Origin of the sequence: Nonomuraea basaltis (assembly GCF_005893125.1) — a bacterium.
Lineage (GTDB): Bacteria > Actinomycetota > Actinomycetes > Streptosporangiales > Streptosporangiaceae > Nonomuraea > Nonomuraea basaltis.
The window spans coordinates 1-92,073 of record NZ_VCJS01000028.1 but is presented as its reverse complement, the minus strand read 5'-3'; the positions used below and the strand labels follow the sequence as shown (position 1 = coordinate 92,073).

Sequence of the window (92,073 nt, the reverse complement as noted above, 5' to 3'; positions counted from 1 at the left end):
TAGGGCTCGATGAACTCCCACTCCACATCCGTCAATTGCACTCGCGTCACGCTGAACGATCTACCGGATCAGGCCCCGAGACGAGGGCAGATCCCGCAGATTGATCACAATCAAATACGCGCCCTAGGTCGCGACGTGGTCGAGCTTCCCGGCGGCCACATCGGCTTCCTCACCGACACGTCAGCGTTCGCCGGCGAACTCATCCAGACTCTCTAACGGATCCCGCCAATCCGGCCGCCTCCACACGCAACCGCCCCGTTCTCCTTAGCGTGAAGAGGGCTGCCGCGCAGGCCCAGCCCAGGCCGAGCAGTGCCCACCAAGGCAGGGCGGGCAGCGCAAGCGACCCGGCGGCGTCGATGGCGGCGCCGATGCCCAGGTTCCCCGCCGCGATGCCGAGCCCGGAGATGGTGTTGTAGCAGCCGTAATAGGTCCCGACCAGGCGATCGCCGCCGAATCTGGCGATCGTGGTCATCTCGAACGGATAGACGATCATCGTGCCCAGCGTCAGCAGGACCGCCGTCACCAACACGGCGGCAAGCGCGGCGCCCCCAGGAAGCGGCACAGCCAGCGGCAGGAAGCTCGCTCCCATCAGCCACAGGCCGCGTCCCATCGCCTGCTCAGGCCCCCACCGCTCCTTGACCCACCGCGTGAGGCCCACCTGCCCGAACGCCGCCACGCCGCCAGAGACCGCGAACAGCAGGGCGACCCCCAGCTCGCCGCCCGCGGCCTGCCGCGCCTCGATCGGCAGGCTCAGGTAGATCTGGAAGTTGAGCACGTACGAACCGGTCATCACCATGGCGAACAGCAGGAACGGCCGGTTGGACACAACCTCCCGCCAATCCTTGATCAGGCCGCCCACGGCGTTGCCCCGCCGCCCGGGCAATGCCTTCACTTGCGCGGCGGCCAGCACCCCGAACAGCCCTGCGGCCACCAGACAGGTGAGCTGGAAGGCCGCGGCTTGCAGCAGGAGGCCGATGATCGGTCCGATGAGGATGCCGCACTGGTAGAACACGTTGAAGACGGCGAAGGCCTCCACTTTGCGCTCGCCCGCCTCCTGCGCCAGATAGGCGCGCGCGGCGGGGTTGAACAGGGCTCCCGCCAGTCCTGTGAGCGCGGACGCGACGATCAGCGCGGGCACCGTGTGGACCAGCCCGAGCAGGCCGAACCCCACTGTTCGCAGCGCCAGCCCGGCCAGGATCATGGGCTTGTAGCCGAGCCTGTCGGCCAGGCTTCCGCCGAGCAGGAACATCCCCTGCTGGCTGAGGTTGCGCACGCCGAGGACGAGCCCGGCCATCCACGCGGCCAGCCCGAGGTCATCGGTGAGGTAGGTGGCCAGGTAGGGCATCAGCATGTAGAAGCCGATGTTGATGGTGAGCTGGTTGATCAGCAACAGCCGGATCGGCCGGTTGAACGAGCGTACCTGTGCGGCTGTCGCCTTCATCGGTTCGCCTCGGTCGGCGCGGTCACCGTGGTGCAGCGCGTCCAGCTGCGGGCCTCCGCCTGCGCCGGATGAGCCAGCCGCGCCGGGGCGGAGGGTGGTTCGCGGTCCAGGACGTCGTGGCGGGCGCAGTAGTCGTCGTTGAAGACCGTGTCGAAATAGCGCTGCGGTCCATCGGGAAAGATTGCGGCGATGGTGGTGCCAGCGGGTTCGGTTCGGGCGAGCCAGGAGGCGACCAGCGCGACGGCGCCCACGCTCCAGCCGCCGGTGGCGTAGCGTCCGGTGGCGAGGCGGCGGCAGGCCCACACCGCTTCGGCGGGCGCCACCCAGTGGACCTCGCTGAAAGCTTCGTAGGCGACGTTGCTTGGGTAGATGCTGCTGCCCAGGCCGCGCATGAGGCGGGGACGGGCGGGCTGGCCGAAGATCGTGGAGCCGATCGTGTCCACGCCGACCAGCCGCACGCCGGGGCTGAGCCGCCGCAGGGTCCGGTAGACGCCCGCGCTGTGCCCGCCGGTTCCGACGCTGCATACCAGCACGTCGATGCGGCCGAGTTGCTCGGCGAGCTCTCGTGCCAGCGCGTCGTAGGCGCTGACGTTGTCCGGGTTGTGGTACTGGTCCGGGCAGTACGCGCCCGGATGCTCCCGGAGCAGAGCGCGTACCCGTTCCCGTCTGGCCTCTTGCCACCCGCCGATGGGCAGCGGCTCGCTCACCGTCTCCACGCGCGTGCCGTATGCGCTGAGCAGCCGGTGTACGAGCGGTTCCATGCCGGGGTCGCTGACCAGGATGACCGGATGGCCGTAGACGATTCCGGCCAGGGCGAGACCGAGGCCGAGGGTGCCGCTGGTGGATTCGATGATGGGTGCTCCGGGCCGCAGGTCTCCGCGGCAGCGGGCCTGGCGGATCATGTGCAGGGCCGGGCGGTCCTTGATGCCGCCGGGGTTGTGGCCTTCGAGCTTGGCCCAGAAGCCGTGTCCGCGCTCGCCCCGCAGTTCGGGGATCCACAGGACGGGGGTGCCGCCGACGAGGGCGGTGAGAGAAGAACGGCCGGCCCACATGCGGGCAGGCTGACGCCGATGGATGGTGTTCATGGTGATGGGTCCTCGCCACTGTCACGGGTGCCTGGATGGACGGCAGGCGCGGCCGGATCGGCGCGCGCCGGGCGCGGCTATACCCGGGAGACGCAGACTGTGGTGAGCAAGGCGGTCCCTGAGCGGGGCATGCCTGCCGCCGGAGCGGAAGCCTTGGATTCGTCCGGCCGCTGCGGCATGGCGGTGGCGACCTTCATGCTGGGCGGCGCTGCTGTCACCGGAGCGGGCTGGGTGGCGGGGTCGTCGCAGGACGTCGCGTGATGGTCGCCGTCCCCTCCGTGATCTGCCGGGGCGTCGCCCTCATGGGAGACGTGTTGATGGTGCCCGCTGGGCAGACCGGCGTGTGCGTGTGGCCCGAATCCGCACAGGAGAAGGTGGATTGTGGCGGTGATCGTGAGCAGCAGGAGCAGCGTGCTGCGCGCACGGCCGCTGCGGTGAAGGCTGACGATCACATGAGCAGCCTATCTCACCGTGTGTATGAACATAGTGAACCCGTAGTAATCACTGTGATGGGTATCAGTTGCACGTGAGCCGGGGGTCCGGGGCGTAGACGTGTAGGAAGAGCCGCACCCTCCGCGACCGGCCCGCCATCGCTGTGGTCCTGTGGGCCATGCTCGCTCGTACGCAGGGGCGTGCTGATCACCCGGAGGAAGGGCCTCATATCGACACCGGCCTCCGCACGCACTCTCTCTGAGATCGGCCGTCTAAGGGCTGCGGTTCCTTTGTCCAAACCGGGGCGCCTGGACAATGTTTGGACAAATATCCGGCGAATGTTCGTTGCCGCCGTCCGAGGAACCCGGCATAGTCGGGACCGTTCCCGCTTCACCGCGAATTTCGTGATCGCCGCTCGGTGGTGAAGCTCGAGGGAACCGGAGAGACTCCGGGTCCAGTGCCTATTTCTGCACTGCGCCGTACAGGCGAAAGACGATTCGACACCGCGAATCTCCCCTCTTTCATCGATCATTTCTCGCGGAGCGAAAGGGTGAGAAATTGAGTGACAAGAAGCTGACCCCGGCCGTGGCGGCCTGCGGCGCCGCACTGGCGCTGCTGGCCGCACCGGCCACGGCCGCGACGGCGCAGACGGCCACCACCGCGACGGGCGTCACCCAGGGGGTCGAGCGGGAGAGCATCAAATGCATACGGCCCAGTAGGAAGAAGACCAATTACTCCTGGAAGGACGGCAACTCCTCCACGACGGTCTACTTCAACAACCATTGCTCCCACCGGGTGTACGCCAAGCTGCACTTCAAGGGTCCGGTGGGGACGAGGAAGGAGTGCCTCGCCACGAACGGCGGGACCAGCGGCAAGAAGAAATTCAGAAAGGGGCTGGCCGAGAATCTCACAAAGATCACTAAGGACTGCTGACGACCCCGACCTCAAGCGTTGAGTCGGGGCGCTTCAATCCGGCGGCGCCGGTATCCCGGCAAACCGTCGGCGGCAAGAACCCTGGGCGATGTGGAGGGCGCCGGCCATCTTCGTACGCCCGGGCCTCTCGGTAAGGAGTCGGTTCGACATGAAGATCCACGTAGCAGCGGTTGCGGTGTCCGTAACGGCGATCTCGACGCTCTTGCTGACCACAGGACCAGCGAGCGCTCATCCGTACGACGGAAAGGACCCCTACAGGACCGGGTGCGCCAGCACCAAGGTGTTCACCGGGAAGAAGGCCTCGCTGAAGAACGAGGTCGGTGACAGCCTGGGCACGATACGGCTGTACTACTCCCGTCGCTGCGGCACCAACTGGGGCGAGGTGAGGGTGTCCAAGAACGGATCCGGCCAGATCACGGTCTTCACCAGCGCCAAGAGCAGATCCTTCAGCTACCGTGCCGGGAACGGCGGGCACCATTGGGGCAATATGGTCTATGCCCCCAGCGGCGTCTGCGCCAAGGCCACGGGCAGCGTGACGGTGGGGATCGGCCGCGCCAACAAGGGCAGCGGCACCACGGCGAAGGCCTGCGACTGAGGCAGGGGCGGCGTGCTCGTGGAGCCAGGCCAGGAACAGGCTGATCTCGTGTGAGCCGGAGAGCGTGTCCAGGCGGCGGACTTTGGCGCTGGATCCGGTTGCTGCGCCGGCATGAGGGTGCGCAGCGTCGACTGCTGGGGGAGCAGTGGTCACCGACTAGCCCGATGTTCACTGGCCGCCGCCCATGCCGCCGATGGTGCTGCGCGGCCGGTGGCGACCAGAAGCGCGCCGTGAGAATTTCCTGAGATGCAACGTGACCATGCCCCCCACTGGTGAGCCATGCAGGACCGCCGCTCTCACGAGCGCTGACGGGACTCCGCTGCGGCCCAGGCGAAAATGCCCTTCGCCATGAGGAGCAGCTCGCCGGCCGCCCTGGCGGAAAAGACCTCCGCGCGTACGCGATGCACGCCCGCGTCGTCCGGAGCCGCCAGGGCGGCCATTTCCGCCAAATGCCCGGCCAGCCGCTCGTCGCCTTCGGAAAGGGCCTTGAGCGCCGCATCCGCGAGTGCCTGCGCCCCGCCCGCCAGTTCCGCGACCGATTTCGCCAGCACCGCCTCGGGAGCGGGCTTCAGATGGGCCGGATTGCCGTCGTACCAGCCGCCGTAAAGGCGCCACAGATTGCGTACGACGAATTCCGGCTCGTCATATCGTGCCCGCAGATAGGGCCGGTCGGCGAAATGCTCTGGCGCCTTCACGGAGTGGACGATTTCGTCGAGTCGCGCGCCCGCGTTGAGCAGTTCCAGGGTCTGAGTGATGAGCGACTCCAGCCATTCGGCCGTTTCCAGCAACGCCTGCCGGATGCGGTCGCGGCCGAAGATGGGGGCGCCGTGGCCGGGGAGCATGATCTCGGCGTCCATGGCGGCCATCCGGTGCAGCGCGTGCACCCATTCCCGGGGATAGCGCTGCACCTTCTGCGGGTTGCCGCAGTTGGGCGTCACCCACATGAACAGGTCGCCGGGCAACAGCAGCCTGTGCTCGCGCACGTAGCCGATGGTCGCGTCGTCGGTCTCGCCCTTGGCGTGCACGAGGTCGAACGTGAGCCCGCCGCGCCGCACGGTCAGCTCGTCCGTGTAGGTCACGTCTGGATGGCGGTAGTCGGTGGGCCAGCGGAGCCCGGCGGCCTGGAACTGCCGCTGGTTGATCAGCGAGTTGTAGCCATTTGTCAGTACATAACGCTCGAACCGATCAACAACCGCTTCATGAGCATAAATCGTGGCTCGCGGCCCCGATTCCTCGAACGGCCCGGTCCCGAAGACGTGGTCGATGTGCCCGTGCGAGTAGAACGCGGTGGTCAGCGGTGCCCGCGTCCAGGCCCGGATGTTCTCGTGCAATTTCGCCGCCGAGAACGCGCCGCCGGTGTCGAACAGCACCAGCTCGCCCTCGGTCTCGAACGCGATCACGTTGCCGAACCCTGGCCACCAGCCGAGACCTCCGGTGATCGGCTGAACGCCCTTGCCCTGCATGCCAGCGTCCACGATGCTGTCGTCTGATTCGCCGCGCCACACGCGCTCGGCGTACTCGATAACCATGGGCCCAGCCTGCTTCTAGAACCTCATTCTAGGCAAGTGTCCACGGCAAGATCGCGCCCCTTGATGCGTGCCGGCGACCCCTCCGTACATTCGGGCAAACCCCGGCGCGGGCCTGCTGAGGTCGTGTGGGGAACGGCATGGCTCCTCGATTTCCAGCTCTCCGCGGCGACCGGCAGTTCGGCAACGGCATCCCAGAGCAGCGGTGGCCCGGCGTACTCGGCGGCCCGCCCCGGCCGCGGCCGCCACCCGGGCGGGTACCACGGCGCTGCTGGAATGGCTCAAGCACTGGAACGAGAACGCCCGCCCGTTCACCTGGACCAAGGGCGCCGACCAGATCATCAGCGCGATCGGCCGATACTGCGCACGAATCTCCGGACCACGACAATAGCGGCGTACCTTGAACCTCAGGTGTAGCACCCGGTCGGTGGGACACCACGACCACGTGGTCGCCCGCGGGCGGCTGACCCTCCCAGCCGTTCACCAGGTCGAACAGGTTGCGGCCCATCACGATCGTGCCGATCGCCGCCCACATCAGCCGGACGTGCTCCGCCGATGCACGTGAGACCTTGAAGCCGCTTCCGAGCTCCTGAGCTACCGGAAGCCGCCGGCGCTTCCTTGCTGCACGCCGCCAGTCCGAATGCCACCACGCCTGTCGCCGCCAGCACGACCATTCTTCTGAGTACGTTCTTGGAAGGGATCATGTCTTTACCTTCCTCCCGGGCCACCCCTCCCGGCCTCCGCCAAACGTCGCCAACCCATGCCCTCACTTTGGGGGTGGGCCCGCCGGATGAAGGTGAGGGTGTCAGGTTTCGGCGAAGACGATGCGGCGGCCTTGGGGGCCTGCGTCGGCGGCGGGCTGGTGCTGCGTGAGGAGAACCAGGTGCAACTTCAAGATCTCGTTGGCCCGGCGCAGCTCCTGCCGTGAACGTGTCCCGCTGCCTCTTCGAGAACGCCCTTCGGCTCAGGCGGTCGGAAGTGTGGGAGGCCCGGTGCTCTCGCGTACGACGAGTTCGGTGGCCAGCTCGACGCGGCTCTGTGGCAGTTGCTCGCCATGGGCCAGCGTCAGCAGCATCGAGGTGGCCGCGGCGGCCATCTCGGTGAGGGGCTGGCGGATGGTGGTCAGCGGTGGAATGGCCCACCGCACCGACGGCATGTCGTCGAAGCCGATCACGCTGAGATCGTCCGGGATGCGCAGGCCGAGCTGGTGGGCCGCGTGGTAGACGCCGATGGCCTGGCCGTCGTTCGTGGCGAAGATCGCGGTCGGCCGGTCGGGCAGGCGCAGCATGCGGTGCGCCTCGGCCAGGCCGCCCTCGATGAAGAAGTCTCCCCGGCCGATCAGCTCCGGGTCGACGGACACGCCGGCCATGTCGAGGGCGGTGCGGTAGCCGTCGAGGCGGGCCCGGCTGGACAGCGCGGAGTCGGGCCCGGTGATGATGGCGATGCGGCGATGCCCGAGCTCCAGGAGGTGGCGGGTGGCCGTGAGCCCGCCGTTCCAGTTGCCGGCGCCGACCGACGGGATGTTTCTCGCGGGAACGTCGGCCGGGTCCAGCAGGACCAGCGGGATCTCGCGGCGGGCGAGCTGTTCGTGCTGGGTCTCGGTCAGGCCCGAGAACACCGCGATCACGCCGCTCGGGCGGCGCCGCAGCACATCCTCCAGCCAGACGTCCCCGGCGGTGTGGTCACGGCGCAGGTCCGATATCCCCACCATGAGATCGTGCTCACGGGCGACCTCCGCCACGCCTTTGGTGATCTCGACGGGATAGTCGCCCTCCAGCGCGTGGAAGACCAGCTCCACCAGGGCCGTCGGTGTGGAGCGGCGGCGCTGGCGGCGGTAGCCGTGCCGGCGGATGAGCTCCTCCACGGCGGCGCGGGTTTCGGACGAGACTTCGGAACGGCCGTTCACGACCTTGGAGACCGTCGCGGTGGAAACTCCGGCCAGCTCGGCGAGCTGAGCGATGGTGAGAGGGGACGACTCCGTGGTCATGGCGGCAGTCTAGTCACGGAGTGCGGGGGGCGAGCGGTGCCGTCTTGCCAGATCGAGGCTTCAGCGCCCCCCTGGTCATGTCCCGCTTTTGGACATGAGGCGCTGCGGGAGGATGAAGACGATCAGCAGGGTGCCGCCGATGACGATGCGCGTGACCATGCGGACGTTCGTGGGTCCTGGGTACGGCGGACGCTCCCAGACGTCGTGCCCAGGACCCGGTTCACACGGTGATCAGCAGGGGACTGATGCCACGCGCGCGGGCTCGGCCTTGCACCGGGTCCGCCACGCCGGCTCCGAGCCGGACCCGTGTCACGCCATCAGCGCTGCAGCGTCAGCAGGCCCGGCCGGTAGGGCAGGAGGCCGTAGTCGCCGCCGGAGTTGGGGTTGCGTCCCTGGTAGAGCAACTGCAGGTTGCAGGGATCAACGGTCATGGTCTGATCGGCGCTGGTGCGGACCAGCTCGCCGTGGCTGATGTCGTTGGTCCAGGTGGCGCCGCTGTTGGCCTTGCCGGCGAAGGGGTTGCCCTCGGTGGCGGCCTGGGGTGTCCACGAACCGTTCAGGCTGGTGGCGGTGAACGAGCGGAAGTAGCGGCCCTGCGAGCCGATCGCCTCGACGATCATGAGGTATCGGTTCTGGCCCTGGAGCTTGTAGACCTGAACGGCTTCGAACAGGTTGTTCGTCGTGTCGCTCATGATCACCGTCGATGTGCTGCCGAAACTGCCCGGGAAGTTCCCGATGGGCATGCTCGCCCGGTAGATCTTGCCGTTGTCCCCGGCGAAGAACAGGTACATGTTCGTGCCGTCACCGATGAGCGTCTGGTCGATGGGCCCTGTTCCGGAGCCTGAGATGCTTCCCGAGAAGAGCACCTGCTGCGCTGACCAGCCATTCGGATTGGTGGGGTCGCTGGAGGTCCTGTAGGAGAAGGCGGTCCCGCCCCACTGGTAGGCGAGCACCCAGATGTTCTTCGGGGCGAAGTAGAGAAGCGTGGGCGCGACGGTGGAGGACGACATCGTGTTCTGGCTGGCCGAGGCCATGTCGGACCAGTTGCTGAAGAGGCTGAAGTTCATCGAACCCCACCTCGTCCCCGTGTCGTGCGTCGTGGCGTAGACGAGATGCCTCCCGTTGTAGGGGGCGACGGTGAAGTCCTTGAGCGAGACCCATCCCGACTTCGGCTGCGCCAGCGGGCCCGTCGAGGTCCAGCGGTACGTCGACGGAAGATCGCATTCACCGGGGTTGCCGCCGTCGACCCGGACGAGTTGCCACTGCTGGTTGTTGCCGCCCCAGTCGTCGTACTGGACGATGTTCGCGTTGTCGGCGGTGGAGGCGCCCTGGACTTCCAGGGCCTTGTTGCTGTGGCGCGAGATGAACCTCACATGGCCGTCTGAGCTGTCGGCCAGCCGCCACTGCTGGTTGCTGCCGTTGCCGTCGGCCCATTGCACGATCGCGCCGCCGTTGGCGGTGGAGAAGTTGTAGACGTCGAGCACCTTGCCGGAGTGGCGGGACTTGATGCGGTAGTAGCCGCCGCCGGAGTCGACGAACTGCCACTGCTGCTGGTTCTGATCGTTCCTGGTCCACTGGGTGATGCGGGCGCCGTCGTTGGTCGCCAGGTTGTAGACGTCCAGGGCCTTGCCGCTGTTGCGGTTGACCAGGACATACCAGGCGTTGGTGTCGACGGTGGCCGCGTTGGCCACCTGAACCTGAAGGGCGACGAACAGGCTCGCCAGTAAGGTGGCCACCGTCGCGAGAACGGATAGGGATCTGAATTTCATGATGCGCTCCGATTTATCCGACTTGCACGAGTTGCCATAGCTGGTTGGTGCCTTCCTGTGTCGACGTGTTGCGTCAGGGGGTGGTGAGGTCGAAGCGGCGCACGGTCACCGCGCCGCCGAGGGACTGGGTGGCGTAGTTGAAGATCCCGAAGCGGTAGCCCATGAAGAACTGCCAGGCGTTGTTCAACGTGAAGGCCGGGCCGAGGCTGATGAAGTTCGTCCCATCGGTGCTGTAGGAGAAGCGGGCCTGCCTGCCGGATCCCGGCCGGATGTCGGCGTTGGCCCGCAACCAGAGCCGGCCGCCCGAGATGTTCGCGCTCGCCGCCTCGGTGCCGGTGCCGGTGGTCTGCCACGAGCTGTTCATGGTCAGGCCGTTGGTCATCACGACCCGGTTGGCGCCGTTGTCGCGTTTGACGCCGATCCAGGCGGACTGGTCGCGCAGCATGGCCAGCCCGGCGCGGTCGCCGTTGGCCATCTGGGAGTAGTCGAGCTCGATCGTCGCGGTCGACGACGGGCCCTGGATGCGGTGGGTCAGGGTGTTGCGGGCGTTGTAGAGGTCGCCTGTGACCGTGGCGGTCTGCAGGAGCAGGCCGTTGCCGGTGGAAAAGCGGCTGATGTCGGGGTTGTGGTTCCACTCCCACCGGTGGCCGAGACTGCCCGAGGTGAAGGTGTCCGGGCCAATCATCGAGGCCACCGTGCGGTTGGTCTGGATGTTCGGCCGCGGGTAGTTCACGCCCCAGCCGCCGTTGACCGTCTGGACGGTCGGCCAGTCGTTGGTCCAGCTGATCGGAGCGAGTGCCGGGACCCGGCCTCCGGGGTATGCGTCGACGAACGACATGTAGTACCAGTCGCCGGCCTGGGTCTGCACGAGCCCGCCCTGATGCGGGACGCCGCCGCCGGAGATCGGGCCGGGCATGTCCAGCAGGACCTGGCGCATCTCATACGGGCCCCACGGGGAGGTGGACCGGAGCACGTACTGGCCGTTGGCCGGGCGGGTCAGCCAGATGTAGTAGTAGTTGCCCCGCTTGTAGAAGCGGGCGCCCTCCAGCGTGCCGACGCTCGAAGGGGTTTGGAACACCTGCTGGGCGCGGACCTGGCTGAGCCCGTCGGGCGAGAGCTGGGCGACGCTGATGGTGCCGTTGCCGTAGGCGACGTACATGGTGTCGTTGGTGTCGATCAGCAGGCCGGCGTCGTAGTAGCAGTTGTTGATCTGCGAGCGCTTGGTCCAGGTGCCGTCGACGGCGGAGGCGGTGTAGACGTATGTGCGGTTGAACTCGACGCAGCCGATCCAGTAGTAGGTGCTGTCGCTGGGCCGGTAGTTCAGGGTCGAGGCCCAGATGCCCTTCACGTACGCCCGGCCGCCGTTGAGGTCGTAGGCGCCCGAGTTGAAGTCGAGCCTCGGGACCGAATGGCCGGCGTACTCCCAGTCGACCAGGTTGTAGGAGCGTAGGATCGGCGCGCCCGGCGAGTAGTGCATCGTCGAGGCCGAGTAGTAGTAGGCGTCGCCGACCCGGATGATGTCGCCGTCGGCGAAGTCCTGCCAGACGACCGGGTTGGTGTAGGTGCCGCCCGGATCCGGGTTGCCGCCGACCTGGACGAGTTGCCACTGCTGGTTGTTGCCGCCCCAGTCGTCGTACTGGACGATGTTGGCGCCGTCGGCGGTGGAGGCGTTCTGGACCTCCAGCGCTTTGTTGCTGTGGCGGCTGATGAATCTCACGTAGCCGCCGGCGGAGTCGGCCAGGCGCCATTGCTGGTTGGTGCCGTTGCCGTCGGCCCATTGCACGATCGCGCCGCCGTTGGCGGTGGAGAAGTTGTAGACGTCCAGGACCTTGCCGGAGTGGCGGGACTTGATGCGGTAGTAGCCGCCGCCGGAGTCGACGAACTGCCACTGCTGCTGGTTGCCGTTGTTACGGGCCCACTGGGTGATCCGGCCGCCGTCGGCGGTGGATGAGTTGTAGACGTCCAGGGCTTTGCCGCTGTTGCGGTTGACCAGCACGTACCACGCGTTGGTGTCGACCGTCGCGGCCGACGCCTGGGGTGTGAGGAACACGCCCACGAGAAGCAGAGACGAGACAACCGCGAGCACGCGCCTCACAGGAACCTCCACAGGTTGTTGTTGGCGCCGTTGTCGTCGGCGAGCACGACCTGCGCGCCCTGCGAGGTGCCGGCGAGGCCGAGGACCCGGCCGCCGTTGGCGCACTGGATGCGGAAGGCGGCGCCCGACCCGTAGTGCGGCCGCCAGCGGTGGTTCTGGTTGTCCAGCCAACGACCGGAGGTCGGCCGGACCTGGCCGAGGTCGAACTCGTAGGCCGAGACGCCGATGTCGGATCTGGCCCAGGGGAGTGCGGCCAGAGCGGGGGGTGTGCCCGCTATCTGGCCGACGACCGTGAGCGCGGTGGTCGCGCCTGTGGCTTGGAAGAGCTGACGACGGCTCAAGGACATGCGGAGCTCCTTGGAGATGGGGGCGGTGACCGGTGTCCGCCGGCCACCTGTTCACCGGGTCAGGCCCTCGAAGAGGCCGCTCTCGGGCGACGTGTTAGCGCTAACAAGTCGATGATGAGGTCATGCGGAACCGTGGCCGTCACGGGTCGTGTGCTGTCGCGGGAAATGAGAGGGGGCATCCAGGCCTCCGTTACCGAATCGCAGAGGACAACCTGTTAGCGCTAACATCCGATCCTGAAGAGAGCTGTGTGGCCTACTCCGTGGAGCGCGTTGTCGCGGAGTACATCCGACGGTCAGGCCCGGCGTCAATGAGGAGAGCCCCTCGCCGGCCTGGGCGTTGCCATCCGAACGCCTTCCCGCCTGGAGTTTTGCCTCCGAGGAGATCGCGCCGCACTGCTCTTGCATGTGAAAGTTTCACAGAAGTTACCCGTTGGCAACAGAGTAATTTGCGACAGATTACGAGGTAAGTTGCTGACTTGGAGTCGAGGCGGGGTGATCGCCTTGAGCCCGGTGCTGGACTCAGCCGCTCATCGGCAACATGCTGCCAGCCTACGCCTGCTCTGCCGGCGTGGCCGGCATCGTAATTGATCTTAATTAAGTTTCTTTCCTGCGCGGTTAAAGAGCCGCGAACAAAGCGCGCTTCGAGATGGCCCCGCTCCGACGCCGTGACCGTTGTCGGGTGCGACCCGCCGGGCGACCAGGTAGGCCAGCATCCACGGGCCTTTGCGCTCCAAGGTGGCCGAACTGGGCGATGGTCGGAGCGCCAGATCATACCTCCAGTCGTGTGGTCAGCCGGGTGTCGGTGAGGGAGCGGGACGCCTGGAGTTCGTACGAGCCCTTGACCTGCGACCAGCCGGGCACCCGCTCGTCCCAGATCTCGAATGCGCGGTGGGGTAGTTCGACGACTGCCTCGGCCGTCTCCCCGGGTGTGGCCTCGACCGTGGCGAATCCGGCCAGCCAGCGGGCCGGGCGGTCGACCGTGTCGGCGACCGGCGCCAGGTAGAGCTGTACCGTCTCGCGGCCCGGGCGGTCGCCGGTGTTGCGGACGCGGACGGTGGCCGTAATGCCGATCACTTCTAGGGAGTCGTACGTCCAGGTGGTGTAGCCGAGGCCGTGCCCGAAGGGGTACGACGGGGTGCGGCCCTCCTTCTCCCAGGCGCGGTAGCCGATGAAGACGTCCTCGATGTACGCGAGTTCGCCGTTCGACGGGACGACCTGGGTGACCGGGGCGTCGGACAGGGAGCCCCAGGTGGTGGGCAGACGGCCGCCCGGTTCGTGCGCGCCGGTCAGGACGTCCGCCAGGGCCGTGCCGCCCTCCTGGCCGGGAAACCAGCTCACCAGTACGGCCGCGACCTCGTCACGCCACGGCAGTTCCACCGGCGAGCCGGAGTTGACCACCACGACGGTGTTCGGGTTGGCGGCGGCGACGGCGCGGACCAGGTCGTCCTGACGGCCGGGGAGGGTGAGGTCGGTGCGGTCGAAGCCCTCGGACTCGACGCGGTCGGTGGTGGCGACCACCACGACGGCCGTGTCGGCGGCGCGCGCGGCCTCGACCGCCTCGGCGATCAGCTCGTCGGGGTCGCGCTGCGGCGCCCGGTGGGCGAGGGCGAAGCCGACGACCTTCATCGGGATGCCCTCGGGGAAGGCGACGCCGTAGGTGAGGGAGACGTCGACCGGCTCGCCCGCGGTGAGGTCGGCCTGGGCGCGGTGCACGGGGGCGCCGAAGTAGGCTTCGAAGGGGTCGTCCTTGGCGAGGCGCTGGAGGTCGTCGAAGTACGTCGTGCCGTCGACGGTGAGGGTGAAGGCGCCCATGCCCTTGATGCCGAAGCTGTGCGTGCCGGTCTCGCGCGGGGTGAAGGTGCCGGTCAACTCCACGGTGTGCAGGGCCTCGTGGGTGACGCCGTCCGGGAGGTCCGACCCCATCCACTGGATCTGGCCGTTGGGCACGGAGCCCGTGCCGATCACCTTGCCGGCGGCGTCCTGGCAGACCGCGCGCAGTTCGAACCCCTTGTCGGCGACGGTCAGTTCCGTATTCGGGTCGGCGCCGACGGCGTAGGTCAGGGTGCCCGCCGGGAGGGCGGCGGTGAGGCCGTCGAGCGGGGAGACGGTGCGGGCCGGGAAGACGGTGGTGGAGCCGCCGCCGAGGATGCGGGCGTCGCGGGCGGCGGCGCCGATCAACGCCACCGTGCGGCCGGGCTTCAGTGGCAGGGCACGTTCGCCGTCGCGCACCTCGTTCCGCAGGAGGACGAAGGAGCGGTGGGCGATCTCGCGGGCGAGGGCCTCGCCGTCCACGGTCTCGGGCAGTTCGGTGACGGCCTGCTCGGCGCCCTCCAGGATGCCGACCCGGGCGGCGAGGCGGAGGACCCTCCGTACCGCCTCGTCGACCGTGGCCTCCTCGACCCGGCCGTCGCGTACGGCGGCGGCGAGGGCCTCGCCGTACACCGTGACCGGGCCGGGCATGGCGAGGTCGAGGCCGCCCTCGATGGCGCCGGTGGTGGAGCGGGCGGCCATCCAGTCGGAGACGTTGAAGCCGTCGAAGCCCCACTCGCCGCGCAGGATGTCGTTCACCAGGTGGCGATGCTCGGTCATCGTCGTGCCGTTGACCATGTTGTAGGCGGTCATGATGCCCCACGGGCGGGCGTCCGCGACGATGGCCTCGAAGGGGGCCAGGTACAGCTCGCGCAGGGCGCGTTCGGAGACCAGGTTGTCCACGGTGAAGCGGTCGGTCTCGGCGTCGTTGGCGACGAAGTGCTTGACGGTGGTGCCGACGCCGCCGGACTGCACGCCCGCGACATAGCCGGTGCCGATCCGGCCGGTGAGGTACGGGTCCTCGCTGTAGGCCTCGAAGTGGCGGCCGCCGAGCGGGGAGCGGTGCAGGTTGACGGTGGGGGCGAGCAGGACGTGGACGCCTTTGCGGTGGGCCTCCTGGGCGAGCAGCACCCCTGCTCGGCGGGCGAGTTCGGGGTCCCAGGCAGCGGCGAGCGCGGTCGGGGACGGCAGCGCGACGGACGGGTCGTCGGCGGTCCAGTGCACTCCCCGTACGCCGATCGGCCCGTCCGACATCACCAGAGACTTCAGCCCGATCTCGGGCAGCGCGGGCAGCGACCACATGTCCCGACCGGACAGCAGTCGGGTCTTGGTATCCAGATCGAGCCGGGCGAGTGCCGCCTCGACGGCCTGCTCGATGTCGGGCATGTGGTTCAACTCCCTTGTAAGGACGGGCGGGTGGCGCGGTGGGCTATGAGGAGATGGTCAGCGCACACTCTTGATACGGGTGACGGAGAGGGCGCCGACCAGGGCGACCGCGGCGCAGAAGGCGAAGAACAGGGTGTAGTTGTCGCCGCCGCCGATGGCGAGCAGAAACGGTGCGACGGCCGGGCCGAGGCTCTGCGGCAGTGCGTTGGCTATGTTCATGACGCCCAGATCCTTGGCGGCGGTGTCGGGGTCGGGCAGCACCTCCGTGACCAGGGCCATGTCGACGGCGTAGAACATGCCGCCGCCGATGCCGATGACCACTTGGGAGAGCAGGATGATCGGGAAGCTCGGCGCGAAGGCGACGAGGAGGAGGCCCGCGACGACGACCAGGCTGCTGCCGATGACGAAGGGCTTGCGGGTACCGGCCCGGTCGGAGAGCCAGCCGCTGACGGCGGCACTGGCCGCGTTGCACAGGGAGCCGACGATGACGAGCAGGGCGATCTTGCCGCCGGACACCCCGAAGTCGCTCATGAGGTAGTAGGCCGTGTACGCACTGGGTCCGACCATGCCGAACATGACCAGGAACTTGGACAGCCACGCCCAGCCGAAGTCGGGATGCGTTCGGGGGCTGGCCCAGAAGCTGTGGGCGAATTCCTTGGCGGAGAACGGGCCGGGCTTGGCCGTGAGCGGTTTGTCCCGCAGTGTCAGCGCGAAATAGGTCACGAAGACCACGGCGAGCACGGCCGGTGCCAGGAACTGGGCCCCCTGGCCGGGGATCTGCGAGGCGAGCACCATGCTGACGACCACCGACAGCGTGATCGCGACACCGAGGGCACCTGACACCTTTCCGCGCTGGGCCGGCGGCACCTGGTCGGGAACGGTGGCCTGGAGCGTGGCGAGTGAGGCGTTGAGGGCGGTCTGGGTGATGATCCAGCCGACCAGGATGGCAGGGATCGACGGCACGAAGGCGATGATCGACAGTCCGGCGAACCCACCGGCCACGCCGCAGATCAGCCAGGGGCGGCGGCGGCCGAACCGTGACGTCGTGCGGTCCGAAAGTCTGCCGAAGAGCGGGTTCGCGATGAGCGCGAACAGTGCGCCCACGCCGAGCACCAGGCTGAGGCTCGCGGTCTTGTTGTCCGGATCGACCTCGGCGACGCGCAGCGCCATGGTGATGATGACGGGCGTGATCAGGGCTCCGAAGAGGCCGAACTGGGCGAGGGCGATCCGGGCGAGGAATCCGCGGGGCGCCGACTGCGGCTCGGTGGACCGGTCTTTCTCGGGTGCTGTGGCGGCAGTGGTGGAGCCGGGGACAACTGGGTGGTCCACAGCGAACCTCCTCATGAGGCGAAGGGGGGAAAGAGGCTCGGACAGGGATAAATCGGAACTCTCTGTCGTTGCCCGACAGCATGAACCAGTCAAACTGTTGATCGGTAGGTGTCGTTACCTTTTCGTAAACTAAGGAAATCTGCCCAGCATGCTCGCGGGTTAGGCTCGAGAGATGACCAGGCAAGGTACGGGCCGCGGCGCCGGCGGTCGTGCGACGCGCAGTGAGGGCCGCCGGGCGGAGATCGTTCAGGCCGCTCTGGAGGTCATCGCCGAGCGCGGTTTCCGGGGAGCGTCCCAGGCGGCCGTGGCCGAAAGGGTGGGGCTGACGCAGCAGGGAGTCCTGCACCACTTCCCGACCAAGGAGGATCTGCTCCTCGCCGTGCTGGAAGCTCGCGACCAGTGGGACATGGCCTCGGTGGCGTGGCGCAACAGCGTCTGGTCACTGGAGACAATGGCCCAGCTCGTCGAGTACAACACCACCCGCCCCGGCATCGTGCAGGTCTTCACGGTGCTGGCCGGCGACAGCGTCACGGAGGGTCACCCCGCGGGCGCGTATTTCAAGGACCGGTACCACCGGGTCCGTGAGGGAGCGGTGCAGTGCCTGCGCGACACCTACGGCGACGTTCTCCCGAGCGGCCTCACCCCCGAACAGACGGCCCCGCTCCTCATCGCGGTCATGGACGGGATCCAGACGCAGTGGCTGCACGACCCGGAGGCCGTGGACATGGCCGAGGCGTTCCGGAACTTCCTGGTCCTGCTGGAGGGCGACGGGGCATGAACGGCCAGTGGCAGTGCTCACCGCCACGATCCGCCCCTGGCTGTAGCCGGCCCGCGGCCGCCCTGGTCCTCGCCCGCGACCTGCTGGACCGGCCCCTGCGCGGCGACCGGCCAGTCCATCACCGAAGCCCTCGCAGCAGCCCGCGCCACCAGGGCGGCCACGGCCGCGGCGGGCCGGCACGCCCGTGGCGCTGGACGCGAGCACCGCGGCCGCCGTCGACCTCAGGTGGGCCGGCCAGTGACCCGGGCCCTGCCCCCTGCCACTGCCCGGTGAACACCGCCGAGCTGCGCGGGTAGCCGCCCCTCGTATGCAAGGTCCCCAACGGCGCCGACGGACACGTTCCAGACGTCGCCTGATGCCATGATCGGTCCCACGCCGAATGGCGCATTCGAGGGGTCGTCGCAACACAGGTGATCAGTTGCCGGCGACAGTCAGCATAGCGAGGTGGTCACCGCTGGGTGTCCTTCGGCGATGGCCGCCCGCCCCTGCTGCCAGGGGCGGGCGGGCCGCTTCAAAGCCAGGTGGTGCCCAGCCAGGCGGTCGCGGCCGCGGCGGCCAGGAGGGCGATGTTGAGTCCGATCTGCCGGGCCTCGCCGCGGGAGACGTGGACCGCGATGCCGCCGACCTGGATCAGGACGAGGCCGATCGCCGCGGCGATGGCGAGCCATGACGCGATTCCGGTCAGCGGCGGCAGGATGAGGCCGGCGGCACCGAGGAGTTCCAGGACTCCGATTAAGCGGACGAGCGGCATTGGAACGGTGTCGACCCAGCCCATCATGGGCTGGAGCTGTTCCTGGCTCTGGGTGGCCTTCTTACCTCCGGCGTAGAGGTAGAAAACCGCCAGAAGCGTGGCGATGATCCAGTAAGCGATGTTCATGTGGGCTCCGAGACAAGACCATGGTTACCGTTCGTAAGTTGCCTCATGATGCGTCACTATTGAGAGGCTTACAAAAGGCACATGCGTGTGCGTTAGGCACAAGGGGCTGTCATGTCGCAGTACGAGCACACCTGCATGATCCGCGGAGACGGTGGCCGGACGATCCGCACGATCCTCGACCGGATCTGCGACAAGTGGACCCTGCTGGTCGTGGCAACCCTTGATCAGCAGCGGCTGCGCTTCACCGATCTGCATCGGCAGATCCCCGGGATCTCCCAGCGAATGCTGACGCTGACGCTCCGGAACCTGGAGCGCGACGGCTTGGTCTCCCGGACGGCGTACGCGGAGGTTCCGCCGAGAGTCGAATACGCGCTGACCCCCACCGGGCGGAGTCTCATTCCGCCCGCGCTGGCCCTTGCCGGCTGGGCCATCGAGCACATCGCAGACATAGAGGCCAGCAGAACCGCCTACGAGACCCGGACCGGATGACCCCCTGTGCCCTCACTCCCGGCCGCACCTTTGCCCCCTGCCCGGAGCTTTAGGATCTCCTGGCCAGGTCAGGCGCAGGCTGTCAAGAGCTCGGCAAGGGCAACAGCACCGCCGGCTCCACCGTGGCCATGTGGGCGCCGAACAACAGCACCAACAACCAGTGGACGATCACGGGCGGGTGACGGCCGCTGGGCCGCTCGGGAGTGTGAGCACCGTTGTTGAGCCACGCCCGGCCGCTTCGGACGGGCGTGGCTCACCCTCCCTCGGTCTCGCCACCGGGGCCGAGGGAGGGTCGCATCGGGGGTGCGGTCAGCAGGTGGAGCTGGTCTGGGTCAGCAGGACCAGGCGCCACTGCGAGCAGTCGGTGAAGCTCACGCGGTGCTCGGGTTGTAGGTCCACTTCTGGTTGCTGCCGCTGTGGCAGCTGTACAGCTGCAGCCCCGTGCCGTTGCCGGTGCCGCCGCCGACGGCGTCAAGGCACAGCCCGGACTGTACGCCCACGATCGTGCCGTCGGAGTTGACGCGCCATTTCTGGTTGTCGCCGCCCCAGCAGGAGTAGATCTGGATCTTGGCGCCGTTGCCGGTGCCCCCGGCGTCCAGGCACTTGTTGCCGTAGACCTTCAGCTCCCCGGCCGAGGTCTGCGTCCACTGCTGGTTGGTCTGACCGTTGCAGTCCCACAGGTTGACCGCGGTGCCGTCGGTGGTGCTGGAACTGGGCACGTCCACGCAGCGGCCGGAGCCCGTGCCCTTGATCTGCCCCGCGTCGCCGCCGGGCGTCGGCGTCGTGGTGCCGCCGTTGAGGGCGTTGAGGACCGAGGTGTAGGCGGGCTTCTTGTTGCCGTTGCTGTCGAAGAGCAGCGGGGCGGCGCCGGCACCGAGCCAGGAGTCGCTGTCGCGGACGCCCCACACGGTGATGCCGGTGCAGCGGGGGACGGCCAGGCAGTCGTTGGTCACGTTGGCGTAGGTGGTCGCCGAGCCGCCCTGGATGTCCAGCTCGGTGATCTGCACGTCGACCCCCAGCGCGGCGAAGCTCTGGATGGTCGTGCGGTAGTTGCTGTTGTAGGGGCTGTTGCTGTTGAAGTGCGACTGCAGGCCGACGCAGTCGATCGGCACGCCGCGGGCCTTGAAGTCCCTGACCATGTTGTAGACGCCCTGCGTCTTGGCCCAGCTCCAGTTGTCGATGTTGTAGTCGTTGTAGCACAGCTTGGCGGCCGGGTCGGCGGCGCGCGCGGTGCGGAAGGCCACCTCGATCCAGTCGTTGCCGGTGCGCTGGAGGTTGGAGTCACGCCGGCCGCCGGAGTTGCCGTCGGCGAAGGCCTCGTTGACCACGTCCCAGGCGTAGATCTTGCCCTTGTAGTGGCCCATGACGCCGTTGATGTGGTTGATCATCGCCTGGCGCAGCGAGCTGCCCTCCATCGGCCGCATCCAGTTCGGCTGCTGGTTGTGCCAGGCCAGGGTGTGCCCGCGCACCCGCTTGCCGTTCTGCACGGCCCAGTTGTAGACCCGGTCCCCGGCGGAGAAGTTGAACTGCCCCGGGTTGGGCTCGGTGGCGTCGATCTTCATCTCGTTCTCGGCCGTCACCATGTTGAACTCGCGGTTGGCGATCGTGGTGTAGGCGGAGTCGCCGAGCCTGCCCGAGGCGATGGCGGTGCCGAAGTAGCGGCCGCTCTGCGCGGCGGCCGCGCCGAGCGTGCTCTCTGCGGCATCGGCCGGAATCGCCGTCGCCAGTGCCGTGATCAGGCCGAGTGCGCCGAGCGCGCCGGCGATCAGCGCCCGGCGGTGCCCGCCGAGCGGCCGTCGGGCGGTAGGTGGGGACATGGCGTTGACACGCATGCTTGTGCCTCCGTATGCGAATCATGGGGAAAGGATCGTGCGGGACACATCCGCGGGACCGACGCCGCGTCCCGGTGGGGACGCACACCACAGGCGTCGGGGCGGCAGTCCCCCTGTTGAGCACCACCGAGCCGGTAGGGGAGATCACCTCGGGCACTCAGTGTGGGAATCTCGCCGAAAATTGTCAAGGATGTAGTGAAAACTTTCGGCCACGCCCGCCCTTGCCTGTGCCGGTTGTGCTGGCTCAATGTGCGACGCGTGACCTTTGAAAGTTTCGGCCCGGCCCGCTGGTTGGGGCGCAGGTGAAAGTTTCATGGCGACGCTCTCGCTGATCGACGCGGCCAGACTCGATAGTCCGAGGTGAGCGTGCTGGGGCGCTGCTTCCGCCGACCCGCTGCACGTTAAGGCGTTCTTGACAGTACCTTTCTGCCTCGTGTTTGCTCCGTCCCGCCACCACCTCCACCGGCCCGAGGGGGAGCTCGACTTGTTAGCGCTAACAGGGAGAGGCGAACCAATGAAGCGAAGCGAACCGCGTACGAGAAGGTACGCGGGCATCGGAGCCGCCCTGGTGGCTCTGATCACGGCGGTGGTCACCGCTCTGTCCGTGTTCCTCGCGGCTGCGCCGGGAGCGTCGGCGGCGGTCCTGACCGAAGTGACGAGCTTCGGTGACAACCCCGGCGGTCTGCGGATGCACCTCTACGTCCCCGACAGAGTGGAGTCCAGGCCGGGGGTCCTGGTGGCGATGCACGGCTGCAACGGCTGGGCTCCGGCCTTCCACCAGGGCACCGAGTTCGCCTCGCTGGCCGACCGGTACGGCTTCATCGTCATCTACCCGCAGGCGAACAAGAGCGCCAACGGCCTATCGAACTGCTTCGACGTGTGGTCCAACGAGGCCCTGCGGCACGGCGGCGGCAGCGACCCGGTGTCGATCGTCTCCATGACGAACTACGTGCTGCAACGCTACAACGGCGACCCGCAGCGGGTGTTCGCCACAGGCTTCTCCTCCGGCGCCATGGAGACCAACAACCTGCTCGCCACGTACCCGGACGTGTTCAAGGCCGGCGCGCCGTTCGCGGGAGTTCCCTACGGTTGCCTCGGCCCCGCCGGGTGCGGCGACAAGACGCCGCAGCAGTGGGGTGACCTGGTCAGGAACGCCTACCCCGGCTACACCGGGCCCCGCCCGCGCGTGATGGCCTGGCACGGCACCGCCGACTCCGTGCTGCCGTACACGATGCTGCAGGAAGAGGTCGACCAGTGGACTAATGTGCACGGACTGAGCCAGACCCCGACCTCCACCGACAGCCCGCAATCCGGCTGGACCCGGCGGGTCTTCGGCTCCGGGCAGGTCGAGGCGTATACCATCACCGGAGCCGGCCACGACCTGCCGCGCACCGGGATGGCCGCGTACGCCATCCGCTTCTTCGGCCTGGACGGCGGCTCGTCCACCACGACGCCGACTCCACCCCCCGCCGGGCAGATCAAGGGAGTCGGCTCCGGGCGTTGCCTGGACGTGCCCGGCGCCGCCACCGCCGACGGCACCGCGGTGCAGTTGTGGGACTGCAACGGGCGCGGCAACCAGCAGTGGGCCGCCACCTCGGAGGGCGAGCTCAGGGTCTATGGCAACACATGCCTCGACGCGGCCGGCACCGGCAACGGCGCCGGCATCCAGATCTACTCCTGCCACGGCGGCGACAACCAGAAATGGCGCTTGAACGCCGACGGCACCATCACCGGGGTGCAGTCCGGGCTGTGCCTGGACGCCGTGGGCCAGGCCACCGCCAACGGCACCCGGCTCCAGCTCTACTCCTGCCATGGCGGCGCCAACCAGCGCTGGACCCGCACCTGACACACCGCGGCTCGCACCCGGCGGCTGGACCCAGCTCACCGGTACGGCGACCGTGTCGTGGAGCGGAACGCTGACCGGCGCCACCTTCTACGTCGAGACGGCCGCGGGCACCGGCGGCTTCTCCATCGACGACGCCTCGTTCCAGTAGTCCCAAGCCGGCCGATGCTCTCGCCGAACAAGGGAGCAGCGAATGGTCCCTCCATCCAGACCCATCGGAATCCGCACCAAGATCGGAGTTACGTGATGTCAGGACGCGGCTCCCTTTTCACCACGATCGCGATCGCTGCCGCGGCACTTCTCGTACTGGCCACGGGCCATGCGGCGATGAGCAGCGACGCCGGCACAGCCGCGGCGCCCGCCGGCGCCCTCGCGACGACCGCCGGATGCGGCAAGACCCCAACGCTGAGGAGCGGTACGCAGTCGATTCAGACCAGCGGCAAGAATCGCTCCTTCATCCTCCGGCTTCCCGACAACTACCACAACGGCACCCCCTACCGGTTGATCTTCGGCTTCCACTGGCGGGGCGGCACCGCCGCCGACGTCGACTCCGGCGGTACCAGTGGGTACCCCTGGTCCTTCTACGGACTCAGGCAGCTGTCGAACAACGGCGCGATCTTCGTCGCGCCCCAGGGCTTCAACAACGGCTGGGCGAACACCAACGGCGAGGACGTCACCTTCGTCGACGACATGATCCGGCTCATCGAGGCGGATCTCTGCGTCGACACCTCGCAGCTCTTCGCGACCGGCTTCAGCTACGGCGGCGGGATGAGCTTCTCACTCGCGTGCTCTCGGGCGACGGTCTTCCGCGCGGTCGCGGTCTTCTCCGGCGCTCAGCTCAGCGGGTGCAGCGGCGGAACTCAGCCCATCGCCTACATGGGCCTGCACGGCATCGGGGACACGGTGCTCAACATCGCGCAGGGACGGTCGCTGCGTGACAGGTTCGTCCGGAACAACGGCTGTGCCGCGCAGAACCCGCCCGAGCCGAGTTCGGGCAGCCGCAGCCACATCGTCACCACCTACTCGGGGTGCCGGACCGGTTATCCGGTCGTCTGGGCCGCGTTCGACAACGGTCACATGCCCGGTCCGGTGGACGGGACCTACGCGGAGAGCGGCGTCACGACCTGGACCAAGGCAGAGGTGTGGAAGTTCTTCTCCCAGTTCGGGAGCTCCTCGTCACCCACCCCCGCACCCGGTGCATGCACGGCCACGATGGAGACCGTCAACTCCTGGTCCGGCGGTTTCCAGTCCACCGTGACCGTCCGCGCCGGCGCCAGCGCCGTCAACGGCTGGACGGTCAGCTGGACCTGGCCGGGCGGGCAGACGATCAGCAGCCTGTGGAGCGGCGTCCGCTCCGGCTCCGGAGCCGGCGTGACCGTACGCAACGAGTCCTACAACGGCTCCCTCGCGGCCAACGACACCACCACGTTCGGCTTCACCGCCAACGGCGCCCCGGCCACGCCCACCCTTTCCTGCGACGCCGGGGCACCTCCCGCTGCCGACCGACCCGCACGAGGAGGACAGTCAGATGCGTAAGATCATTCGATTGACCCTGGCGGCGTTACTGGCCGCCGGTTCCCTGGTCGCGATGGGCGGTGGGGCGTCACCGGCCATCGCGCTGGACAACGGGCTCGCCCGTACGCCGCAGATGGGGTGGAACGACTGGAACACCTTCTTCTGCAACGTGAACGAGAGCCTCATCCGGCAGACCGCAGACGTCATGGTCTCCAGCGGCATGGCGGCGGCCGGCTATGAATACGTCAACATCGACGACTGCTGGTCCACCAGGAGCCGCGACGCCAATGGCGACCTGGTGCCTGACCCGCAGAAGTTCCCCAGCGGCATGAAGGCCCTGGCGGACTACGTCCACGCCAAGGGGCTGAAGCTCGGCATCTACTCCTCGGCCGGGACGACCACGTGCGCGGGGTACCCGGCCAGCCTCGGTTACGAGCGGCGCGACGCCGCCCTGTGGGCGTCCTGGGGGATCGACTACCTGAAGTACGACAACTGCGGCGATCACCAGGGCAGGAGCGGGTTGCAGCGCTACACCGCCATGCGGGACGCGCTGGCCGCCACGGGGCGCCCGATCGTGTACAGCCTGTGCAACTGGGGCCAGGAGAACGTGTGGACCTGGGGGATGCCGGTGGGCAACTCCTGGCGCACGACGGGAGACATCGCCGCGAACTGGAACTCGATCATGGGAATCCTGGACCAGCAGGTCGGGCTCGAGGCGTACTCGGGGCCCGGGGGCTGGAACGACCCCGACATGCTGGAGGTGGGCGTCGGCGCGCTGACGGCGACCGAGGGACGGGCGCACTTCAGCCTGTGGTCGCTGCTGAACGCGCCGCTCATCGCGGGCAACGATCTGCGCTCGATGAGCGCCGAGACCCGCTCCATCCTGACGAACACCGAGGTCATCGCGATCAACCAGGACTGGGGCGGCAGGCAGGGCCACAAGATCAGCGACAACGGCAACCTGGAGGTCTGGCGCAAGCCGATGTCCAACGGCTCGGTCGCGGTCGTCCTGCTCAACCGGGGCACCTCGACCTCGACCGTCTCCACCACCGCCTCGGCCCTGGGCCTGGGCTCGGCGTCCTCCTACTCGGTGCGTGACCTGTGGGCGCACACGACGTCCTCCTCGTCCGGGACGATCAGCGCGTCGGTGCCCGGGCACGGGGCGGCCATGTACACCGTCACCGGAGGGGGCATCGTCCCCGCGGTCGCGATCAGAGGGGCCGGCTCGGGCCGGTGCCTGGACGTCACCGGTGCCTCGCAGGCCAACGGCGCGCAGGCGCAGATCTGGGACTGCAACGGCCAGCCCAACCAGCAGTGGACGCCCACCGCGAGCGGTGAGCTACGGGTCTACGGCAACAAGTGCCTGGACGTCTACGACCAGGGCACCGCCGACGGCACTCAGGTGATCGTCTGGGACTGCAACGGGCAGGCCAACCAGCAGTGGCGCCTCAACGCCGACGGCACCATCACCGGAGCGCAGTCGGGTCTGTGCCTCGACGTGCCGAACAACGCCACCGCCAACGGCACCAAGCTGATCATCTGGTCCTGCAACGGCGGCGCCAACCAGCGGTGGGCCCGCACCTGAGGACCGGACTCCATGACCCCGAAGGCGGTGGTGCGTTCAGGCCGACTGCCGCAGCGACATCACCGCCCAGGGCGCGAGTTCGACGTCGAGTTCGAGCACGCCGTCGTCGGGCACGGTCAGCGTGAACCTGAGGAGCGAGTCGGCGACCGTGCGCAGGTACTCGCTCTCGGCCCTGGACAGGTTGAGGGGGGACCCGAGCTGGTACCAGGCTTCGGCGGCGTTGCCGTGCTCCCAGTCCACGATCTCGACGAGGAACGTGGTGCCAGGCTTCAGCCCGCCGATCGAGTGGTGGATTCGCCGGCTCGGCCCCACCTCGGCCAGCGCGCGTGCCGCCGGGTACGAGTTCGCCGAGCCGACGCCCTTCATGGCCATGTCCTCGGGGTAGTTGTAGAACACGGCCGACACGGCCGACGTCCGGCTGTCACGGGTCACGACGCCGTCGGGCGTCGCGAGGAGCAGCCGGTCGCCGAGCCGGGCCAGCATCGTGAACGCGTGGAACGTGGGTTTGTGGATGCCGCCCTCGTTCACCAGCCCGAACCCGCCGTGGAACGGTCCGATCCCGGCGCCTCCCTCCTCGAACACATCCGTGAAGGTCCAGTAGGCGATGGAGTCGGCGAGGGTCGCGCACTTCAGGTACGACCTCGTGATGGAGGTCGCCGCGAACGGCGTGTCGTGGATGAAGTCGCGGGCCGACGGCGACGTCGACCACTCGGTGATGTGGATCTCCGCCTCGGGATACGCGCTGTTCCGCACGAGCTCGCGCAGGAGGGTCAGGTCGTCGAACGTGGCATCGGCGTACCGGGTGAGGTGTACGGCCTCGCCGTTGGCGCCGTACGCGAAGTCGGTGGGGTACAGGTGGGTCGAGATGAAGTCGATCGGGAGCTCGCGTTCCCCGCACCAGGCGATGAAGTCCTCGATCCAGACCGGGCGCCAGTCGAGCGCGTCCACGTCGGTCGCGGCAGCCGTTGCGAGCGTTGCGGAGCGGTCCTCGGTCTCGCCCTTGTAGCGGTCGTCGGGCACGAAGACGCTCGTCGCGGGCCCGCCCACTTTCAAGGCCGGATCGATCTTCTTGATCGCTCGCACGGTCTGCTCGTAGAGCTCGAAGTACTCGGTCTTCGTGCCGGTCCAGAAGTGGGGGACCAGGTTCGGCTCGTTCCACACCTCGAAGCGCCACTCTCGCACCTCGTCGAGCCCGTACCGGTCGATCCAGTGCTCGACCGACCTCGTGACCAGCTCGACCCAGCGCGCCATGTCCTTGGGCGGGCTGCAGTGAGCGCCCCACCAGAACACGGTCCCGGTCTGCGTCGCCAGCTCGCGCGGCATGAAGCCCAGCTCGACGAAGGGCCGGACACCGCAGTCCAGGAGGAAGTCGAAGACCTTGTCGACGTAGCTGAACGTGTACACGGGCGAGGGGAGTGACGCGTCCGGGCCGAAACCGCCGCCGTAACTCTCCCGGTAGACGAACATGTCGTCGTGGAAGACGCCGTGAAAGCGGATGTACTCGATTCCCGACGCGGCACCGACCTCGGCGAACTGCCGTTGCCAGTCCGCGCGCAGCGCCTCGTTCGCCCGCCCGGCGCCGATACACCTGCTCCAGACGTGCGGGAGCACACTCTCCCCACGCAGCTCACCGTCGATCCGGAGCCGGGGTTCTCTCTTCATGGCCTCACTTCTCTTCACGAAAGACTTCAAAAGGACTAGCCCTTGACGGCGCCCAGCGACAGGCCCGACTGCCAATACCGCTGCAGGCTGAGGAACGCGATGATCAACGGGACGATGGTCAGCAGGGCGGAGGTGATCACGAGGTTCTGGACGAGGGCGCCGTTCCCGGCCGTCGAGCCCAGCTTGTTCCACTGATTGATGCCGACGGTCAGCGGATACCAGTCGGGATCCTTGAGCATGATCAACGGCAGGAAGTAGTTGTTCCAGATCGATACGAACGAGAAGAGCAGGACCGTCACGCTCGCCGGCGCGAGCAGCGGGAGCGCGATCTGGAGGAACGTCCTGAACTCCCCGGCGCCGTCGATCTTCGCGGCTTCCAGCAGGCCGGCCGGCACGGCCTCGGCGGTGAACACCCACATCAAGTACAACCCGAACGGGTTGATGAAGGACGGGATGAGCACCGCCCACGGGGTGTCGGTCATGCCGAGCTGTGCGAACAGCAGGAACTGCGGGATCGCCAGGGCGATGCCGGGGACCGAGATCGACCCCAGCACGACGAGGAGGAACACCCGCTTGCCGGTGAAATCGAGTTTCGCCAAGGCGTACCCGCCGAGGGCGGCCAGGAAGGTGGACACGGTCGCACCCACGACGACGTAGAGCACGGTGTTGAGCAGCCACCGGGAGAAGATCCCGTCCTGGTAGCTGAAGACCTGCACGATGTTGTCCCAGAGGGCGAACTCGCGGCCGGAAGCGAGCCCGAACGACGACACGAAGTCGGCCTGCGACTTGGTCGCGTTGATGACCAGCCACCCGAGCGGCAGCAGGCAGTACAGGGTGAACAGGCTCGTCATCACGGTGAGCGTCGTGCTCTTCCTGGGATTGCCCACCGTGGGGAGCCGGGGGCCGCGGCCGGAGGTCTTCCCGGCTTCGGCCGGCCGGCTAGTGGTCCGACGCATTGCGCAACCCCCTGATCTGGACGGCGTAGGCGACGGCGATCGTGATCGCTGCCATGACGAGTGCGAGTGCTGCCGCATAGCCCTGCTGGGACCCGGTGAACGCCAGGTTGTAGGCGTACAGGTTGGGCGTGTAGAAGGTGGTGACGCCGCTGTTGGCCACCATCGAGGGCAGGATCTGCGGCTCGTTGAACATCTGGAACGTGCCGATGATCGAGAAGATGATCGTGACGGCCAGCGATCCGCGCAGCGCCGGCAGCTTGATCGCGCGGACGATCTGGAGCTCGTTCGCCCCGTCGATCGCGGCCGCCTCGTACAGCTCGCGCGGGACGGCCTTGAGCGCGGCGTAGAAGATGAGCATGTTGAAGCCGGTGAACGCCCACGTCACCATCACCCCGATGGAGATGAGCGTGGTGTCCGGGGCGAAGGGGTTGAGGTCCGTGCCCAGAGCTTCGTTGAGGCTGCCGAAGAGGCCGTACTTGATGCCCAGCAGGAATCCCCACATGAGCGTCGACACGATCGCCGGCACCGCGTAGGGGAGGAAGATCGTCACCCGCAGGAATTTGGCGCCGTGCAGGCGCAGGGAGTCCAGCGCGAGCGCCAGCGCCATGGCGAAGATCAGCATGATCGGCACCTGGACGAGCGTGAAGCGGAAGACGCGTCCCACCCCGTCCCAGAACTGCGGATCCTGGAACAACTTGGCGTAGTTGGCGAGTCCGACGAACGTGTTGCCCCCGACGAGCTTGTCCTGGAAGAAGCTGAGGTAGGCGGCGTACAGGATGGGCACGATGAACACGAGCGCGAACAGCGCCCCGAAGGGCGCGATGAACGCCAGTCCGATCTGTGGCTTGCGTCGCTTGCGTGTTGGCGCCGGAGGCCGTCTCGCGTCCGGCAGTGCCATGGCCGAAGCGGTTGCCTGGTCCATGCCGTGTTCCTTCCGATCCATTGCGATGCCTGGCTCGCTCGGGCGGGGCCGCGACCACTCGCGGGATGGGCCCCCGCCCTGATGCGGAGCCGCTAGTCCACCTGGAAGCCCTGCTCGTTGCCGTACTGGACGCAGCGCTGCCGCCACTGTTCGAGGATCTCGGCGAGCGAGCCCTTGCCCGTCGTGTAGAACGGCGATGCGAGGTCGCCGTAGATCGAGCGGGCCCACTCGAAGAACGGCGGGTACTGCCAGCCGCTCCCGACGATCTCCGTAGCCTCTGCCAGCACGACGCCGGTCTTCTGGTCGCCGAAGTACTTGTTGGCCTTGCTCTGGAACTCCTTGTTCTCCAGCACTGACGTGTTCGGCACGAAGGCGCCCGCGTCGACGCGGGTCGCGAGACCGCCGCCGTGCGTGAAGTACTCGAGGAACTTGAAGGCCGCTTCCTTGTGCTCGGCCGCGGCCGGGATACCGAAGGAGCTTCCGCCGTTCGCCGCTCCGACCTTGGCACCTTGCTGCCACTGCGGCATCAGGGCGACCCTGAAGTCACCGCCGGCCTCCGGTGCGCGCTCGGGCAGCGTGGAGGTCAGCCAGCCGCCCATGGTCTGGGTGGCGAGGGTGCCGTCGTTGAGTGCTCGGTTCCAGTCGTCGGACCATCCCGTGATCTTGGTGTTGATCAGGCCCTCGTCGAGCATCTTCTGCCAGAAGGCCACGGCCTTGGTCGTGCCGGCGTCCGTGAAGTCGATGTGCACCTTGTGGCCGTCCACCTTGAACGGACGGCCGCCGGCCTGCCAGATGAGCGAGAGCAGGAAGAAGATGTCGCCCGTGTCCTGAGCGATGTAGTAGTCGTCGCCGAGGGCGCGGACCTTCTTGGCGGCCTCGTAGTACTCGTCCCAGGTGCCCGGGGGCTCCTCGATGCCGGCCTTCTTGAGCGTGGTTGCGTTGTAGAACATCGCTGACGGGCCGTAGTCGGAGGGCAGCGCGTAGACCTTGCCGTTGACCGTCACGTCGCTCCACGCGGCCGGGACGTAGTCCTGCTTGAGCTTGTCCACGCCGAACTCCCCGAGGGCGGCGAGCTTGCCGGGAACGGCGAAGTAGGGGACCGCGAAGTACTCGAACATCACGAGGTCAGGTACACCGGAACCGGCCTGGATGGCGTTGTCGAGCGCCTTGTACTCGTCCTGGGACGAGCCCGCGTTGACGACCTCGACCTTGATGTTCGGGTTCGCGGCCTGGAAGCCGGGAACGGCCCGTTCGACGGTGCCGTCCCAGCTCCAGACCGTGACCTTCACCTGCTCGTCCCCACCGCCGGCTGCGCTGCCGCTGCCGCCCGAGCATGCGGTCAGCGCGAGCATCGGCACGAGTACCCCGGCAAGAAGCCTGACCTTCTGGGAGAGCCGCATGGGCTTCTCCTCTCGTCCTGAGCTGGTTACGAAAATATTTCGCAACTTGTTCGTTGTTGCGAGGACATTAGGTGTCGCGTTCGGCCCGTGTCAACGGGTGGGCGAGCGAGAAAGCCTGGCAAGAAGGGTTCATGGTAGGTTTCGAAATAATTTCGTAGCCCCGAAGGGAGCCCTGATGCAACGGCGAGGTCGTTCCGGGCGAGCCACCTTGGCGGATGTCGCCCGACTGGCCGGCGTCTCGCCGACGACCGCCTCGAAGGTCCTCAACGGGCGCAGTGATGTAGGGGCGAAGACGCGCGAGCTGGTGCTCGGAGTCATGGCTGAGATCGGCTACAAGCCGACGGCGATGCGACACGAGCAGACACGGGACCGCACCCTCGTCACCGTGCTCGACATCGTGGAGTCCCGTTATGCCGGAACGGTGCTCCAAGGGATCCTCGTGGCCGCGACCTCGGCGCAGGCCGAGCTCCTCCTTCGCCTGCCTCCCGAGGAGCCGATCAGCACGAGCCATACGGCGGCCCGCGCCTGGATGGAGGGGGAGAAGGCGTCCGGCGTCGTCGGCATCATCGCGCTGGCCGTCGCCGTGCCCGACTCGGTGCTCCTCGCCGCGGAGGATCTCGAGGTGCCCGTCGTGACGATCGACCCCATCGACACGACCGAATCACGTCTGGTCAGCATCGGCTCCACCAACTGGGCGGGCGGTCGTTCGGCGACCGAGCACGTCATCAAGCTCGGCCACCGCAGGATCGGCTGGATCGGCGGGCCGCTGGGCTCCGCCCCCTCGCTGGAGCGCTTCCACGGCTACCAGGCCGCGCTCGACTCGGCCGGCCTCGCGCCGGACCGCGCGCTGATCCGTCACGAGGCGTTCTCCGTCGAGGCGGGACAGCGGCACGGCCATGACCTCCTCTCGCTCGACGAGCGGCCGACCGCGATCGTCGCGGGCAACGACGAGATCGCCGTCGGGGTCCTCGCCGCGGCCAAGGAACTCGGCATCTCGGTCCCAGGCGAGCTGTCGGTCACCGGGTTCGACGACACGCCACAGACCGAGTGGACCACGCCCCGGCTCAGCTCCGTCCGGCAGCCTCTCGTCGGCATGGGCCGGATGGCCGTCGAGACCGTCCTCGGCATGGCGGACGGCGTCCAGCCCGCCTCCCGGCACCTTCAGTTGGCGACGACCCTCAGCGTCCGTGACTCGACGGGACCCGTCCCGTCATCCTGATCGCCCTGCAAATTCCCAGCTCAGCAGCGGTATTCATGGTCATGGCGCCGCGACACCCGGCCCGGACCGTGTGATCCGGGCCTCCTTCTGTCTTGGTGAACGCCCGGCCGGAAAGGTCTTGTTTCCGCAATCGTCATCGCTTACCTTTGCGCTGCAAACGTAACCGATAACGATTGCAACTTGTGAGGGCGGCATGGCCAAGGGCGGTGCGCCGGTGACGATGAGCGATGTCGCACGATTAGCGGGCGTCTCCACCGCGACCGTGTCGCGGGTGGTCAACGGGCGTTACGGCGTCAGTGCGAGCACCGTCGCACAGGTCCGTTCGGTCATCGAGCGGCTCGGCTACGAGTCGAGTCTGGTGGCGACGAGCCTGCGGCGCAGTCGTACCAACGTCCTGGGGCTGGTGACTCACAGCTTCCAGTCCTATACGGCCGAGGTGCTCAAGGGGGTCATGGACGCGCTGAGTCAGTCGGGTTTCGACCTGATCATCTACGCCGACAGCGACCTCTACGGGACGTACTCGGACGGCTGGGAGCAGCGGCACCTGGCCCGCCTCTCGGGCACGCTCACCGACGGCTGCATCGTGGTCACGCCCTCGGGCGAGGTGCGGAGCGGCACTCCGGTCGTGGTCATCGATCCGGCGAGGGGCTCGACGGCGCCGTCGGTGACGGCGGACAACTTCGCGGGCGCCACTGCGGTGGTCGAGCACCTCCTCGGCCTGGGGCATCGGCGCATCGGCTTGATCGCGGGCCGGGCCGGTCTGGAGGCCGCGTGGTCGCGCGAGGAGGGTTACCGTACGGCGCTGGCCGAGGCCGGCGTTCCCCTCGATCCGCAGCTGATCGCAAGAGGGAGCTTCAATCCCGAGTCCGCGGCGCCGCTCGCGCGGGCGCTGCTGGACAGGGCGGACCGACCGACGGCGATCTTCGCGGCGAGCGACGGAATGGCTCTGAAGGCTCTGCAGGTCGCAAAGGAGCTGGGGCTCGACGTTCCCGGCGACCTGTCGGTGGCCGGCTTCGACAACATCCCTGAGTCCGCGCTGGCAGAGCCGGGACTGACCACCGTGGACCAGTCGATGTACCGGCTCGGGTACGAGGCCGCGCGCATGCTGAAGTCGCTGGTGCGCGGCGGCTGGGAGGGCCCGAGCCAGACCGTGCTCCCGATCCGCCTGGTCGTTCGCGGCTCCACCGCGGCGCCGAGGAACCCTATGTGACCGTGACGCCACCTACGGGTACGGCGTCTCATCGCACCTGACATTCGCGGCAACGAACGTCAGGTGGGCAAGCTGACCCTACGACGGATGGAGGTGCGAACACCAACCACGAACTACACCGCATGAATCAGGCCGGCCAGTCGGGCATCAACCGTGGCCAGCCATTAAGGGAGTTTTTGCATGCCTTTTTTACTTTATCACGGCAGGTCACGCACTCAGGGCGGGCCCCGACTCGCAGCGGCGATCACCGCCGGGGTGATGGCAATCGCGGCGGTGTTGCTCGCGCCGCGGCCGGCGGCGGCGGGCACGCCGTGGCTGAACGTCTCCGAGGACGGCTACGCGTCCTTCAGTGTTCCGGCGGCCTCCATCGAGGCAAGTGTGGGCCAGGTGTCACAGGTCGTCATCGAGGGGAACTTCGGCCCGTCTTCTACCTGGGCGGAGTTCGGTCTGACCCGCCGGGGCGACGTCTACTCAGGGGTCCTCGGGCCGCTCAAGCCGGGCCTGTACTCCTACCAGGTCACGGGCGATGACACCAAGAGTCTGAAGGACCCGACGAACAGCACCGGCGTGGCATCCAAGCCGCTCTGGAGCACCTTCCTCGTGCCGGGCGACTCGGCGCGCCTGCTGGCGGACGCGCCCCAGGGGCAGGGCGGCAAGGTCGAGACCCTGACCTACCGGGCCAAGCACCAGGAGCGGCCGGCTCAGGTGTGGACGCCACCGGGATACGCGGCCAAGGGCCCCAAAGCCTACCCGGTGCTGTTCCTGCAGTCCGGCGATGGCGGGAGCGCCACCGACTGGCTCGACCTCGGCCGGGCCAAGCAGATCCTCGACAACCTGTCGCTCCAGAAGGCCATGGAGCCAATGGTGGTCGTGATCAGCGATGGTGACGGTTTGAGGGATCTTCGGAAGGCGGTCGCCGACCGCTACCGCGTCCATCGCGACCCGGCGCACCAGGCGATCGCCGGTGTGGCCGAGGGCGGGACGCGGGCGCTGCGTGCCACTCTGACCCACCCGGGTGAGTTCGCGTACGTCGGCTCGTTCGCCGGTCTCCTGGCAGACGGCGCCGGCCGGGTGGACGCGAACGCGATCAACCGCCACGTCAAGCTGGTGCGCCTGTACACGGGGAACGTGACGGATCCCGCGTACAACGCGGCCAACCGCCTGACGAAGGCGCTGGATCGCGCCCGTGTCACGTACGAGTTCGACGGAGTCAACCCCGATGCGGGGGCAAACTGGAACGCCTGGCAGGAGAATCTGATCGATTTCGTGCCGCGGCTGTTCCGTAAAGTGTCGGATCACGGCCCGAGCGCCGGTCACGGGAAGCTGAAGGGCGAGTTCACCCCGCCGGCGCCCGGCACCACTCCGACGCCGTTCGTGACCGCGGACGGCTTCGTCACCTTCGAGACCACGACGGACTTCCAGAACGCTCAGCACGTCAAGGTGTGGGCGAACTGGGCTCCGAACGGGAGCTGGCTGCGCATTCCGCTGACTCGTGCCGGCGACCGGTGGCGGGCGACCGTGGGCCCGCTCGACCCGTGGTTCTACTACTACCGGCTGATGGTGGACCGGGTCTCGGTCAAGGATGCGTCGAACCCGACGAAGGTGACCACCGAGCCGACCTGGACCACGTTCTTCGTCCCCGGAGAGAAGGCGCGCCTGCTCTCGGACGTTCCCGCCGGCCAGGGCGGAAAGGTCGAGAGCATGACGTACCGGAGCTCCGTCGCGAACCAGGACCGGACCGCGCTGGTCTGGACCCCGCCGGGATACGACCCCAACCGCGCGCAGCCGTACCCCGTCTTCTACCTCCAGCACGGTGGCGGTCAGAGCTACACGGACTGGGCCGAGATGGGACGCGCCAAACAGATCCTCGACCACCACTTCCTTGACGGGAACCTGGTGCCGATGGTGGTCGTGATGGGCAATGGCAACGTGTCCGACTTCAACAAGGAGCTGCTGGAGAACCTCGCGCCGGCGGCCCGCGCTCGCTATAAGATCTCTGGCCACCCGTCGCAGCAGGCCCTGGCCGGCCTCTCGATGGGGGGCGGGCAGACGTTCGGAATGCTCAAGGCGCACCCGGGTCAGTTCGCCTACGTCGCGGCGTTCTCGGCCGGGTTCGGCAGTGCCACCGGCGTCGACGCCGAGGCGATCAACAGTGGCACCAAGCTGCTGCGCCTGTATGTCGGCGACCAGACGGACTTCGTCTACCCGTCGTTCATGACGTCCCTCACCACCCTGAACAACCTCGGCGTCCGCTACGAGTTCGACGGGGTCACCCCGGGGCCGCACGGCTGGGACGTGTGGCAGAAGAACCTCATCGACCTGGCGCCACGCCTGTTCAAGCGCTAGGCCCGCCCGGCCTTCGCCGCCGGACGCGGCCTCTGTTAGCGCTCACAGGAGGATCGGCGCGAAGGACGGGCGCGGGTCGCGTCACCCGTGCCCCGTCCCGGCCGATCGCTCGGTTTCAACGGCGGCGCATGAACCTTCGTGCGCCGCGATCCCCAAGGGAATATGCCAATGAACAAGAAATGGCTCTCTGCGGTGGCCAAGCTCGCCGCCGCAACCGTGCTCGCAAGCGTGCTCGCGGCCTGCTCCTCCGGCGGGGGAGGGGGCGCGAACACCGCGAGCGGCAGCGGCGCGAGCAACTGCACGAACACGATCCCCAACAAGAATCTGCCAGTCGTGACGATGTGGGGCTGGTACCCCAACATGCAGCTCGTCGTCGACAACTTCAACAAGCAGAACGGCGAGGTGCAGGTCTGCTGGACCAACGTCGGCCAGGGCAGTGACGAGTACGACAAGTTCCAGACGGCCATCTCGGCGGGAACCGGCGCACCCGACGTGATCATGATCGAGATGGACAGGATCCCGACCTTCCAGATCCAGAACGCGCTCGTCGACATCAAGAAGTATGGCTTCGACGCGGTCAAGGCCGACTACAGCGAGGGCGCGTGGAAGGACGTCTCGGTCGGTGACGCGGTCTACGGCGTGCCGGTCGACGGCGGCCCGATGGCGATGATCTACCGGAAGGACATCCTCAAGAAGTACGACATCACGCCGCCGAAGACGTGGGCCGAGTACGAGCAGGCGGCCCAGAAGATGAAGGACGCGGGTGGTCCGGCGTTCGGCGACTTCGCCGCGAACGTGTCGGCCCTCACCATGGCGCTGCAGATCCAGAAGGGCGCGGCCCCGTTCACCTACGACCCGGCGCAGCAGAGCTCGATCGGCGTCAAGCTGAACGACCAGGCCTCCAAAGACGTGCTCGACTACTGGGGGCGCCTGGCGAAGAACGGGCTGGTCGGAACACAGGACCAGTTCACCCCGGAGTACATCTCCGGTGTGATCAACGGTAAGTACGCGACGTACGTCTCGGCGGCCTGGGCGCCCGGCTACCTCACCGGTGCCGGCGTCGGCAAGGGCGAGGACACCGGCAAGTTCGCGGTGGCGCCGCTCCCGCAGTGGGATCCCGGAAATCCGGTGCAGGTGAACTGGGGCGGGTCTGCCTTCTCCGTGACAAGCCAGGCGAAGAACCCCGAACTCGCGGCGAAGGTCGCCTACGGCCTCTACGCCGACAAGGAGTCGCTCACCGACGGCTGGACCAACCAGATCATCTTCCCGCTGAACCTGAAGGCGCTCAACGATCCCGAGTTCGTGAACCTGAAGGTCGCGTTCTTCGACGGCCAGCAGGCGAACAAGGAGGTCTACGTTCCCGCGGCCAACGCCTACAAGGGCGTCACCTACAGCCCGTTCGGCCAGTACTACTTCGACGCCATGACAAAACAGGTCAGTGCACTCATCGACGGCTCCGTCACCGGTGCGCAGGCCGCAGACCGGCTTCAGGAGGACGTGGCGAAGTACGCCAAAGAGCAAGGCTTCACCGTTCAGTGACCGAAAGGGTGGGCCGTCCTCCACCGGCCGGCCCACCCGCGATCCCCCAGCATCGACATCCCGGAGTCCAGGTTGACCCTCATGATCGAGAAGAGTGCGCCAAGCAGCCAAGACAGGACACACAAAATTCGCGGCAAGGTGCGCCTCCGCGAGCATTTGATGGGGTGGCTCTTCGTCGGGCCATTCGGGATCGTCTTTCTGGCATTGCTCATCGCGCCGCTCGCGTACGCGCTGTACCTCAGCCTTTTCCAGAAGAGGCTGATCGGCGGCACCAGCTTCGTCTTCCTCGACAATTACGTGAAGGCGTTCACCGACCCGAGTTTCCTTTCCGGGTCATGGTTCGTCATCCGCTTCTCGCTGGTCTCCATCCCACTGCAGATCATCATCGCACTCGCGATGGCCCTGATCCTGGATGCCGTGACCTCGCTGTTCACCCACTTCTCCCGTCTCATGATCTTTCTCCCCTACGCGATCCCCACGGTCATCGGGGCCGTCATGTGGGGATTTCTGTACAGCAAGAGCTTCGGGCCGCTCTCCGATATCTTCGGTTTGTTCGGCGCCGCCCCGCCTGATTTCCTCAGCAGCAACCTGATCTTCTACGGCCTGGTCAACGTCGTCACCTGGCAGTGGGCCGGTTACTACATGATCATCCTGTACGCGGCGCTCCAGGGCATCGACCCGGCACTCTACGAGGCCGCCCGCATGGACGGCGCCGGAAAATGGCAGATCGCACTCCGGATCAAAATCCCACTGATCGCCCCCGCGCTGCTCCTGATCCTGGTCTTCTCGCTCATCGGCACCCTGCAATTCTTCAACGAACCGCAAATTCTGCGTTCCCTCGCGGCCGGCACGATCGGACCGGACTTCACCCCCAACATGTACGCCTATCAGCAGGCATTCGCACTCGCGAACTTCAACTACGGATCGGCGATCTCCTTCGCTCTCGGCGGGATCGTCTTCGTCGGCGTCTACGCCTTCCTGTTCTTCACCCGCCAGCGGAGGAGCTTCCTGTGATGAGCGTCCGTTCCCGCGCCGGCGTCCGCCGCCGGCCACAACACCATCTCCCCCTGCAGGTGCTCCTCGGCTTCCTGGTCGTGTACTTCCTCGTGCCGTTCTGGTGGGTCATCGTCAACAGCTCCAAGGATGCCCCCGGCCTGTTCGGGGGCGGCAACACCCTGTGGTTCGCCGACCGGATCGACCACCTCGGCAACCTCGAGCAACTGTTCACCTATGACAACGGCATCTACGGTAGATGGATACTCAACTCCACGCTGTACGCACTCGCGGGCGGCGTCGGCGCCACGGTCCTGGCCGTCCTGGCCGGCTACGGATTCGCCAAGTACCGATTCGCCGCCAGGCGCTTCAGCTTCTCACTCGTGCTCGGCGCGTTGATGGTGCCGGCGACGGCCCTGGTGATCCCCACCTTCATGATGTTCTCCGAGTTCGGCCTGACCAACACGATCTGGGCGGTGATCCTCCCGTCACTGCTCAACCCGTTCGGCGTCTACCTGATGCACGTCTACGCGCGCGACGCGGTTCCCGACGAGATCCTGGACGCGGCGCGGGCCGACGGTGCGGGTGAGATACGAACGTTCCTCCAGGTCGCATTCCCCCTGATGCGGCCGGCGGTGGTCACAGTGCTGCTCCTGTCCGCCGTGGCGTCCTGGAACAACTACTTCCTGCCTCTCGCCATGCTTTCCGACAACCGCCTCTTCCCCGTCACCGTCGGACTCGGCCTCTGGCAGGGAATCGCCTCGGCGAACAACGCGGGCAGCACCTCCCTTTGGAGCCTCATCATCATGGGCGCGCTCGTGTCGGTCGTGCCCCTCGTCATCGCCTTCTTCACGCTTCAGCGGCACTGGCGCGGAGGGCTGTCCGTCGGTGGCCTGAGATAGGCCGGGGTCGGTCTTCCAGACAATCAGCCCGTACGGATGTCCGGGGGTTGGGGCACGCGCCGAGCACGGCGACCGTCATCCATACCTGGCGTTGGCGTGCTATGAGATGCAGGATCCATGGCGTGGCGCCACGTGCCATGATCAAAACATGGGCGGCCATGGCTTCCGATGCCCAGGACGATGATCAGGATCGAGGCGTCAGCCGGTGCGCGGCCGCCATGCCGCCTTCGATGAGGAAGTCGCCGCAGGCGACGAGGCCGGGGTCGGCGGGAACGCCTGCCCGTCGTCCGGATCGTGACCGACGTGGCACGATTCTGAGCCCCCGCGGCCGGACGGCCCAGGCCGCCGACCGCGAGGACGCCGGATCGCGGGGGCCGGTCGGCACGCGTCAGCGGAAGCGGTCCTTCGCCTTGTAGTAGGCGCCGGCGAATGGCAGGAACCAGGCGGTGCCGTTGTAGAAGGGCACGGGCACCTTGGGGAAGCCGAGCCCGCGCCACGGGTTGACCTCGGGGCGGCCGTCCATCATCTCGGCGAGCGCGCGTCCCATGTAGGTGGCCATCTGCACGCCGTGGCCGCAGTAACCCCCCGAGTAGTACAGGCCGTTGTTCTCGCCGGCGTGCGGGATGCGGTCGTAGCTGAAGCCGACGCTGCCTCCCCACACATAGTCGATCCGGACATTGGCGAGCTGGGGGAAGATCTCGGCCATCTCCCGCTTGAGCACCGCGCCGCTCTTGCGGTCGGAGGCCGGGTCGGACGGAGCGAAGCGGGCCCGGCCGCCGAAGGCGAGCCGGTTGTCCGGGGTGAGCCTGATGTAGTGGCCGATGTTCTTGGAGTCGACCACCAGGCGGGCGTTCGGGATGATCTCGCGGGCCAGCTCCTCGCCCAGCGGCTCGGTGACGATGATGAAGCTGCCGACGCAGATGAGCCGCTTACGCAACCATGAAAGCGCGCCGTCGCTGTAGGCGTCGGTCGCCGCGACGACCTGCCTGGCCCGGATGAGACCGTTCAGCGTCTCCACCTCGAAACCGCCCCCGGGCATGCGCCGCAACTCAGTGGCGGCGTTGCGCTCGTGGATCTCCGCGCCGGCGCGCTCGGCGGCCTCGGCCAGACCGTGCACGTACTTGCCGACGTGCAGTCCCGCGCTGAGCGGGTCGAGCAGCGCGCCGTGGTAGTAGTCCGAGCCCAGCTCGGTCCGCAGCTCGCTGGGCCCGATGAGGGTGGTCTCGTGGCCGAAGTTCTCGGCGAGATCGCGTTGCTTGGCACGCATCCGCTCGAAGTGAGCCGGTTTGAAGGCGACACCCAAGCGGCCGGAGCGGCGGAAGTCGCAGTCGATGCCTTCCTTGAGCGTCAGCTCCTCCACGAGGTCGACGGCGTGGCGGAAGGAGTCGTACAGCTCGCGGGCGCGCTCCTGGCCGTAGCGTTCGCGTGCCTGGCCGGTGGTGATGGTGATGCCCTGGGTGCACATGCTGCCGTTGCGCCCGGAGGCGCCCGAGCCGACCTTGTCCTTCTCGATGAGGACGACGCGGGCGCCTTTGCCGGCGGTGTGCAGGGCGGTGGACAGGCCGGTCAGCCCGCCGCCGATGACCACCACGTCGGCCTCGTCCGGCAGCGGCCTGCCGGAGCGGTCGGGCAGCGGGGGCGCGGTGTCGAGCCAGTACGGGATCTGCTTCATCGTGGGTTCCGTTCTCAGCAGCCGAGCAGTGCGGGGAGGCCCGACAGGTCGTTCAGCTCGTCGTAGGGCTGGTAGTCGGAGCTGCCGCGGCGGCGGTAGCGGTTGATCCACACGCGCCGCTCGAGGCCGAGGTCGCGGGTGGGGATGTGGTCGTACTCCCAGCCCTGGGCGGTGTGGATCACCTGGGACGGCTCGACGTCCATGACCTTGAAGGCGTGCTCGAAGGCCTGGCGGTCCGGCTTGTAGGCCCTGGCCTGCTCGGCGGTGATGACGTGGTCGAACTCGACCCCGATGTTGGCGACGTTGTGCTTGATGAGGTCGTCGTCGGAGTTGGAGATGATCGCGATCTCGTACTTGGTCTTGAGCGCGCGCAGTGCGTCGGGCACCTCGGGCCACGGCCCGAATGTGGGCACCGCCTCGACCAGGGCGTCGCCGTCGGAGGTGCGGTAGTCGAGGCCGTGCAGGCGCATGGCGTTGCGCAGGCTGGAGTGCAGCACTTCGTGGTAGGGGCGGTACGCCTCCAGCACGGCCTGGAAGCGCATGACGCGGAAGTCGTCGAGGAACTCCTCCACGTTGAGCCCGTCGAGGTCCAGCCGGTCGGCGAGGATCTTCAGCGTGGTGGGCCCGAGCTGGAAGTCGATCAGGGTTCCGTAGGCGTCGAAGGTGACTACCTGTCGCATGTCGTTCAACCTCATGGTGTTCAGACCACCCGTTCGCCGGGCGGCACGATGTGATCGAGCGCGGCCACGTCGGCCGCGTCCGGGGTCCAGCCGGCCGCCGCCGCGTTGGCGGTGACCTGCTGCGGGGTCATCGCCCCGCAGATGACGGAGCCCACCTGGGGCAGTGCGGCCAGGCCGCCGACGCCCACCACGGACACCAGCGGGCCGTCGCGGCCGAGCCTGCGGTAGCGCATGTCGCTCATCGGGGCGTCCCGAAGCCGAGGCAGACGTTCTTGAGCTGGGTGTAGCCGTTCAGCGCCTCCAGGCCCTTCTCGCGGCCCCACCCGCTGTGCTTGTAGCCGCCGAAGGGCAGCTCGACGCCGGTGCCGACGCCGGTTGCGTTGACGTACACCTGGCCTGCCCTGACGCCTTCGGCGAGCCGCATCGCGGTGGTCATGTCGCGGGTCCACACGTACGACGACAGTCCGTACGGGCTGTCGTTGGCGATGGCGAGGGCCTCATCGGCATCGCCGAACTCGATGACCGTGAGGACGGGCCCGAAGATCTCCTCCCGCGCACATCGCGCGGCGTTGGTCAGCCCGGTCAGGACGGTCGGCTCGATGAAGTAGCCGTCGGCGAGTGCCGGGTCCCCGGGCCGTCCGCCGCCGGTGCGGATGGTGGCGCCCTCCTGACGGGCCAGATCCAGGTACGTCTCCACGCGGTCGCGTTGCCGCGCCGACACCAGCGGCCCCATGTCGGGGTCGTCCAGGCCCGGCCCGAGGCGCAGGGACGCGGCGTGCGCCACGAGCCGGTCGAGGAACTCCTCGGCGCCACGCTGCAGCAGCAGCCGGGTGCCGGCGGAGCACGTCTGCCCGGCGTTGCCGAACCCCGAGGCCGCCACGCCGGCGAGCGCCTGGTCGAAGTCCGCGTCGGCGAAGACGATGGCGGGCGACTTGCCGCCCAGCTCCACGACCGACGGCACCACGTTCGCGGCGGCGGCCTGCGCGACCTTGATCCCGGTCGGCACCGAGCCGGTGAACGTCACCTGGTCGATACCGGGGTGGCCGGCCAGGGCCGCGCCGGTCACGCCGTCTCCTGGCACCACGTTGAGCACCCCGGGCGGCAGCCCGCACTCCAGCGCGATGCGCCCGATCTCCAGCGGCGTCAGCGGCGCCTCCGGCGACGGCTTGAGCACGACGGTGCACCCGGCCGCGAGGGCGGGGGCCGCGCCGCGGGCGGTGTTCTGCAGCGGGTAGTTGAACGGGATGATCTGCCCCGACACGCCGATCGGCTCACGGACGGTGTAGTCGAGCAGGCCGCGGCCGAGCGGAATCGTGGCGCCGCCGAGCTTGTCGGCGATGCCGGCGTAGAACTCGAAGTAGCGGGCCGCCGCCTCGACGTCGGCGTGGGCCTGGCGTAGCGGCTTGCCCACGTCCAGGCTCTCCAGCTCGGCCAGGTCGCCGGCCTGGCGGCGGATCTCCTGGGCGATGCGGGTGAGCAGCCGGCCGCGCTCGGCCGGCCGCAGGCACGCCCAGCCGGGCGAGACGAGCGCGGCGCCGGCGGCGGCCACCGCACTGTCGATGTCGGCGGGGCCGCCGCGGGACACCTCGGCGATGGGGGTGCCGCGGGCCGGGTCGACGACGGTGAAGGTGGCCCCGTCACGGGCGGGGACCCTCTTGCCGTCGATGAGCAGCTCGCGCACTGAACCGCTGGTCACGGCCGGATCTCCCCTTCGACCGCGCCGAAGATGACGACCTCGTCGCCGGTGCGGACGGTGCGGATGCGGCGCACCCACAGCACGATGCCGTCCTGCGGGGCGCGGATCTCTTCCAGGGTGGCGCCGTAGTGGTCGACGACACGGCCGATGAGGTCGCCCTGCTTGCACTCCTCGCCGGGGTCGGCATGGCCGAGGAAGAAGCCGCCTGCGGCCGAGCGGGCGAAGGTGCCGCTGACCTCCGTGTACGAGCCGAGCAACTCCGCCGCGCCGTCGATCATGCCGAGCTGCCGCATGACGTTGCGGACGGAGCGCACGTGCAGGGAGACCGTCTCCTCCCGGTAGGTGCCGCCGCCGGCCTCGATGGTGATGGCGGGCTTGCCGGCCTGCAGCGCCGACAGGCGGGCGGTGCCGCCCCACTTGCCGCCCTTCCAGATCAGCGGGTGGCCGGCGGCCAGGCCGATGCCGGTGGCCAGCTCCTCGTAGCCGCCCTGGACGATGGTGAGCGGCGCGATCTCGCCGTACGCGCCGCCGGTGTGCAGGTCGACCAGGGCGTCCACGGCCGGGATGACCTGCTCGACGAAGGCGGCGGCCAGCCGCAGCGAGTAGGAGCCGTCGGGGTCGCCGGGGAAGATGCGGTTGAGATTGGCATGGTCGAGGCCGCTGGCGCGGGCGGCCGCCTCGAAGGCGGGGGTGTTCACGCAGGGGATGCCGACGAGGGTGCCGCGCAGCGTGGCCGGGTCGGTCTCGGCGAGGACGCGGCGGACGGCCTCCATGCCGTCGTACTCGTCGCCGTGCACGCCGCCGTCCACGCACAGGACCGGACCGGGCTCGGCGCCGTTGACCACGATCAGCGGGATGCCCAGGTCGACGCCGTACGTGCTGACGCCGACGGGGATCAGGCCCTGGGCGCGCTCGCCGGGTGCGCAGCTGACCGGGCCGATGGTGTAGGTCATGGGTTTCTACCTTTCGAAGGAAATGAGCCGGTCGGACGCCTCGGCGATCTCGCCGGCGTAGCCGTAGCCGAGTTGGGCGCAGTAGAGCCCGGACATGCCGTCGATGTAGCGGGTGCCGGCCGAGTCGTACACGTAGGGGCCGTCGCCGCGGGTCACGACGAACAGCTCCTTGCCGCCCTCGCCGACCGAGCCGTTCGCGGTCATGTTGAGCAGCAGGTGACGCTCCGCTGCCTGGGTGGCGTTCACAGCGCCTCCTCGCCCGGAGCACCGAGGGTCGTGGCGGTTTCGACCGACAGCAGGGCGTTCTGCCGGCCGGAGCCGAGCCAGCGCACCAGCCCGACCAGCACGAGGGCGAGGATCGCGAAGGCGATCAGCAGCGCGCTGATCGCAGTCACGCTGGGATCGATGTCGAACATCAAGGAGTTGTAGATCTGCACCGGCAGGGTGAGGGTGCCGACGGAAGACAGGAACTGGGAGACGTAGAAATCATCGAAACTGGTGATGAAAGAGAAGATCGCCGCCGCGACCATCCCCGGCGCGGCCAGGGGGAAGGTGATCCGCCGAGCGATCGTCAGGCGGCCTGCCCCCATGCTCGCCGCGGCGTCCTCCAGGCGTTCATCGATTCCGCGCAGCGTCGCGACGAGGATCAGCACCGCGATCGGCGAGGCCATCACGGTGTGCCCCAGGGCGATCGCGAGCGGGCTGCCCAGCATCGAGGCGGGCTCGAAGAGCAGGAACAGGCCCAGGGCGGTGACGATGTGCGGGATGACCAGCGGCCCCAGGACCAGGGCGTAGACCGCGGAGCGCAGCGGCAGTTCGCTGCGGGTCAGCGCGGTCGCCGCGGTCACACCGATGATCAGTGAGAACACGGTGCTGATCGAGGCGATGAAGGCGCTCAGCGACAGGGCGCCCGGCCATTTGCTGCCGTCGGCGAACAGCGTCCGGTACCAGCCGAGCGACCAGGAGTCCGGCGGGAACGATGCGAAGGCGCTCTTACTGAACGAGGTGACGACGATCACGACGATCGGCAGCGCCAGGAACAGCAGGATCACGGTGGCAGCCGCGGTCAGCGCGATCCGCCCGGTGAGGGTGCTACGCAGTCCGATCATGACGCGCTCCTCTTCTTCGCCTCGCCGAGGGAGCTGACGAGCTTGACCAGAAGCAGACCGGCGAAGGTCAGCAGCAGCAGGATGACGCCCTCGGCGGCCGCCCCGTTCCACCGGTTCTCCTTCATCACCTGCTGGTTGATGAGGGTGGCGATCATCGTCTGGTTGGGGCTGCCCATCAGGGCCGGGGTGATGTAGTAGCCGAGCGAGAGGATGAAGCTGAGCAGTCCGGCAGTGGCCAGTCCGGGAGCGACCAGCGGGAGGTAGACCCGGCGGAAGATGACCAGGCGGCCGGCCCCCATGCTGGCCGCGGCGGCGAGCAGCCTGCGGTCCACGCCGCGCATCACGCCGTACAGCAGCAGCACGGTGTACGGCAGCATCACCGCGGTGGTGCCGATGACCACGCCGATCTCGTTGTAGAGCAGCTGGTACGGCGCCCCGGGGACCCCCAGGCCGACGAGCACCTGGTTCACCAGGCCCTTGTCGCCGAGCATGATGATCCATCCGTAGGTGCGCACCAGGGCGCTGATGAAGTGCGGGACGACGACGATCAGCATGGCGAGTCCGGCCAGCAGGGGCCGCAGCCGGGAGATCGCGTTCGCCAGGAGGAACCCGATGACCAGGCTGAACAGCGCCGTCTCGGCGGAGATCCGCAGCGTGGTGAACAGCACGGACAGGTTCACGCCCGTCAGCGCGTCGACGTACCAGTGCAGCGTCAGGGCCCCGTCGAGGTCCTTCACGCTGAGCAGCAGCGTGCTGAAGATCGGGTAGACGAACAGCGCCAGCAGGTAGACCACGGCCGGCAGGGCGTAGAGGATGCCGATCCGGGTCCTGCGGGAGGCCAGCAGCCGGCGAGGGCGGGCGGGGGCGCCGGCGAGGGTGGCGGCCATCGCTCACCCGTCCTGTTCGCTGGGGAAGAGGTTGACGTCGTCGGGATCCGCGCTGATCCCGACCCGCTCGCCGGTGACGGGTGCGCGGCCGGCCGGTACCTCCAGGCGCAACAGCGGGGCGTCACCGCCGTCGACCCGCACACCGGCACGCACCACACTGCCCACGTACGTCGCGTTCTCCACCGTGCCGGTGCAGAACCCGTCATCCGGTGCGCACACCCGCAGCCGACCCGGTTGGACGGCGATCTTGACCGGGACACCGGTGGCCAGCTCGTGGCGCCGTGTCTTCAGCAGGCCACCGCTCCGGTCCAGGCGAACCATGGTGTGCGCGCCGGTCTGCTGTTCCACGCGGCCGGGCAGGAAGTTGGCCGCGCCCAGGAAGTCCGCGACGAAGGGCGTCCTCGGCCGCTCGAACAGCTCCCTGGGTGTGTCGAACTGCTCGATCCTGCCGTTGCGCATCACCGCGATGCGGTCGGACAGGACCAGCGCCTCCTCCTGGTCATGCGTCACGTAGATGACGGTCAGGCCGAGCTCCTGCTGGATGGCCTTGATCTCGACCTGGAGCTGGTCGCGCAGCTTCTTGTCCAGCGCGCCCAGCGGCTCGTCCATGAGGATGACCGGCGGGCGATAGACCAGCGCACGACACAGAGCCACGCGCTGTTGCTGCCCGCCGGACAGCTCGCGCGGCCGGCGACCGGCGAAGCCCGACAGGCCCGCCATCTCCAGCGTCTCCCCGACCCGCCGCCGGATCTCGTCCTTCGGCACGCCACGCAGCTGCAGCGGGAACGCGACGTTCTCGCCGACGGTCATGTGCGGGAAGAGCAGGTACTGCTGGAACACGAAACCGAGGTTTCGCTTCTGCGGGGCCAGCCGGGTCACGTCGCGGCCCCCGACGGTGATGGTGCCGGAATCCGGATCGCAGAAACCGGCGATCATCATCAGGGTCGTGGTCTTACCTGACCCGGAGGCGCCGAGGAAGGTGACGAACTCCCCGGCGGCGATCTCCATGGACGCCTCGTCGACGGCGACGGCGTCCCCGTACGTCTTGCGCAGGGCCACTACTGACAGCGGTTTGCCGGTCGAGGTGGCCGTCTTGGCGCCGGCCACCTCGACGGACGGTCCGGCTCCCCCGAATTCAGCCACGAGCCCACCCCAGCCAGCGCTTGCTGACCGCCGCTTCGTTCTTGAGCCACCAGTCGATGTCCGCGTCGAAGCCCTTGTCGTAGTACTGCGGCGCACCGGCGAGGCCGTTGCGCACCTCCTCGCTGATCTTGTCGTAGGCCAGAGGGGAAGACGGGTTCGACGGGTACGCCATGGCCAGGCGGGCCTGGACGTCGGGGTGCATCGAGTAGTCGAAGAGCTGGTAGGCGGCGTCCAGGTTGGCCGCGCCCTTGGCGATGGCGTAGCCCTGGAACTGGCGGCGGGCGCCGTTGAGCTGGGCCGCGACCGGGACGCCCTGCTTGACCAGGTCGGCGAGGCGGCCGTGCCAGACGGTGGTCATGGTCACCTCCTGGCGGGTGAGCAGCATGCCGGGGAGCGGGCCGCTGTCCCAGTACTTCTTGACGCCGGACCTGATCCGGTCCAGCACCTTGAAGGCGCGGTCCACGTCGAGCGGGTACAGCTGGTCCATCGGGACGCCGTCGGCCAGCAGCGCGAACTCCAGCTCGGGCAGGTCGGCGTCCGGGTTGCACATCGAGCGGCCGCCCTGGAAAGCCTTGGCGTCCCAGAAGTCGGCCCAGGACTCCGGCTTACGGCCGTCGAAGGCGTCGGTGCGGTACGCCATGCACTGGGCGTAGAAGCTGTGGGAGACGGCGTATTCGGTGATCTGGTTCTCGGGCAGCTTGGCGATCTTGAGATTCTTGATCCGGTCGAGGTCCAGCTTCTCCAGGGCGTTCTCGCGGATGAACTTGGCGCCGTCCATCATCGTGATGTTGATGAGGTCGACCTGAGGGCGACCCTGGTTGATCTGGGCCAGGACCTGGGCGCCATCGAGGTTGGCGACCTGGACGGTGATGCCGGTCTCCTTGGTGAACGGGTCGTAGATCGCCTTCTTGAGTGCCTCGCCGTAGGCCCCGCCACTGTCGCGGACGGCCACCGTCTTGGCGCTCGAGCCGGTGGAGACGCTGGCACCAGTGGAGCGGCTGGTGCCGGTGCCGCAGGCGGCGAGCGCCGGCAGGGCGGCCAGCGCGGCGGCGCCGCGCAACAGTGCCCGCCTTCCGATCGGTGAATTTGTCATGGCGGTACCTCCGGGGATGGGGGATGGTGGCGGTTCGGGGAGTGGTCAGGCGAGGACGGCGATGGCCGCCAGCTCGGTGCCGGGGACGACGGTGAGGCCGTTCATGCCGTAGAGGATCGTTCCGGTGGCCGTGGCGGTGACCTTGTGTTCGCCGCCGCCGACGGGGTCGATGATCCGGCCGATGGTCTGCCCTTCGGTGACCTCGTCGCCGGTGGCGGCGTCCGGGTACCACAGGCCGGTGGCGGGCGAGTCCACGAAGCCCGTCCACTCCCACTCGGGTGAGGGCGTGGCCGCCGGTGCGGGCGCGGGGTCGTCGAGTGCGCCGAGGTGGTTCAGCAGCCGGTGCAGGGCGTCCAGCAGGGTCCGCACGGTAGCCGGGTCGCGGTCGCCGCGCTGGCCGGTCTCGATGAGGACGGCGGGGATGCCGAGGCGGTTGGCGGCGGCGTGGCTGTTGCCGCCGTCGGCGGAGCGGCCGAACACCACGTACTCGTAGCCGACGGCGTGCGCCATCGCGCGGTTCCTGGCGTCGAGGGCGTCGTCGCCGGTGAGACGGTAGCCGACGAAGTTGAGCAAGGTCTGGTCGATGCCGCCGCTGTGCAGGTCGGCGTAGGCGTCGGTGCCGGGGATGAGGTGCTCGAACAGCCAGGCGGCCATCCGCTCGGTCGGCCCGCCGGCGGGGTCGCCGGGGAAGACCCGGTTGATGTTGACGCCGTCGAGCGGCGAGACGTTGAGGCGGCCCCCGTAGACGGCGGGCGGGTTGGAGACGGGGCAGATCGCGATCCGGCCGAGCACGTCGTCGGGCTGCAACCGGGCCGCGAGCTGAGCGGCGGCGCTGATTCCGGCGAACTCGCCGCCGTGGACCCCGCCGGTGATGACCACGGTGGGGCCGGGACGGGAGCCGTGGATGAGGATCAGCGGGACGTCGGCGATGGTCGTGCCGAGGTCCACGGTAACGGTGCCGCTGGTCTTGGCACCGGGTTCGGCGGTCAGAGTGGCGATGGTCCAGGTCATCTCATACCTCATTCAGGCGGCCGTGCGGCCGAGCGTCGTCATGAACTCGATGGGCTGGTCGGTGTGGCCGTCAAGCGCCAGGTCGGCGGCGATGTCGCCCATGGCGGGCGACAGCTTGAAGCCATGGCCCGAGAACCCGGCCAGCAGGATCGCGTTCTCGGCGCCGGGCAGCGGGCCGACGAGGGGCCGGCTGCTCTCGGTGTAGCCCTCCATGAAGACCGACAGCCGCACCGGGTCGGGGAGCAGGCCGGGCAGGTGGCGCCGCAGCAGCTCGGTGAAGACGTCCAGCTCCTCCGGCTGCACCGTGCGGTCGAGGCTGTTGGGGTCGGCCACCGGCCGGTGCAACTGCCGCGACAGGCCCATCTTCACCGTGACTCCGTCGGGCGAGGGCAGGCCGTAGCAGTGGACGGGCGCGGTGCGGATGAACGCCGGCCGCTCCTCGCCGGCCCAGGTGTCGCCGACCGGCACGAACCAGGCGCTGACCACCCGCCGGACGTCGACCTCCCACGGCAGATCCGGCAGCAGGTCGTTCACCCACGGGCCGACGGTCACCACCGCCGCGTCGAAGCGCTCGCTCCCGGCGTCGGTGCTGATCACTACCCCGTCCCCGGAGGGGGCGATCTCCCGTACGGGCGTGTAGCGGTGGATCTTGGCGCCCAGCTCTTCAGCGCGGCGCGCGGCCGACAGGACGGTCAGCTCCGGGCGCAGGAACCCCGCGTGGCGGTCGAGGACGGCGGCGTCGCCGTCCTCGATGCGGTACTGCGGGAATCGCTTGGCCAGCGCTTCGGCGTCGATCACCTCGTGGTCGAGATCGTGCTCGGCGATGGACTGAAGGACGGTGGCCATCTGGTGGTGCTCGGTCGGCCCCATGAGCAGGCAGCCGGTCAGGCGGCGCAGCTCGCGCCCGGTCTCCTCCTGCAGCCGCCGCCACAGGCCGTCGGCGTGCCGCAGCAGCGGCACGTACCGGGAGTCCTCGAAGTGGGCGCTGCGGAAGATCCGCGTCTCGCCGCCCGCGGCGCCGCGGTCGTGTCCGGGGGCGAAACGGTCGAAGCCGACGACCTCGGCTCCGCGGGCGGCCAGCCGCCAGGCGGCCTGGCTGCCCATCGTCCCGACGCCGACGACCGCGACACGCTTCCTCGCTGCCACAGGGGGTTCCTTTCGGGGGAGGGATGCCGGCCATTGACCAGCGCTCCAGTGGATGACTTGGATGGGGAACGGCCCGCTCCATGTGTCGGGCTCCGGCGCTGCCGTGCCACATTGTGGAACGGCGTGCTACTATTTGGCATTATTAAGACGCGGCGGCTTCCCCGTCAAGAGGGTGTGTACCGGTGGTTACCTGCTATTTACCTTGGGAGATCGTGTGGAGATGAAGAGCGTGACGCGCAGCCTCCGGATCCTGGAGGCCGTCGCGCAGCAGCAGCCGGTGACCGTGGGGGAGCTGGCCAAGCACTTCGGTCTCCCCAAGTCGACGGTGCAACGCACGCTGGTGACGTTGCACGAGGCCGGATGGTTGCGAGCCAGCCGAGGCGACACGACGCGGTGGGAGATCGGCGCGCGGGTGCTGGCCGTCCGCCCGGCCGCCCTTCAGGGCGCCAGCCTGTTCGCCGCCGCGCGCGAGCCCATGGTACGGCTGCGTGACGCGGTCAACGAGACGATCCACCTGTCGGTGCCGGACGGGCTGCACTGCATGGTCGTGGTGGACCGGGTCGACTGCGACCGGCCAGTGCGCACTTTTCACCAGATCGGCGACACCTCGCCGCTGCATGTCACCGCGGTCGGCCGTGTGGTGCTCGCCCACCTGAGCGCGAACGAAGTAGCCGAAGTCGTCGCGCGCGGGCTGGAGAGCTACGGTGAGGCGAGCGTCACCGACCCCGACGAGCTGCGCTCCGAGCTGGCGCAGGTGCGGAGCGATGGGTACGCGGTCAACCGCAACCAGTACCGTGCGGACGTCTGCGCCATCGCCGCGCCGATCCTGGAGGCGAACGGCACGCCGCTCGCCGCGGTGGCGGTGTCCATGCCGGACTCACGCTTCGACGAGGACCGGCTGCCCGAGCTGGGCCGCCTGGTCGCCGAGACGGCGGCGGAGATCACCGCCCGACGGCTCAGCCGGTGACATAACCCCTTCCCTTGTCCACGACGTTGCGCAGCGGCCGGCCGGCGAGGTAACGGCGCAGGTTGTCGAGGAACAGCTCGGCCTGCGCCTCCCGCCAGCCGTGCACGTCGCCCGCCATGTGCGGCGAGACGATCACCCCGGGCAGGTCCCAGAGCGGCGAATTGCCCGGTAGCGGCTCCTCCTCGAAGACGTCCAGCGCCGCCCCGGCGAGCCGCCCGCGGCGCAGTGCGTCCACGAGAGCGTCCTGCACGACCAGTCCGCCGCGGCCCACGTTGACGAGCCGGGCGGTGGGTTTCATGGCTCGCAGCGCCCGCTCGTCGACCATCCCGCGCGTCTGCGGGGTGAGGGGCGCGGCCAGCACGACGTAGTCGGCCTCGCCGAGCACGCTGAGCAGCTCGCCGCCGCCGTACACGGTCCCGAAGTCGGGATCGCCGGATCGTCCGGTACGGCCCGCGCCGCTGACCCGCATGCCGGCGGCACGCAGCAGGCGGGCGATGGCCCGGCCGATCGGCCCCGTGCCGGCCACCAGGACGGTCCGGCCGCCGATCCGCTCGCTCTCCCGCCATCGCCACTCGCGCCGCCGCTGGTGAGCGAGAGTGCCCGGCAGGTCTTTCGCCATGGCGAGGATCAGGCCGAGGACGTACTCGGCGATCGCCTCGTCGTAGATGCCGCGCGAGTTGGTCAAGGTGAGTCCAGGGTCGCGCACCAGCGCGTCGAACAGCACGTGTTCCACGCCGGTGGCGGCCACGTGGACCCAGCGCGGCGCGAGCGCCGGGTCAGCCGGCCAGGCTCGCGCGATGCCGGTGAACCCGGCCCCGCCCACGAGCAGCACGTCCGCACCGGGCAAGGCGTCAGCCAGGCCGTCCTGGCCGACGTGGCGGACGCCGGCCAGCGCCTCGACGCGTTCAGGGTGCGGCAGCGGCGTGCCGTCGTGCAGGGCGACCAGGAGGGGACGGCCGCTCACGCCGGTATGGCCAGGTACTTGTACTCGAGGAACTCCTCGATGCCGACCCGGCCGCCCTCCCGGCCCAGCCCCGACTGTTTGACGCCGCCGAAGGGCGCCGCAGGGTTGGACACCAATCCGGTGTTGAGGCCCACCATGCCCACTTCCAGCCGCTCGCCCACACGCAACGCGCGGCTCAGATCCCGCGTGAACACGTACGCGACCAGCCCCCACTCGGTGTCGTTGGCGGCCCGGACGACCTCGTCCTCGTCGTCGAACGTCAGCACGGCCGCCACCGGTCCGAAGATCTCGGTGCCCAGCAGCCGGGAGCCGGGATCGACGCCCGTGAGGACCGTGGGCGGGTAGAAGCAGCCGGGACCGTCCGGGGTCTCTCCACCGACCAGCACTTTCGCGCCGCGTTCGACGGCGTCGGCGACGAGGTCGGCGACCTTTGCCCGGCCCGCCTGGTCGATGAGCGGGCCGACGTCCACGCCGGGTTCGGTGCCCGGCCCCACGACCAGCGACCCCATGCGCTCGGCGAGCCGTGCCGCGAACTCGTCGGCGACGGAGGTGTGCACGAAGAACCGGTTGGCGGCGGTGCACGCCTCGCCCATGTTGCGCATCTTCGCCACCATCGCGCCGTCCACGGCCACGTCCAGGTCGGCGTCGCCGAAGACGATGAACGGCGCGTTGCCGCCCAGCTCCAGGGAGGCGCGCACGACGGTGCCGGCGCACTGGGCCAGCAGCGTGCGCCCCACCTGCGTGGATCCGGTGAAGGACAGCTTGCGGATGCGCCCGCCGCGCAGCATCGGCTCCACCAGCGCGCCGGGGCCGGAGGTGGGGACGACGTTCAGCACGCCGTCGGGCAGTCCCGCCTCCTGCAGGATGGCGGCCAGCGCGAGAGTCGACAGCGGCGTCTGCGGCGCGGGCTTGAGCACCATCGTGCAGCCGGCGGCGATCGCCGGGCCGATCTTGCGGGTGCCCATGGCGAGCGGGAAGTTCCACGGGGTGATCAGCAGGCAGGGCCCGACCGGCCGGCGCATGAGCAGCATGCGGTTGCGGCCGTCGGGCAGTGTGCCGTACGCGCCCTCGATCCGCACCGCCTCCTCGGAGAACCAGCGGAAGAACTCCGCCGCATACGCCACCTCGACCCGCGCCTCCGCGAGCGGCTTGCCCATCTCGGACGTCATGAGCAGGGCCAGCTCGTCGGTGCGGGAGATGATGATGTCGTACGCCCGGCGCAGGATCTCGCTGCGGGCACGCGGCGCGGTACGCGCCCACTCCTCCTGCGCGGCGAATGCCGCCTCCTCTGCGCGCCGCCCGTCCTCGGGTCCGGCGTCGGCCACGTGACAGAGGATCTGGCCGGTGGCGGGGTCTTCGACGGGCATGGTGGCGCCGGACGCGGCGTCGGCCCACCGGCCGGCGATGAACAGCCGCTTCGGCACCCGTTCGATGGGTGAGGACATTATGAGCCTGCCTTTCGTTCAGCTGTTGTGTCTGTCTGCGTCTCCGGGCCCGGGTCGAGCAGTTCCGCCAGGTGCAGGGCGGCGATGCCCCGGTCCGCGCCTAGGTGCTCGACCTGGGCGGCGCAGCCGAATCCGTCGGCCACCACCACCCCGTCGCGCAATTCGTCCAGCTTGGGGCGCAGGGCCAGGTCGGCGACGGCCATGGAGGTGTCGTAGTGCTGGGCCTCGAAGCCGAAGTCGCCCGCCAGGCCGCAGCAGCCCTCCGCCTCGGCGACCTCCCGCACGCCGAGGCGGTGCAGCAGGTCGCGTGGCCGGCGCCCGGGGAACTGGGCGTACTCGTGGCAGTGGGTCTGCAGCACGACCCGGCCGGGCAGCGGGGGCGGCTCCCATCCGGGCGCGGCGAGTTCGTCCAGGGCAGCGGTGAGCGTGTGGACCCGGCGGGCCACCCGCTCGGCGGCCTCGGTGCCGAGCAACCTGGGGAGGTCGTGGGCGAGTGCAGCCGCGCAGCTCGGCTCGGGCACCACGATCGGAAGCCCCGCGTGCGGACCGCCGTCGAGCCGCGCGACCGTACGCGCCATGATGCGGCGCGCCACGCCCAGCTGGCCGGTGCTGATCCAGGTCAGCCCGCAGCACAGCCCTACCTGCGGCGCGGCGGGCACGCCGGCGGCGGCGAGGACCCGGGAGGTGGCCGCCGCCACGTCCGGCCGGAACGCCGCAGTGAAGCTGTCGACGAACAGCAACGCCCGTGGCTTCCGCGCGCCCGGGGAAGTAGCGGAGAGGGCGGTGCGCAGGGCCCGCCGAGGGGCGAACGCGGGCAGCCGCCGCTGCGGCGCGATGCCGCCCAGCCGGGCCAGCAAGCGCCCGGCCGGGCCGCGCAGCAGCGCGTTGACCGGCCGGGCCGCCAGGGTCGCCACGCGCGCGACCGCGGGCAGCCAGCCCAGGGAGTAGTGAGTACGGGGCCGCGGCCGGCCGCGGTAGTGCCGGTGCAGGAACTCCGCCTTGTACGTGGCCATGTCCACGCCCGTGGGGCAGTCGGCCGAGCACGCCTTGCACGACAGGCACAGGTCAAGCGCGTCGCGCACCTCCTCGGAGCGCCAGCCGTCCGTGATCGCCTCGCCGCGCAGCATCTCCTGCAGCACCCGTGCCCTGCCGCGCGTGGAGTCGCGCTCGTCGCGGGTGGCACGGTAGCTGGGGCACATGACCCCGCCCGAATCGGCGCGGCAGCGGCCGACGCCGACGCAGCGGTGCACCGCTCCGGCGAAACCGTCGGTGTCCTGCGGGAAAAGCGTCAAGGTGGGCCAGGTGCGCGCGGCGGGGGGCACGTCGAGGGCAAGGTCGGCGTCGAGCGGTGCCGGGTCGACGATGACGCCGGGGTTGAGCAGTCTTTCCGGGTCGAACAGCCGCTTGACGGCGGCGAACAGCTCCAGCATGCGCGGCCCGTACATGATCTCCAGCAGCTCGCCGCGGGCGCGTCCGTCGCCGTGTTCTCCGGACAGGGTGCCGCCGTGCCGGGTGACCAGCGTCGCGGCCTCGCGCAGAAACCGTCGCGCCGCCGCCCTGCCGTCGTCCGTGGACCAGTCGAAGTCGATGCGCACGTGGACGCAGCCCGCTCCGAAGTGCCCGTACAGCACTCCGCCGAGCTCGTGCGCCGCCAGCAGGGCGCGGAAGTCCCGCAGGTAGGCGGCCAGGTTATCCGGATCGACGGCGGCGTCCTCCCAGCCCGGCCACGACTCGCCGCCGTCCACCAGGCGGGCGGCCAGGCCGGCGCCGTCCTCGCGGACCCGCCACAGCGAGCCGCGTTCCGCCTGGCTCTCCACGACCCGTCCGGCCACCAGGCGCCCGCGTGAGCGGAGCACGCCCAGCAGATCGCGGGCCCGGGCGGCGACCGCCGCCGGGTCGTCGCCGTCGAGCTCGACGTACAGCCAGGCGCGGCCGTCCGGCAGGCCGGTGACGGAATCGGTGCCGCGGCGGGCCCGCATGGTGGCGACGATGGCCTCGTCCATGCCCTCCACGGCGGCGGGGGACCAGCGCAGGATCTCCGGCACGTCCTCGGCGGCGGCGACCACGTCGTCGTAGCCGAGCACGAGCAGGGCGGTCGCCGCGGGCTCCGGCACCAGCCGCACGGTGGCCCCCGTGACCAGCACGCAGGTGCCTTCGGTGCCGACCAGGGCGCGGGCGACGTCGAAGCCGCGTTCCGGCAGCAGGTGCTGGAGTTGGTAGCCGGAGACCTGCCGCGGGATGCGGCCCAGCTCGGTGCGGATCGGCGCGAGATTCTCCTCGACGAGCCGCCGCAGGTCCTTATCCAGTTGGGCGATCTGCTCGCCGTCGGCAGGGTCGGCGGCACGCAGCCCGCCGCGTTCGGCGTACGCCAGGACGCCGTCGGCGGTGACGATCTCCAGGGACTCCACGTGCGCGCTCGTGCGTCCGTGCCGGACCGAGCGGTTACCGCAGGCGTCATTGCCGATCATGCCGCCGAGGGTGCAGCGGCTGTGCGAGGACGGGTCCGGCCCGAACGTCAGCCCCTCGCGTGCCGCCAGCGCGCGCAGGTCGTCCAGGACGACCCCGGCCTCCATGCGGGCGGTGCGCCGGTGGGGGTCGAGGTCCAGGACGCGGCGCATGTGGCGGGAGAAGTCCAGCACGACGCCCGGGCCGACGGCGTTGCCCGCCATGCTGGTGCCGCCGCCGCGCGCGGTGACGGGGACGCCGAGCTCGCGGCAGGCCCGTACGACGGCCCGCACGTCACCGGCCGACCGGGGGAAGGCGACGGCCAGCGGCGGCACCCGGTAGTTGGAGGCGTCGTACGCGTACTGCGCGCGCCGGCCCGCGCCCGTCTCCACCTCCAGCCCGGGAGCCGTCCGCTCCAGCAGCTCCACCAGGGTGTCTTGGGCGGTCACCTTCCTGTTGCTCCAGCCCGCACCGCCGCGTCCCAGGCGCGGAGGCCCTCGTCCACCGCCGCCTCGTCGATGACCAGGGCTGGGATCATGCGCACGACGTTGTTCCAGGCGCCGCACAGGAGCAGCAGCAATCCTTCCCCGACGGCGGCTCGCTGGACGCGGGCGGCGATCTCGGGCGCCGGCTCGCCGTCCTCGGTGACGAACTCGCTGGCCAGCATCAAGCCGAGCCCGCGCACGTCCCCGATGCAGGAGTGCTCGGCGGCCACCTCCTCCAGCCCGGCGCGCAGCCTCTTGCCCATGGCCTCGGCGTTCTCGACGAGACGCTCCTCGCGGACCGTGCGCAGGGTGGCGACGGCGGCGGCGCAGGCGACCGCGTTGGCGCCGTACGTGCCGCCCTGCGTCCCTGGCCAGGCACGGCTCATCAGCTCCTCGGAGGCCGCGATGCCGGACAGGGGGAAGCCGCTGGCCAGGCCCTTGGCCGTGACCAGGATGTCCGGGGCGACGCCGAAGTGCTCGTGCCCCCAGAACCGGCCGGTGCGGCCCACACCCGTCTGCACCTCGTCCATGACGAGCAGGAACCCGTGCCGGTCCGCCCGTTCCCGCAGCCCTTCCATGAAGGCGCGGGTCGCGGGCACGTACCCGCCCTCGCCGAGCACGGGCTCCACGACGACCGCCGCAGTGTCGGCCGGTGAGGAGATGGTCTGCAGCACGTAGTCGAGCTCCCGGAGAGCGAAGCGGGTGGCGGTCTCCTCGTCCCAGCCGTACCTGTATGCGGCAGGGAACGGGGTGACCACCACGCCAGGCATCAGCGGCGCGAATCCCGAACGGAAACGGGTGCCCGAGGTGGTCATGGAGGCGGCCGCCACGGTGCGGCCGTGGAAGCCGCCGTGACACACCACGATGTTGGGCCGGCCGGTCGCCTGGCGGGCCAGGCGCAGCGCTGCCTCCACCGCCTCGCTGCCCGAGTTGGTGAAGAACAGACTGTCCAGCCCCGCCGGGAGCACTTCGCCCAGTTCGGCGACCAGCTGCTGGAGCGGCTGGTGCATGACGGTCGTGTATTGACCGTGGATGAGCGTGGCGACCTGTTCCTGGGCCGCGGCGACGACCCGGGGGTGGCAGTGGCCGGTGCTCGTGACCCCGATGCCGGCGGTGAAGTCCAGGTAGCGACGGCCGTCCTCACCGTACAGGTGAACTCCCTCACCACGGACCGCCACCACGGGGGTCGCCTGGCGGAGGTGCGGCGACAGATTGGTCATACTCGTCTCCCAGACTGCTGGTCGTCGGTCGCGTTGGCATCCGAGCATCGCCGAGCCGCAATGGCCGGACAACGGATGATGTGTCCGCCCCGCGACCCCTCTCTGGACGAAGTGTCAACCTGCCGTTTCAGCACGTCACCCGGGTCACGTACCGTGAGGAGCCATGACAGGAGCACCGGATCAGGTCCCATCGCCGGCCGCGGCGCCGGTGCGCGGCCGCGTGCTCACCGTCGCCGACGTGCTTGCCCTACCCGTCATGGCGGCCGGCCGGCCCCAGGTGGTCGCGGGCGAGTCAGAGCTCGGGCGCTCGGTCCGCTGGGTGCACATCACAGAGCTGACCGACCCGGCGTCCTTCCTCAAGGGCGGCGAGCTGGTCCTGACCACGGGCATGCCGCTGCCCCGCGAACCCGCGCTGGTGCGGCGCTACGTCGACGAGCTGGCCGCGGTCGGCGCCGCCGGTCTCGTTCTGGAGCTCGTCCGGCGCTACCACCGCCCGCCCGAGGAGCTGGTGCGCGCATGCAGGGCACGTGATCTGCCGCTGGTGCTGCTGTCCATGGACGTCAACTTCCTGGAGGTCACCCAGGTCGTCCACGAGCTGCTGCTCGGCAACCAGGTGGAGACGCTGCGCCGGACACAGGAGATCCACGAGACGTTCACCGGCCTGACCTTGCGGGGTGCCGGGGCCGCAGAGGTGATGCGCGCCGCGGCCGAGATGAGCGGCCGGGCAGTCGTGCTGGAGAACCAGGCGCACCAGGCGCTGATCTGCGAGCCGTCGGCCCGCACGGTGGAGGAAGTCCTCACGGATTGGGAGCGGCGCTCCCGAGCGACGCCGCCGACCGACTCCGCGTCGGTGAGTGGCCCGGAAGGATGGCTGGTGTGCCCGATGGAATACCGGGGGGAGCGCTGCGGACGCGTGGTCATGCTGCCCGACCGGACTGCCGAGCAGGCGCGCGGGCCCGCGGGCAGAGCGTTCGGCCAGGAGGACACGACGGTGCTGGAACGGGCGGCGATGTCCCTGGCGATCTCCCGCCTCATCCATCCGGTGGTCTGGGAGCGCGGAGCGCACCGCGGGGCCCTGCTGGACCTGGCCGAGCAGCGCTACCGGACCGCCGGGGAGGCGACGGTCCGCGCGGCGGCGCTCGGCCTGCCCACCCGCGACTGCCGGTACGTCGCGGTCCTCGTGGACCTGCCCGGCGACGAGTCCGGCGTCAGCATCGCGGAACTCGAGGAAAGCCTGGTGAAGGAGGTCACGGCGGCCGGCGTCCCCGCGCTCGTGGGTGAGCTGGGTGCCGGGCGGATCGGTGTGCTGGTCGGGCTGCGGCACACCCAGCAGTGGGGGCCCGCGGTCGAGCTGATCGGCCGCGCCGCCATGGAACTGGTCCCGCAAGCGGTTGTGAGCGTCGGCTCGGAAGTGGCCGGCCTCTCCCAGGCCGCGCGGTCCTTCCGGGACGCCTCTCACGTCGCGGAGTCGGCTCTGCCCGGCACGTCTTCCGGCAAGTCGTACCACGAGCTGTCGGACATCGGGTTGCGGCAGCTGCTGTACGCGCTGCGCTCGGACGTGCGCCTCCAGGGCTACGTGGAGCGCCAGGTGGGCCGGCTCATCGACTACGACCACAGGCACAACACCGATCTGGTGTCCACGCTGCGCCACTACCTGGACGCCGCAGGCAACAAGACGGTCGCCGCCCATGCGGCGGATCTGTCGCGGCAGACCCTCTATCAGCGGCTGCACACCATCCAACGGCTGCTCGGCTCCGACTTGGAGTCCGGGCAGCGGCGCACCGAGCTGCACGTGGCCCTGACGGCCCTCGACGTCCTTCGCCTCGGCTCCCGCTGACCGCCAGGCGGTTGGTTGAAAACGAAACTGTTAAGTTAGGCTAGCCTTATTCGGACTTAGCCAACACCAGGCACCACAGGACTACTTTTATGCGCAAAATCCCCCTCCGTCTCGCCGCGGCGCTGCTCCTTACCCCGCTACTCACCGGCTGCTTCTCGGATGGCTCCGCCGGCAGAGGCGGCGCCCGATCCGAGCAGCGCATCAGAGTCGCCCTGGCCGTGCCACCGGTCCAGGCCCTCTCCCCGTACAGCAACGACGCCACGGTACTGGGCAAGCTCTCCGTCGTCGAGGGCCTGACCAGGCTCGACGCCGACGGCACCGCGACGCCCGCGCTCGCCGCCTCCTGGAAACAGGCCAACGACACCACCTGGACCTTCGAACTACGCGACGCCCGATTCCAGGACGGGACGAAGGTCACCGCCGAGGCCGTCGTGAACGCCCTCGCGCACGCCTCCGACGCCGAGCCGGCACCGCGCGTGCTGAGCGACATCGAGCTGACCGCCAAGGCGCAAGACGCCGACACCGTCGTCCTCACCACCGCCGCCGTCGACCCCGTCCTGCCGCTGCGCCTGGCCTCTCCCGCCCTGGGCATCCTCTCCCCGAAGGCATATGCATCCAACGGTGCCGTCAGCCCGATCGGCACCGGCACCGGCCCCTTCAAGATCACTAAGCTCGGGGGCAAGACCCAAGCCACCCTTGACCGCTTCGACGGTTACTGGGGCGGCAAGGCCAAGGCCACCGGCATCGACGTCTCGTGGATCTCCGACGGCACCGCTCGCGCCAACGCCCTGCGCAGCGGATCCGTCGACATCGCCGAGTGGATCCCCACCTCCCAGGCCAAGCTCCTGGCACCCGAAACCCTCCACGAGGTCCCGTCCACCCGAACCGACAGCCTGCTGCTCAACACCGGCAGCGATGTCTTCCGCGACGCCGCGATGCGCGCCGCCGCCCGCGAGGCCGTCGAGCCCACCGCGCTCGTGGACAGCGTCTTCGGCGGCTACGCCGACGCCGCCCAGGGACTGTTCGGCCCCGCCATCTCCTGGACCCGGGACAAGCACGTCACCGTCGAGCACATCGTGAAGGCCGCCACCGCCGAGCAGGTCAAGCAGCAGACCGGCGGCAAAGCCATCACGCTGGCCACCTACACCAATCGCACCGAGCTGCCCGAAGTCGCCAGCGTGCTCCAGCAACAACTGGAGAAAGCCGGATTCACCGTGAAGCAGGACATCCGTGAATATTCGCAGATGGAGGCCGATCTGCTCGCAGGGAAGTACGACGCGCTCGTCTTCTCCCGGGTGACCCTCCTCGACACCGGCGACCCGGTCGCCTACCTGGCCAGCGACTACACCAGCAAGGGCTCCTACAACATCACCCGGCTCGCCGAACCGGCCGTCGACCGGGCCATTTCGGCCGCCGCCGAGTCCGGCGCCGGCACGCGCCAGGACAAGGTGATGGCCGCCGAAGCCGCCGTCCTCTCCACCGACGCCGTCGTGCCGCTCATCCACGAAAAGGTCCTGCAGGGTGTCTCCACCGACGTCGAAGGCGCCATCCTCGATCCACGCGAGCGCGCCCTGGTGGGCCTCGACACCCGGCTGAAGTAGCCGAAGCGGTCACGAGAGCGCGCCCCCACGTGAGCGTCACCAGAGCCGGCTCGCGGCTCCGCCCGCTGGCCCCCGGCCGGTCCCGCGGCTTCGGCGGCCGTTGGGCCGGGCTGTTCGGCGCCCTGTTCGCCGGGGCCGGGCTGCTGACCGTCATCGCCCTGTTGCCCTGGATCTCCGGCACGGACGTGGCGCTCACCGTCCTGCGTGCCCGTTCCGGCGAACAGGACCCATCCCCCGAGGCACTGGCCGCCGTACGTGAACAACTCGGGCTGGACGCCGGTCCGGCGGCCGCACTCGGCCACTGGCTGGGAGCTCTGGTACGTGGCGACGCGGGGACCTCCTGGGTCTCCGGCGAGCCGGTGACGCCCGCCCTGGGCGCCGCGCTCGGCGTCTCACTCACCCTCACCTCGGCCGCACTCGTGGTCACCCTCGCCGTCGCCGCGATGGTCTGCGCCCGGACGCTGTGGCTGGGCGCCCATCGCCGGCTCACCCGCGACCGGGCCGGAATCGGCGCGGCGGTGGTGGCGGCGCTGCCCAAGTTCCTGCTCGCAGCCGTGCTCTCCACCGTCCTCGGCGTGCACCTGGGCTGGTTTCCGCCGTACGGCTGGGAGGGTCCGCCGTCGATGGTGCTGCCCGCGCTCGCCCTCGGTGTGCCCTCCGGCGCGATGATCGGCGGACTGCTCGACCAGGCGCTGCCCGCCGCCTTCCGTGAGCCCTGGGCCCGTGCGGCAACCGCCAATGGAATGCCGCCTGGCTGGATCATGCGTGCCGCGCTGCGCCGCGCGGTGCCCGGCGTACTCCCGCAGCTGCTGCCCACCGTGGTCAGCCTGGCCGGGGGCGCGGTCGCCGTCGAGAAGATCTACGCCATTCCCGGCCTCGGCATGCTCACCCTCGATGCCGCCATCGCACAGGACCTGCCCGTCCTGCAGAGTGGAAGCCTCGCGCTGATCCTGCTCGGCGCCGGCGCGGGACTGCTCGTACGCTCGGCACGACGCGCCATGCTCGGCCCCGCTCTACGCGAGGGGGCGCTGCCCTCGCTACCCCCGCCCGGTCTGGACACTGGACGCGCGCTGCGGCCCGTGGCCGTCGGGTGCGCGCTCCTGCTCGCCACCGTCGTCGGGCTCGGGCTGTTGCGTGACCCACTTCAGGTGGACACCGCCGGGCGGCTGCTGGCGCCCTCGTACGAGCATCCGCTCGGCACCGACGCGCTCGGCCGCGATCTGCTCGCCCGGCTGGGGCACGGCGCACTGCGCACCACGGCGCTGGCCTTCGCCGTCACCGCCGTCAGCCTGGTCCTCGGTGTGCTCGCCGGACTGGCGCGCCAGGTCACGGCCGGGCTGACCGACATCGTGTCCACCTTGCCGGTGATACTGGCGGGCCTGCTGGTCACCGCCGTCACCGGACCGTCGGCGCTCGGCGCGGGGCTGGCCGTCTGTCTCGTCGGGTGGAGCCCGTACGCCGCTCAGACCGCCGCGCTGCTGGAGCAGGAGCGCGCCGCGACGCACATGGCCGCCTCCGTCGCCCTGGGGGCGAGCCGCCGCCACCTGATCCGGCGTCATCTGCTGCCCGCCCTGGTCCCGCCACTGCTGCGCAACGCCCTGTTGCGGCTGCCGACCGTCGTCCTCGTCCTCGCCTCCCTCGGCTTCCTCGGGCTCGGCGAGCAGCCGCCCGCACCCGAATGGGGGCGGCTGTTGTCGGAGAACCAGTCATACGCGGAGCTCGCGCCGTGGACGGTTCTCGGCCCGGCCGCCGCGCTCTCCCTTCTGGCGGTGCTGGCCGTCGCGGCGACCGCACTGCTGAGTCGCGTCGGCCGACGAGCCTGAACCCTCTTTCTCCGGGTTTTCGTGCCCGTTGCTCCGATCGTTGCAGCGCAGAAGGGGAGAGTGCCCCGATGATCTACCGGCTGGGTCGGGCATTACCCGGCTTTCATTGTTCCGCCCGTCAGGCGGCTGGGCGGGGCAGCGTGCAGTCCGGGCGGGACAGGTCCAGCACCGAGCCTGGCGCCAGGCAGGCGGGCACGGCCGCGACCTGCTGGCCGTAACGGGCGCCCTTGCGCACCGTCACCTGGTCAGCCGCGTCGACTTCACACGGGTTGTTCTCCGTGCAGCGCTTCCCGTCGTCGTTGCTCGTGTTGTGCAGCCCGACCACGGTCTGCCCGTCCGGGGCGATCAGCGGCGACCCCGAGGCGCCGTGCCCTGGTTCGCAGGCGCTGGTGTACCTGAGTGCGTTCTCCTGCTCGTACCCGCCCTCACGCAGCCCTGGCACCACGGCCTTCACCGCGCAGCTCCAGCGGCGGCCCCAGTTGCCGGACAACAGGTCCACCCGGTCGCCGGCCGCGGCCGGAGTTGTGGTGAGGTCGAAGACCTTGGCGTCGGCGGCGGCCAGCTCCGCGTAGGTCCGGTCCAGGCGGTACAGGGCGACGTCGGTGCCAGTCATGGTGGCGTAGACCAGCCGGGTCGTCCTGGCCTCGACCTTGGGGTAGCCCTCGCGGTCGGTGATCGTGACCGGCTGGGCGGCCGCCTGATCGACCAGCGCCGACCCCGGCGCAGGGCGGGTGCCCTGGACGCAGTGGCCGTTTGTGAGGAGCAGGGCCGGATCCTTCGCCCGGGCGGTCACGGTTCGGACCACGGCGCCGGAACAGCCACCGAACTGCGCGGCACCCTCTAGAGAGGGCATGTGCGGTTCCGGCGGAACTGCGATGCCCGTGACGATGCCCCGGATCCACTTCCGATACACCGACACGTCGCTGTATACGGTCGGTGTGTCGTTGCCGTTGCTGCCGCTGACCGCCCCGGCCAGCAGCCAGCTGCCACCGCGGCGGACCAGCGCCGGGCCACCGGAATCCATGTTGGTGGCCGAGATGCTTCCGTCCGGGCTGCCCACGCACAGCTCACGCGCCGCGGTGATACCGCTCACTTCACATTCCCGGTCCGGCTGCACCACGGTGTCGGCCTCGCGCAGGTGGTCCGGGTAGCACTTCGGTGCGCGCTGGTCACAGGTCACGCCCCAGCCGATGATGCGGGTGGGTGTGTGGTCGGTCGGCGTGGCCGGCGCGATCCGCGCCGGCTTCGCCCGAACCGGGGTGCGCAGGTGCAGCAGCGCGAGATCCTTGCCGTAGACCTCGGTGGAGTACCGATAGAACTTGTCGACCTCGGCCAGTTCGCCGCCGGAGGTCACGCTCAGCGAGCCGATGCGTACCCGCCAGCCCCGGGGGGTGCCGACCTGAGCCTGATTGGGCGTGCGGGCGCAGTGGCTCGCGGTGACCACCCACCGCGGCGCGATCAGCGTGACTCCACAGACATGGCCGTCCGCGCGCGGGGATTCGGCGCGCTGTAACGAGCCCATGAACGAGTACGGCTGCACCGACTCGACGCCGCCGCGCAGGGCGAACGACGGAGTCGCGGTCGCCGCCATCGCAGCCAGCATCACGGGAACGACGAGAAGGGGACGAAAACGCATAGCGAAGGCCGCGAGTGCGACGCGAGTACGAGGGAGGCGGAGTGTGTTGGGCATGGTTTTTACTTTCGGTGGCCATGGCCGCCCGGCGATCGGGAGGAGTAGGTGGGCAGAGCAGAGGGAAAGCTCCGCTCCGAGAGGTCGGTACGCCGCGGTGGCGCACGTCAGCCACCCTGCGCGGTACAGGTGTCCATGCTGTCGCGGTCGCGTATCGGCGACCGCTTGGACGCGCAGTGGGTGTGTATTGGCCCTCAGTCGCGAATCGTCCCTCCTGCAGGAGATCCCCCTCCTACTGCGAGGGCAGGCGATTCCATAGCAGCGGGTGCGCATTTGCACCGTCCGGCGCGTGGACGGTTGATTCACGGCTGATACACGGCTGAGCCGTCGTGGATGTCTGGCGTCGACAACATGGACACCCTGCGTCGCGCCGGGTGACCGAGGCGCGCTATCGCGGTGCATCGGTCCCAAGAGGGGGCCGACGACGTCTTCGTGCCCCACAAAGAGAGTCCTTGTATTGTTTTTGCAGACTATCGACCATATTCGGGGAGCAATGTCGGGTTCGGATGTCGGTAGCAGGCCGTCGACTTCTGTCACCGTGCTGCTCGTCGAGGACGACGAGGTGATCCGTAAGACGGTCGGGATGGCGCTGGAGCGCTACGGCTATCGCGTGAGCACGGCGGGCGACGGTCTGACCGGTCTCGAACTGTTCAGGGAGCAGCGGCACGACGTGCTGCTGCTGGATGTGATGCTGCCGGGGCTGGACGGCATCGGGCTGTGCCGGAAGATCCGGGAGTCCAGCACGGACCCGATCCTGATGATGTCCGCGCGTGGTGACGCCCTGGACGTGGTGTCGGGTCTGGAGGCGGGGGCCGATGACTACGTCGTCAAGCCGGTCGAGACCTCCGTGCTGGTGGCCAGGATCCGTTCACTGCTGCGCCGAGCCTCCTTCACCCCAGGCCCTGAGCGTACTCCGGAGCCCGCCTCCGGCTGTTTGGTCTTCGGGGACCTGGCCATCGATCCCCAGGGTCTGGAAGTGCACCGGGCCGGTGAGCCGGTCGCGCTGGCTCCCACCGAGTTGCGCTTGCTGCTGGAGTTCGCGGCGAATCCGGGGATCGTGCTGGACCGGCAGACGTTGCTGCGCAACGTCTGGGACTACGGCTGGGACGGGGACAGCCGCGTCGTCGACCTGTGTGTGCAGCGGCTGCGCAAGAAGATCGGCCCCGACAGGATCGAGACGGTCCGCGGCTTCGGCTACAAGCTGCGGCGCTGATGGGACACGCCATCGCCCGGGCGGCACGTGGGCTGCTTAACTGGAGGTCGCTGCGTTGGAAGATCGCCGCGCTGGTGGCCATGGCGTCCTGCGCGGTCGCGTTGGCCGTTGGGGTGCTGGTTCACCAGAGCACCTTTGAGCGTTCCATGAGCCTGGGCGGGGACCGGGCTTTCAGCGAACTGCTGGTCGTGATGGACGACTACCGGCGTACGGGCAGGACGCCGGCTTATGCGGATCCCGCGGAGATTCCGCCCGTACTGCTCCAGCAAGCCAGGAGCACCGGGGAGTACATCACCTGGTACGACGACCGCCGGCCGGACATGCCCTGGATGTGGGCGGTGCAGCAAGTCGGCGGCCAGGCGCTGGCCGTGAAGATCGACATGGGCGCCGAGATGCGCAGTCTGCAGAGCCTTGACCGGCACATCGTGATGGCCTCGCTGGCCGTGCTCGCCGTTGTCGTGCCCCTGGCGGCGTTGGCCGCCGAGCTGCCCAACCGGCGGCTGAGGCGGGTGGCCCGGACCGCGCGGCGTATCGCGGACGGCGACCTGGAAGCCCGGAGCATGCTGGGCGGCCGGGGCGGCGACGAGATCACCGACATCTCGGCCACCGTCGACTCGATGGCCGACAGTTTGCGGGACCGGCTGCTCAGGGAACAGCGCTTCACCGCCGATGTCGCCCATGAGCTGCGCACCCCGCTGATGGGCCTGGTCATCTCGGCCGAACTGCTCCCGGAGAGCGAGGCGACCGAGCTGGTCAGAGGTCGGGTGCGGGTGCTGCGGACGCTGGTGGAGGACCTGCTGGAGGTCTCCCGCCTCGACGCGGGCGCGGAGCGGGCCGATCGCGCTCCGGTGCCGCTGGGCCGGGTCGTCGAGGAGTCCGTAGGCCGGACGGGACTGCAGGTCCAGCTGACGGTGACCGGTGATCCAGTCGCCGACACCGATCCGCGCCGCCTCGACCGCATCATCGCCAACCTGGTCGCCAACGCCCACCGCCACGGACGCTCTCCGGTCGAGGTCACCGTGAACGGCACGGCGATCGTCGTACGCGACCACGGCCCCGGATTCCCCGACGAACTGCTGGCAGACGGACCGCAGCGCTTCCGCACCGGCGCGGCCGAACGCGGCCGGGGCCACGGCCTGGGCCTGACCATCGCCCTTGGCCAGGCCCAGGTGATCGGCGCCGGGCTCGCCTTCGCCAACGCCCCGGACGGCGGCGCGATCGCCACGCTTCACCTGCGGGGCGATAGCAGCTCCAAGGGCTGATCCTGCCTGACGCTCCCCGAAGACTGCTGAAAGCCGGGCGATCCGCAGCCGAGGGCTGACACACACCCGATACGTATCCAAGCAGCCGCGGATACGCGGCCGCGACAACGCGGACACCCGCACCGCGCATGGTGGCTGACGTGCGCCACTGCGGCGTACCGACCTCCCGGAGCGGAGCTTTCCATGTGCTCTGCCCACCCACCCCGTCCGATCGCAGGGCGGCCATTGCCACGAAGGAAGACCATGCCGAGCACGCTTCACCTCCCTCGTACTCGCGTCGCGCTCACGGCCTTCGCCTGCCTCGCGGGCTTGCTGGCCGGTTGCGGCAACGCCGGCGAGTCGAGCGGCACGCTGGACAACTCGTCGGCTTCCGCCGGTACGGCCGACCAGAAATACACCGAATGGGAGGTCAAGTTCCGGTCGTGCCTGAGCGACAAGGGCTTCGAGCTTCCGAAGGAGGCCGGAAAAATCGACTTCGGCGACCGGCAGGACGCGTACGAGGTAGCGAGGGACGCCTGTATCAAGAAGATCGGCAAGCCGCCGGCGGCCTCCGGCGACCAGCCCGCCATGTCCGACAAAGAAGCAAAGGAGAAGGAGCTCAAGACCCTCCAGTGCTTCCGCGACCACGGGTACAACGTCAAAGATCCCGCTCCCGGGCAGGCCGCACAGGTCGAGGTGCCTGATGGTGTCTCACAGGACGGCTTGAAGGAGTGCTCCGGCAAATGACGTCCGAGCACTGCTCCGGAAAGCCGGGAGATGGGCCCGCGCCGCCGGGACACGGCCGCATGCGGGTGGCGGCGATCGTATCCCTCGCTGCCCTCGCCCTCGGCGCTGTCGCGACCTTGACGGTGATCCGGTCCGGGGGCGGCGCTGCCGAGGAGACCGAGCGGAAGCACGTGGCGAACACCGCTCTCGTGGAACGGAGGACGCTCCGAGAGACCATCACCTCGCCCGGATCGCTGGGTTACGGCGCGTCGAGCCGGCTCGCCGCCGGCCGCGCCGGCACCATCACCCGCCTGCCGCGCGAAGGCGGCACGGTGGAGCCCGGCGGTGTGCTGCACTCGATCGACAACCAGCCCGTGGTGTTGCTGCGCGGCAGGCTCCCCGCGTGGCGGGCCTTCGAGAGCGGCATGAGCGACGGGCCGGACGTGCGGCAACTGGAGCGGAACCTCAAAACCCTAGGCCACTTCACCGGGAGTCCCAACGCCCATTTCGACTGGTACACGAAGGTCGCGATCCTGCACTGGCAGGATGCCATCGGTGTGAAGGAGACCGGGTCGATCAAGCACGGGCAGATCGTCTTCGCTCCACGCGAAGTGCGCGTCGCGGAGACCGTGGCACACCTCGGCGACCAGGTCGCAGCGGATACCGCCGTGGCGAGACTGTCGGAGCTCACAAAGATTGTTACCGCCGAGCTCAAGACGGCGAACCGGGCCGTCGTCAAGGTGCGCGGCAAGGTGACCGTAAACCTGCCCGGCGGCAAGGCGACGACCGGCACCATCTCCGAAGTCGGCGCTCCCAGGCAACGGGAAGACGGCGACGACAAGAAGATCATCGTCCCGGTGACCATCGCCCTCGACCGACCTGCCGACGCCGGCTCCCTCCAAGAGGTTTCGGTGTCGATCGATTTTCCCACCGCCACTCGCAAGGACGTCTTGACCGTGCCCGTCGCCGCTCTCATCGCCCTGTCTGACGGCGGGTACGGCGTCGAGGTGGTTCGCGACGCCGTAACGACCCAGACGGTCACGGTGAAGACCGGACTGTTCGCCGGCGGCTCCGTGGAAGTGACCGGCGACGGACTCGACGCTGGGCAGAAAGTCGTGGTCCCGACACTATGAGCGATTCCGTCATCGAACTCGATCAGGTGGTCCGCGACCACGGCAGTCCACCGGTGCGAGCGGTCGACCACGTGTCGCTGTCGGTCGCTCGCGGCGAATTCGTCGCCATCGTCGGCCCCAGCGGCTCGGGCAAGTCGAGCCTGCTCAACATCATCGGCACCCTCGACCGGCCCACGAGTGGACGTACGACCATCGACGGCCATGACGTCGACACGATGAACGACGCGGCGCTCTCGGCGCTGCGCGCGTACCGGATCGGGTTCGTCTTCCAGCAGTTCCATCTCACGGACGGGGTCAGTGCGCTGGACAACGTCGTGGACGGCCTCCTCTACACGGGAACACCCCGCGCCGAGCGGCGGCGCCGGGCGGTTGCGAGCCTCACTCGCGTCGGCCTGGCACACCGCCTCGACCACAAGCCCCACCAGATGTCCGGCGGTGAACGGCAGCGCGTCGCCATCGCCCGGGCGACGGTGTCCGATCCGACGCTGCTGCTGGCCGACGAGCCCACCGGCAACCTCGACCAGCGCTCCGGCGCAAGCGTGATGGAGTTGCTCCACGAGCTCAACGCCGCGGGAACCACCATCGTCGTGATCACGCACGATGTGCAGCTGGCCGAACAGATTCCGAGGCGGATCACCATCCGCGACGGTCACGTCGTCGACGACGATCAGGAAGCGCCGGCATGAGCCGCGGCAACCAGACCGAGATACGCCAGTCGCGCCTGCTCCGCTCCGATGTCTACCGGTTGGGCGCATCGGGGCTGAGATCACGGCCCACCCGGGTCGTCCTCTCCGCGATCGGCATCGCGATCGGCATCGCAGCGATGATCGCCGTCGTGGGGATCTCCACCTCGAGCCGGGCGAAGCTGGACGCCCAGCTGGCGTCGCTGGGCACGAACCTGCTCACCGTCCAGCCGGGTACGTCGCTCACGGGCCAGGACACCACTCTGCCGGTCGAATCCACCGGTAAGGTCGGGCTGATCCGAGGGGTCTCGATCGCCGGAGCGGTCGCAACGTTGCCGGACGTCAAGGTGTACCGGAGCCGGCTCATCGACGCGGACAAGTCCAGCGGCCTCGTTGTGCAGGTAGCCGACCTCCATATCCTGGGCCTCCTCGACGGCACGCTCCGCCAGGGAGCATGGCTCACCAAGGCGACCGCGAACTACCCCACCGTCGTGCTCGGCGGCATCGCCGCCGATCGGCTCGGCATCGTGAGTCCGGGAAGCCAGATCTGGCTCGGCGATACCCAGTTCACGGTCATCGGGATACTCGATGCCCTGCCTCTCGCCCCGGAACTGGACACCTCCGCGTTCATCGGTGAGGCGTTCGCCGCCGCGCGGTTCGACTGGGACGGCAAACCGACCACCATTTTCGAGCGCTCGGCCGATGCGGAGGTGGAGACAGTACGCAAGCTCCTGCCACGCACTGTGAACCCGGAGAATCCCGAGAATGTGAGTGTTTCGCGGCCCTCCGACGCTCTGGCGGCGAAGAACGCCGCGGACCTCGCATTCACCGGCCTTCTGGTCGGGCTGGGCTCCGTCGCGCTGCTCGTCGGAGGGATCGGCGTCGCCAACACCATGGTGATCTCCGTACTCGAACGTCGCAGGGAGATCGGACTCCGCCGTGCCCTCGGCGCCACCGAAGGACACATCCGGACCCAATTTCTCGCAGAAGCCCTCCTGCTGTCCGCACTCGGCGGACTTGTCGGGACGGCCATTGGGTTCGGAGTCGTCGCCGTGTTCGCCGTGACGAACGGCTGGCCCATCTCGGTGCCTCCCGTCGTGTTCGCCGGTGGCATCGGCGCGACCATGCTGATCGGAGCAGTTGCCGGCCTCTATCCGGCGGTCCGGGCGTCGAAGACGCCTCCAACGGCCGCCCTGAACGGTTGATCGCACCGCCGGCAGGACCCGTTCCAACCGAAAGGCAGAGAAATGGGGGCCCGCCGGGCGACGGCGTCGGCCTACCCCTAGCGCTCGGCCGCTTCGGCTCGGGGTGCCCCCGACAGCCGCGCGCTGGCCTCGGCCGCGGCGTCCATCACGTTGGGAACGAGCGCATCGTCCGCCTTGACGCCGAGCAGGACCACTCCGAGGCTCGCTGTCGCCCAGTCCGACACCTGGATGGGCGCGGCGATGCCGACCGCGCCGGGCTGGAGCATGCCCACCGTGACGGCGTAGCCGCGCTCACGCGCCAGCCGGACGTCTTCGGTGTCGTCGGCGCTCGGTGGCCGGCCGGCGAGGATCGCCACCCCGTCGGCGCCGACATTGAGGGGGTGGCGCGCCCCTTCCCGCATCGCCAGGTGGAAGGTGGTGTTCGGAGGTTCCGCCGTCACGAGGATGAGCGCATGATCTCCGTCGGCGACGCTCAGCAGCGCCGTGCTGCTGGTCTGCTCGCTAAGTTTGCGCAGAATGGGCCATATGGTGGTCTGGAGCCGTGGTTGGAGGCGTCCGGCCAGCTCGGCGATGCCGTACCCGAGGACGTACCTCGCGCCTTCGCGGCTCACGAGATCGTGGGCCTCCAGAGTACGCAGCAAGCGGTAAACGATGGCCCGGGCAGTGTTGAGCCGTTCGGCGATGTCGGCGGTCGTCAGGCCGTCCTCGCTCCTGGCCAGCAATTTGAGCACGGTCAAACCGCGGTCGAGTGTCTGAGATGTCTCCCCGCCGTGCGCAGCCACGACAGCTACTCACCCTCCTCTCCAGATCTCGCACATGGTGTCACATGTCGGCGTGTGGTGCCGTCTTGACGGTCATTCAGTGCCGTGACTATCGTGCGTGTACGACTATCGGCCAATAAGAACGGTAATCGAACATGATAGTACGTGCTGAAGCCGAACGCCTGGCCCTGAAGGTCCCCACCGAGCCGTACTACGCAGGACGGTGGGGTGTCACCCGAGGTGTGGACACGTTCGACGTGGTCGATCCCGTGACGGAGCGACGACTCGTGACAGTGCAGGCGGCCGGCCCCGCCGAGGTCGACTCGGCCGTCTCCTTCGCGCGATCGGCCTTGGACGACGGCGTGTGGGGACGGACGGATGGTGCCACCAGAGGCCGGTTGCTCAACCGGGTGGCAGACCTGATCGAGGAGCGCGGCGAGGAATTCGCGGCACTGGAGTCGCTCGACGTCGGCAAGCCGGGCTTCGAGCCCCGCGCGATCGATCTTCCCCAGTCGGTTCGGACCTTCCGCCACTTCGCCGGCTGGGCGGACAAGCTGGAGGGACGCTCCATCCCGACGTCCGGCTACATGGGACGGCCCACGGTCAGCTACACGGTTCGTGAACCGGTCGGGGTCGTCGCCGCGATCACGCCGTGGAACTCGCCGACGATGATCGCGGCATGGAAGATCGCACCCGCCCTCGCCGCGGGGTGCGCGGTCATCCTGAAGCCTCCGGAGGAGGCGCCGCTGACATCGCTGCTGCTGGCGTCACTGATCGAAGAGGCCGGATTCCCTCCGGGGGCGTTCAGTGTGTTACCCGGTCGTGGAAGCGTGACCGGCCAGCTCCTCATCGATCACCCGGGCGTCGACAAGATCTCCTTCACCGGAAGCCCTGAGACGGGGTACAAGGTGGCCGTCGCCGCGGCGAAGGGGTTCCGTCGCATCACCCTCGAACTGGGCGGGAAGAGCCCGCAGATCGTCTTCGCGGACGCCGACCTTGACGCGGCGTCCGACGGCGTGGCCGTCGGCATCTTCGCCAACCAGGGGGAGGTGTGCGCCGCAGGCAGCCGCATTCTCGTGGCCCGCACCGTCTACGACGAAGTCGTGGAGCGTCTGGTGACCAGGGCGCGCGGCGTGAAACTCGGCGATCCGTTCGACGAGGGCACGACGATGGGAGCCCTCATCAACGCGCGGCAACTCGAGCGAGTGTCCCGGTACATCGAGGCGGGCGTCACGGACGGCGCGCGGTGCGTCGTCGGGGGCGGCCGGCCGGAACGTCCGGGCTACTTCGTCGAACCGACCCTGTTCGCCGACGCGACGAACTCGATGACCATCGCCCGAGAAGAGATCTTCGGCCCGGTCGGCACGATCATCCCGTTCGACTCCGAGGAGGAGGCGGTCGCGATCGCCAACGACTGCGACTACGCGCTCTCCGCCACCTTGTGGACCTCGGACGTCGGCCGCGCGCACAGGGTGTCGCGCGGCGTCAAAGCGGGCGCGGTCGCGGTGAACGGCTGGTCCCCGCTCGACCCGAGCCTTCCCTGGGGAGGCTTCAAGCTCAGCGGCCAAGGCCGGGAGCTGGGGTGGGCGGGCATCGAGGCGAACACGGAGGAGAAGACCGTGACGATCGTTCTCTGACCTCCGCGGGTCGCCGTGCCGGGAACGCAGGCGGCCGCTCCTTCCCGCATCTCACCGCTGATCCCACACATTCCGCCGCCACTCCTCCTCGCATCCCATGGAAAGGTTCGTCATGTCACCACGTGTTCTCGTCGTCTACTACAGCGCCACCGGATCGGTGCACCGGCTCGCGGAAGCCGTCGCCGAAGGGGCAGAATCAGCCGGCGCCGAGGTCCGGCTGCGCCGGGTCGCCGAACTCGCCCCGCCCGAGGCGATCGCCTCGAACGCGGACTGGGCCCAGCACCGTCAGGACGTCGACTCGGTCGTCGACGTGGCGACACTCGACGACCTCGAATGGGCGGACGGGTACGCCTTCGGGACGCCGACCCGCTACGGCACCCCGGCGGCGCAGTTGAAGCAGTTCATCGACTCGGCCAGCAGCCTGTGGCATGCGGGTAAGCTGGCCGACAAGCCCGTCACCACGTTCGTGTCCTCGGCGGAGCAGCACGGGGGACAGGAGTCGACGATCATTTCCCTCAACAACGTCTTCTACCACTGGGGATCGGTCATCGTTCCACTCGGATACACCGACGACGTCGTGTACGCCGCCGGTGGCAACCCTTATGGGACGTCGTGGCCGGCCGGGTTCCCCTCGAGTCCCCCCGACGATGTGACGTTGAGCTGCGCCCGCTTTCAGGGCGCACGGCTGGTGAGGTTCGCGCGGCTGCTCGCCCCTGCGGGGATGGAGTTGTCCGGCGTACCAGTGGGGGAATGACATGGGGGGTCGGGCTCGGTGACGCGGCGGGTCGACATCTGGTCGGACATCCACTGTCCCTGGGCCCTGATCGCGGTCCATCGGCTGCGGCGGGCCCGGGCCCGCCTGGGCGCCGAGGTCGTCTTCGTCCCGCGGGCATGGCCGTTGGAATGGGTCAATCACCGCGGGACACCCAGGGACATCCTCTCGGTCGAGGTCGCCGCGCTGGCCTCCCACGAGCCGGAGCTGTTCAACCTCTATTCGGGGGAGTCGTGGCCCTCCACGTTCCTGCCGGCGTTCGAACTGGTGGCGGCGGCGGCCCGGACGGGTGGGGCCGAGCTGGCGGAGCATGTCGACTACGCCCTCAGAATCGCGTTCTTTCGGGATTCGGCGGATGTCAGCATCGAGGCCGGGCTGCGCCGAGCCCTGGACCTCGCTCTCGAGTACCGGCCCGACTGCGATGTGGAAGGCGTCATGTCCGCCTGGCGGACGCAAAACGTCCGAGCGGACGTCGTACGTGACTTCACCGAAAGCCGGGGCGTGCGGATCCAGGGCAGCCCGCAGGTCGTCTGGCCCGACGGAACCTCCGTTCACAACCCAGGCATGACCGACCACCGCTGGCGCGGCGGGCTGCTGCGGATCTCTTCGACGGATCCGGTGGAGCCCGACCGCCTGCTGGCGGAGTTTCTGGGCCGCGACGCGGCCGACCGTCCCCGGCCGCCGCGCCGGTAGCGGCCCGGGACCGTTGAAGACGGCGGGTGGTCTCCGCGCGCCGTCACCGGCCGCGCATCGGCGCCCTCCACCATGGCACGCCTGGACGACCCTATACGGATCTATCCCGTGCTCTAGGTCGCGATTTCCCGGGGGTTGACACCCGCCGACCAGCGGACGCACGATGTGTTTCCATTAATCGAACTTGCTGCACGATTATCGGACTCTACGGGGACTCATCCTTCGCGTGAAGACGCACGACCCAAGGAGCTGCTTCGGATGACGCCAACCCCTGACAACACCGAGCTCGCGCGGGGTCGCCTTTCCCTGCTCGGCGTGCTCACCCAGTCGATCGGATTCATGGGCCCCGTTTTCTCGATCGCGGCTCTCCTGCCCCTGGTCGTCGGCTTGTCGGCGACCGGCCGTGGCGCCGGCGTCGCGGCTCCCGCCGCCATCCTGATCGCCGCCGTCGGCGTCGCCGGGGTGGGGTGGATCATCTCCCAGTACGCCAAGCGGATCCATCAGTGCGGCTCGCTCTACGACTACGTCACTCGGAGTGCCGGGCCCCGGCTCGGCCTCGTCGGCGGCTGGCTCTACTACGGCGCGATGCTGGTCCTCGCGGCCGCGACCTTCCTCCTGCTCGGCGGGCTCACGCAGGATCTCCTTCACAACGTCCTGTCGGTCGACGTGCCGTGGTGGCCGCTGTCGCTCGGATACGTGGCGATCGTCATAGCCGTGCTCGTCATCGGCGTGCAGATCTCGATTCGCTCGCAGCTCGCCCTCGCGCTGATCTCGATGGCGGTCGTGTTCGCCTTCTCGCTGCGCATCATCCTCGCCGGCGGGCAGGGCGGGGACAGCCTGTCCGCCACCCCCTTCAACCCGCTCGCCGTGGGCGGTCTCGACCTTCTGTACGGCGTGCTCTACGGCATCAACATGTTCATCGGGTTCGAGTCCGCCGCCAACCTCGCCGAGGAGACCGCAAACCCCAAGCGGCACATTCCACGGGCGGTCCTGCTCTCGCTCATCGTCGCCGGAGCGTTCTACGTGGTGACCGCGTACTCCCAGGCTGTCGGGTTCGGCCTCGATGCGGAGGCATGGAAGAACAGCGTCTTCCCACTCCAGGCTCTGGCGTCGGGCGACGAGTTCGGCTCCCCCTTGTTCGGCGACTTCGTTTCGGTTCTGGTCATCCTCGACATCCTCGCGGTCGCGATCGGAGTCGGCGTCGCCGTGACCCGCGGGATGTTCTCGATGGCCCGCGAGGGGCGGCTTCCGAAGGCCCTCGCCGTCGTACACAACCGGTACCGGACGCCGGCACGTGCCGCCGTGCTGCTCGGCGTCGTCTCGATCGGCGCGATCGTGGTGGTCGTGATGGGTGACGGACTCTTCTCTCGTTCGACCGGCGAGCCGGGTGTTCTCCAACCGCAGTGGGCTCCGATGTTCGGCTGGATGGCGGGCTTCGGCGGGACGGGCCTGGCCCTGATGTACCTCGTGGTGAGTGCGGCAGGTGTCAGGGGCCTGTGGGGCCAGGTCAGCCGCGGCAAGCTGCTGGTCGCCGCCGCCGCCGGGGTGACGGTCGCGGCGGGTGCGGTGTTCGGCGCCTTCTACCAGGCGGCGAGCCCGACGGACACCATCCCGTGGGCTCTGCTCGTGTGGATCGCTCTCGGCACGCTCTGGTCGTACGTCGCGCTGCGCCGGCCGGCAGGGCCGGTCGAGACGGAGGCGAGCGTCGCCCAGGCCGCTCCGGCAGGAGATTGACGGTGCCGGAGCCACTGAGGACATCGCACGTTCGCCACGACACTCTGGAGGCGCCGGCCATGACGACATCGCACCCGTACGATCCGTTGACCGCCGAGGAGATCGAACGGGCCGTGCACGCCGTGCGTACCAGCCGGCCGGATCTCGAGTCGCTGAGGTTTCCCCTGGTGCGGCTGGACCCTCCGGACAAGGATGTGGTGCGGAGCCACGATCCGTCGCGCCCTGTCGCGCGGTCGGCGTTTCTGGTCGCCTACGACCGCGATGCCGGCGCCACCCACGAAGCGCGCGTAGATCTCGCGCGGAACGTCGTGACCTCCTGGCGGCACGTGCCGGGAGTGCAGCCGCCGATCATGATCGAGGAGATCCTCGCCCTCGAGGACATCGTGAAGAACGACGGCGCCTCGATCGCCGCGCTCGCCCGCCACGGGGTCGACGACCTGTCCCTGCTGCAGCTCGACCCCTGGTCGACGGGCACCCTGCCGGTCGAGGGCGTGGACGCCCGGCGCCGCGTCATCCGGGCCAGCGCCTACGTCCGGCGCTTCAAGGAGGACAACGGCTACGCGCGTCCTGTGGGGAACCTCGTGTTCGTGATCGACTGTGACGCCCGCTCCGTCGCCGCGATCCTCGAAGGAGAGCCCATTCCGTTGCCGCCCGAGAGCGGCAACTACGACGTCGACAGCGTCGGCCCGCTGCGCGACGACCTTCGTCCCATCGAGATCGTCCAGCCTGAGGGCCCGTCGTTCACGGTGTCGGGCAACGTGATCGAGTGGCAGCGCTGGCGGCTGCACGCGCACATCGACACCGTGGAAGGCCTGGTCATCAGCGACGTCTCCTACCAGGACGGTGATCGGCGCAGGTCGATCCTGCACCGGGCGAGCATCGGCGAGATGGTCGTGCCCTACGGCGACACCAGCGACGACTTCTACTTCCGGAACGTCTTCGACGCCGGCGAGTACAACCTGGGCAAGACCGTCGGGTCGCTCAGCCTCGGATGTGACTGCCTGGGCGAGATCCGTTACCTCGACGCGGTGCTCGCCGACGAGTCCGGCGGCCCGCACACCGTCCCCAACGCCATCTGCCTGCACGAGGAGGACTACGGCATCCTCTGGAAGCACTGGGACTTCCGTTATGTCGAGCGGGCGGAGGTCAGGCGCTCCCGCCGGATGGTCGTGTCGGCCATCCACACGATCGGCAACTACGAGTACGGCTTCTTCTGGTACTTCTACCTCGACGGAACGATCCAGTTCGAAGCGAAGCTGACCGGCATCGTTCAGACACGCGCGATCGCCCCGGGGGAGGTTCCCGGATACGGAACCCTTGTCGCGCCGCAGCTGGACGCGCCCAACCACCAGCACCTGTTCAACATGCGTCTGGACATGGAGGTCGACGGCCCGCGGAACTCCGTCGTCGAGGTCGACGCCGTCGGCCTCCCGGTCGGGCCGGACAATCCTCACGGCAACGCGATCGTGGCCCGGCAGACCTTGATCGAGAACGAGCGGGACGGGCGGCGCATGTGCGATCCTCTCGCGGCCCGCACCTGGAAGGTCGTCAACCCCGAGGTGCGGAACCGTCTCGGGCAGCCGGTGGCGTACAAGCTGGTGCCCTTCGCCGGCCCCACGCTGCTCGCGGCCCCGGAGAGCGACCTGGCCCGCCGCGCGGAGTTCGCCCGGGCACACCTGTGGGTGACCCGCTACAGCCCCGACGAGCTGCACCCCGCCGGCGACTACCCGAACCAGCATCCCGGGGACGGGATCGGGGAGTGGGTCAAGCAGGAGCGAGACCTCGCGAACACCGACGTCGTGCTGTGGCACACGTTCGGCACCTCCCACCTGCCCCGCCCGGAAGACTGGCCGATCATGCCATGCGAGTACGTCGGCTTCACCCTCAAGCCCGCCGGGTTCTTCGACCGCAACCCCTCGCTGGACGTTCCGCCGCCGGTAGGCCATGACACGGCGCACTGTCACCACGTGCCGGAACAGGACGATCAGTGAAGACCGACCGCCACATCGCGCACGAGGAACTCACCGGAGCGCAAGTCCTCCTGGAGACGGCCGCCGGTCGTGGTGTGTCGGTGTGCTTCGCCAATCCAGGAACCACCGAGATGCCGCTCGTCACCGCGCTCGACCGCACACCGGGGCTGCGGGCGGTGCTCGGGCTGCACGAAAACGTGTGCACGGGCGCCGCCGACGGATACGCCCGGATCGCCCGGCGAGCCGCGCTGACCCTGCTGCACCTCGGGCCAGGGCTCGCGAACGGCCTGGCGAACCTGCACAACGCGCGCCGCGCGCACAGCCCGGTCGTCAACGTCGTGGGTGATCACGCGAGCTGGCACCTGGCCTTCGACGCGCCCTTGACCTCCGACATCGCGGCCCTCGCGGGCACCGTCGGAGCGCACCACGAGATCGATGATCGCGCCTCGGTCGCCTCGGTGACGCGGCGGGCGATCGACGACGCGCATGAACGCCTGGGCGTGTCGACGCTGGTCGTGCCCGCCGATCTCCAGCAGCTGACCGCGCAGGAGCCGCCGCTGGAGGAGAGCCCCTGTGCCGCCCCCCGGCCCGGCGTCGGCGGGGAGGACGTGGAGCAGGCCGCCCACCGGTTGCGGGCCGCCGGCTCCCGGGGCGTTCTCCTCCTGGGCGGCGCGGGCCTGAGCCGCCGGGGCCAGTCCGCCGCAGGCCGGATCGCGGCCGCCACCGGAGCCCGTCTCTACAGCGAGACGTTTCCCGCCAGAGCCGAGCGGGGCGGCGGGCTGCCCCCGATCGACCGCCTGCCGTACTTCCCGGAGAGAGCGGTAGCGGCGCTCCGGGACGCCGCGGTGGTGGTGCTGGCCGGGGTCTCCGAACCGGTCGCCTACTTCGGATACGAAGGGATCCCCAGCCGCCTGGCACCCCAGGGGACGGTGCACCGGCTCGCGGACGTCGCCCAGGACGTCGAACAGGCACTGGTAGCGCTGGCCGAACTCGTCGGCGCGGAGGATCGACCCACGGCCGGCGCGCAGCAGCCGGTCGAGCCTGCGCCCGGTGCCGCGCTGACCGGGCAGACCGTCGGCGCCGCCCTGGCGAACTGGCTGCCGGAGAACGCCATCGTCTCGGTCGAAGGCGGGACCTGCGGCTACCCCTTCTACTCGGCATCGGCCGCAGCGGTGCCCCACACCGTCCTGACCAACACCGGCGGCGCGATCGGCCAGGGACTGCCGGCCGCGCTCGGCGCCGCCATCGCCGCACCCGAGCGTCCCGTCATCGCCCTGCAGTCCGACGGCAGCGGCCTGTACACCGCGCAGGCCCTGTGGACCATGGCGCGCGAGTCGGCCGACGTCGTCGTGCTGATCGCCGCCAACCACGCCTACAACGTCCTGCGCACCGAGCTCGCCCGCCACGGAAGCCCCGAACCGGGTCCCCAAGCCGCACGGCTGACCAGCCTCGGCGAGCCCGCGATCGACTGGGTGTCGCTCGCGCGCGGTTTCGGAGTCCCGGCGAGCGACGCCACCACCGTCGGTGAGCTGTGCGTCGCGTTCACCGACGCGCTCTGGGCGCGAGGCCCGCACCTTATTCAGATGACGATGTGAGGACCGCGATGTCGTCCGAAATTTCGCTCTCCCAGACGGTGCGACGGTTCGTGAACCGGCCGCAGCGTATGCTCATCGGCGGCGAATGGGTGGAATCCCTAACCGGCGAGACCTTGGAGTCCGTGGACCCGGCGACGGGCCGGAGGCTGACCACCATCGCGCGGGGTGACGGCGCGGACGTCGACCGGGCCGTCCGCGCGGCGCGCGCCGCCTTCGAGTCGCCGGCCTGGAGGGACATCTCCCCGCTGGACCGCGGGCGGCTGCTCAACACCCTGGCGGAGCTGATCGAGGAGCACGCCGACGAGCTGGCGCTGATCGAGGCGCACGACAACGGCAAGCCGGTCAACGTGGCCAGGGCCGTGGACGTCGGCTCCAGTGCGAAACTGTTCCGGTACTTCGCCGGGTGGCCGAGCAAGTTCGAAGGAAGCACCGTCCCGGTGTCGCCCCGGGGCGGGCTGAAGATCCTCAACTACACGCTGCACGAGCCCGTCGGCGTGGTCGGCGCGATCGTCCCGTGGAACTTCCCCATGTCGATGGCCTGCTGGAAGCTGGCCCCCGCCCTGGCGACCGGAAACACCGTGGTGCTGAAGCCGGCCGAGGAGACGTCGCTGTCCACGCTGCGGCTGGCGGAGCTCATTCAGGAGGCGGGCTTCCCGGACGGGGTCGTCAACGTGGTCACCGGCACCGGCGCCGAGGCCGGCGCGGCGATCGCGGACCACGCGGGTGTCGACAAGATCGCCTTCACCGGGTCCACCGAGGTCGGGCGGCTCGTCGCACGGGCCGCCACGGGCAACCTGAAGAAGGTGTCACTGGAGCTGGGCGGGAAATCGCCGCACATCGTCCTGCCGGACGCCGACCCCGCGCAGGTCGCCGAGGCGGCCGCTGATGCGATCTTCTTCAACCAGGGACAGACCTGCACCGCGGGGTCGCGCCTGTACGTGCACAAGCGCATCTACGACGAGGTGATGGCCGCGCTGGTCGAGCGCGCCGGCCGCATCGTGGTGGGTCCCGGCACCGATCCGGGCACCGAGATGGGCCCGCTGGTGTCGGCGAGGCACCTCGCTCGGGTGGGGGAGTACATCGCCTCCGGCCGGCAGGAGGGCGGCAAGCTGGCCACCGGCGGCGGACGCCCGGACGGGCTCGGTGAGGACCACCGCGACGGCTTCTTCCTGCAACCGACGATCTTCGTCGAGACCGACCATTCGATGCGCGTGGTGCGCGAGGAGATCTTCGGCCCGGTCCTGGTCGCGATGGAGTGGGACGACATCGACGACCTCGTCGCCAAGGCCAACGACACTCCCTACGGCCTTTCCGCCGGGGTGTGGACGCAGGACCTGAAGACGGCCCATCGCATCGCGGCGGCGATCAGGGCCGGGACGGTGTGGGTCAACTGTTACAACCTCACCGACCCGGGCTCCCCCTTCGGCGGCTACAAGCAGTCCGGCTGGGGACGGGAGATGGGCCGCGAGGTGCTCGAGCACTACACCGAGACCAAGAGCGTGTGGGTGAACCTCACGTGAGAACACCGAACCAGGAGGGGAACGTCGTGGATCTCGAGCTTCGCGGGCGGGTCGCCGTCGTCACCGGCGGCGCGCTCGGCATCGGCAGGGCCGTGGCCCGTGAGCTGGTGAAGGAAGGCGTCTCGGTGGTGATCGCCGCCCGGCGCGGGCATCTCCTGGAGGAGACCGCCAAGGAGATCGAGGCCGAGCTGGGTGGACGCGTCGTGCCTCTCGTGGCCGACACCACCAGCACCGAATCGGTGCGCGCGATGATGGACGCGGCGGCCGTCGAACTGGGCCGCGTCGACATCCTCGTCAACGGCGCCGCCGCACCGTCGGGACTGGTGCGCAACTCGGTCGACGAGGCCGACCCCGATCTCCTGCTGACCGACCTGAACACCAAGGTCGTCGGCTACTTCCGGTGCGCGCAGGCGGCCGCGCCGCACATGCGGAAACTCGGCTACGGGCGCATCCTCAACATCGGCGGGCTGACCGGCCGGTCCAGCCACGCCCTGTCCGGCATGCGCAATCTTGCCATCGTGCACATGACCAAGGCCCTGTCGGACCAGCTCGGCCCGTCCGGGATCACGGTGAACACGGTGCACCCCGGGGTGGTGGAGACCGAGCACATTCACGAACTGTATGAGAAGGAAGCCGCCAAACAGGGCATCACGCCGCAGCAAGTCGAGCAGAACTTCATCGATCGGACGCCGATCCGCCGGGTCCTGACCGCGCAGGAAGTCGCCCGCACACTGTGCTTCCTGGCCTCGCCGCACGCCGGCGGCATCACGGGTGAATCGCTCGGCATCGACGGCGGGCTCACCCGCGGCATCTTCCTCTGAACCCTCAACCAAGGAGCATCGCCATGGAAGGAACGATTCTCGTGGCAACCGCGGGACAGGGCGTGCTGTCCAGCGCGGACGACGGCAGAAGCTGGTACCGGATCCCGCCGGGGCAGGAGGTGGAGTTCGACGCCGTGGTCCGGTGCCTGGCCGTCCACCCCGCCGATCCACAGGTGATCTACGCGGGGGCCGACGTCGGCCTGGTCCGCAGCGACGACACCGGCGTGACCTGGCACCGTGTCGACTCCCCGATGAACGGCATGCACATCTGGTCGCTGGCCATCGACCCCGACGATCCCGACCGCATACTCGCCGGCACCGGCGCGCCCTCCCGCGCGGCGGTGTTCCGCACCACCGACGCCGGGAAGAGCTGGGACCGGCTTCCCCCGGAGATCCCCGAGTTCTGCGCCGGCGTCAACCGCCCGCGTATCCTCACGGTGACGTGGGATCACGTCGACAGCGGGGGCGCGTGGTTCGGCGTCGAAGAGGGCGGCCTGTGGCGCACGCGCGATCGGGGCTACACCTGGCAGCGCGTTGACGGCACTCCCGCGTCGCTGCCGGACGGGGTCACCAACTCCGACATCCACAGCATCGTGGTCCTCGCCGGTCCGCCCAAGACGATCGTGGTCGCGGTCGTCAACGCGCTGTTCGTCAGCCAGGACGACGGCCGGACCTGGACCCGGCAGGACACCCGCCGGAAGTACGGGATCTACTACACCCGCCTGGTGATGCCGATCCCCGGTACCGACGAACTGCTGCTCGGCATCGGCGACGCCACACCCGGCACGATGACGAAGATCCTCTACTCGACCGACCTCGCGCAGACCTGGACCGAGGCCGATCTCGACACTCCGGCCAACTCCACGGTGTGGGCGTTCGGCACCCACCCGGCCGACCCGTCGACGGTCTTCGCCGGCACCAAGTACGGCCACCTCCTGCGGTCCACCGACGCCGGACGGACCTGGACCAAGGAATGGCGCGAGTTCCCCGAAATCACCGACGTGGCATGGACCCCGGCCGTCGCCGCGGGTCCCGGTGCCCACTAAGGAGGCAACGTTGACGGCCAAGAACGACGCATCGCAGTCCACGACCGACGCCGCACCCGGGGTGAAACCACGGGTGCGGCGCACCCACCTGTCGCTGTTCGTCGCCGACCCCGAGACCTCGGCGAAATGGTACGAGGACGTGCTCGGCATGGAGGTCACCGCACGGGGGCCGGAATGGGTCTTCCTCTCCTACGGGCTCAAGCACCACGACATCGCGCTGATCCGCGCCGAGGACGGTGCCCGGCCCGGTGGCATCGGGCTCCAGCACTACGGCCTGGAGATCGACGGCAACCTGGACGAGTTGCGCCGCCTGTACGGCATGCTGCTCAGCAAGGGCGTACCGGTGGTGAAGACGACCGACCACAAGGTGGGCTTCGGGGTGTACTTCACCGACCCTGACGGCAACCGCTTCGAGTTCTTCTGCGAGACCGTGCAGGACGACGAGGAAGGCAAGCGGATCCTCGGCGAGCACAACGCGCCGAGCGAGACCGTCGATCTCGATCCGCTCTACACCTGATCACTGGAGAGACCTCATGCGCGACCCGAATTTCGAGGGTTACCACATCCGTAAGTGGTTCACCTACATCGAGGACACCCTGGCCACCGAGACCGGCGCCCTCGCAGACGGCGAGCCGGTGCGGAAGATCGTCATCGCCGCGGCGATCCACAACCCCTACGCGGGCCGGTACAGCGAATCCCTCGACGAGATCGTGGGCCGCTCGGCCGCGCTCGGCCTGGAGTTCGGCCGCCGGGTCAAGTCGGCGGCCGAAGGCCGGCCGATCGAGAGCTACGGCAAGGCCTGCCTTGTGGGCGCCAACGGCGAGTACGAGCACGGCAACGCCTTCCTCACCCAGGTGTTCGCCGACCCGGTCCGCGAGGCGGTCGGCGGCGGGCTGTCCTGGGTGCCCTCAACCGGCAAGCGTGCCGCCCCGGGCACGAGCATCGACGTGCCGCTCGCGCACAAGGACGCGCTCTACGTGCGCTCGCACTACGACACCGTCACCGTGACCTTCACCGACGCGCCCGCTCCGGACGAGGTGGTGGCGATCTTCGCCTTCGCCACCCGGGGCCGGCTGCACGCGCGCCTCGGCGGGCTGGCGGCGGGTGCGATCGAGGGCCGAGACGGGCTGCGGTGAGCAGGTCCGTGCAGAAGAAGCCGACTGCCGGCGCCGACCGGTTCACCACGCTGAACGGTCTGCGCGCGCACTACGTGGAGTGGGGCGAGCCGGATGCGCCCCCGATCGTGCTGCTGCACGGACTACGAAGCTACGCGCGGACGTGGGAGCCGGTGGCGGCGGCGCTGGCCGATCGCCATCGGCTCATCGCCCTGGACCACCGGGGCCGCGGTGACAGCGCCTGGGATCCGGCGGGCGAATACGTCACCGATGCCTATGTCAGCGATGTCGAGCAGCTCGCCGACGCGTTGGAATTGCGGCGCTTCACGCTCGTCGGTCATTCCATGGGCGGCACCAACGCGATCGTCTACGCGGCACGGCACCCGGAGCGGGTCCGGCTCGCGGTGATCGAGGACATCGGGCCCGGTTCGTCGGCGTCCGGCGCGGGCGCGGAGCGGATCAGGCGCGAACTCGAGCGGACGCCGCGCGCGTTCGCCGGGCGGGACGAGGCGCTTGCGTACTGGCGGAGCGTGCGCCCGGACATCTCGCAGGCCGCGCTCGACTCCCGGATCGACAACACCGTTCGTGCGGCCGCCGACGGCCAGTGGGTGTGGAGGTTCGACCTCGAGGGCATCGCGCGGGTGCGCCTGGATCCCGACCCGGCACGCACCGTGGATCTGTGGCCGCACGTCGAAGCGCTGCGGTGCCCGACGCTGGTGCTCCGCGGTGCCCGGTCGGACTTCCTGCCCGCCGCCACGTGCGCCGAGATGGCCGCCCGCCAGTCGCTGCTCACCTGGCAGGAGATCCGCGAAGCCGGGCACTATGTGCACGACGACAACCTGGACGACTACCTGACCGCACTGCGGGAGTTCCTGGACCGGCATCAGGACCGGCCATGACCCGCACGCTGCGGACCCAGGTCGCCGTGGTCGGCGCCGGCCCGGCGGGCGCCACCCTCGCGAACTTCCTCGGCATGTACGGCTTGGACGCCGTGCTCATCGAGCGCTCCTCCGAGATCATCGACTACCCGCGCGCGGTCGGCATGGACGACGAATCCCTGCGCAGCTTCCAAGCCGTGGGCCTGGCCGACGAGCTGATCAAGGACATGATCCAGAACGTGCCGCTGCGGTTCTTCGACGCCCGCAACCGGTGCTTCGCCGACGTCCGGCCGGCCACGCGCGAGTACGGCTGGTCCCGGCGCAACATCTTCGTGCAGCCCGGCTGCGAGGTGGTGCTGCGCCGCGGCCTGCACCGGTTCCCCTCGGTGCGTGTGCTGCTCGGGCACGAGGTCGTCCGGCTGGAGCAGGACGGCGACGGGGTCGAGCTCGACGTCCAGACTCCCGGAGGTGAGAGCCTGCGGGTCCGCGCCGATTACGTGGTCGGTGCCGATGGAGGCCGCAGCACCGTCCGCGAGCTGCTGGGCGTGGAGCTGGAGGGCGACACGCATCCGCGCAAGTGGGTGGTCGTCGAGTGTGACAACGACCCTCTCGACGCCCAGTACACCGGGTTGCACTGCGATCCGGCGCGGCCGTACGTCTGCGTCCATCTGCCGCACGACCTCCGGCGCTGGGAGTTCATGCTGTTCCCCGGCGAGGACGACGACGAGATGCTCAAGACCGACAAGGTGCACGAGCTGCTCGGCCACCATGTCGAGGACCCGGCGCGGCTGAACATCATCAGGGCACGCGTCTACACCCACCACTCGCGGATCGCCCGGTGCTTCACCGTCGGCCGCGTGTGCCTCGTCGGCGACGCCGCCCACCTCATGCCGCCCTGGGCGGGTCAGGGGATGAACACCGGCATCCGCGATGTCACCAATCTCGCCTGGAAGATCGCCGCCGCCGTCAGGGGGCACGCCGATCCGGACATCCTGGCCACGTACGACACCGAGCGGCGCCCCCACGCGCAGGCGATGATCGACCTGTCGACCACGCTCGGCCGCATCCTGTCACCCACCAACCGCCTGGTGGCGACCGCACGCGACGTGTTCTTCCACGCCGTCGTGCGAGCGCCGGCGGTGCGCGACTGGGTCCTGCAGATGCGGTTCAAGCCGATGCCGCAGTACACCGACGGCGTCGTGGTCCCCGACGGGCACGGTCGGCGGTCGCCGGTCGGGCGCATGTTCATCCAGCCTCTGGTCGAGAACGCCGAGGGCGACGTCCTGCGCTTGGACGACGTGCTCGGCCCCTGGTTCGCGGTGGTGGGCTTCGGGGCCGACCCGGCCGAGCACCTCTCCGGCGCCCAACGCGACTGCCTCACCGCACTCGGCGCCACCTTCGTCAAGGTCGTCGACTCGCGCGCCGGCCGGGCGCGGCGCGCGACCGTCCACCGGGAGACGCAGGTCGTCGAGGACCTCGAGGGGCACTTGCGCGAGTGGTTCACCCGGCACTCCACACGCTTCGTCCTCACCCGCCCCGACCGGTACGTCGCGGCGACAGCCGACCGGGCCGGACTCGGCCAGGTCGTGGACCGGCTACACCGGCTGCTCCGGCCGCCCGGCACCGGTACCGAGAAGGAGGAATCGTGATCGTAGAAGAGCGCAACTACGGCCTCCGGCCCGGCGGGGTCAAGGAGTACCTGCGCATCTGGCACGAGTGCGGACGGCAACCGCAGACTCGCCATCTCGGCGACCCCATCGGGGTCTACCAGACCGAGACCGGCACCTTGAACACCCTGGTCTACCTGTGGGGATTCTCGTCCTGGGAGGATCGTGACCGGCGCCGGGCCGCGCTGATGGCCGACCCGGAGTTCGCCGCGTTCCGCAGTCAGGTACGCGCTCTCGTGCACAGTCAGCAGAACCGGATCCTCACTCCGGCATCGGTGATGGAGGGCGACTGAGGCAACTCCGCACCGGGGCCGATCGTGGACTCGGCGGTGGAGTTCGGGCTGGCCCTGGCTTCGTTCTTCCCAGGGGCCGGCCTGCCCGTTTACTTGGTGCCGCGCGTAATGGGCGTTCCTCATGGTGGATTCCGCGGCAGCGTGAGGGTCAGGATGGTGTCGGTACGGGTACGGGCGGCGTCACCTATGGTGAAGCGGTCGAAGACGTGGGGTGGTGTCGGTGATCCCGCAGCCCGCCAGCGCCGCCGCCGCGACCAGGACGGTCGAGGCGAGGCCCCCTCCGGGCGTCAACTCCCGGTCAGATCCCATGCGCTGCGGCTGATTCGGTCGAGCGCGACGCGGGCAGCAACGACGGCCGGGTGATGGTGGCTGCCAGTGCGGGTAGCGATGAGGACGCGCCGAGCGTTCGGCGGCGTCAGCTCGGTAAGTGTCACTGTAGGAGCGTGGACGCCCCAGGCAAGTTTGGGTAGGAATCCGACCGCCTGCCCGGCTTCGATCAATCGCACATGGAAGGTGAGGTCGGTCGACTGGTAGCGAACGTGGGGTTCAAAGCCGGCTTGGCGACAGACAGCGCTGGCCCAGCGCCTGGCGGCATTGCCCTCGGGCTCCATGACCCAAGGCAGGTGAGCGAGAGCTGCGAGTTGCGGCGGCTCGCCGTCCGGTGGGGTGGCCAGAAGAAGAGGATCCTTGAGGAGAAGCTGAGTGTGCAGGCCGGTCAGAGCCGACGGCGGCTCTCCCGGGTACTCCTCGGCGATGACGAGGTCGAATTCGTGCGCGACAAGCGCCCGCAGCGGTGTGCGTTCGTTCTCCTGATGCACGAAGACGCGAAGCTGCGGATGCTCGCGCTGAAGCAGCTCTACGGCAGGTAGGACCAGAGTCTTAGCAGCAGTCTGGAAGGTCGCAATCCGCAGGTCCCCCTCGAGCACAGTTTTGGCCCGCGCGATATCGGCCTCAGCCTGCTCGAGCCGGTCCAAGATCACCTCGATATGCCCGACCAGCATCTCCGCCGCGGGCGTCAGACGGACCCGACGTCCCATAGGTTCCAGGAGCGGGACGCCCACCTCGGCCTCCAGCTGCGAAAGCTGCGAAGAGATGGTCGAAGGACTGTACGAGAGGGCCGAGGCCACAGCTGCAAGGGTGCCGCGGTGCTTGAGTTCGCGCAGCAACCGAAGCCGGTGAAGGTCGTACATCACGCACCAATCGCCGTCCGTGACCACCGATTCGTCGCTTGAGATAACCGATCGTACGCGAAAACATTTGCCGCCCCGCATTGAGGCATAGCGAGACTGCCTCGCCTTGCGGCATGTCCAACGAGACCGTGATCCGGCCACGGCCTGTTCGCCGAGGGCGCGGTTGGTGATGTAGACGGGGGAGCCGTCGGGTCGGGCCTGCCCGGCACACGATCCGCTGCAGCTTCCGCCCCTCCTGGTCGGTCAGTCTGCTACACGGACAGGCTCAGCCACCGCGCCTCCACCGGTCGAATGGACGTCACCGCACGTCCAACCGCCACGACCACCAACCCGGCGCCTACGCGGCCACAGCACAGATACGGCTGCTTCCCGTTGATTGGTCGAAAATATCGATGAGTGCGCATCGATAACGACGACTGGACCGGGCAATGGGGGGCGCATAGCATTCCAGAACCGCGAGAATCGGTCATCCGAAATCTGCGGTACGGCCGACGCAGCCCGCGGCAGAGTGGTATCGGTCGTCGGTCTCCCCACGCTGTCGTCGCTGCCTGCTTGCCCACCCGCCGCAGGCCGATCGGATATCCCGCCATGCAATTTCGGAGCGGCCATGACACCACCCCGTGCACGTTGGCGCGTACGCCGCCATCCTGCTCGCCTGTCACTACTGCTGGGAGCGGTCATGCTCTCGATCGCCCTGCTCGGCGTCGTGGCAATGGGCGCTCCGACGTACGCGGCTGGTGATCGGACCGTGCAGGGAACGTTGCGCAACTCTGCTGACAACAACGCACCGGTCGCTGGGGTGAAGATCAATGTCCAGTCCAGTACGGGTAAGACCTACACCGGCGTCAGCAACGACCAAGGCCGGTTCGCGATCACTGTGCCCGGCAGCGACTCGGGCACCCTGGCCGTCATCTTGGACACCAAGACGCTTCCCGATGCTGTGCAGATCCGCGACGGAGCGTCGAACACCTTGCGGCCAACGGGCACCTTGAGCACGATCACCGTCAACTTCCCCCTCGGTCCCGATACGCGTCAAGTGTCGACGGTGTGGGACCAGGTCCCCCAACTGCTCTACAACGGTCTGCTGTTCGGCCTGGTGCTGTCATTGGGGGCTCTTGGCCTGTCCATGGTGTTCGGCACGACGGGACTGTCGAACTTCTCTCACGGCGAGCTGGTGACCTTCGGGGCATTCGCCACCTATCTCGGCAACCGGGTCGTAGGGCTGCCCATCGTCGTGGCGGTGGCGGTGGCGGTAGCGCTGTCGGCACTGTTCGGCTACCTGAACGAAAAGGGTTTGTGGAGGCCACTCAGACGCCGCGGAACGGGACTTATCGCCATGATGATCGTCTCGATCGGTCTGCAGTTCTTTCTCCGGAACTTCTACCAGTACTTCACAGGCGGCCGCGCTTTGACCTACCGCGAATACGTCACGCCCGCCGGCCGAGACGCCTTCGGCTTGTTCACCTACACCATGCGAGACGTCGTCATCATCTCCATCAGCGGGCTTGCGCTCGTCGCGGTCACTCTTGCTTTGCAGTACACCCGGATCGGTCGCGCCACGCGCGCGGTGTCGGACAATCCGGCCCTGGCCTCTGCGACGGGGATCAGCGTCGATCGTGTCATAGCCACGGTGTGGATCGTGGGCACCGCGCTGGCGGGACTGAGCGGGGCGTTCTTGGGATTCTCCCAATCGGTGTCCTACCAACTGGGAGCGCAGGTACTGCTGTTGATCTTCGCCGCTACCTGCGTCGGAGGTCTGGGATCAGTGTGGGGCGCGCTGATCGGCTCGATCATCATCGGGCTGTTCGTCGAGACCTCAACCTTGGTCATCCCATCGGAACTCAAGTTCGCAGGCGCGATGGTTCTGCTGGCGCTGGTCCTGCTCGTCCGACCACAAGGCTTGCTCGGCCGCGCCGAAAGGATCGGGTGAGGACATGGACATCATCGGCGCCGTCACGGGGGCACTGCACGACGGCTTCGGCTATGTGGCCGTCTCGTTCTGCTTGGCTGCGATCGGTTTGAACATTCAGTTCGGCTACGCCGGGCTGCTCAACTTCGGTCAGGCCGCCTTCTTGTCGGTAGGCGGTTACATCATGGGCGCGGCGATCGCCACAAGCGGGATTCCCACCGTCCTCGCGATCCTGCTCGCGATCGCCTTCACCGTGGCGTTGGCGCTGATACTGGGTATTCCTACCCTGCGTCTTCGGGCGGATTACCTGGCGATCGTCACCATCGCGGCGGCAGAGATCCTACGACTTGTGTTCGGGACGTCGTTCCGGACGTACTTTCACGGCAAGGACGGTGTGACCGGCTTTACCGCCGGGTTCCGAAGCCTCAACCCGCTGCCGAACTACGACGGCTTCTTCTTGACCTACAGCCGGGAGGAGCTGTGGACAGTCATTGTCGGCTGGGGCCTGGTCGTCATGATCAGTCTGTTCACCCGGGCCCTGATGCGATCACCGTGGGGAAGGGTTCTCCGGGGCATCCGTGAAGACGAGGATGCGATGCGGTCTCTGGGCAAGAACGTCTACGGCTACAAGATCCAGGCCCTCATCCTCGGGGGAGTGGTCGGATGCGCCGGAGGTTTCGTGGGCGCGTTCGGGGCCGCTTCGGTCCAGGCCGACACGTTCAACCTGGACTTCACCTTCATCGCCTTGACCATGCTCATCCTCGGTGGCGCCGCTCGGATCCTTGGTCCGATCGTCGGCGCGGTGATGTTCTGGGCGATCCTGTCGTTCCTCGGATCGGTCTTGACGCAGTTGGCGGGCTACCCGGTCGTGGCGCAGTTCATGAACGCCGACCAAGCATCAATCATCCGGCTGATGTTGGTCGGATTGGTGCTGATGCTGCTGATGATCTTCCGGCCGCAAGGCATCTTCGGTGATCGAAGGGAGATCGCGCTCGATGCCCACTGACGACTTCCCCACTGACCACCTCTCCTCGGGCACCGCACCCGAGGACGTCCCCGCTGCCGGTGATACGTCCCAGCCAAGGGTTCCCGAGCCCGGCGCCGGGGAGAACAAGTCGATGCGCGCGTGCCGGACTGCTTTGCAGTCGGTGCCGCATGAGCCTGGCGCTGCCAAACCCGACCCCGTTGTGATCGTGAACGGAATCCGCCGCACCTTCGGCGGCCTCACCGCGGTCGACGTGGAACATCTCGAAATCCAACGTGGGGTTATCACCGCCTTGATCGGACCCAACGGTGCAGGCAAGACCACGTTCTTCAACCTGCTCACCGGCTTCGATCAACCCGATGCCGGTTCCTGGTCCTTCGACGGGACACCGCTCATAAGCAAGGCAGCCTACAAAGTGGCACGCCTCGGCATGGTCCGGACCTTCCAGCTGACCAGAGTGCTCTCGAAACTGACAGTACTGGAGAACATGGGGACTGTACGGTTTTCGGTGTAACTCCTGATCAAGGAGAACGCACCTGATGAGTACTGTGATCCAGGCATCGACGGAGATCGACCTGGAGGACACCGCGGTGGCACGCACGGAGCCCAAGGACGCA

77 protein-coding genes and 1 pseudogene are annotated in these 92,073 nt (G+C 68.9%); 43 read left to right on the top strand and 35 right to left on the bottom strand.

Annotated features, from left to right (window positions below):
* Nucleotides 1-199 precede the first annotated feature (199 nt).
* The 3 genes from EJK15_RS16140 to EJK15_RS16130 form a co-directional block, all read right to left on the bottom strand.
* Nucleotides 200-1,441 carry an MFS transporter gene (locus EJK15_RS16140; RefSeq protein ID WP_138711242.1) on the bottom strand — a complete coding sequence of 414 codons (1,242 nt, stop codon included), beginning with the start codon at nt 1,439-1,441 and terminating at the stop codon, nt 200-202.
* Entirely contained in the window at nt 1,438-2,526 is a 1,089-nt protein-coding gene (locus tag EJK15_RS16135) for a PLP-dependent cysteine synthase family protein (protein ID WP_138711241.1), read from the bottom strand. The genes EJK15_RS16140 and EJK15_RS16135 overlap by 4 nt, the downstream gene beginning before the upstream one ends.
* Before the next feature lie 77 nt (nt 2,527-2,603).
* Nucleotides 2,604-2,978 (bottom strand): hypothetical protein, encoded by a 375-nt coding sequence (locus tag EJK15_RS16130; protein ID WP_138711240.1) that lies wholly within the window; start codon nt 2,976-2,978, stop codon nt 2,604-2,606.
* 538 nt (nt 2,979-3,516) lie between these two features.
* On the opposite strand from EJK15_RS16130, the gene EJK15_RS16125 reads away from it, so the two are divergent.
* Together EJK15_RS16125 and EJK15_RS16120 are read left to right on the top strand one after the other, a co-directional pair.
* Nucleotides 3,517-3,891 carry a hypothetical protein gene (locus EJK15_RS16125; protein WP_138711239.1) on the top strand — a complete coding sequence of 125 codons (375 nt, stop codon included), beginning with the start codon at nt 3,517-3,519 and terminating at the stop codon, nt 3,889-3,891.
* 148 nt (nt 3,892-4,039) lie between these two features.
* Entirely contained in the window at nt 4,040-4,486 is a 447-nt protein-coding gene (locus EJK15_RS16120; protein ID WP_171074336.1) for a DUF2690 domain-containing protein, read from the top strand.
* 296 nt (nt 4,487-4,782) lie between these two features.
* Here the strand turns inward: EJK15_RS16120 and EJK15_RS16115 are convergent, their stop codons facing one another.
* Nucleotides 4,783-6,015 carry an alkyl sulfatase dimerization domain-containing protein gene (locus tag EJK15_RS16115; RefSeq protein WP_138711237.1) on the bottom strand — a complete coding sequence of 411 codons (1,233 nt, stop codon included), beginning with the start codon at nt 6,013-6,015 and terminating at the stop codon, nt 4,783-4,785.
* A 202-nt stretch (nt 6,016-6,217) separates the two neighbouring features.
* Here EJK15_RS16115 and EJK15_RS16110 point away from each other — a divergent pair, with 202 nt between their 5' ends.
* Both EJK15_RS16110 and EJK15_RS70595 read left to right on the top strand, forming a co-directional pair.
* A complete protein-coding gene (locus EJK15_RS16110; RefSeq protein ID WP_138711236.1) occupies nt 6,218-6,403 on the top strand; it encodes a hypothetical protein in 186 nt (61 codons plus the stop codon).
* Between the two features lie 399 nt (nt 6,404-6,802).
* Nucleotides 6,803-6,940 (top strand): hypothetical protein, encoded by a 138-nt coding sequence (locus tag EJK15_RS70595; RefSeq protein WP_171074335.1) that lies wholly within the window; start codon nt 6,803-6,805, stop codon nt 6,938-6,940.
* Between the two features lie 36 nt (nt 6,941-6,976).
* Here the strand turns inward: EJK15_RS70595 and EJK15_RS16100 are convergent, their stop codons facing one another.
* From EJK15_RS16100 to EJK15_RS16075, 6 genes are all read right to left on the bottom strand, one after another.
* Nucleotides 6,977-7,999, bottom strand: coding sequence for a LacI family DNA-binding transcriptional regulator (locus EJK15_RS16100; RefSeq protein ID WP_138711235.1), 1,023 nt, complete (start codon nt 7,997-7,999; stop codon nt 6,977-6,979).
* 317 nt (nt 8,000-8,316) lie between these two features.
* On the bottom strand, nt 8,317-9,768 hold the full coding sequence (locus EJK15_RS16095) for a non-reducing end alpha-L-arabinofuranosidase family hydrolase (RefSeq protein ID WP_138711234.1): 1,452 nt from the start codon (nt 9,766-9,768) through the stop codon (nt 8,317-8,319).
* Between the two features lie 73 nt (nt 9,769-9,841).
* Nucleotides 9,842-11,863: an RICIN domain-containing protein gene (locus EJK15_RS16090; protein WP_206060878.1), complete on the bottom strand. Its 2,022-nt coding sequence runs from the start codon at nt 11,861-11,863 to the stop codon at nt 9,842-9,844.
* Nucleotides 11,860-12,210 carry an RICIN domain-containing protein gene (locus EJK15_RS16085; protein WP_138711233.1) on the bottom strand — a complete coding sequence of 117 codons (351 nt, stop codon included), beginning with the start codon at nt 12,208-12,210 and terminating at the stop codon, nt 11,860-11,862. The genes EJK15_RS16090 and EJK15_RS16085 overlap by 4 nt, the downstream gene beginning before the upstream one ends.
* A gap of 768 nt (nt 12,211-12,978) precedes the next feature.
* Nucleotides 12,979-15,405: a glycoside hydrolase family 3 protein gene (locus EJK15_RS16080; protein WP_138711232.1), complete on the bottom strand. Its 2,427-nt coding sequence runs from the start codon at nt 15,403-15,405 to the stop codon at nt 12,979-12,981.
* A gap of 57 nt (nt 15,406-15,462) precedes the next feature.
* Nucleotides 15,463-16,734 carry an MFS transporter gene (locus tag EJK15_RS16075; RefSeq protein WP_171074334.1) on the bottom strand — a complete coding sequence of 424 codons (1,272 nt, stop codon included), beginning with the start codon at nt 16,732-16,734 and terminating at the stop codon, nt 15,463-15,465.
* Between the two features lie 172 nt (nt 16,735-16,906).
* Between EJK15_RS16075 and EJK15_RS16070 the strand changes: the two genes are divergently transcribed.
* Complete coding sequence (locus tag EJK15_RS16070) at nt 16,907-17,512, top strand: TetR/AcrR family transcriptional regulator (RefSeq protein ID WP_138711230.1); 606 nt, start codon at nt 16,907-16,909, stop codon at nt 17,510-17,512.
* A gap of 511 nt (nt 17,513-18,023) precedes the next feature.
* Here EJK15_RS16070 and EJK15_RS16065 read toward each other — a convergent pair.
* On the bottom strand, nt 18,024-18,389 hold the full coding sequence (locus EJK15_RS16065) for a DoxX family protein (RefSeq protein ID WP_138711229.1): 366 nt from the start codon (nt 18,387-18,389) through the stop codon (nt 18,024-18,026).
* A gap of 111 nt (nt 18,390-18,500) precedes the next feature.
* Here EJK15_RS16065 and EJK15_RS16060 point away from each other — a divergent pair, with 111 nt between their 5' ends.
* Nucleotides 18,501-18,878, top strand: coding sequence for a winged helix-turn-helix transcriptional regulator (locus EJK15_RS16060; protein ID WP_138711228.1), 378 nt, complete (start codon nt 18,501-18,503; stop codon nt 18,876-18,878).
* Between the two features lie 371 nt (nt 18,879-19,249).
* On the opposite strand, the gene EJK15_RS16055 is transcribed toward EJK15_RS16060, so the two are convergent.
* Entirely contained in the window at nt 19,250-20,710 is a 1,461-nt protein-coding gene (locus EJK15_RS16055; protein WP_138711227.1) for an endo-1,4-beta-xylanase, read from the bottom strand.
* Nucleotides 20,711-21,224: 514 nt separating this feature from the next.
* On the opposite strand from EJK15_RS16055, the gene EJK15_RS16050 reads away from it, so the two are divergent.
* From EJK15_RS16050 to EJK15_RS16035, 4 genes are all read left to right on the top strand, one after another.
* Nucleotides 21,225-22,556: an extracellular catalytic domain type 1 short-chain-length polyhydroxyalkanoate depolymerase gene (locus EJK15_RS16050; protein WP_138711226.1), complete on the top strand. Its 1,332-nt coding sequence runs from the start codon at nt 21,225-21,227 to the stop codon at nt 22,554-22,556.
* Nucleotides 22,522-22,704, top strand: coding sequence for a hypothetical protein (locus tag EJK15_RS16045; protein WP_138711225.1), 183 nt, complete (start codon nt 22,522-22,524; stop codon nt 22,702-22,704). The genes EJK15_RS16050 and EJK15_RS16045 overlap by 35 nt, the downstream gene beginning before the upstream one ends.
* A 95-nt stretch (nt 22,705-22,799) precedes the next feature.
* Nucleotides 22,800-24,089: a cellulose binding domain-containing protein gene (locus EJK15_RS16040; RefSeq protein ID WP_138711224.1), complete on the top strand. Its 1,290-nt coding sequence runs from the start codon at nt 22,800-22,802 to the stop codon at nt 24,087-24,089.
* Nucleotides 24,082-25,653, top strand: a complete 1,572-nt coding sequence (locus EJK15_RS16035) for a glycoside hydrolase family 27 protein (RefSeq protein ID WP_138711223.1) — start codon at nt 24,082-24,084, stop codon at nt 25,651-25,653. The genes EJK15_RS16040 and EJK15_RS16035 overlap by 8 nt, the downstream gene beginning before the upstream one ends.
* Before the next feature lie 36 nt (nt 25,654-25,689).
* On the opposite strand, the gene EJK15_RS16030 is transcribed toward EJK15_RS16035, so the two are convergent.
* From EJK15_RS16030 to EJK15_RS16015, 4 genes are all read right to left on the bottom strand, one after another.
* Nucleotides 25,690-27,315, bottom strand: a complete 1,626-nt coding sequence (locus EJK15_RS16030; protein WP_138711222.1) for a GH39 family glycosyl hydrolase — start codon at nt 27,313-27,315, stop codon at nt 25,690-25,692.
* A 35-nt stretch (nt 27,316-27,350) separates the two neighbouring features.
* Complete coding sequence (locus EJK15_RS16025) at nt 27,351-28,271, bottom strand: carbohydrate ABC transporter permease (RefSeq protein ID WP_138711221.1); 921 nt, start codon at nt 28,269-28,271, stop codon at nt 27,351-27,353.
* The gene (locus EJK15_RS16020; RefSeq protein ID WP_138711220.1) at nt 28,255-29,193 is read right to left on the bottom strand and encodes a carbohydrate ABC transporter permease; all 939 of its coding nucleotides are present in this window, start codon (nt 29,191-29,193) and stop codon (nt 28,255-28,257) included. The genes EJK15_RS16025 and EJK15_RS16020 overlap by 17 nt, the downstream gene beginning before the upstream one ends.
* 92 nt (nt 29,194-29,285) lie before the next feature.
* Complete coding sequence (locus EJK15_RS16015) at nt 29,286-30,593, bottom strand: ABC transporter substrate-binding protein (RefSeq protein ID WP_138711219.1); 1,308 nt, start codon at nt 30,591-30,593, stop codon at nt 29,286-29,288.
* Between the two features lie 175 nt (nt 30,594-30,768).
* Between EJK15_RS16015 and EJK15_RS16010 the strand changes: the two genes are divergently transcribed.
* From EJK15_RS16010 to EJK15_RS15985, 6 genes are all read left to right on the top strand, one after another.
* Nucleotides 30,769-31,812, top strand: a complete 1,044-nt coding sequence (locus EJK15_RS16010) for a LacI family DNA-binding transcriptional regulator (RefSeq protein ID WP_138711218.1) — start codon at nt 30,769-30,771, stop codon at nt 31,810-31,812.
* Between the two features lie 193 nt (nt 31,813-32,005).
* Nucleotides 32,006-33,022, top strand: coding sequence for a LacI family DNA-binding transcriptional regulator (locus tag EJK15_RS16005; RefSeq protein WP_138711217.1), 1,017 nt, complete (start codon nt 32,006-32,008; stop codon nt 33,020-33,022).
* 180 nt (nt 33,023-33,202) lie between these two features.
* On the top strand, nt 33,203-35,368 hold the full coding sequence (locus EJK15_RS16000) for an alpha/beta hydrolase (RefSeq protein ID WP_138711216.1): 2,166 nt from the start codon (nt 33,203-33,205) through the stop codon (nt 35,366-35,368).
* 168 nt (nt 35,369-35,536) lie between these two features.
* Nucleotides 35,537-36,907, top strand: coding sequence for an ABC transporter substrate-binding protein (locus tag EJK15_RS15995; RefSeq protein ID WP_138711215.1), 1,371 nt, complete (start codon nt 35,537-35,539; stop codon nt 36,905-36,907).
* Between the two features lie 81 nt (nt 36,908-36,988).
* Nucleotides 36,989-37,921: a carbohydrate ABC transporter permease gene (locus EJK15_RS15990; RefSeq protein WP_171074333.1), complete on the top strand. Its 933-nt coding sequence runs from the start codon at nt 36,989-36,991 to the stop codon at nt 37,919-37,921.
* Nucleotides 37,921-38,802: a carbohydrate ABC transporter permease gene (locus EJK15_RS15985; RefSeq protein ID WP_138711213.1), complete on the top strand. Its 882-nt coding sequence runs from the start codon at nt 37,921-37,923 to the stop codon at nt 38,800-38,802. The genes EJK15_RS15990 and EJK15_RS15985 overlap by 1 nt, the downstream gene beginning before the upstream one ends.
* Nucleotides 38,803-39,190: 388 nt before the next feature.
* On the opposite strand, the gene EJK15_RS15980 is transcribed toward EJK15_RS15985, so the two are convergent.
* From EJK15_RS15980 to solA, 12 genes are read right to left on the bottom strand one after another with little or no spacing between them, the layout of a single operon-like run.
* Nucleotides 39,191-40,474, bottom strand: coding sequence for an NAD(P)/FAD-dependent oxidoreductase (locus tag EJK15_RS15980; RefSeq protein WP_138711212.1), 1,284 nt, complete (start codon nt 40,472-40,474; stop codon nt 39,191-39,193).
* A 14-nt stretch (nt 40,475-40,488) separates the two neighbouring features.
* Nucleotides 40,489-41,154 (bottom strand): haloacid dehalogenase type II, encoded by a 666-nt coding sequence (locus EJK15_RS15975; protein WP_138711211.1) that lies wholly within the window; start codon nt 41,152-41,154, stop codon nt 40,489-40,491.
* A 20-nt stretch (nt 41,155-41,174) separates the two neighbouring features.
* Entirely contained in the window at nt 41,175-41,396 is a 222-nt protein-coding gene (locus EJK15_RS15970) for a hypothetical protein (protein WP_206060877.1), read from the bottom strand.
* Complete coding sequence (locus EJK15_RS15965) at nt 41,393-42,850, bottom strand: aldehyde dehydrogenase family protein (RefSeq protein ID WP_138711210.1); 1,458 nt, start codon at nt 42,848-42,850, stop codon at nt 41,393-41,395. Before EJK15_RS15965 ends, EJK15_RS15970 begins: the two co-directional genes overlap by 4 nt.
* Entirely contained in the window at nt 42,847-43,803 is a 957-nt protein-coding gene (locus tag EJK15_RS15960; RefSeq protein WP_138711209.1) for a succinylglutamate desuccinylase/aspartoacylase family protein, read from the bottom strand. Before EJK15_RS15960 ends, EJK15_RS15965 begins: the two co-directional genes overlap by 4 nt.
* Before the next feature lie 6 nt (nt 43,804-43,809).
* Nucleotides 43,810-44,049 carry a hypothetical protein gene (locus EJK15_RS15955; RefSeq protein ID WP_206060876.1) on the bottom strand — a complete coding sequence of 80 codons (240 nt, stop codon included), beginning with the start codon at nt 44,047-44,049 and terminating at the stop codon, nt 43,810-43,812.
* Nucleotides 44,046-44,912, bottom strand: a complete 867-nt coding sequence (locus tag EJK15_RS15950) for an ABC transporter permease (protein ID WP_138711208.1) — start codon at nt 44,910-44,912, stop codon at nt 44,046-44,048. Before EJK15_RS15950 ends, EJK15_RS15955 begins: the two co-directional genes overlap by 4 nt.
* Nucleotides 44,909-45,799 carry an ABC transporter permease gene (locus EJK15_RS15945; protein ID WP_138711207.1) on the bottom strand — a complete coding sequence of 297 codons (891 nt, stop codon included), beginning with the start codon at nt 45,797-45,799 and terminating at the stop codon, nt 44,909-44,911. The genes EJK15_RS15950 and EJK15_RS15945 overlap by 4 nt, the downstream gene beginning before the upstream one ends.
* Nucleotides 45,800-45,802: 3 nt before the next feature.
* Nucleotides 45,803-46,942, bottom strand: a complete 1,140-nt coding sequence (locus EJK15_RS15940; RefSeq protein WP_138711206.1) for an ABC transporter ATP-binding protein — start codon at nt 46,940-46,942, stop codon at nt 45,803-45,805.
* Nucleotides 46,935-48,035 carry an ABC transporter substrate-binding protein gene (locus EJK15_RS15935; RefSeq protein WP_138711205.1) on the bottom strand — a complete coding sequence of 367 codons (1,101 nt, stop codon included), beginning with the start codon at nt 48,033-48,035 and terminating at the stop codon, nt 46,935-46,937. The genes EJK15_RS15940 and EJK15_RS15935 overlap by 8 nt, the downstream gene beginning before the upstream one ends.
* A gap of 45 nt (nt 48,036-48,080) precedes the next feature.
* Nucleotides 48,081-49,046 carry a M14 family metallopeptidase gene (locus EJK15_RS15930; RefSeq protein ID WP_138711204.1) on the bottom strand — a complete coding sequence of 322 codons (966 nt, stop codon included), beginning with the start codon at nt 49,044-49,046 and terminating at the stop codon, nt 48,081-48,083.
* A gap of 12 nt (nt 49,047-49,058) precedes the next feature.
* The gene (gene solA / locus EJK15_RS15925) at nt 49,059-50,192 is read right to left on the bottom strand and encodes an N-methyl-L-tryptophan oxidase (protein WP_138711203.1); all 1,134 of its coding nucleotides are present in this window, start codon (nt 50,190-50,192) and stop codon (nt 49,059-49,061) included.
* 220 nt (nt 50,193-50,412) lie between these two features.
* On the opposite strand from solA, the gene EJK15_RS15920 reads away from it, so the two are divergent.
* Nucleotides 50,413-51,159 carry an IclR family transcriptional regulator gene (locus EJK15_RS15920; protein WP_138711202.1) on the top strand — a complete coding sequence of 249 codons (747 nt, stop codon included), beginning with the start codon at nt 50,413-50,415 and terminating at the stop codon, nt 51,157-51,159.
* Here EJK15_RS15920 and EJK15_RS15915 read toward each other — a convergent pair.
* From EJK15_RS15915 to EJK15_RS15900, 4 genes are read right to left on the bottom strand one after another with little or no spacing between them, the layout of a single operon-like run.
* The gene (locus EJK15_RS15915) at nt 51,149-52,123 is read right to left on the bottom strand and encodes a D-2-hydroxyacid dehydrogenase (protein ID WP_138711201.1); all 975 of its coding nucleotides are present in this window, start codon (nt 52,121-52,123) and stop codon (nt 51,149-51,151) included. The two genes, EJK15_RS15920 and EJK15_RS15915, sit on opposite strands and share 11 nt — an antisense overlap.
* Nucleotides 52,120-53,568 (bottom strand): NAD-dependent succinate-semialdehyde dehydrogenase, encoded by a 1,449-nt coding sequence (locus EJK15_RS15910; protein WP_206060875.1) that lies wholly within the window; start codon nt 53,566-53,568, stop codon nt 52,120-52,122. The genes EJK15_RS15915 and EJK15_RS15910 overlap by 4 nt, the downstream gene beginning before the upstream one ends.
* On the bottom strand, nt 53,568-56,462 hold the full coding sequence (locus tag EJK15_RS15905; protein ID WP_138711200.1) for an FAD-binding and (Fe-S)-binding domain-containing protein: 2,895 nt from the start codon (nt 56,460-56,462) through the stop codon (nt 53,568-53,570). Before EJK15_RS15905 ends, EJK15_RS15910 begins: the two co-directional genes overlap by 1 nt.
* The gene (locus EJK15_RS15900) at nt 56,459-57,718 is read right to left on the bottom strand and encodes an aspartate aminotransferase family protein (RefSeq protein ID WP_138711199.1); all 1,260 of its coding nucleotides are present in this window, start codon (nt 57,716-57,718) and stop codon (nt 56,459-56,461) included. Before EJK15_RS15900 ends, EJK15_RS15905 begins: the two co-directional genes overlap by 4 nt.
* A 163-nt stretch (nt 57,719-57,881) precedes the next feature.
* Between EJK15_RS15900 and EJK15_RS15895 the strand changes: the two genes are divergently transcribed.
* The 3 genes from EJK15_RS15895 (at nt 57,882) to EJK15_RS15885 (ending at nt 62,979) form a co-directional block, all read left to right on the top strand.
* Nucleotides 57,882-59,555 (top strand): PucR family transcriptional regulator, encoded by a 1,674-nt coding sequence (locus tag EJK15_RS15895; protein WP_138711198.1) that lies wholly within the window; start codon nt 57,882-57,884, stop codon nt 59,553-59,555.
* Between the two features lie 89 nt (nt 59,556-59,644).
* Nucleotides 59,645-61,156 (top strand): ABC transporter substrate-binding protein, encoded by a 1,512-nt coding sequence (locus tag EJK15_RS15890; RefSeq protein ID WP_138711197.1) that lies wholly within the window; start codon nt 59,645-59,647, stop codon nt 61,154-61,156.
* A 29-nt stretch (nt 61,157-61,185) separates the two neighbouring features.
* Nucleotides 61,186-62,979, top strand: a complete 1,794-nt coding sequence (locus tag EJK15_RS15885; protein WP_240777007.1) for an ABC transporter permease subunit — start codon at nt 61,186-61,188, stop codon at nt 62,977-62,979.
* Nucleotides 62,980-63,097: 118 nt separating this feature from the next.
* On the opposite strand, the gene EJK15_RS15880 is transcribed toward EJK15_RS15885, so the two are convergent.
* Nucleotides 63,098-64,582, bottom strand: coding sequence for a trypsin-like serine protease (locus tag EJK15_RS15880; protein WP_240777008.1), 1,485 nt, complete (start codon nt 64,580-64,582; stop codon nt 63,098-63,100).
* Between the two features lie 580 nt (nt 64,583-65,162).
* Between EJK15_RS15880 and cseB the strand changes: the two genes are divergently transcribed.
* The 6 genes from cseB (at nt 65,163) to EJK15_RS15850 (ending at nt 70,870) form a co-directional block, all read left to right on the top strand.
* Entirely contained in the window at nt 65,163-65,882 is a 720-nt protein-coding gene (gene cseB / locus EJK15_RS15875; RefSeq protein ID WP_138711195.1) for a two-component system response regulator CseB, read from the top strand.
* Nucleotides 65,882-67,144: a sensor histidine kinase gene (locus tag EJK15_RS15870; protein ID WP_138711194.1), complete on the top strand. Its 1,263-nt coding sequence runs from the start codon at nt 65,882-65,884 to the stop codon at nt 67,142-67,144. Before cseB ends, EJK15_RS15870 begins: the two co-directional genes overlap by 1 nt.
* A gap of 243 nt (nt 67,145-67,387) precedes the next feature.
* Nucleotides 67,388-67,870 (top strand): hypothetical protein, encoded by a 483-nt coding sequence (locus tag EJK15_RS15865; protein ID WP_138711193.1) that lies wholly within the window; start codon nt 67,388-67,390, stop codon nt 67,868-67,870.
* A gap of 59 nt (nt 67,871-67,929) precedes the next feature.
* A complete protein-coding gene (locus EJK15_RS15860; RefSeq protein ID WP_171074332.1) occupies nt 67,930-68,982 on the top strand; it encodes a peptidoglycan-binding protein in 1,053 nt (350 codons plus the stop codon).
* On the top strand, nt 68,979-69,668 hold the full coding sequence (locus tag EJK15_RS15855; RefSeq protein WP_138711191.1) for an ABC transporter ATP-binding protein: 690 nt from the start codon (nt 68,979-68,981) through the stop codon (nt 69,666-69,668). Before EJK15_RS15860 ends, EJK15_RS15855 begins: the two co-directional genes overlap by 4 nt.
* Nucleotides 69,665-70,870: an ABC transporter permease gene (locus EJK15_RS15850; RefSeq protein WP_138711190.1), complete on the top strand. Its 1,206-nt coding sequence runs from the start codon at nt 69,665-69,667 to the stop codon at nt 70,868-70,870. The genes EJK15_RS15855 and EJK15_RS15850 overlap by 4 nt, the downstream gene beginning before the upstream one ends.
* Nucleotides 70,871-70,947: 77 nt before the next feature.
* Here EJK15_RS15850 and EJK15_RS15845 read toward each other — a convergent pair whose 3' ends face one another.
* On the bottom strand, nt 70,948-71,652 hold the full coding sequence (locus tag EJK15_RS15845; RefSeq protein WP_138711189.1) for an IclR family transcriptional regulator: 705 nt from the start codon (nt 71,650-71,652) through the stop codon (nt 70,948-70,950).
* Nucleotides 71,653-71,786: 134 nt separating this feature from the next.
* Here EJK15_RS15845 and EJK15_RS15840 point away from each other — a divergent pair, with 134 nt between their 5' ends.
* From EJK15_RS15840 to EJK15_RS15775, 14 genes are all read left to right on the top strand, one after another.
* Nucleotides 71,787-73,268: an aldehyde dehydrogenase family protein gene (locus tag EJK15_RS15840; protein ID WP_138711188.1), complete on the top strand. Its 1,482-nt coding sequence runs from the start codon at nt 71,787-71,789 to the stop codon at nt 73,266-73,268.
* Between the two features lie 112 nt (nt 73,269-73,380).
* Entirely contained in the window at nt 73,381-74,022 is a 642-nt protein-coding gene (wrbA, locus tag EJK15_RS15835; RefSeq protein ID WP_138711187.1) for an NAD(P)H:quinone oxidoreductase, read from the top strand.
* A gap of 18 nt (nt 74,023-74,040) precedes the next feature.
* Complete coding sequence (locus tag EJK15_RS15830; RefSeq protein WP_138711186.1) at nt 74,041-74,733, top strand: thioredoxin domain-containing protein; 693 nt, start codon at nt 74,041-74,043, stop codon at nt 74,731-74,733.
* A gap of 258 nt (nt 74,734-74,991) precedes the next feature.
* Nucleotides 74,992-76,467 (top strand): APC family permease, encoded by a 1,476-nt coding sequence (locus EJK15_RS15825; protein WP_138711185.1) that lies wholly within the window; start codon nt 74,992-74,994, stop codon nt 76,465-76,467.
* 59 nt (nt 76,468-76,526) lie between these two features.
* Nucleotides 76,527-78,458: a primary-amine oxidase gene (locus EJK15_RS15820; protein ID WP_138711184.1), complete on the top strand. Its 1,932-nt coding sequence runs from the start codon at nt 76,527-76,529 to the stop codon at nt 78,456-78,458.
* Entirely contained in the window at nt 78,455-80,032 is a 1,578-nt protein-coding gene (locus EJK15_RS15815) for an acetolactate synthase large subunit (protein WP_138711183.1), read from the top strand. The genes EJK15_RS15820 and EJK15_RS15815 overlap by 4 nt, the downstream gene beginning before the upstream one ends.
* 8 nt (nt 80,033-80,040) lie before the next feature.
* Nucleotides 80,041-81,552: an aldehyde dehydrogenase family protein gene (locus EJK15_RS15810; RefSeq protein WP_138711182.1), complete on the top strand. Its 1,512-nt coding sequence runs from the start codon at nt 80,041-80,043 to the stop codon at nt 81,550-81,552.
* A gap of 26 nt (nt 81,553-81,578) precedes the next feature.
* Nucleotides 81,579-82,373: an SDR family NAD(P)-dependent oxidoreductase gene (locus tag EJK15_RS15805; RefSeq protein WP_138711181.1), complete on the top strand. Its 795-nt coding sequence runs from the start codon at nt 81,579-81,581 to the stop codon at nt 82,371-82,373.
* A gap of 23 nt (nt 82,374-82,396) precedes the next feature.
* Complete coding sequence (locus EJK15_RS15800; protein WP_138711180.1) at nt 82,397-83,419, top strand: WD40/YVTN/BNR-like repeat-containing protein; 1,023 nt, start codon at nt 82,397-82,399, stop codon at nt 83,417-83,419.
* A 10-nt stretch (nt 83,420-83,429) separates the two neighbouring features.
* Nucleotides 83,430-83,936, top strand: a complete 507-nt coding sequence (locus EJK15_RS15795) for a VOC family protein (protein WP_138711179.1) — start codon at nt 83,430-83,432, stop codon at nt 83,934-83,936.
* A 16-nt stretch (nt 83,937-83,952) separates the two neighbouring features.
* Nucleotides 83,953-84,555, top strand: a complete 603-nt coding sequence (locus EJK15_RS15790; RefSeq protein ID WP_138711178.1) for an amino acid synthesis family protein — start codon at nt 83,953-83,955, stop codon at nt 84,553-84,555.
* A gap of 8 nt (nt 84,556-84,563) precedes the next feature.
* Nucleotides 84,564-85,433 (top strand): alpha/beta fold hydrolase, encoded by an 870-nt coding sequence (locus tag EJK15_RS15785; protein WP_171074337.1) that lies wholly within the window; start codon nt 84,564-84,566, stop codon nt 85,431-85,433.
* Complete coding sequence (locus tag EJK15_RS15780; RefSeq protein ID WP_138711176.1) at nt 85,430-87,061, top strand: bifunctional 3-(3-hydroxy-phenyl)propionate/3-hydroxycinnamic acid hydroxylase; 1,632 nt, start codon at nt 85,430-85,432, stop codon at nt 87,059-87,061. The genes EJK15_RS15785 and EJK15_RS15780 overlap by 4 nt, the downstream gene beginning before the upstream one ends.
* Entirely contained in the window at nt 87,058-87,372 is a 315-nt protein-coding gene (locus EJK15_RS15775; protein WP_138711175.1) for an NIPSNAP family protein, read from the top strand. Before EJK15_RS15780 ends, EJK15_RS15775 begins: the two co-directional genes overlap by 4 nt.
* Nucleotides 87,373-87,659: 287 nt before the next feature.
* Here EJK15_RS15775 and EJK15_RS15770 read toward each other — a convergent pair whose 3' ends face one another.
* A complete protein-coding gene (locus EJK15_RS15770; protein ID WP_138711174.1) occupies nt 87,660-88,562 on the bottom strand; it encodes a LysR substrate-binding domain-containing protein in 903 nt (300 codons plus the stop codon).
* Between the two features lie 679 nt (nt 88,563-89,241).
* Here EJK15_RS15770 and EJK15_RS15765 point away from each other — a divergent pair.
* The 3 genes and pseudogenes from EJK15_RS15765 to EJK15_RS15755 form a co-directional block, all read left to right on the top strand.
* Nucleotides 89,242-90,492 carry a branched-chain amino acid ABC transporter permease gene (locus tag EJK15_RS15765; protein ID WP_171074331.1) on the top strand — a complete coding sequence of 417 codons (1,251 nt, stop codon included), beginning with the start codon at nt 89,242-89,244 and terminating at the stop codon, nt 90,490-90,492.
* 4 nt (nt 90,493-90,496) lie between these two features.
* Nucleotides 90,497-91,477 carry a branched-chain amino acid ABC transporter permease gene (locus EJK15_RS15760; protein WP_138711172.1) on the top strand — a complete coding sequence of 327 codons (981 nt, stop codon included), beginning with the start codon at nt 90,497-90,499 and terminating at the stop codon, nt 91,475-91,477.
* 112 nt (nt 91,478-91,589) lie between these two features.
* Nucleotides 91,590-91,946 (top strand): annotated as a pseudogene (locus EJK15_RS15755) (ATP-binding cassette domain-containing protein); the annotation flags it as partial.
* Between the last annotated feature and the right edge of the window lie 127 nt (nt 91,947-92,073).

Excerpts from the sequence above, each read along its gene's own strand:
- EJK15_RS16030 (WP_138711222.1), bottom strand. The coding sequence starts at position 27,315 with ATGAAGAGAGAACCCCGGCTCCGGATCGACGGTGAGCTGCGTGGGGAG.
- EJK15_RS15765 (WP_171074331.1), top strand. The coding sequence starts at position 89,242 with ATGCTCTCGATCGCCCTGCTCGGCGTCGTGGCAATGGGCGCTCCGACG.
- EJK15_RS15895 (WP_138711198.1), top strand. The coding sequence starts at position 57,882 with ATGACAGGAGCACCGGATCAGGTCCCATCGCCGGCCGCGGCGCCGGTG.
- EJK15_RS15930 (WP_138711204.1), bottom strand. The coding sequence starts at position 49,046 with ATGACCTGGACCATCGCCACTCTGACCGCCGAACCCGGTGCCAAGACC.
- EJK15_RS16060 (WP_138711228.1), top strand. The coding sequence starts at position 18,501 with ATGTCGCAGTACGAGCACACCTGCATGATCCGCGGAGACGGTGGCCGG.
- EJK15_RS70595 (WP_171074335.1), top strand. The coding sequence starts at position 6,803 with ATGAAGGTGAGGGTGTCAGGTTTCGGCGAAGACGATGCGGCGGCCTTG.
- EJK15_RS15945 (WP_138711207.1), bottom strand. The coding sequence starts at position 45,799 with ATGGCCGCCACCCTCGCCGGCGCCCCCGCCCGCCCTCGCCGGCTGCTG.
- EJK15_RS15985 (WP_138711213.1), top strand. The coding sequence starts at position 37,921 with ATGAGCGTCCGTTCCCGCGCCGGCGTCCGCCGCCGGCCACAACACCAT.
- EJK15_RS16005 (WP_138711217.1), top strand. The coding sequence starts at position 32,006 with ATGGCCAAGGGCGGTGCGCCGGTGACGATGAGCGATGTCGCACGATTA.
- EJK15_RS15800 (WP_138711180.1), top strand. The coding sequence starts at position 82,397 with ATGGAAGGAACGATTCTCGTGGCAACCGCGGGACAGGGCGTGCTGTCC.
- EJK15_RS16065 (WP_138711229.1), bottom strand. The coding sequence starts at position 18,389 with ATGAACATCGCTTACTGGATCATCGCCACGCTTCTGGCGGTTTTCTAC.
- EJK15_RS16120 (WP_171074336.1), top strand. The coding sequence starts at position 4,040 with ATGAAGATCCACGTAGCAGCGGTTGCGGTGTCCGTAACGGCGATCTCG.
- EJK15_RS16095 (WP_138711234.1), bottom strand. The coding sequence starts at position 9,768 with ATGAAATTCAGATCCCTATCCGTTCTCGCGACGGTGGCCACCTTACTG.
- EJK15_RS15780 (WP_138711176.1), top strand. The coding sequence starts at position 85,430 with ATGACCCGCACGCTGCGGACCCAGGTCGCCGTGGTCGGCGCCGGCCCG.
- EJK15_RS16020 (WP_138711220.1), bottom strand. The coding sequence starts at position 29,193 with ATGGACCAGGCAACCGCTTCGGCCATGGCACTGCCGGACGCGAGACGG.
- EJK15_RS15935 (WP_138711205.1), bottom strand. The coding sequence starts at position 48,035 with ATGACAAATTCACCGATCGGAAGGCGGGCACTGTTGCGCGGCGCCGCC.
- EJK15_RS16035 (WP_138711223.1), top strand. The coding sequence starts at position 24,082 with ATGCGTAAGATCATTCGATTGACCCTGGCGGCGTTACTGGCCGCCGGT.
- EJK15_RS15910 (WP_206060875.1), bottom strand. The coding sequence starts at position 53,568 with ATGTCCTCACCCATCGAACGGGTGCCGAAGCGGCTGTTCATCGCCGGC.
- EJK15_RS16080 (WP_138711232.1), bottom strand. The coding sequence starts at position 15,405 with ATGCCCGACATCGAGCAGGCCGTCGAGGCGGCACTCGCCCGGCTCGAT.
- EJK15_RS16100 (WP_138711235.1), bottom strand. The coding sequence starts at position 7,999 with ATGACCACGGAGTCGTCCCCTCTCACCATCGCTCAGCTCGCCGAGCTG.
- EJK15_RS16050 (WP_138711226.1), top strand. The coding sequence starts at position 21,225 with ATGAAGCGAAGCGAACCGCGTACGAGAAGGTACGCGGGCATCGGAGCC.
- EJK15_RS15840 (WP_138711188.1), top strand. The coding sequence starts at position 71,787 with ATGATAGTACGTGCTGAAGCCGAACGCCTGGCCCTGAAGGTCCCCACC.
- EJK15_RS15825 (WP_138711185.1), top strand. The coding sequence starts at position 74,992 with ATGACGCCAACCCCTGACAACACCGAGCTCGCGCGGGGTCGCCTTTCC.
- EJK15_RS15970 (WP_206060877.1), bottom strand. The coding sequence starts at position 41,396 with ATGAGCGACATGCGCTACCGCAGGCTCGGCCGCGACGGCCCGCTGGTG.
- EJK15_RS15790 (WP_138711178.1), top strand. The coding sequence starts at position 83,953 with ATGCGCGACCCGAATTTCGAGGGTTACCACATCCGTAAGTGGTTCACC.
- EJK15_RS16055 (WP_138711227.1), bottom strand. The coding sequence starts at position 20,710 with ATGCGTGTCAACGCCATGTCCCCACCTACCGCCCGACGGCCGCTCGGC.
- EJK15_RS15865 (WP_138711193.1), top strand. The coding sequence starts at position 67,388 with ATGCCGAGCACGCTTCACCTCCCTCGTACTCGCGTCGCGCTCACGGCC.
- EJK15_RS15820 (WP_138711184.1), top strand. The coding sequence starts at position 76,527 with ATGACGACATCGCACCCGTACGATCCGTTGACCGCCGAGGAGATCGAA.
- EJK15_RS15810 (WP_138711182.1), top strand. The coding sequence starts at position 80,041 with ATGTCGTCCGAAATTTCGCTCTCCCAGACGGTGCGACGGTTCGTGAAC.
- EJK15_RS16140 (WP_138711242.1), bottom strand. The coding sequence starts at position 1,441 with ATGAAGGCGACAGCCGCACAGGTACGCTCGTTCAACCGGCCGATCCGG.
- EJK15_RS15995 (WP_138711215.1), top strand. The coding sequence starts at position 35,537 with ATGAACAAGAAATGGCTCTCTGCGGTGGCCAAGCTCGCCGCCGCAACC.
- EJK15_RS16115 (WP_138711237.1), bottom strand. The coding sequence starts at position 6,015 with ATGGTTATCGAGTACGCCGAGCGCGTGTGGCGCGGCGAATCAGACGAC.
- EJK15_RS15890 (WP_138711197.1), top strand. The coding sequence starts at position 59,645 with ATGCGCAAAATCCCCCTCCGTCTCGCCGCGGCGCTGCTCCTTACCCCG.
- EJK15_RS15950 (WP_138711208.1), bottom strand. The coding sequence starts at position 44,912 with ATGATCGGACTGCGTAGCACCCTCACCGGGCGGATCGCGCTGACCGCG.
- EJK15_RS15855 (WP_138711191.1), top strand. The coding sequence starts at position 68,979 with ATGAGCGATTCCGTCATCGAACTCGATCAGGTGGTCCGCGACCACGGC.
- EJK15_RS16045 (WP_138711225.1), top strand. The coding sequence starts at position 22,522 with ATGGCGGCGCCAACCAGCGCTGGACCCGCACCTGACACACCGCGGCTC.
- EJK15_RS15880 (WP_240777008.1), bottom strand. The coding sequence starts at position 64,582 with ATGCTGGCTGCGATGGCGGCGACCGCGACTCCGTCGTTCGCCCTGCGC.
- EJK15_RS16015 (WP_138711219.1), bottom strand. The coding sequence starts at position 30,593 with ATGCGGCTCTCCCAGAAGGTCAGGCTTCTTGCCGGGGTACTCGTGCCG.
- EJK15_RS16135 (WP_138711241.1), bottom strand. The coding sequence starts at position 2,526 with ATGAACACCATCCATCGGCGTCAGCCTGCCCGCATGTGGGCCGGCCGT.
- EJK15_RS15870 (WP_138711194.1), top strand. The coding sequence starts at position 65,882 with ATGGGACACGCCATCGCCCGGGCGGCACGTGGGCTGCTTAACTGGAGG.
- EJK15_RS15770 (WP_138711174.1), bottom strand. The coding sequence starts at position 88,562 with ATGTACGACCTTCACCGGCTTCGGTTGCTGCGCGAACTCAAGCACCGC.
- EJK15_RS15960 (WP_138711209.1), bottom strand. The coding sequence starts at position 43,803 with ATGACCTACACCATCGGCCCGGTCAGCTGCGCACCCGGCGAGCGCGCC.
- EJK15_RS16070 (WP_138711230.1), top strand. The coding sequence starts at position 16,907 with ATGACCAGGCAAGGTACGGGCCGCGGCGCCGGCGGTCGTGCGACGCGC.
- cseB (WP_138711195.1), top strand. The coding sequence starts at position 65,163 with ATGTCGGGTTCGGATGTCGGTAGCAGGCCGTCGACTTCTGTCACCGTG.
- wrbA (WP_138711187.1), top strand. The coding sequence starts at position 73,381 with ATGTCACCACGTGTTCTCGTCGTCTACTACAGCGCCACCGGATCGGTG.
- EJK15_RS15860 (WP_171074332.1), top strand. The coding sequence starts at position 67,930 with ATGCGGGTGGCGGCGATCGTATCCCTCGCTGCCCTCGCCCTCGGCGCT.
- EJK15_RS15920 (WP_138711202.1), top strand. The coding sequence starts at position 50,413 with ATGAAGAGCGTGACGCGCAGCCTCCGGATCCTGGAGGCCGTCGCGCAG.
- EJK15_RS15760 (WP_138711172.1), top strand. The coding sequence starts at position 90,497 with ATGGACATCATCGGCGCCGTCACGGGGGCACTGCACGACGGCTTCGGC.
- EJK15_RS16000 (WP_138711216.1), top strand. The coding sequence starts at position 33,203 with ATGCCTTTTTTACTTTATCACGGCAGGTCACGCACTCAGGGCGGGCCC.
- EJK15_RS15850 (WP_138711190.1), top strand. The coding sequence starts at position 69,665 with ATGAGCCGCGGCAACCAGACCGAGATACGCCAGTCGCGCCTGCTCCGC.
- EJK15_RS15980 (WP_138711212.1), bottom strand. The coding sequence starts at position 40,474 with ATGAAGCAGATCCCGTACTGGCTCGACACCGCGCCCCCGCTGCCCGAC.
- EJK15_RS15990 (WP_171074333.1), top strand. The coding sequence starts at position 36,989 with ATGATCGAGAAGAGTGCGCCAAGCAGCCAAGACAGGACACACAAAATT.
- EJK15_RS16085 (WP_138711233.1), bottom strand. The coding sequence starts at position 12,210 with ATGTCCTTGAGCCGTCGTCAGCTCTTCCAAGCCACAGGCGCGACCACC.
- EJK15_RS15900 (WP_138711199.1), bottom strand. The coding sequence starts at position 57,718 with ATGACCAATCTGTCGCCGCACCTCCGCCAGGCGACCCCCGTGGTGGCG.
- EJK15_RS16025 (WP_138711221.1), bottom strand. The coding sequence starts at position 28,271 with ATGCGTCGGACCACTAGCCGGCCGGCCGAAGCCGGGAAGACCTCCGGC.
- EJK15_RS16040 (WP_138711224.1), top strand. The coding sequence starts at position 22,800 with ATGTCAGGACGCGGCTCCCTTTTCACCACGATCGCGATCGCTGCCGCG.
- EJK15_RS15975 (WP_138711211.1), bottom strand. The coding sequence starts at position 41,154 with ATGCGACAGGTAGTCACCTTCGACGCCTACGGAACCCTGATCGACTTC.
- EJK15_RS16010 (WP_138711218.1), top strand. The coding sequence starts at position 30,769 with ATGCAACGGCGAGGTCGTTCCGGGCGAGCCACCTTGGCGGATGTCGCC.